This window comes from Cellulomonas sp. P5_C5 (genome assembly GCF_054049655.1).
Genome location: NZ_JBFULY010000001.1, coordinates 223,528 through 337,861, shown reverse-complemented (window position 1 = coordinate 337,861; position 114,334 = coordinate 223,528). Strand labels below are relative to the sequence as shown.

Below are 114,334 nucleotides of genomic sequence, written 5' to 3'. Positions count from 1 at the left end.
CCGTGGTGGAGTGCAGCAGGCGGCGGAGCAGCGCGACCTCCGAGGCAGTGGCCGGACGAGGCCGACGAGCGGGCAGGAGATCAGGCTAGCCCGCCCGTCGGCCTCGTCGCGGCCCCGCTCGCTGTGAGTATCAGTCGCCGCGGCCGGGCGCTGCCGGCGGGGGGACGGTGCCCGTCCCTGCGCCCGCGACCGGGAACACTCCGGTCCCGAGGGCGACGTCGTCATCCTGCGTCTGGTCCTCGGGTGCCGGCGGCGCGGTCGGGGCTGTCTCGCGTACGGGGTCGGGCGTGGTGTCTGACTCGGTCATCGTCGACCTCCCTCGTCGTCCGCGATCGGCGACCACGGCAGGGACCCACGGTCGCACGGCCGTGATCGCCGTGCACGGCGGGCGTCAGCCGGCGGCGGGGGTCTCCGTCGCGGCGGGGGCAGCGGGGGCGACCACCTCGTCGAACGGGGTGCAGCCCGGCGGCGCCACGAGGGGGACTGCCGGGTCGAGCGCGACCGTGTCGAGAGGCTTGAGCTCGGCGAACTCGGCACCCAGCGCGAGGTCCAGGCTGGCGTCCGCCCGGGGGTCCAGCACGAAGACCGCCCCGTCGATGTGCGCCGCGAGGGTGTACGCCTGCGCGGCGCCGGCGACGCCGAAGATGATGCGGGCGGTGCCGTCGTAGGTGGCCGACGCGTTCTCCGCGGACGGGACCGCGAAGCCGCGCTCGACCAGGGACGCGGCCGTGGCACCGGCCAGGCCCACGCGGGTGGTCGCGTTGAAGACCTTCACGCTGATCATGTTGGCGGGGATCGGCACCGCGCCCGCCGGCGGGCACGGGTACGGGTCCTGCGACGCCGTGGGCGAGGGCACGTCCTTGAAGTCGCGGGCGAACACGGGCAGGTTCAGGCTGCCGGTGAAGATCGCCGCGGCACCGAGACCCGCGAGCGCGAGGGCCGCCAGGAGCACGCCGAAGATGACGGCCTGCCGCTCGTGCATGTGCCGTCGCCGCAGCTGCCGTGCCCGGTCCTGCTCGGTCACTTGATCACCAGCACCCGCGCGTGCAGGAGCGCGCGCTGGTGCAGCGCCGCCCGGACGGCCCGGTGCAGACCGTCCTCCAGGTACATCACGCCGCGGTACTGCACCACGTGGGCGAACAGGTCGCCGTAGAACGTCGAGTCCTCCGCGAGCAGCGCGTCGAGGTCGAGGGTGCGCTTCGTGGTCACCAGCTCGTCGAGCCGGACCTGGCGCGGCGGGACCTCGGCCCACTGCTTCGCCGTCTCGAGCCCGTGCTCAGGGTAGGGCCTGCCCTCGCCTACCGCCTTGAAGATCACGGAGGGAGTCTAGGTGACGCCCCGCCCGCCCCGTGCCGCCAACGCGGGTGAGGTCATCTGACCGGAGCCCGTGCGCGCCGACCCGCTGGGTCAGGGGTCGGCGACGACCCGTACGGATAGCGGTTTCCGTCGGCGGGAGCGCTCCCGACGACGGTTTCCGGCGAATGTCGCAGGAGGGGTTGACTCGGGTGAACCAGGCGATACGGTCGTGGGCGGTCGGGGTCAAAGGCGCCCCCGACTTTCCTCATCGGGAGCTACCCCTTCACCCGTGGGGGACGCCTAGCCGATTGAAAGGATTCAAGGATGAGTCTGACGCAACGACGAGGACGGACGCTCACCGCGATCGCCGGGTCCGTGCTGCTCGTCGGCACCCTGGCCGCAACCCCCGCCACGGCCGCACCGCTCGCCGGGACCGGCATCGGGCACGGCCCCGGCAAGGGCCCCGACGGCCTGACCCTCGAGCGCCTCGACCGCGGACTCGTCGCCGCCGCCAGCCCGGAGGGCGTGTTCCTGTCGTGGCGGCTGCTCGCCACCGAGGTCACCGGCGCCACCGCGACGGGCCTGACCGGCCCCGACTTCGCCGTCTACCGCGACGGCACCCTGCTCGGCACCGTCACCGACTCGACCAACTTCGTCGACCCCGCCGGCACCACCACCTCCCGCTACCGGGTGGCCGCCGTGGTCAACGGTGCCGAGGTGGACGGCGCGGAGACGACACCGTGGACGCAGGCGTCGCTCGACATCCCGCTGCACAAGCCCGCCGACGGCGTCACCCCCGTCGGCGAGGCCTACACGTACTCCGCGAACGACATGTCCGTGGCCGACGTCGACGGTGACGGCCAGTACGAGTACATCGTCAAGTGGGACCCGTCGAACTCGAAGGACGTCAGCCAGCTCGGGTACACCGGCAACGTGTTCGTCGACGCCTACGAGCAGGACGGCACGCAGCTGTGGCGGATCGACCTGGGCGTGAACATCCGCGCCGGCGCGCACTACACGCAGTTCCCCGTCTACGACTACGACGGCGACGGCAAGGCCGAGCTGATGATGAAGACGGCCCCCGGCAGCAAGATCACGACGTACCGGGCCGACGGGACCGTCGCCTCCGAGAAGTTCGTCTCCCTGCCCAAGCGCGACCGGGACGCCGGCGTCACCGACACGGTCGACTACCGCCTCAGCAAGCAGGGGTACTTCGACCACCTGGTCACCCTGCTCCAGGGCTGGAGCAGCCACCCCGAGGTCGTCGCCGGCCACTGGCCGTCGACCGTCGAGGCGGCGCTCGGCATCGCGCCGCAGTACACCTACCCGCTCTCGGTGGAAGACGCGACGGCGCTCGCCAACTACTTCATCGACGTCTACGCGCCGAGCCGCAGCGCCCGCAACCTGCTGCGCAACTTCGAGGGCTTCATCGTCGACGGTCCCGAGTACCTCACGGTGTTCGCTGGGGCGACCGGCAAGGAGCTCCAGACCATCGACTACAAGCCGGGTCGCGGCGACGACGGCCTGCTCTGGGGCGACTACGCCATGGCCCGCATCGAGCCCGGCAACCGCGTCGACCGCTTCCTCGCCGGTGTCGCGTACCTCGACGGGCAGACCCCGTCGGCGGTGTTCGCCCGCGGCTACTACACGCGCACGACGCTCGTCGCGTACGACTGGGACGGCAAGAAGCTCAAGGAGCGCTGGTACGTCGACTCGGGTCACGTCCCGATGACCAACCCGTTCAACGACGGCCCGCACGGGCGCGACGGCACCGACCCGGTCTACGGGAAGATCACCACGCAGGGCTTCCACTCGCTGTCCGCGTCCGACGTCGACGGCGACGGCAAGCAGGAGATCGTCTACGGCGCCGCGACGATCGACGACGACGGCTCCGTCCTGTACTCGTCGTTCGACACGCTGCCGGCCGCGAGCCCGGGGGCCGGCCAGGTCGTCCGGCTCGGACACGGTGACGCCATGCACGTGACCGACGTCGACCCCGACCGTCCCGGCCTGGAGATCTACACCAGCCACGAGGGCGCTACCTTCGCCCCCTACGGCATGGCCCTGCGCGACGCCGCCACCGGGGAGGTCATCTTCGGCAAGTACTCCGGTGCCGACACCGGCCGCTCGATGGTCGGCGACGTGCTCCCCGACGTGCGCGGCCTCGAGGTCTGGGCGAGCCTGCCCGGCGGCGGCGGCTCGCTGGGGCTCTACTCCGCGACGGGGGCGTTCACGCCCGGCGCCATCCCCGGCACGAACATGAGCATCAAGTGGCTGCCGGACGGCACGACGCAGATCGTCAACGGGTCCGCGGCGCAGGACGTCACGATCGACGACTGGACCCGCGGCCGCCAGCTGACCGCCACGGGCACGCGCTCCAACAACGGCACCAAGGGCAACCCGTCGCTGGTGGCGGACGTCCTGGGCGACTCGCGCGAGGAGCTGCTGGTCCGCACCGAGGACTCGTCGGCGATCCGGCTCTTCATCAACACGGGTCTGAGCCACACGAAGATGTACACGCTCATGCACGACCCGCAGTACCGCGTCGAGGTCGCCCGTCAGCAGACGACCTACAACCAGCCGTCGGACGTGGGCTTCTACCTGGCCTCGGACACGGACTACACACAGGTGCCGGTGCCGTCCTTCTACGCGCCGGGCAGCATCGACGCGCTGCGTGACGCGACCAAGGCGCAGATCGCCGCCGGTGCCGTGAAGGGCGTCGCGGCCGCTGCGCTGCTCGCCGCGGTCGAGGTGGCCGACAAGACCGCCGACGCCGGCAACGAGAAGGCTGCCGTGAAGTCGCTGAAGGCGTACGTCGAGCTCCTCACGCCGAGGACTCGGTTGTCCACCGTCACCCCGGCCGCCCGGGCGATCCTCGGGTACCAGGCCCAGCAGGTGATCTCGATGCTCGACTGACCTCGAGGATCGAAGGGGGCGCGCGAGGGCAAGCGCGCCCCCAGGGCGCCGGTCGGGGTCACTACCGACCGGCGCCCTTCTGCGCGCCCCAGCGCGACAGGCCCCGGCCCGGCCTCGGCGCCCTCCGCTCACGACGAAGCCCCCGCCACCCAGAGGGTGACGGGGGCTTCGGGAGCCGAGGGTCAGACGCGGTAGAGCGCCGTCATCGGGCAGTTGAACGGGTCGCGGTCGGGCTTCCCGACGGTGTTCAGGTACTTCACGATGATCGCGTACGACCGCGGGAGCGACACCTGGACGTAGGGGATGTTGTGCTCCCGGCAGTACGCCTCGACGATCGGCTTCGCGCGGCGCAGCGACGGGCGGGGCATCGACGGGAACAGGTGGTGCTCGACCTGGTGGTTGAGACCGCCCATGAGCACGTCGACCCACTTGCCGCCGCCGATGTTCCGGCTGGTCAGCACCTGGCGGCGCAGGAAGTCGAGGCGCGAGTCCTTGGGGATCAGGGGCATGCCCTTGTGGTTCGGGGCGAACGAGGCGCCCATGTAGAACCCGAAGACACCCATCTGCACGGCCAGGAAGACCAGCGCGATCGGCCAGGACATGCACAGGAAGACGAGCGCGGTGCCACCGACGAGCCGGATGGTCATCATCACGATCTCGGCGGCGCGGTGCTCGAGCTTCTCCCGCGACGACAGCCGCTTGATGGCGGCGATGTGCAGCGCGAGGCCTTCGAGCAGCAGGAGCGGGAAGAAGAACCAGCCCTGGTGGTTGATGAACCAGACCGACAGGGGCTTCGTGCGCTTCGCGGCCTGCTCGGGCGTGAAGGCGAGGACCTCGAGGTCGATGTCCGGGTCGGTGTCGATCTTGTTCGGGTTGGCGTGGTGGCGCGTGTGCTTGCGCTGCCACCAGCCGTGGCTCAGGCCGACGAACAGGTCGGCCAGCACGAGGGACGTCCAGTTGTTGGCGCGTCCGTCGGCGAAGATCTGGCGGTGGGCGGCGTCGTGGCCCAGGAACGCGACCTGCGTGAGGATCACGGCGGCGGCGAAGGCGACGGCGATCTGCCACCAGGAGTCGCCGACGAGGATGATCGTGGCGATCAGGCCGAAGACGGCGACGACGGCGGCGGAGAGCCGCACGGCGTAGTGCGCGGGGCGACGCTTCATCAGGCCGGCGGCCTGGATGGTGCGGGTCAGCTCGGTGAAGTCGCTGACGGCGCGGTCGCGAGGTCGTGTGGATGTGGCGGTAAGCGTCGGGGAGCTCATGGCGTCCGTCCTGTCGGTCGTGCGAGGTGCGGCGCGAGTGCAGTCGGGATCAGCGGGAGCGGAGGCGCCTGGTCGAGGATGCGACGAGACCCCGGCCGGTAGTCGGCCGGGGTCTCGTGCTCTGGAGCTATGAGGCTCAGAGAGGCGTGATGTTCGACGCCTGCGGGCCCTTGGGGCCCTGCGTGACCTCGAACTGGACCTTCTGGTTCTCCTCGAGCGTGCGGTAGCCGCTCGTCGTGATGGCGCTGTAGTGCGCGAAGACGTCGGGTCCGCCGTCCTCGGGGGCGATGAAGCCGAAGCCCTTCTCAGCGTTGAACCACTTCACGGTGCCAACAGGCATGATGTTCTCTTCTCTCACGTGCGGTATGGACAACTCCCGGATGACCGGGACCGGTATTCACGGTGTTCGTCGTCCGTCTCCGAGGTGGTCCTCGAGAACGTCCTGCCAAGTTTCCTCGGCCGTCATGACAAGCGATTCACTGCGACTACAGGGACAACCGTACGGCACTATGGCTCTGACTGGAACGTGCGACGTGAACTGGTCTGCTCACACTCCCCGGCGCGGAGGAGTGGGGTCGCCTCTGCGAGCCCCACGGAACGTTGCTAGGTTTCGCCGGGACGACGGGCCGGGAGGATCGATGGGCGAGCACGACGGTCGCTGTCCGTGCGGCTCCGGAGAGACGTACGGCGAGTGCTGCGGGCGCTACCTCGCCGACGGCCGACGCGCACCCACCGCAGAGGCGCTGATGCGCTCGCGGTACACCGCCTTCGCGACGCGGGCGACCCACTACCTGCTCGTCACCTGGCACCCGAGCACGCGACCGGAGGTCCTGGACCTCGACGACGCCATGGTCTGGCACCGGCTCGACGTGGTCCGCACGGACGCGGGCGGCCCGTGGGACGACGCCGGCACGGTCGAGTTCATCGCCCACTACCGGCTCGACGACGGGACGGCGATCGGGCAGCGCGGCCGGCTGCACGAGACCAGCCACTTCGTGCGCGAGGACGGGCGCTGGCTGTACGTGGACGGCGGGATCGGCTCCTAGCTCCGGCGAGCGCGATGTCGGTGGCGGACGGCAGGATGCAGGGATGCTGCTGGTCGACCTGGCGACGACGTCGTCCGCCCTCGCGACGACCCGGTCGCGACTGGCCAAGCGCGCGCTCCTGGTCGACCTGCTGCGCCGGACGCCGCCCGAGGACGTCGGGATCGTGTCGCGGTACCTGGGCGGTCAGCTCCGCCAACGACGGACCGGGCTGGGCTGGCGCTCGCTGACGTCCCTGCCGTCCCCGGCGTCCGAACCCTCGCTGACCGTGGCGCGGGTCGACGCCGTCTTCGAGCAGATGTCGCAGCTGGCGGGGCCCGGTTCTGTGATCAGCCGGAATGCGCTCGCGGCGGAGCTGTTCGGGGCCGCCACCGACGACGAGCAGCGGCTCCTGGGCGGTCTGGTCACCGGCGAGCTCCGGCAGGGATCGCTCGACGCGCTCCTCCTGGACGCCGTCGCGGAGGCTGCCGGCGTCGCTCCGGAGGTCGTCCGTCGTGCTGCGATGCTCGCGGGCGACACCGAGCCGGTCGCGGTCGCCGCGCTGACCTCGGCGGACCCGGTGGACGCGCTCGCGGCCTTCACGCTCGTCGTCGGCAGGCCGGTGCGCCCGATGCTGGCGCAGTCGGCGCCGGACGTCGACGCCGCGTGGGCGAGCCTCGGACCGGGTCCGGTGGTCGTCGACTCGAAGCTCGACGGCATCCGGATCCAGGTCCACCGGCGGGGCGACGACGTGCGGGTGTACACCCGGAGCCTCGACGACATCACCGCGCGGGTGCCCGAGATCGTCGCGGTGGTGCGGGCGATGCCGGCGTCGGACCTGGTGCTCGACGGTGAGGCGCTCGCCGTCGGCCCGGACGGGCGCCCTCGACCGTTCCAGGAGACGGCCGCACGCTCGGCCACCAAGGACGCCGAGGTCGCCGCCGTGACCACCCTGACCCCGTTCTTCTTCGACGCGCTCCACGTCGACGGCGTCGACCTGCTCGACGCCCCGCTGCTGCGACGGCTCGACGCGCTGGACGCCGTCGCCGGGTCGTCGGTGGTGCACCGGCTGGTCACGTCCGACGTCACCGAGGCACGCGGTTACTTCGCCGACGTGGTCGGCGCCGGTCAGGAGGGTGTGGTCATCAAGGCGGCCGAGGCACCCTACGAGGCCGGGCGTCGCGGTGCCGCGTGGATCAAGGTCAAGCCGCGGAACACCCTCGACCTGGTGGTGCTGGCCGTCGAGCGGGGCTCCGGGCGGCGGCAGGGGACGCTGTCGAACATCCACCTCGGGGCGCGTGACGGCGACGGGTTCGTGATGCTGGGCAAGACGTTCAAGGGGATGACCGACGCGATGCTGGCCTGGCAGACGGAGCGGTTCACCGAGCTGTCGACGGGCGACGACGGCTGGGTGGTGACCGTGCGGCCCGAGCAGGTGGTCGAGATCGCGTTCGACGGCCTGCAGCGCTCGACGCGGTACCCCGGTGGGCTCGCGCTCCGCTTCGCGCGCGTCGTCCGTTACCGCGACGACAAGACGTCGGCTGAGGCGGACACGATCGACACGGTCCGCGCGCTGGCGGGCCGGCCGTGAGCCTGTTCCGGAAGCGGGTCGGGTGGACGCTCGCCGACGCCGTCGAGCGGCACGCGGCGGCGCCGGACACGTTCCGGATCCCGAGCGACGAGGCGACCGCGGCGGTGCAGGTGGGCGACCGGGTCAAGCTGGTCGTCGAGCCTCAGACAGGGCTCGCCGAACGCCTGTGGGTCAGGGTGACGAGCGTCGGCGAGGAGTCGCTGGAGGGGGCGCTGGCCTCCGACCCGGCCGAGCTGCGCGGCCTGCACGCGGGCGATCCCGTGCAGTTCGAGCGCAGGAACATCGTCGCGATCAGCCGGCCGCCCGGACCGTGAGGCACGCGGAGCACCGGGCTTCCCCAGGCTCGGCCCGTCGGCGCTGCGGTTCGTCCCCTCGTGCTTGACTGCCCGCCATGCGCTGCAACCGGTCGACCCGTCGGTGCGGCCACCCGTCGACCGTCGTGCGGTTCCGCCAATGACCGCCGCGACCGTGATCGGGGGCGGACCGGCCGGGTTGATGGCGGCCGAGGTGCTGGCGCGGGCGGGCGTCGCGGTCACCGTGTACGACCGGATGCCGTCGCCGGCCCGCAAGTTCCTCCTGGCCGGGCACGGCGGGCTGAACCTCACGCACAGCGAGGGTCGCGAGGCGTTCCTGGCCCGGTACGGCGGCTCGGCGCAGCGGCTGGCGCCGATGCTCGAGGTGTTCGGTCCGCAGGACCTGCGTGACTGGTGCGCGGGCCTGGGGGAGACGACGTTCGTCGGGTCGAGCGGGCGGGTGTTCCCGCGGTCGTTCCGCGCGACGCCGCTGGTCCGCGCGTGGTTGTCGCGCCTGGCGGACCTCGGGGTGCGGATCGAGCGACGGACCCGCTGGACGGGGTGGACCGACGACAGCCTGAGCCTGACCGACGTCGACGGGAAGCAGTCCGAGATCTCCGGCGGCGCGACGGTCTTCGCGCTCGGGGGTGCGTCGTGGCCCCGGCTCGGCTCCGACGGCGGGTGGGTCGGTCCGTTCTCCGCGCAGGGCGTGGCGGTGGCACCCCTGCGACCGGCGAACGTCGGGATGCGCGTCGGCTGGTCGGACCGGTTCGCGGACAGGTTCGAGGGGACGCCGCTCAAGCACGTCGCCCTGTCCGTCCGCGGCCGACCGGGTCCCGCGGTGCCGGGCGACGCGATGGTCACGCGGGCGGGGATCGAGGGCGGTCCGGTCTACGCGATCGGGTCCACGATCCGCGCGGCCCTCGATGCGCAGGGGCAGGCCGTGCTCGAGGTCGACCTGCGCCCGGCGCTGGGCGTCGACCAGCTCGCCGACCGGTTGGAGCGCCGCCGACCGAAGGACTCCGCATCGAACTGGCTCCGCCGGACGCTCGGTCTGGACCCGGTCGGGATCGGGCTGCTGCGCGAGTCGGGCGCCGGCGTCCTGCCGACGGACCCGGAGGCGATGGCGGCCCTGGTGAAGGCCGTCCCGGTCGTCGTGACCGCGACGATGGCGATCGAGAAGGCGATCTCCTCGGCCGGCGGCATCGCCTGGTCCGAGGTCGACGAGGCGCTGATGCTCCGTCGGCTGCCCGGCACGTTCGTCGCGGGCGAGATGCTCGACTGGGAGGCGCCGACCGGGGGCTACCTGCTGCAGGCGTCGTTCAGCACCGGGGTCGTCGCGGCGCAGGGTGCGCTGGCGTGGCTCGAGCGGTAGCGGTCAGCCGCACTCGTCGCAGATGCCCGTCGCCGGGAGCGTCATGAAGCACGTGGGGCAGGTCGCCGACGGGGCCTCCCGCACCGCGGTCGCCCGTGCGACGGGTGTCCGTGGGGCCCGGGGTGCTCGCGGCGCACGGACCGGCGCCGGGCGCACCGCGACGGCGGGCTCGGTGACGTCGAAACCCCTCTTGCGCAGGATCGCGACGGCGCCGTCCGTGCTGCTGGCGAACTCCTCCGAGGTCGCCAGCCGGCCGGTGGCGAACCGGTGCGCCACGCCGACGACCGCCCGCAGGTCGTAGCTGTAGCCCTCGTGGACGAGCGCGTAGCCCGGCAGCGGCTCGAAGCCGTAGACGTCGAGGAAGCCCGTGCTCCCGCGGGAGTCGTACTCGGCGATCGCCTGCAGGACGTTCTGTCTCGACACGGAGGAGAAGGTGGCCACGACGACGAGCCTACGTCGGGCGTCTGAGCCGGCTCCCACGGACGAAGGCCCGTGACCTGGCGAGCAGGTCACGGGCCTTCGGTGCGCGGAGGATGGGGGATTCGAACCCCCGAGGGCTTTCACCCAACACGCTTTCCAAGCGTGCGCCATAGGCCACTAGGCGAATCCTCCCGGCCGACAGAGGATACCGGAGGTTGGGGCCAGGCCCGAATCGTCGGTCGCGCGCGGCACGGGCCCGGGTCCGGACGGGTGATCTGAGGGCCGCACACCCCGATCCCGCTCGCCCGGATGACTACCGTCGGCGCATGCGACACCCCGTGCCTGCGCTGCTCGTCGCGATCTGCGCGCTGCTCGGCGGGTGCTCGTACCTGCCGGAGATGACCTTCGAGGAGTACTGCGAGGACTTCGCTCTGGCGCTTGTCGCCGATGTGGCGGCGGAGGAGGTCGACGGGGGTGTCGAGGTCTCGTGGACGGACCCCCTGGACACGGCCGGTCGTCCCGCGGAGGGGTCCAGCTACTCGGTGTACCGGCGGGCGACCGACCGCGACCCCTGGGGCGAGATCGGCCAGGCCGAGTCCTCCGCGAACGGCGTCCGGACGTCGTACCTGGACGCACCGGGCCTGGCGGGCGCCGCGACCGTGGAGTACGCGGTGACGATGGAGGGCTGCGGCGAGGTCGTCATCACCGAGGACACGTCGGCGAGGGTGGCCGTGGCCGGGTCGAGGGACTGAGCCCTGCGGCGGTCACAGGCTGAACCGCGCCACCTGGCGGATCTTGTTCGTCGCGTCCAGGGCCGCGACCTTGTAGGCCTCGGACAGCGTCGGGTAGTTCAGGACGGTGTCGACGAGGTAGTCGACGGTCCCGCCGCACGCCATGATCGCCTGCCCGATGTGCACGAGGTCGGTGGCGGACGTCCCGAAGATGTGGACCCCGAGCAGCTCGCGCGTCTCGGTGTGCACGAGGAGCTTGAGCATCCCGTAGGAGTCGCCGACGATCTGCCCGCGGGCGAGCTCGCGGTACCGCGCGACGCCGACCTCGTAGGGGACCGCCTCGGTGGTGAGCTCCTCCTCGGTGCGGCCGCAGTAGGAGATCTCGGGGATCGTGTAGATGCCGATGGGCTGGACGGACTGGAGCTCGCGGGCCGGCTCGTCGAACGCGTGGTACGCCGCGAGACGACCCTGGTCCATGCTCGTCGCCGCGAGCGCGGGGAACCCGATGACGTCGCCCACCGCGAAGATGTTCGGGACCTCGGTGCGGTACTGGTCGTCGACGGCGATCCGCCCGCGGGAGTCGGCGGACAGCCCCGCCGCGGACAGGTTGAGCGCATCCGTCTGCCCCTGGCGCCCGGCGGAGTACATGACGGCGTCGGCGGCGATCCGCTTGCCCGACGCCAGCCGGGTCACGGTGCCGTGCGTGTTGCTGTCGACGCCGGACACCTCCTCGCCGAACCGGAACGACACCGACAGGTCCCGCAGGTGGAACTTCAGGGACTCCGCGACCTCGGGGTCGCACATCTCGAGCATCGCGGGCCGCTTGTCGATGACGGTGACGCGCGTGCCCAGGGCCGCGAACATCGACGCGTACTCGATGCCGATGATCCCGGCGCCGACGACCACCATCGAGTTCGGCACCCGCTCCAGGGCGAGCACGCCGTCGGAGTCGAGGACCGTGCTCCCGTCGAACTGGACCGTGCTCGGCCGGTGCGGCTTGGAGCCGGTGGCGATGACGACGAACCGGGCGGTGACCTGGGTGCGGCGGATGTCGTCGTCGTCCAGGACGCCGAGCGTGTGCGCATCGAGGAACGAGCCGGTGCCGCTCAGGATGTCGATGTGGTTGCGCAGCAGCTGGGCGCGGATGACCTCGTGCTCGCGGCCGATGACGTGCTGGGTGCGCGCGAAGAGGTCCTCCATCGTGATGTCGGACTTCACGCGGTAGCTCGCGCCGTACACCTCCCGCTGCGCCATGCCCGTCAGGTACATGACCGCCTCGCGCAGCGTCTTGCTCGGGATGGTCCCCGTGTTCGTCGAGACGCCGCCCATCATGTGCCGGCGCTCGATGATGGCGACCCGGTGGCCCAGCTTCGCGGCGGCGATCGCGGCCTTCTGCCCGCCCGGTCCGGTGCCGACCACCACGAGGTCGTAGTCGTACCGCTCAGGCTCGTCGCTGACCATTCCCGCAGTCTGCCCGCGAACATCGCGTCGCGAGAGTCGAGCGGGTGACCGGCGTGTGAACGAGGGCGCGCGCTGGGTTAGGCTTTTCCCCGACCCCTCGTGCGGCGTCATCTCGCTGAACTCCCCCAGGGCCGGAAGGCAGCAAGGGCAGGTGAGCTCTGGCGGGTGTGCGGGGGGTCCTTTCTATGCCCGCAGATCTATGCCCGCAGGGCGAGCCTCGTGAACGTCTGGCCAGCGCCGGCCTCCCGCTTGAGCCGCCGGACGAACAGGTCGAGCGCCGCCGGGTCCGCGACGACGGCGTGCAGCAGGTAGTCGTACGAGCCGGTGACGTGCACGGCGTCGAGCACCTGCGGGAAGCCGACGAGCGCGGCGGTGAACGACTCGTTCGTGGTCCCGTCGGCCAGGCGCACCTCGACGAAGACCTCCAGCCCGGTGCCGGGGCGGGCGGGTGGCGACGACGCGGTCACGACGGTGAACCCACGGATGGTGCCGTCGTCGAGCAGGCGGCGGACGCGGTTGGCGGCGGCGTTGGCGCTCAGGCCGACGCGCTCGCCGAGGTCGCTGTAGGAGATCCGCGCATTCTCGGTCAGCTCGCGCAGGATTGCGTCGTCGATGGCATCCATCCGGCGATCATCTCAGCCGCGCAGTGATTTCCGCAGAGGCTTGGGGTGGGATCGCCCACGCTGGGAGCATGTCTCCTGCGTTCGTCCTCGGGCTGCTCGCCGGGCTGTCCGTGGCGATGCCCCTCGGCCCGGTCGGCGTCCTGCTCCTGCGCAGCGGGCTGGTCGACGGCGTCCGGGTGGCGGTCGCGGCCGCATGCGGGATCGCGACGGTCGACCTCCTGTACGCGGTCGTCGCGGTCGTCGTCGGGACCCCCGTGAGCCGGGTCGTCGGCGACCACGCCGCCCTCGTGCGCGGGGTCAGCGCCGCGGTCCTCGTCGCGATCGGGATCGTCGGGCTCGTCGCCGCGACCCGCAGAGCCGCGCCCGACCCGGGGCAGGACCGGTCGATGTCGGCGCCGCGCACCTACCGTCGGTTCGTCGCGCTGACGGCCGTCAACCCGCTCACCGCCGTCACGTTCACCACGATCGCGGTCGGGCTCGCGGTCAAGGTCGACGGTGCAGGCGCCGTCGTTGCCTTCGTCGTGGGCGTCGGCGTCGCCTCCCTCGCGTGGCAGCTCCTGCTCGCCGTCGGCAGCGCGCTGCTCGGGCTGCGGCTCCCGCCGACCGCCCGCACGGGGGTGTCGGTCGTGGGATCGGTCGTCGTGGTGCTCGCCGGCGTCGCGCTCGTCGTCTGAGAGTCATCCGATCGTCCGACGCCGGTCCCCCTGGGGGTGCACGCCGAGCCGGGACGAAGGATCCCGGGGTCCGACGCGGGCAGCCGTTGCCGCCCGCGAGCCTGGGCACCATGAACTCCGCCACCGCACGCCTGTCCGCCCGCGGCCTGGTCAAGCGCTTCGGCACGACGACCGCGCTCGCCGGGGTCGACGTCGACCTCGCCGACGGGGAGTCGCTCGCCGTCATGGGACCGTCGGGCTCCGGGAAGTCCACGCTGCTGCACTGCCTCGCGGGCATCCTGCTGCCCGACTCCGGCACGGTCGCGCTCGACGGGCGGGAGGTCGGCAGCCTGTCCGACCGCGAGCGCTCGCTCCTGCGCCGCACGCACTACGGCTTCGTGTTCCAGTTCGGCCAGCTGCTCTCGGAGCTCCCCGCGATCGAGAACGTGGCGCTGCCGGCGATGCTCCTGGGCACCCCGCGGAGGGAGGCCACCGATCTGGCGGGACGGTGGCTGGGGTCGCTGGGGCTCGCCGGCATGGAGGGGCGTCGGCCCGGGGAGCTGTCCGGCGGGCAGGCGCAGCGCGTCGCCGTCGCGCGGGCGCTGATCACCCGCCCCGCGGTCGTCTTCGCCGACGAGCCGACGGGCGCCCTCGACCAGAGCACCGGGCACGACGTCATGCGGATCCTCACGGAGACGACGAAGGCCGCCGGGGCATCGCTCGTCGTCGTGACCCACGACGCGCAGGTCGCCGACTGGTGCGACCGCCGCATCGAGGTGCGCGACGGGCTCGTGCGCCACGCCGAGGCCGCCCGGTGAACGCCGTCCTCGCGCTCGCACCGCGGTTCCAGCGGGCGGGGGGTCGCGACGCCCGGGTGACGACGGGTCTCGCGATCACCGCGTTCACCGTCACCACCGGGCTCACGCTCAGCGTCGTCGGCGGCCTGCTGGGGTTCTCGTCCCGCGCGGAGCTGCCGGTCCCGGAGGGGCAGGCCGACGACGCCAGCGTCTACGTGATCCTCGCGTGGATCGCCGTGGTCCTCCTCGTCGTCCCGCTCCTGACCCTGGCCGGCGCCGCCGCTCGGCTCGGTGTCGCGCGCCGGGACGCCCGCCTCGCCACCCTGCGCCTCCTCGGCGCGACCCCGCGCGAGGTGGTCGGGCTGACCGTCGCCGAGACCGCGTGGCAGGGGCTCGTCGGCGCGGTCCTCGGCATCGTGCTCTACCTGGTGCTGCTGCCCCTCTGCGCGCTGCTGCCGTTCCAGGGCACCACGTTCAGCGTCGCGGAGCTGTGGGTCGGGTGGCAGGGGCTCGGGCTCGCGCTGGTGTCGGTCCCGCTCCTGGCGGCCCTGTCGGGCGCGGTGTCGCTGCGGCGCGTGAGCGTGTCGCCGCTCGGGGTGGCCCGACGGGAGACGCCGAAGAAGATGACCTGGCTGCGAGCGGTGGTCGCCGTCCTCGGGATCGGCATCTTCATGGTGATCAGCGCCGTCGCGGGCCAGCTCGGAGCCGCGGCCGGCGCTGCCCTCCTCGGGGCGATGGCCCTCGGCTTCGCGACCCTCAACGCGGTGGGACCGTGGGTGCTCGGGCTCGTCGGCAAGGCGCAGCTGCGCCGTGCGTCGACCCCTGCCCGGCTGCTCGCCGCACGCCGGCTCCTCGACGACCCCAAGGCCGTGTGGCGGGTGGTCGGCGGGCTCGGCCTCGCCGGGTTCGTGGCAGGGGCGCTCTCGATCCTGCCGACGATCACCGCGGTCGACACCTCGCAGGACCCGCAGGGAGCGATCCTCATGGACGACCTGGTGACTGGTGCGATGGTCACGCTCGTGATCGCGTTCCTGCTCGCGGCGGTGTCCGCGGGCATCGCGCAGGCCGCCTCCGTGCTCGACCGGCGCCGCGAGATCGCCCTGCAGAGCCTGGCCGGGACGCCCGCGGAGCTGCACGACTCCGTCCGCCGGCGCGTCGTGCTGGTGCCCCTGCTGTTCGTCGCGGTCGGGTCGGCGGTCACGGCCCTCGTCATGTTCTTCCCGCTGCTCGGTGTGGAGTCCATGCTCTCCCCGCAGGGTCCGCTGATGCTCGTCGCGTTCCTGGCGGGCGGCTGCGCGCTGGTGTTCGCCGCGACGGAGACCTCGCGGCCGCTGCTGCGGTCGGTGCTCGCGGACACGGTGGTCCGCGCGGACTGACCCCGTTGCCCGTCCGGGCGAGGTGCTCGTCGGCTCCTTGACGACGTGGCGGCACGGCGGTGCACTGAACGAGGTCGCGGTCTGGTCGCACGGCAGGGGGCCTCTCGACATGACGCAGATCTCCGAGGCGGGCGCCCGGTTGCGCGCGCACGTGCGTGGGCAGGTGTGGCGGCAGGGCGACGACGGGTACGACGACGCCCGTCGGGTGTGGAACGGCGCGGTCGACCGGCGGCCCGCTGTGGTGGTCCGGTGCGCCGACGCGGACGACGTGCGGACGGCGCTGCTCGTCGCCCGCGAGAGCGGTGCCCCGGTCACGGTGCGCGGCGGCGGGCACGACTGGGCCGGCCGGGCGCTGGGCGACGGCGGGGTCGTGCTCGACCTGTCCGCGCTGCGCGACGTCGAGGTCGACGCGGGTGCGGGCGTCGCCGTGGCGCAGGGCGGCGCGCTCGTCGGGGACGTCGTGGACCCGGCGGCGGCGCACGGCCTGGGTACCGCGACCGCGGTCGTGCGGACGGTCGGGATGGCCGGGATGACGCTCGCCGGTGGGTACGGCGGGCTCGCCGGGCGGTTCGGGCTCGCGCTCGACAACCTGCTCTCGGCCGACGTCCTGCTCCCCGACGGGACTGCGGTCGTCGCGGGACCCGACGGCGACACCGAGCTGCTCTGGGCGCTGCGCGGCGGCGGCGGGAACTTCGGGATCGTGACCGCGGCGCGCTACCGGCTGCACCCGCTGGGCCCGGTGCTCGGCGGCATGGTCCTGTTCCCGCTCGAGCAGGCCGTCCAGGTCCTGCGGGGGTACCGCGACCTGATCGCCACCGCCCCCGACGAGCTCACGGTCATGGCGGGGTTCGTCGGCGGGCCCACGGGCCAGGCCGCCGTGTTCGTCGCGCCGACGTGGAGCGGGGACCTCGACGCCGGTGAGGCCGCGGTGGCGCCGCTGCTGCGGCTCGGCACGCCGGTCGCCGGGGGCGTCGGCCCGATGCCGTACCCCGAGCTCATCCGGATGTTCGAGGCCGGTGCCCAGCCGGGCCAGCACTACGCGCTCGGCACCCGCTGGCTCCCGACGCTGACCGACGACGCGATCGAGGTGCTCGCCGAGGCCGCCTCGACCTGGCCGTCGTCGTCCTCGCTGCTCGCCCTGCACCACTTCCACGGCGCCGCGACCCGGATCGCCCCCGACGCGACCGCGTTCGCGCTGCGCCGGGAGCACGTGCTCGCGGAGGTGATCGCCGCGTGGCGTCCTCCCGCCGAGGCCGAGCCGAACCGTGCCTGGGTCGAACGGGTCGCGACGGCTCTCGCACCCGGGGCGTTGCCCGGTGGCTACCCGAACATCCTCGGGCCTGCCGACGCGGAACGCGCACGGCTCGGGTTCGGTACGAACGCCGACCGTCTGCTCGCCGCCAAGCGCCGGTACGACCCCGAGGGGGTGCTCACCGCGATCGCGGCCCTCGGCGCCTGACCCACGGTGGGATGCTGACCGCATGCTCGAGGCGCTCACCGGCACCGGCCTGGCCACCGCGGCAGGTCTCAACGCGTACATCCCGCTGCTGGTCATCGGCGCGCTCGCGCGGTGGACGGACCTCATCAACCCTCCTGCCGGGTGGGAGTGGCTCGCGAACGGCTGGGTCCTGGCGGTGCTCGCCGTGCTCCTGGCGCTCGAGGTCGTCGCCGACAAGATCCCCGGCGTCGACACCGTCAACGACATCGTGCAGACGGTCGTGCGGCCCGTCGCGGGGGGTATCGCGTTCAGTGCGGGCTCGAGCTCGCAGACCACCGTCGTCACGGATCCCGCAGCGTTCGTCGAGTCCGGCCAGTGGGTCCCGGTCGTCCTCGGGATCGTCCTGGCCCTCGTCGTGCACGGGGCGAAGGCCACCGTGCGACCCGTCGTCAACGTCGCGACGCTCGGCGCCGGGGCACCCGTGGCGAGCACCGTCGAGGACGCGACGAGCGTCGGGCTGTCGTTCGCCGCGATCCTGGCACCGTTGCTGGTCCTGGTGGGGCTGGTCGGTCTGGTCGTCGTGTGGCTCCGGTTCCGCGCCCGACGCAGGCGCGGCGGGTCGCCAGGGGAGGCGGCGCACGAGGTCGCACCTCCGCCACCCCCGGTCGACGTCCCGTAGCCACCGTCCGGGGGAGACCCGGGACGAGGGGCGCCCTGTGTCGGCGCAGGCGTCTAGGGTTCGTGGCGTGACGACAGCCCTGTACCGCCGCTACCGGCCCGAGAACTTCGCCGAGGTGATCGGCCAGGACCACGTCACGGCTCCGCTGCGGCAGGCGCTGCGCAGCGGCCAGGTCAACCACGCGTACCTGTTCTCCGGGCCGCGCGGCTGCGGCAAGACGACCTCCGCGCGGATCCTCGCGCGCATCCTCAACTGCGCGCAGAACACCGAGGAGAACCCGACCGACACCCCGTGCGACGTGTGCGAGTCGTGCGTCGAGCTGGCGCGCGGCGGGCCCGGCAGCCTGGACGTGGTGGAGATCGACGCCGCCAGCCACGGTGGTGTCGACGACGCCCGTGAGCTGCGGGAACGCGCCACGTTCGCGCCCGCGCGGGACCGCTACAAGGTGTTCATCCTCGACGAGGCCCACATGGTCTCCAACCAGGGCTTCAACGCGCTGCTGAAGATCGTCGAGGAGCCGCCGCCGCACATCAAGTTCATCTTCGCGACGACGGAGCCGGACAAGGTCATCGGCACCATCCGCTCGCGCACCCACCACTACCCGTTCCGGCTGGTCCCGCCCGACGTGCTCGTGCCGTACCTGCAGCAGCTGTGCGACAGCGAGCGTGTGCCGGTCGCATCCGGCGTGCTCCCGCTCGTGGTGCGCGCGGGCGGGGGATCCGTGCGGGACACCCTCTCGGTGCTCGACCAGCTCATCGCCGGCTCCGGCGGGGGCGAGCTCGGGTACGAGGGCGCCGCCGCCCTCCTCGGGTACACCCAGGCCTCCCTGCTCGACGACCTGACCGAGGCGATCGCCGCCCGCGACGGAGCCTCCGCCTTCCGGGTGGTCGAGCGCGTGATCTCGACCGGCCACGAGCCGCGCCGCTTCGTCGAGGACCTGCTGGAACGGCTGCGCGACCTCATCGTCATCGCGGCCTCCGGCGACGCCGCCGACGCCGCCCTGCGCGACGTGCCCACCGACCAGCTCGACCGCATGCGCCTGCAGGCCCGCCACCTGGGTGCCTCCGAGCTGTCGCGGTCCGCCGACCTCTGCAACGCCGCGCTCACCGAGATGACGGGTGCGACGTCGCCCCGCCTGCACCTCGAGCTGCTCATGGCGCGGCTCCTGCTGCCCGCGGTCGAGGACTCGCGCTCCGGCTTCGGCGCCCGCCTCGACCGGCTGGAGCGCGGGCTGCCCGCCGACGGGGCGCCCGGGGTCCGGGTGCCGGTCGCCGGCCCGCCTGTCACGCCGCAGGCCGCCGCGCCGCCTGCCGCCGCGCCGCCTGCCGCCGCGCCTGCCGTCGCACCGCAAGGAGGTGCCGCTGCCTCGCCCGCCGCACCGCACGCAGCCGCCCGGCCTGTCGCGGGTGCCTCGCCCGTCACACCGCACGACGCTGCCGAGCCCGCCGCGTCGCCGTCGGCCGGCACCGCTGCGAGCCCGGAGCCGGTGTCCGACCAGCGTCCGGCCGCGCCCGCGCAGCCTCCGACCGACGGTGGTGCGCCGACGAGTGCGCCGCGTGCACAGGACGAGGCCGCCGAGGCCCGTCCTACCGCCGCGTCGGGCGCCACCGACGACAGCCCGCCGTGGGACGTCGTCGAGCCCTCCCCGACGGCCGCCTCCCGCACGACCGAGGCCGCGCCTGCGTCGTCCACGCCCGTGATCCAGCCGCCCGAGGTCGCACCCGACGCCCCGCAGCGGCCCGCGGACCAGCCGTCCGCCGCCCCCGCACCCGCACGCGCGACCGGTGGACCCGACACCGAGGTGCTGCGTCGCCGCTGGCCCGAGGTCCTCGAGACCGTCAAGGGTCTGCGCCGTGTCACGTGGGCGCTCATCGACCCGCGCAACGCGCAGGTGGCGGAGCTCGACGCCACGACGCTGAAGGTCGCGTTCGACAACCCGGCGCTCGCGACCACGTTCCGCAACGGGGCGCACGCGGACGTCGTCGCGCGGGCGGTCCGGGAGACGCTCGGGTTCGACGTGCGGGTCGAGGGCATCCTCGCCGAGCAGGCGACCGTGGCGCCCGCCCCGGCACCGGCTGCGTCGCGACCTGCCGCCGAGGACCGCGGCAACCCGCGGGCCGTGACCCCGGCGGAGGCGGCGGCGTCCTGGGACGACGAGCCCCCGATGCCGGAGCCGCCCGACGACGAGCCCGGCGAGCCGGCGGTCCCGGACGCACCGCCGCAGGACATCGCCCCACCGGCACCGGGGACGGCGCGGGAGCGGGGGATGGCCGCCGCGCGCGAGTCGGCGTCGCGGTCGAACCCGAACGTCCCGGACGACCCGTCGCCCGACGACCCCGACATCACGACGTCGAGCCTGATCGGCGCGCCCCTGGTCGCGCAGATGCTCGGCGGCACGGTCATCGACGAGCAGCTGGACGACGGCACGTCGTGAGCGGGCGGCCGGGCGGCCTGCACCACCTGGAGATCTGGGTGGCGGACCTGCCTGCGGCGGAGCGCAGCTGGGGCTGGCTGCTCGCGCGGCTGGGCTACGAGGTTCGGGACCGGTGGCCGGACGGCGTGAGCTGGTGGCGCGGGACCTGGCCGTACGTGGTGATCGAGTCGGGACCGGACGTGACCGCGGCACCGCACGACCGGCTGCGCCCCGGTCTGAACCACCTCGCGCTGTGGGCGGGGAGCAGGTCGGAGCTCGACGCCCTCGTCGTGGCGGCGCCGGGGCACGGCTGGTCGCTCCTGTTCCCGGACCGGCACCCGTACGCGGGCGGCCCGGAGCACTACGCGGCGTACCTGGAGAACGGCGACGGCTTCGAGGTGGAGCTGGTGGCGTCCGACGATGGGACGACAACCACCCCGTAGGCTGACGGTGTGTACGAGGGCGCGGTCCAGGACCTGATCGACGAGCTCGGGCGACTGCCCGGGGTCGGCCCGAAGAGCGCCCAGCGCATCGCTTTCCACATCCTGTCCGCGGATCCGGCGGATGTCCGCCGGCTGTCCGACGCGCTGACGGAGGTGAAGCTGCGGGTCCGGTTCTGCGAGATCTGCGGCAACGTCGCGCAGGAGCCGCAGTGCCGCATCTGCCGGGACCCGCGCCGCTCGCCGACGTCGATCTGCGTGGTCGAGGAGTCCAAGGACGTCGTCGCCATCGAGCGCACCCGGGAGTTCCGCGGCAAGTACCACGTGCTCGGCGGGGCCATCAACCCGATCGCGGGCGTCGGCCCGGACGACCTCCGGATCGCCGGCCTGATGACGCGCCTCGCCGACGGCACGGTCACCGAGGTCATCCTGGCCACGGACCCGAACGTCGAGGGCGAGGCGACCGCCACGTACCTGGCGCGGCTGCTGGTCCCCATGGGGCTGACGGTCAGCCGGCTGGCGTCGGGCCTGCCGGTGGGTGGGGACCTGGAGTACGCCGACGAGGTCACCCTCGGCCGGGCGTTCGAGGGCCGACGACGGATCAGTGCCTAGGGGGAGTCCGATGAGCACCACGGCAGACGCGGATGTGCGCGACATCGCTCACGCGGTCGCGACCGAGGCACGCAGCTACCTGACGACGATCACGGAGGTCGCGTCGGGAGCCAACCCGGACGCCTCGCTGCCGTTGCTGCTGCTCGCGGTGAGCGACATGCTCGCGGCGGGCGCGCGGCTGGGGGCGACGACCGACGTGGTCCCGTCGGAGCGGTTCGAGCCCGATGTCGGACCGGACCCGGACGTGGAGCCGCTGCGGGCCAACCTCGCGAACGTGTTCGAGGGCATCGACGAGTACGCCGAGGTCGTCGACCCGCTCCTGGGCGTGGACGTGCAGCCGGCGAGCGTGTCCGGGGACCTCGTCGCGATCGCCGGGGCGCTGGCCCAGGGGCTGCGGCACTACGAGTCAGGCGGCGTGCTCGAGGCCCTGTGGTGGTGGCAGTTCTCGTACCTGTCCGACTGGGGCGAGCGCGCCTCGAGCGTCCTGCGAACCTTGCAGACGATGCTGGCGCACCTGCGTCTGGACGTGGAGGACGACGTCGCGGCCGAGGCGGAGTACGACGCGCTCCAGCCCTGAGCTGCCGAGACGAGAATCGCTGACCCCGCTCCTCCCGCAGCGTCCGAGGAACTGGCTGCCCTGGCGCTCACTTCCTCGGACGTTCGGTTGGTGATCGGGTTCCGTCCGCGGTCGTGTGCAGGTGCGGTGCGGGTCAGCAGCCCAAGCGGCTGCCGGCGACGGCGACGTCGTCGTACCAGAGGGTGTCGCTGCCCTCGCCGTAGCTCTCCCAGCCGAGCCGCAGGTCGGTCAGACGCGGTGCCCACGCCTTGTTGAGCCACTGGCCGTCGATGTCGTGCGTCGGTGTCCCGTCGGCGACCAGGCCGGGGACCGTGGACCCGTCGAGCCACGTGGTCAGCCGGCCCGATCCCTCGACGAGCAGCTCCACGCAGTGCCACGAACCGGTGGGCAGCGCGGTGCTCAGGGCAACGCCCGTCGGGCTCTGCTCCGGCAGCGTGGCGTCGTCGGACGAGCGGTTCCATTGGAGCGCGCCGTTCTGCCCTCCCATGCGCAGGTCGCGGTTGCCGTCGGCGGAGTCCTTCATCGCGAGGAAGGTGGTGTGCGAGGTCGGCTGTGCGGTGGTGTGCCGGACGTAGAAGCGCACGTAGTACGACTGCGGAAGGGTCGACAGGTTCGCGGACGCCTGCGCGAACACGTGGTTGCAGTAGCCGGCGGTGCCGACGACCTTGAGCGAGCGGGTGCCCGAGTGCGCGACCGTGCTGTCGACCGACGCGGCGCCGGTGCCGGAGCAGTCGGGGTGCGTGACGGTCCAGGGGCTCGTCAGGGTGGCCCCGGTCTGGGACTCGAGGCCGTCGCAGAAGAGGGCGGTGCCGCAGTCGGGGTTCGGCGTCACGGTGGGCGTCGGCGTCGGCGTCGGCGACGGGGTGGGCGTGGGCGTCGCGGTCGGAGTCGGGGTGGGCGTCGGGGTCGGGGTCACCGTAGGAGTCGGGGTCGGGGTCGGGGTCGGAGTTGACGTTGGCGTCGTCGTCGGTGAGGCCGTGGGGGTTCCGCCGTTGCAGGTGACGCCGTTGAGCACGAAGGTCGTCGGCGCCGTGTTGGTGCCGCTGAACGTGCCCTGGAACCCGAACGACGTGCTGCCGCCGGCGGGGATCTCACCGTTCCAGGCCGCATTCGACGCGGTCATGCTCGACCCGGTCTGGACGACGTTCGCGTTCCACCCCTGCGTGACGCGCTGCCCGGACGGGAAGGCCCAGGTGAGCGTCCAGCCGTGCGCGGCCTCGCCCGGACTCACGCGCACGTCGGCGGTGAAGCCGCCTGGCCAGGAGTTCGCCGTCCAGACGACCTGACAGCCGGTGGCGGCCTGGGCGGTGAGGCCGACGAGCGTGCCGACGCCGGCCAGCACGGCGACGACGACGGCGGTGAACAGGGCGCGGACGCGCATGGGAGTTCCTCTCGGTCGCGCGCCCGGGCCCCCTGCGGTCGGGCGTCGCACCCTGGCAGCGTGGTGTGCCGCGCGGCGCACGGGGAGAGCCCCAAACGCTTCACCTTGAGCAGGGGCGATCCGCCATCTGAAACTCGGTGCCCACCTGGTGGGCACGCACGTACACTCGCCCGGACCTGTCCCGAGCCCGCGAAAGAGCTCTCCCGTGGCCCTGATCGTGCAGAAGTACGGCGGTTCCTCCGTCGCCGACGCCAGCAGCATCAAGCGTGTCGCCAAGCGCGTCGCCGAGGCGAAGCGCGCCGGCCACGACGTCGTCGTGGTGGTCAGCGCGATGGGCGACACCACGGACGAGCTCATCGACCTGGCCCAGCAGGTCACGCCGCTGCCGCCGCAGCGCGAGATGGACATCCTCCTGACGGCCGGCGAGCGCATCTCGATGTCGCTGCTCGCGATGGCGATCCACAACCTCGGCGTCGACGCGAAGTCGTTCACCGGGCAGCAGGCCGGGGTCATCACCGACGAGGCGTACGGCAAGGCGCGGATCATCGACGTCTCGCCCAGCCGGATCCGGGACACGGTCGCGCGGGGCTCCGTCGCGATCGTCGCGGGGTTCCAGGGCGTGAACCCGTCCACCAACGACGTGACCACGCTCGGGCGCGGCGGCTCGGACACCACGGCGGTCGCGCTCGCCGCGTCGCTCAAGGCCGACGTCTGCGAGATCTACACCGACGTCGACGGCGTGTTCACCGCGGACCCGCGGATCGTGCCCAGCGCGCGCAAGCTCGACCGGATCAGCTACGACGAGATGCTCGAGCTCGCGGCCAGCGGCGCCAAGGTGCTGGTGCTGCGCTGCGTGGAGTACGCGCGCCGGTACGGGGTACCGATCCACGTGCGCTCGTCGTTCACCACTCATACGGGCACGTTCGTGACCGACCAGCCCGCCGCTGAAGGAGAGATTGTGGAACAGCCGATCATCGCCGGCGTCGCGCACGACCGCAGCGAGGCCAAGATCACGGTCGTCGGCGTGCCCGACGTGCCCGGCAAGGCCGCACGCATCTTCGAGGTCGTCGCCAGCGCGGGCGTGAACATCGACATGATCGTGCAGAACGTCTCGGTCGCCGCGACGGGCCTGACGGACATCTCCTTCACGCTGCCCGCCACGGACGGCGCGGCCGCCACGGCGGCGCTCAGCGAGCACCAGCCGGACATCGGCTTCGCGTCGCTGCAGTACGACGACACCATCGGCAAGCTCTCGCTCATCGGAGCGGGCATGCGGTCGCACCCCGGCGTCTCGGCACGGCTGTTCGCCGCGCTGTCGGACGCGGGAGTCAACATCGAGATGATCTCGACGTCGGAGATCCGGATCTCCGTGGTCACGCGTGCCGACTCGCTCGACGAGGCGGTCCGCGCGGTGCACACGGCGTTCGACCTGGACTCCACGGAAGACGAGGCCGTCGTGTACGGCGGGACGGGACGGTAGGGACATGGGACTGAACATCGCGGTGGTCGGTGCCACCGGCCAGGTCGGCAGCGTCATGCGCCGGCTGCTGGAGGAGCGCGACTTCCCGGTCGCCTCGATCCGCTACTTCGCGTCGTCGCGCTCGGCCGGGACCACGCTGCCCTGGAAGGGTGCGGACGTCGTCGTCGAGGACGTCGAGACGGAGGACCTGTCGGGCATCGACGTGGCCCTGTTCTCCGCCGGAGGTGCCGCGTCGAAGGTGCACGCCCCCCGGTTCGCCGCGGCGGGTGCGCTCGTCATCGACAACTCCTCGGCGTGGCGTCGTGACCCCGAGGTCCCGCTCATCGTCTCCGAGGTGAACCCGGGCGCGCTCGCGGGTGCAGTCAAGGGCATCATCGCCAACCCGAACTGCACCACCATGGCCGCGATGCCGGTGCTCAAGGTCCTGCACGACGAGGCCCAGCTCACCCGCCTGGTCGTGTCGACCTACCAGGCGGTCTCGGGTTCGGGGCTCGCCGGTGCCGACGAGCTGGACAGCCAGATCCGCGCGGCCGTCGAGCAGGACACGCTCGCGCTGGTGCACGACGGGTCGGCCGTGACGCTGCCCGCGCCGGTGAAGTACGTCCGGCCCATCGCGTTCGACGTCATCCCGCTGGCCGGCTCGATCGTCGAGGACGGGCTGAACGAGACCGACGAGGAGCAGAAGCTCCGGCACGAGTCTCGCAAGATCCTCGACATCCCCGGCCTGCTGGTGTCCGGGACGTGCGTGCGCGTCCCGGTGTTCACCGGGCACTCGCTGTCGATCAACGCCGAGTTCGCCCGTCCGCTGAGCCCCGAGCGTGCCGCCGAGCTGCTGGCCGGCGCGCCGGGCGTCCAGCTCACCGACGTGCCGACGCCCCTGGAGGCGGCCGGTCAGGACCCGTCCTTCGTCGGCCGCCTGCGCCAGGACGAGGGCGTCGAGGGTGGCCGCGGTCTCGCCCTGTTCATCAGCAACGACAACCTCCGCAAGGGCGCCGCGCTGAACGCGGTCCAGATCGCGGAGCTGGTCGCAGCCCAGCGCCTCACCACCGTCTGAGCAGACAGCAACGTCCGCACTCGAGGGCCCCCCAGCCCTCCCGAGTGCGGACGTTGCTGTGTTCAGGCCAGGGCGCCGACCACGCCCGCGGCCGTGAGCAGGTCCGTGATGCCGAACTCGTCGTCGGTGCCGTAGGTCGGGGTCCAGTCCGGGTCCTGCGACAGGTACGACGACGGGTCGCCGTCGATGAGCCCGTGGAACACCTCGGCGACGATCCGCCCGCCCACCGGCCCCAGGTGCTCCCCGTCGGCGCGGACGTCGGCCTCCCGCAGCACGTAGAACCACAGCGGTGTCCGCTTGTGCAGCCCGAAGGGCTCGAGGTCGGCCAGCTCGGACTCGTGCAGCGGTGTCTCCTGCATGGCGGCGGCGACGCGCTGCCCGGAGGGCACCTCCATCGTCAGCCCGCGGATCAGGTTGCGGATGGCGAGCGAGTCCGGCTCGTCCGACGGCTGGCCCAGCAGGTGGAAGAGGGCCGACGAGAGCTTGGTGTCGATCCGCTTGTTCCTGCGCACCTGGCCGCCGCCGAAGTCGAAGAACGTCTGCCAGTCGATGAACCGCCGCGGTGCCCGGCAGCCGCCGCGCAGGTCCGCGGGGTCGGTGCCGGTGGCGGTGTGGTCGAAGATGACCGCGAAGAACTGGAGCGTGCGGTCGGCGGCGGACGTGCCGAAGTTCGCGCGGTAGCTGGGCCGCACCTGGGAGTGCCCGAACCGGTACGCGGCGACGGAGAACTCCACCGGGATGTAGGGGGAGTTGCGCCACTGGTAGAACTTGCGGCCGTTCGTCAGGATGTCCGCGACGAGGGCGTCGCCGCAGGTCAGCGGGAGGAACTCGTGCAGGATCATCCACTGGTAGTGCCACCGGACGATCCGCTGGGCCTCCGCGAACACCTCGCCGGGTGTGGCGAGCGGCCCGAGGTCGTCCCGGACGTCGGCGACGACGCGGTTGTGGAAGCGCAGGAACGCGAGGTGCAGCTGGTCGACGATGAGGTTCTCGTCGTTGCGGGGATCGCCGATGAGCGCCGTGCCCTGGGCGTTGCGGGGGACGTCGTACCGCACGACGCCGTCGATGCAGACGGTCTCGGAGCCGGCGTTGGGCTCGACCAGCATCGTGGTGCGTCCGTGGTCGACGGACTGGTCGTACAGGTGCGGTGACGTGCCCGGTCCGCCGCCGTAGACGCTGTCCAGGTCGAGCGCCGGGATGCGGAAGTTCCGGATCGACTCGGGGTCCTGGGTACGGGCGAGGCTCGACGTGGGGTCGAACGTCATGTCGTGGTCGAGGAACTGCCCGAGGAACGTCATGCCGGCCGTGAGGCGCGGGTTGTCCGGGTTGTCGACGCTGAGCGTCGGGTCGACGATCAGGGCGAACGGGTCGGCGGTCGGGCTCTCGTTGGTGTCCATGATCCCGCCGGGCTTGCCCAGCTCGACGAGCGCGGCACGGACGGTGCGGGTGTCGGCGGCGAACCCCGGCAGCGCCGGGAACAGTCGGCCGAAGCGACCCTGGTCGTAGAACGTGGACTTCGGTGTGCGAATGCCCTGGTCGGCATCTCCGTGCGGCATGGCTCCCCCTCCGGCGTCACTGGCGGTCACTCGGAGGAGCGGTTCACCCGGACCCAGATACCTCTTGTGCGACCTTCGGGTCCTATGGTTAGTTGGTCAAGTAACGAACCACAGAACGGAGGCACGCGATGTTCGACGGGCGTGACCCCCTGTACGTGCAGATCGCCGACCAGATCCGGTCGGACGTGCTCACCGGAGCCCTGCGAGCGGAGGAACAGGTCATGTCGACCACGCAGTACGCGACGACGTTCCGGATCAACCCGGCGACCGCTGCCAAGGCGTTCGCCGAGCTGGTCGACGAGGGCGTCCTCTACAAGCGCCGCGGCATCGGGATGTTCGTCGCCGAGGGTGCCCGGGAGCACCTGCTCGCCCAGCGCCGCGCCACGTTCTTCGCCGACGTCGTCGAGCCCATGCTCGAGCAGGCGCGGGTGCTGGGCATCAGCGCCGACGAGATCGTCGACCGGCTCCGCGAGACGGAGGGACCGCGATGAGCGGCTTCGGCGTCGAGGTCCGGGACCTCACCGCCCGCTACGACACGACGGTCGCGCTCGACGCGGTCTCGTTCACCATCCGCCCCGGCGTGATCACCGGGCTGCTGGGCCGCAACGGCTCCGGCAAGACCACCGCCCTGTCCGTGCTGGCTGCCTTCCGTCGCAAGACGTCCGGCACGGTGCTCGTCGACGGCGAGGACCCGTGGGAGAACCCGCGGGTGCTCGCGGGAACGTGCCTGGTGCGCGAGAGCGGCGACGTCCCGATCGACCAGAAGCTCCAGGCGACCCTGGACTTCCTCGGCGACCGCCGGCCGCTGTTCTCCCGTGAGCTGGCGGACTCGCTGATGGACCGCTTCGAGCTCGACCCGCTCACCAAGCCGAACAAGCTGTCGCGTGGCAAGCGGTCCGCGTTCGGGGTCGTCGTCGGGCTCGCCAGCCGCACCCCGCTGACGCTGCTCGACGAGGTGCACCTCGGCATGGACGCCCCCTCGCGGTACGCGTTCTACGACGTCCTGCTCGCCGACTGGCTGGAGCACCCACGCACGATCGTCCTGTCCAGCCACCTGATCGGTGAGGTCGAGCGGCTGCTCGAGGACGTCGTCGTGCTCGACCGCGGCAGCGTGCTGACAGCCGCCGACGCGGACACGCTGCGCAGCGGCGGCGTCACGGTCACGGGGGCGGCCGAGGCCGTCAGTGCGTTCGTCGCCGACCGGGACGTCGTCGCGCGCCAGCAGCTGGGCCGGACCGCCCAGGCGACGCTCATCGGGACCCGGCCGGACGACACCGTTCGTGCCGCGCAGGCGGGTCTCGAGCTGGGGCCGGTGGCCCTCCAGGACCTCTTCGTCCACCTGACCGACCGCCCGAAGGGCGCCGCAGCCGCGCGGCCGAGCACGGAGGAGTCCCGATGAGCATCGCCACGGCACGCGTCCCCACGCGCAGCTCGGTCCGCGCCACCGCGACCTGGGTGTTCTGGATGAACCTGTACATGGCGGGCTGGTTCTGGTTGATGGCGACCATCGTCATCACCGCCGCTCTCGTGGTGATCAACGTGGTGGGCGAGGTCAACACCAGCGTGGTCGCGTTCGCCCGGCAGGGGGCGATCTGGTTCCCGTTCTCCGTGCTCATCGCGATCACGGCGGCCTACCTGCCGGTGCACGTCGCGGCCGGCCTGACCCGGCGCTCCCTGTCGTTCGGGTCGCTGATCGGCGCAACCGGCACGGCCCTCGTGTACGGGGGCGTGTTCGCCGGGCTGCTCCTGCTCGAACGCGCGGTCTTCTCGGCGTTCGGGTGGCAGTGGCGGATCCTGGACGACATCACCTACACCTCGTCGGGGGTCGGGCCGGTGATCGTCAGCACCACGCTGATCCTCGTCGTCGCCTACGTGTCCGGCCTGCTGGTGGGGATGACCTACCAGCGCGCCGGCGGCTGGTTCGGGACGCTCGCCCTGCCGCTCACCGCCGGTCCCGTCCTGCTGGTCTTCGCCCTGTTCGCGCAGGACGCCGGCCCCTTCTCCACCTCCGGGTTGTTCGGCGGCGACCAGCCGCTCCTCGTCGCCTCCACGGCGGCCCTGCTGATCGCGGTTGCCATGGCCTTCGCGTTCGACCGCCTCACCCGCGGCGCGTCCCTGCCCAACCGCACCTCCTGACCCCGTCCACCACTCACGGGACCGGCCTGCGCCGCTCCCGTGGCACCGCACACCCTCGTGAGAAGGAGCGACCATGCCCGTCATCCAGGTCGAGCACCTGCACAAGCGCTACGGCGACACGATCGCCGTCGACGACGTCAGCCTCGAGGTCCACCGCGGCGAGATCTTCGGCGTGCTGGGCCGCAACGGGGCCGGCAAGACCACCACCGTCGAGATCGTCGGCGGCCTGCGCGAGGCCGACGCCGGCACGGTCCGCGTCCTCGGCCTCGACCCGGTCCGGGACCGCAGCCGGCTCCGCGAGGTGGTCGGGCTCCAGCTCCAGGAGAGCCAGCTCCAGCCGAAGCTCGGCGTCCGCGAGGCGCTCGACCTGTACGCGTCGTTCTACCCGGACCCCGCGGACCCGGCACAGCTGCTCGACGAGCTGGGCCTGACGGACCGGGCCGGCGCGCGGTTCGAGCAGCTCTCCGGCGGCCAGAAGCAGCGGCTGTCGGTGGCGCTCGCGCTCGTCGGCAACCCGCAGGTCGCCATCCTCGACGAGCTCACCACCGGCCTCGACCCGCACGCGCGCCGCGACACGTGGGACGTGGTCGAACGCATCCGCGACCGGGGCGTGACGATCGTGCTGGTCACGCACCTCATGGAGGAGGCCGAGCGGCTCTGCGACCGGATCGCGCTGATCGACGCCGGGCGGGTGGTGGCGACGGGGACGCCGGGGGAGCTGGTCGCGCGGGCCACCGCCGAACAAGTGCTGCGGTTCCGCCCGTCGGCCCCCGTCCCCGTCGGCCTGCTGGAGACCATCGCCACCGTCACGCACGCCGACGACGGCACCATCGAGGCCCGCGGCCGGGACAACGTCGTGCAGGACGTGCTCGTCGCGCTGGCCCAGCACGGCATCCGCCCCGAGAACCTGCGCCTCGAGCAGAGCTCGCTGGAGGACGCCTTCGTCGCACTCACCAGCCATGTGGAGGTCTGACATGTCCAGCACCAGCGCCCTCACCCGCCTCACCGTCGTCGAGTCCCGGCTGTTCCTCCGGGAGCCGTCCGGCGCGTTCTTCGCGGTCCTGTTCCCCGCCGTCCTGCTCACCGTGCTCGGCCTGGTGATGCCGTGGGCGGACCAGCCCTTCGACGACACGGACCCGGTCCTGTCGCAGGTCAACGGCATCACCGGCTACGCGCCGACGGTCCTGGCGCTCGCGGTCGCGACGGTGGCGCTGTCCACCTTCCCGACCACCATCGGCAACTACCGCGGCCGCGGCGTGCTCAAGCGGCTGTCCACCACCCCCGTGCCGCCGTCGCGCATCCTGGTCGCGCAGGTGCTGGTGAACCTGGGCGCGCTGCTGGTCGCGGCGGTGCTCATGTACGTGCTCGGGGCCGCCGTGGTGGGGGTGGCCGCGCCCGCGGAGCCCCTGGTCCTGCTGCTCGCGCTGGTGATGACCGTGCTGTCGGCCTTCGCGGTCGGCTCCGTGATCGCGGCGCTCGCGCCGACGGCGGCCGCGGCCACGGCCTGGGGGATGAGCGTCTACTTCGCCTCCCTGTTCTTCGCGGGGGTCTGGCTCCCGCTGCCGCTGATGCCGGACGCGATCCAGACGATCGCCGGCTTCACCCCGCTCGGGGCCGGCAGCGAGGCGCTGGCCGCCGCGTGGTGGGGGCAGCCGTTCCCGACGTCGTCGCTGCTGGTCATGGCGGGGTGGACGATCGTGGGGGTGCCGGTGGCGGCGCGGTTCTTCCGGTGGTCGTGACGGTGTTCGCGACGGTTGTCGTGACGGTGGCCGCGACGAGGGCCGTGACCTTGTGGTCGCGCTCCCACCAGAATCGTTTAGGACTCTGGACGCTGGCTGTGGACCGCCGGAAAGTGGGCGCCGACCCGGCCGCTGTCTGCCCGGAGACCCGCGCCGCTGCGGGCCGAACCGGCATCGACGGTCAGTTCCTTCGTGCACCTCCGTCACCGCTCCCACGCGCCCGCGCGGGGGAGCGCCGGGACGTGCCCGCGGCGTAGCGGGACGTGCCCGACAGCCAGAAAGGTACGAATGATGTCCTCATCGACCCGACGGCGAACTGCCTGGGTGGCCACGGCCACCCTGAGCGCAGCTTCGCTGCTGGCCATCTGCGGGATCCAGCCCGCGATGGCCGCCGCACCGGCCTCGGCAGCGGTACCCGCCGCCGTCACGGCCGCGGCACCCACCGGCGAGTACGCGCAGCGCTTCCTCGCGCAGTACGAGAAGATCAAGGACCCGGCGAACGGCTACTTCAGCCCGCAGGGCATCCCCTACCACTCCGTCGAGACCCTCATCGTCGAGGCCCCCGACTACGGCCACGAGACGACGTCGGAGGCGTACTCCTACTGGGTGTGGCTCGAGGCCCTGTACGGCCAGTTCACCGAGGACTGGGCCCCGCTCAACCACGCGTGGGACACGCTCGAGAAGTACATGATCCCGACGACGGCGGACCAGCCGACGAACTCGTTCTACAACGCGTCGAGCCCGGCGACGTACGCGTCGGAGTTCAACCACCCGAGCAGCTACCCGTCGCAGCTGAGCAGCGGCGTGACCTCCGGCAGTGACCCGATCGCCGCCGAGCTGAAGTCGTCCTACGGCACGTCGGACATCTACGGCATGCACTGGCTCGCCGACGTCGACAACAAGTACGGGTTCGGTTCCACCCCGGGCACGGGCTGCGAGCTCGGCCCGACAGCGACCGGCACGTCCTACATCAACACCTTCCAGCGCGGCCCGCAGGAGTCGGTCTGGGAGACCATCCCGCAGCCGTCGTGCGAGGAGTTCAAGTACGGCGGCCCGAGCGGCTTCCTCGACCTGTTCACCAAGGACACCGGGACGCCCGCCAAGCAGTGGAAGTACACCAACGCCCCCGACGCCGACGCGCGCGCGATCGAGGCCGTCTACTGGGCCAACCAGTGGGCGACCGCGCAGGGCAAGCAGTCGCAGATCGCCGGGACGGTGGCCAAGGCCGCCAAGATGGGTGACTACCTGCGCTACGCCCTGTTCGACAAGTACTTCAAGCAGATCGGCTGCACCTCGCCGTCGTGCCCCGCGGGCTCCGGCAAGAACAGCGCGCACTACCTGCTGTCCTGGTACTACGCCTGGGGCGGCGCGCTCGACTCGTCGGCCGGCTGGGCCTGGCGCATCGGCTCGTCGCACGCGCACTTCGGCTACCAGAACCCGCTCGCGGCCTGGGTGCTGTCGACCGACTCGGCCCTGACGCCGAAGTCCTCCACCGCGAAGAGCGACTGGGCGACGTCGATGGAGCGTCAGCTCGAGTTCTACAAGTGGCTGCAGGCCCCCCAGGGCGGCATCGCCGGTGGTGCGACCAACAGCTGGGACGGCGCGTACGCGACGCCGCCGAGCGGCACGCCCACGTTCTACAACATGGCGTACACCGAGGCGCCGGTCTACAACGACCCGCCCTCGAACCAGTGGTTCGGCATGCAGGCGTGGGGCGTCCAGCGCGTCGCCGAGCTGTACTACGCCTCGGGCAACGCGCAGGCCAAGGCGATCCTCGACAGCTGGGTCCCCTGGGTCGTCGCGAACATCTCGACGGACGGCGCCAACTGGAAGGTCCCGTCGGAGCTCACCTGGACCGGTAAGCCGGACACGTGGAACAAGGCGAACCCCGGATCCAACTCCGGGCTGTCCGTCACCGTGAAGAGCTACGGCCAGGACGTCGGCGTCGCCGGCGACACCGCCCGTGCGCTGCTCTTCTACGCCGCCAAGTCGGGCGACACCGCGTCGCGTGACAAGGCCAAGGCACTGCTCGACGCCATCTGGGCCTCCAACCAGGACAGCCTGGGCGTCGGCAGCCCCGAGACCCGCGGCGACTTCCTGCGGTTCGACGACACCTACGTCGCCGGCGGCAACGGCGTCTTCGTCCCGTCCGGCTGGACGGGCAAGATGCCCAACGGTGATGTCATCAAGCCGGGCGTCTCGTTCCTGGACATCCGCTCCTGGTACAAGAACGACCCCGCGTGGCCCAAGGTCGAGTCGGCCCTGGCCACCGGTGTGGCGCCGACGTTCACGTTCCACCGGTTCTGGGCCCAGACGGCCATCGCCGGTGCGCTCGGTGACTACGCGCGGCTGTTCGAGGGTGGCACCACGCCCCCGACCGACACGACGGCGCCCTCGGCTCCGACGGGTCTGACGGCCGGCACCACCACCTCGACGTCGGTCCCGCTCTCGTGGACCGCGTCGACCGACAACGTGGCCGTCACCGGTTACGACGTCTACCGCGGCACCACCCTGGTGGGCACCTCCACCTCGACGAGCTACACCGTGACCGGCCTGTCGCCGTCCACCGCGTACTCGTTCACGGTCCGCGCCAAGGACGCCGCAGGCAACGTGTCGACGGCATCCAGCTCGGTCTCGGCCACCACCCAGACCGGCACGCCCACCGACACGACGGCACCCTCGGTGCCGACGGGTCTGACGGCCGGCACCACCACGACGTCGACGGTTCCGCTGTCCTGGACCGCGTCCACCGACAACGTCGGCGTCGCCGGGTACGAGGTCTACCGGGGCACCACCCTGGTGGGGACCACCACCACGACGAGCTACACCGTGACCGGCCTGACCGCCGCCACCGCGTACTCGTTCACGGTCCGCGCCAAGGACGCCGCAGGCAACGTGTCGGCAGCGTCCACGGCGGTCTCGGCGACCACCCAGACCGGCACGCCCACCGACACGACGGCGCCCTCGGCTCCGACGGGTCTGACGGCCGGTACCACCACCACGACGTCGATCCCGCTGTCCTGGACCGCGTCCACCGACAACGTGGCCGTCACCGGCTACGACGTCTACCGCGGCACCACCCTGGTGGGCACGACCACCACGACGAGCTACACCGTGACCGGCCTGAGCGCCGCCACCGCGTACTCGTTCACGGTCCGCGCCAAGGACGCCGCAGGCAACGTGTCCTCGGCCTCCAGCGCCGTCTCGGCCACCACGCAGACCGGTTCTTCCACGGGTGCGTGCACGGTCAAGTACACGGCGAGCAGCTGGAACACGGGCTTCACGGCCTCGGTGAAGGTCACCAACACCGGGACCACGGCCCTGTCCTCCTGGACGCTTGGCTTCTCCTTCGCCAACGGCCAGAAGGTCACCCAGGGCTGGAGCGCGGACTGGTCGCAGTCCGGCACGGCGGTCACGGCGAAGAACGCCGCCTGGAACGGCACCCTCGGTGCCGGTCAGAGCACGGACATCGGGTTCAACGGCTCCCACACGGGGACCAACAACAACCCGACCGCGTTCACCCTGAACGGTGCCACCTGCACCGTCGGCTAGTGCAGTGACGAACGGGCCGGTCCTCCTGCGAGGGCCGGCCCGTTCGGCTGTCCCGGGGTAGGGGCAACCCCACCACCGCCCCGTGGGTGGTCAGGCTGTCTGCGCGTCCGCCCCGAGCCCTAGCGTCACTGTCATGACCTCACCGACGCCCCCGGGCAGCGCGTCCGACGACCTCCGCGTCGTCGCCCCCGCCTTCGTCGACCTGCGCGCGCTCGCCGCAGCCCCCGTGTCCGTCGCGACGTGGCGCGGCATCTCGCAGCTCGTCGTCGGCTCGTTCGTCCTCCTCGTCGCCGCGATCGTGTTCAGCGTCGCCCTCGCGTTCTCCCTGTCCCTGCTCGTGCTGGTCGTGGGCATCCCGATGCTCGTCGCGACGCTGTGGGCGTGCCGCCCCTTCGCCGCCGTCGAGCGGGCGCGTCTGCACGCCCAGCTCGACGTGGTGATCCCCGCGCCGACGTACCCGCGCCGCGAGGGCGTCTGGGCCTCGTGGTGGGCGGTCCTGTCCGACAGCCGCACGTGGGCTCACGTCGCCTACCTGGTGGTCGCCGGGCTGCTCCTGACGGCCCAGGGCATCGCCGTGACGTTCGCCGCCGGGTTCGCGCTCGGTGGGCTGGTCTACCCGGTCGTCGCGCTGGCCGCCGGCCTGACCCAGCCGCCGATCCCGCTCGTGCTCATGGTCCCGGCCGCCCTGCTCTGCGCGTGGATCGCCGCCCTCACCGTCCAGGCCGGTTCGCTGGCCATCGTCCGGCTGGGCCGGACGCTGCTCGGGTCGTCGCCCCGCGCCGAGGCCGTCGAGCTGGCCCGGCAGGCGCAGGCGCGAGCCGCCCAGGCCGAGGGCCGTGCCGTCCAGCTCACCGAGACCCGCACGGCCGCCGTCGGTGCCGCCGACGAGGAGCGCCGCCGCATCGAGCGCGACCTGCACGATGGCGCCCAGCAGCGGCTCGTGGCGCTCGGCGTCGAGCTGGGCACGGCACGGCGGAAGGTGTCGAGCGACCCCGAGGCGGCCGCCGCCCTCGAGCACGCCCACCGCGAGGTCAAGGAGACGCTGGCCGAGCTGCGGGACCTGGTCCGGGGCATCCACCCCGCCGTCCTCACCGACCGCGGCCTGGACGCGGCCCTGTCCGCGCTGGCCGCGCGCAGCCCGGTCCCGGTCCGCGTGGACGTCCCCGACCCGGCCGCGCTGAGCCGCGCCAGCACGTCCGCGCAGGCCGCCGCGTACTTCGTCGTCGCCGAGGCCCTGACCAACGCCGCCAAGCACGCGTCGGCGAACGCCGTGACCGTGCAGGCCGGGGTCACCCCGGCCGGCACGCTGCGGCTGGTGATCGCCGACGACGGCCGCGGGGGAGCGACCGCGACGCCCGGCAGCGGGCTCGACGGACTGCGTAGCCGTGTCGCCGCCCTCGACGGCACGTTCGACCTGGACAGCCCGGCCGGAGCCGGCACACGACTGACCGTGGAGGTGCCGTGCGCATCGTGATCGCGGAGGACTCCGTCCTCCTGCTGGACGGCCTCACCCGGCTGCTCGTCGCGGAGGGGCACGACGTCACCGGCTTCACCACCGCCGACGAGGTCGTCGCGGCCCTCGGACCGTCCGCCGACGTCCCGGACGTCCTGGTGACCGACGTCCGGATGCCCCCGTCGCACACCGACGAGGGTCTGCGGGCGGCCGTGCACCTGCGCAGCCTGCACCCGAGGCTTCCCGTCCTGGTCCTGTCGCAGTACGTCGAGCAGCGGTACGCCCGGGAGCTCTTCGCCGGTGACGTGCGCGGCCTCGGCTACGTGCTCAAGGACCGGGTGGCGGACGTGGACGAGTTCCTCGACGCGCTCGGCCGGGTGGCCGGTGGGGGCACGGTGATCGACCCCGAGGTCGTCGCCCAGATCCTCGCCCGGACCCGACGGTCGGGCCTCGAGACCCTGACCCCGCGCGAGCGGGACGTCCTCGGTCTCATGGCGGAGGGCCGCTCCAACGCGGCGATCGCCGACCGGCTCGTCGTCGGCCTCCCGGCCGTCGAGAAGCACGTGACCTCCATCCTCACCAAGCTCGACCTCCCGCAGGCCGCCGACGACCACCGCCGCGTGCTCGCCGTGCTGCGCTGGCTGGAGCACGAACCCACGAACGGAGAACGACCATGACCGACACCCTGGAACGGCCGGTCGCCGCGCCGAGTCCCACCCCGCGCGGCCCGGGCGCCAAGGTCCTGACCTGGGTCGGTGGGATCGTCGGCGGCGTCCTGCTCCTGTCGGGGGCCTACAGCGCCGTGGACCTGCTGGCGACGGGGTCCGACGGCGCCGTGACCACGTCCGAGTCCGCCTCCTACGCCGCGGCGTCGGTGGTCGAGCTCGTCGCCGACGGGCACGTCACGGTGACCACCGGCGGCGACCGCGTCCAGGTCGACCGCACGGCACGCACGGTCCTCTCCGCTGCGGACTACCGGGTCGACGAGATCGCGGACCGCCTCCGCGTGAGCTACCGGTGCGACTGGTGGCGGCCCGGCTTCTGCTCGGCGTCGCTCGACGTGACCGTGCCGGAGGGCACCTCGGTGATCGTGCGCGCCCTCGACGGCACCGTGACCGCCACCGCGCTGCGCGGACCCCTGGACGTGCACGTCAGCGACGGGTCCGTCGACGTGACCGACATCGACGGCGACGTGACGGTCCGGTCGACCGACGCCCGCGCGTACGTCGACGGCGTCCGCGGCACGGTGGACGTGAGCTCGGCCGACGGCCCCATCGAGGTCTCCGACGTCTCCGGAGACGTCACCACCCAGTCCAGCGACGGACGCACCGAGATCTCGGACGCGCAGGCCGACATCGACGCGCGCGCGAGCGACGGGGGGATCACCGTGTATGGCACGGGGAAGCCGGTCGCGCTCGACATCACCAGCGCGGACGGCCGGCAGACGGTCGAGGGGGCCGTCGACCCGACGTCGGCGATCCACGTCAGGATCGCCACGGTCGACGGGTACGCGGAGTATCTCGGCCCCCGCGGCTGACCCCACGAGAAAGGCCCCTGATCAGCAGATCTGCTGATCAGGGGCCTTTCTCGTCTGTCGGGGTGGCGGGATTCGAACCCACGACCTCTTCGTCCCGAACGAAGCGCGCTACCAAGCTGCGCCACACCCCGTGGAGCCTGGTAAGGATAGCCGACGACCGGGGTGGGAACGAAACCGGATCAGGGCGCGACCAGTGTGAGCAGGGTCGCTTCCGGCCGGCACGCGAACCGCACGGGCGCGTACGGCGACGTGCCGAGCCCTGCGGAGACATGCATCCACGTCGACCCCGCGCCGCCCGGCTGGTCCGGACGTGGGCCGGGCCAGCCGTGCAGACCCTTGGCGCGACGGGGGTCGAGGTCGCAGTTGGTCACCAGGGCGCCCCAGATCGGCAGCGCGAGCTGGCCGCCGTGGGTGTGCCCGGCGATCGCCAGGTCGACGTCGTCGGCGTGCATCGCGTCCAGCACCCGCCGGTAGGGCGCGTGCGTGATGCCCAGGTGCAGGTCCACCGGGACCGGGCCGGTCCGCGCGTCGTCGCCGTCACCGGCGTCCGGGAACCGGTCGCGGTCCAGGTGCGCGTCGTCGGTGCCCACCAGGGACAGCACCCGGCCGTCGACCTTGAGCACGTCCCGACGGTTGGTGAGGTCGATCCAGCCGGCCGACCGGAACCGCGACGTGAGCTCGCGCCACGGCAGCTCCGGCGGTCGGCGGACCGGGCGTCGACGTGCGTCCGGCAGCAGGTACCGGGCGGGGTTCTTCGGCGACGGTGCGACGTAGTCGTTGGAGCCCAGCACGAACGCCCCGGGGACGGCCAGGTGCGGCTCCAGGGCCTCCAGCAGCGCCGGCATCGCGTCGAGGTGCGCCCAGTTGTCGCCGGTGTCGACCACCATGTGCGGGTCCAGCGAGGCCAGGTCCTTGACCCAGTCGACCTTCTTGCGCTGGCCGGGCGTCAGGTGCAGGTCCGACAGGTGCAGGATGCGCAGCGGGTCCTGACCGGCCGGGAGGACCGGCACGGTGACCTGCCGCAGCGTGTACCAGCGGACCTCGATCAGCGAGGCGTACGCGAGCGCGCCCGCACCGGCGAGCGCGACCGCACCCGCCGCGCGGGCGACCCCGGACGTCGTGACGCCCACTAAGGCTTGTTCCCGCCGCCGTTGCCGCCGCCGTTGCCGTCGCCGCGACCGCCACCGCCCTGCCCGGGCCCGCCCGGCTGGTTCATGTCGACCGGACCGGCGGGCGGCTGCCCGTTGGACAGCGTCAGGAGGATCGAGGAGCCCCGCGTGGCCGTGCCGGACGGGCTCTGCGAGACGACCGTCCCCGCCGGGAAGGGCGAGTTGACCTGCGTCGGGTCGACGCTGGCGTTGAAGCCGGCCTTCTGGAGGATGTCGCGCGCCTCGGCCTCGTTCCGGCCGACGACGGACGGCACGGAGATCTTCTCGCCGAAGACGAGCTTGTCGTCCGGAGCGCCGAAGCCGGGATTCTCGACGCCTGCCAGGGCCTGGTCCGTGAACCGCTTCCAGGTGGGCGCCGCGATGGTCGCCCCGTAGGTGTACCGGACGAACTTCCCGTTGATGGTCATGTTCTGCACGGGGGCCGGTGCCTGCGAGAAGCCGACCCACACCGCGGTCGCCAGCAGCGGGGTGTACCCGACGAACCAGGTGTCCTCGTTGCGTGTCGTGGTGCCGGTCTTGCCCGCGGACGGGTAGGAGGGGGTGCCGACCGACTTGGCGGTGCCCTTCCACACGTTGCTCAGGGCGAAGTTCATCGTGTTGGCGTACTTGGGCTCGATCGCCTGCGCGCAGCTGGCCTGCGGGATCGGCAGCTCGGCGCCGTCGGCGTTCTGGACGCTCGTGATGGCGATCGGCTTGCAGTAGACGCCCCCGGACGCGAACGCGGCGAACGCGGCGGCCATGGAGAGCGGGGCCACGGAGTCCGTGCCGATGACGTTCGACGGGTTGACCGACGGCGTCGAGGTGCCGTCCGCCTTGGGCTTCGCGGTGTGCATGCCCAGGCTCTCGGCGCCCTTCATGATGTTGCACATGTCGAGCTGCGTGGCCATCGTCAGGTAGGCGAGGTTGACGGAGTTCTGCGTGGCGTTCGCCACGGACATCATCCCGGCGCCGCCCTCGGAGTTCCCGACCTTCCAGGTCACGTTCGGGCCCTTGGCGCCGCACGTGACGAACATGTTCTCGTTCAGCGAGCGCTCGGTGCCGTTGACCTGGTCATTCAGGCTGTGGCCCTGCTTGAGCCACTCGAGCAGCGTGAACGGCTTGAACGTCGAGCCGGGGGCGAACCCGCCCGAGCCGCCGTACGCGCCGTCGGTGTTGAAGTTGACCGACTCCTCGCGCGTCCCGGGCGCCGCGGCCGCGGCGTAGGTCCGGTTCTGGGCCATCGACAGGATCTTGCCGGTGCCCGGCTGGACGGTGACGATCGCGCTGGCCACGCCCGACGGGTCGTCGACCGGGATGCCGTTCTTCACCTCGGTGTCGGCGATCGTCTGCAGGTTCGGGTCGAGCGTCGTGGTGATGGTCAGCCCGCCCTTGTACAGCAGCCCGACCCGCTCGTCCCGGGTGGCGCCGAAGGCCTCGTCGTTGGCGATGACCTTGGTGACGAAGTCGCAGAAGTAGCCGGAGCCGGCGATCACGTCACCGGCCGCCACGCAGCCCTGCTTCAGCGGGGTGATGTGCATGGTGTCCGCGAGCGGGGTCGCGAGGCCGAGGGCGAGCTCCTCGTCGGTGATGTAGCCCTGGTCGTGCATCTTGCCGAGCACGCTGTCCCGACGGGTCTGCGAGGCCTCGGGGTTCAGCACCGGGTCCCACTTGGTGGGGCTCTGCGTCACCCCGGCGATGGTGGCGGCCTCGATGAAGTTGAGGTCGATGGCGGCCTTGCTGAAGTAGTACTGCGCAGCGGACTCCGCCCCGTACACCGACGCCCCGAACGGCGCGATGTTCAGGTACTTCTCGAGGATCTCCTGCTTCGTCATCCGCTTCTCGAGGGCGATGGCCAGCTTGGCCTCGCGCAGCTTGCGCGCGTAGCCCTCGGTGCCGCTGGCGCCGCGGGCTGCCTGGAGAGCCTCGAGCTTCTCGGCCTCGGTCTCCTTGCTGAGCGCCTCCTCGATGAGGACGTTCTTGATGTACTGCTGCGTGAGCGTCGAGGCGCCTTCCTGGCCGCCGTCCTCGTCCGTCTGGTTCTTGACGAACGCGCGGATCATGCCGGTCGGGTCGACACCCACGTGCTGGTAGAAGCGCTTGTCCTCCGTCGCGATGACGGCGTTCTGCAGCAGGGGCGAGATCGCGGCGAGCGGGACCACCACCCGGTTCTGCGTCCAGAACGTCGCCAGGAGCCGGCCGTCCGCAGCCTTGATGACCGACTTCTCGGGCAGCGCCTTCTCCGTCTCCGCGAGCTCGGTCGGCAGGTCGTCGAAGGCGGTGACCGTGATGTCGGTCACGCCGTTGGCGACGGCGACTCCGGGCAGGACGAGGCCGGCGGCGAGCACCCCGGACACACCCGCGACGAGCGCGAAGGTGAGCAGGAGGGCCACGGCCTGGAAGACGTTGACCTGTCGGCCGCGCTGGCGCGCAGGGTTCGGCATGCCGTCAGGGTAGTCGGACGCCCTGTCAGGACCCGGTCAGATCGGCGTCGGACGCCCCGACCTGCACGGGACCTGCACATCGACGCTAGGCACATCCTGACCCGGTCACACGTCCATCTGACGATATGACCCGAACGGAGTCTCGCCAGAGGGGTCCTCGGACCAGTAGTTTCCCGGCAGGACTCGGGTGCGGATGCCACGGCATGCCCCCGTCGGCGTGCTCGGGAGGATGAGTGACCACACTCGCGCAGGACGCGCACTGGACAGCGCTCGCAGCGTGCGGCACGGGCAAGCTCGCGCCCGACGCGCTCTTCGTCGAGGGCGCTGCCCAGCGTGAGGCACGCTCCGTGTGCAACGGCTGCCCCGTGCGGCTGGCCTGCCTCGCCGACGCGCTCGACAACCGCATGGACTTCGGGGTCTGGGGCGGCATGACCGAGCGCGAGCGCCGGGCCCTGCTGCGGCGGCGCCCCGAGGTCCGGTCCTGGCGCAACGAGCTCGTCGGGACTGACGTCGTCGACGCGCTGTGAGAGCGCTCCGACGGCGTGCACGGGCCCTAGGGTGAGCCCATGGCAACGACGTGGGAGTACGCGACGATTCCGCTCATCATTCACGCCACGAAGGCGATCCTCGACCAGTGGGGAGCCGACGGCTGGGAGCTCGTCCAGGTGATCCAGGGACCCGACGCCGGCCTCGTGGCCTACCTCAAGCGGCCCAAGGAGTCCTGATGGGCGCCGCCGCGCGGCTCGCTGAGCTGGGCCTGGAGCTGCCCGAGGTGGCGCTGCCCCTGGCGGCGTACGTGCCGGCGGTCCGGTCCGGCGCCTACGTCTACACGTCGGGACAGCTGCCGCTCGTCGCGGGTGCGCTGCAGGCCACGGGGAAGGTCGGCGTCGGGGACGGTCTGGTGTCCCCGGACGACGCCGCCGGGTACGCGCGGACCTGCGCGCTCAACGCGCTCGCCGCGGTCGCCGCGGTGGTCGCCGCCGAGGGCGGGCCGCAGGGCGCCGACGCGCTCGACCGGATCGTGCACGTCACCAAGGTGGTCGGCTTCGTCGCCAGCGACCCGGCGTTCACCGGGCAGCCCGCCGTCGTCAACGGCGCCAGCCTGCTGCTGCACGCCGTCCTGGGTGACGCGGGCGTGCACGCGCGCTCCGCGGTGGGTGTGGCGGTGCTGCCGATGGACGCGCCGGTCGAGGTCGAGATCGTGGTCGAGCTGGCCTCACGGGCCTAGCGGGCCCTGCGCTCCAGACGTTCGACGTCGAGCAGGACCACCGCGCGGCCCTCCCGGCGCACCCAGCCGCGTGCGGCGAAGTCGGCGAGCGCCTTGTTCACGGTCTCCCGCGACGCGCCGACGAGCTGCGCGAGCTCCTCCTGCGTGAGGTCGTGCGCGACCCGGATCCCCTCGTCGACCTTCTCGCCGAAGCGCGTCGACAGGTCCAGCAGCGCCTTGGCGACGCGGCCCGGGACGTCCGAGAACACCAGGTCGGCGAGCGCCTCGTTGGTCCGGCGCAGCCGTCGGGCGAGCGCCTGGAGCAGGTGCTGTGCCACCGCGGGCTTGTCCTGCAGCCAGCGGATCAGGTCGCCGTGCCCGAGCTCGAGCACCACGGCGTCGGCGACGACGGTCGCGGTCGCGGTGCGGGGGCCGGGGTCGAAGAGGCTCAGCTCGCCGAACATCTCACCCGGGCCGAGGACGGCCAGCAGGTTCTCGCGGCCGTCGTTCGAGCGTCGGCCGAGCTTGATCTTGCCCTCGCGCACGACGTAGAGCCGGTCGCCCGGCTCGCCCTCCTGGAACAGGGCGTCGCCGCGCGCGATCTCGATCGGCTTCATCGTCGCGACGAGCGTCTCGGACGCCTCCGGGTCGAGCCCGGCGAACAGCGGCGCCGACAGCACGATGTCGTCCTCCACGGGGACACCTCACCTCTCTGGCCGCACCCCGGTTCATCCCGGTGACGGCTTCGTTCACGATGGAGTCGGTCGGACCTGCCGCTGGTCAGCGGGCTGATCCGGACTCAGTCTGCCCCATGGTGGGCGTCATCCGCGGCCCAGAGTCTCCCGCAGGCCGGCGACGACGACTCCGGGGTCCGCCGCGAGGCGGGTGATGAGCCGGTCCGTGGCCCGTGTGAGGGCGTCCTCCACGCCGGCCGCGTACGTCGAGAGCTGCTCGTCGAGAGCCTTCAGCTCGCCGAGGCGGTCGACGGCCTCGGTGCCGGCGTCGAGCACCGCCGCGAGCGCCGCAGGGCGCGGGACGTCGAGGCCCACGTCGAGCGGGAGCTGGAAGGCCATGTCCTCGCCGAGCGTCTGCGGGCGGGCGGCCTGGGCGACCGCCAGGTCGAGGCGCGCGCGCACGAGCCGGCGCCACCAGGCGACCCGAGCGCGCTCGGCGCGCAGCGCACGCCGGTCGAGGCGGAGATCATTGACCCGTTGCTCGACGGGTGACGTCATGGGGCAGGTCCTCCTCGGACGGGCATCTCGAACGGGTGCCGTGGGTGGATTCGGCCCGATACGGGCTGACCTTGAGCGCGCGGGCCCGGGTGGGGTCGCAGATCACTCCAAGGGAGCAACGTCGCAGGTCAGAGCGGCCCCGAACGGGTGTGGGCGCCGGGTCGTAGGCTGCCGGTCGTGACTGGAGAAGACAGCGAGGCAGCCAGCGAGGCAGCTGGCGAGTCAAGCCTCGCCCGCACCCGCCGCGCACGCCGCGTGGACCGCGCCCTGGCCGTGCGGTACCCCGACGCGCACTGCGAGCTGGACTTCACGTCCCCGTTCGAGCTGCTGGTGGCCACCGTGCTCTCGGCGCAGACCACGGACGTCCGCGTGAACCTCACCACCCCGGTCCTGTTCGCGCGCTACCCGGACGCCGCGGCGCTCGCGGCCGCGAACCCCGAGGAGGTCGAGGAGATCCTGCGTCCCACCGGCTTCTTCCGGGCCAAGACGAAGTCGGTCATGGGACTGTCCCGGGACCTGGTCGAGCGGTTCCACGGCGAGGTCCCCGGGCGGCTCACGGACCTCGTGACGCTGCCCGGCGTGGGGCGCAAGACGGCCAACGTGGTGCTCGGCAACGCGTTCGACGTGCCGGGGATCACCACGGACACGCACGTCATGCGGCTCTCCCAGCGGCTCGGCTACACCACGAGCAAGGACCCGCTGGTGGTCGAGCAGGAGCTCGGTGCGCTGCTGCCCCGCAAGGACTGGACGATGGCGTCGCACCGGCTGATCTTCCACGGGCGGCGCACCTGCTTCGCCCGCAGGCCCGCGTGCGGCGCGTGCCCGGTCGCGACGATGTGCCCGTCGGCCGGCATCGGTGAGCTGGATCCCGTGAAGGCCGCGGCGATGGTCACGCAGTGATCGGGGCGACCTCGCGCAACCAGGTCAGGAGCAGGTCGGTCACGCGGTCGGGCGCCTCCTCCGCGGGGTAGTGCCCCGCCTGCGGCAGCAGCTCGAACTGGTAGCGCGAGGCCACCAGCGCCGCAGTGTCCTTGGACAGGGCTGCGTGGGACGCGGGTCGGAGCCCGTCGCGACCGCCGTGCACCTGCAGGACCGGGACCGGCCGCGTGCTCTCCTGGAGCGTCGCGTGGTACCGGCGCCCGTCGGGGCGCGGCATCGACCGGACCATCCAGCGCAGCTGCTCCATCTGGCTGTGCGCCGCGAACGGCACCCGCGCCGCGGAGCGGTACGTCGTCTCCGCGCGTGGGTCGAGCCAGCCCGGGGCGCCGCCCCACTCGCGCAGGAGCCGCGCCACCAGGTCGCCCTCCATCAGGGCCTGCTCCGGGAACGACGGCAGCTGCACGAACGCCAGCCGGCGCAGGGCTGACAGGCGGACGGCGGCGCGCGGGTGCCCGCGGGTGTCCAGGGGGTGCGGGGCCGCCAGCGCGGCGACGGCACGGACCCGGTCGGGCTGCAGACCCGCCATCGCCCACGCGATCTCGCCGCCGGTGCCGCTGCCGACGATGACCGCGTCCGCGGCGCCCAGCGACTGGATGACGCCGGCGACATCGGCGGCCAGCGTCGGGACGTCGTAGCCGACGGGCGGCTTGTCGGAACCGCCGGTGCCGCGCACGTCCATGGCAGCCACGCGGTAGCCGGCCTCGGCCAGCGCGGGCAGCTGGTGGCGCCATGCCCACCAGAACTGCGGGATGCCGTGCAGGAGCACGACGAGCGGGGCGTCGCGGTCGTCGGGGCCGGCGACGGCCACATGGAACCGGGCGCCGTTCGCGGCCACGTAGCGGTGCTCCCAGGGGCCGTCGATGAGGAGCGAGGCGGAGTCGACGGTGCTCATCGGTGCCGAACTTACCCGGTCCGGTCGATGTCGCGTGAGGCCTCGCGCGCGACGTGCGCGTGATGCCGGTCGCGCTGGAAGAGGGCAGCACCGCCGAGGACCGCCGCGACGAGCGACGCGACGAGCACGGCGACGATGACGTGCTCGTCGTGCGGGCTGCCGGTGCCGAACGCGAGCTCACCCACGAGGAGCGACACGGTGAACCCGATCCCGCCGAGCAGCCCGACCGCCCCGACGTCGGGCCAGCCGAGACCGGGGGCGAGCGCCGCCCGCGTGAACCGCGCGACGAGCCACGTGGCGCCGAGGATGCCCAGCGGCTTGCCCACGACGAGCCCGAGGGCCACGCCCTGTGCGACCGGGTCCGCGAACGTGGTCTGCACCGTGCCGAGGCTGAGGGTCACCCCAGCCGCGAACAGGGCGAACACGGGCACGGCGACGCCCGCGGACAGCGGTCGCCACACGTGCTCCCACCGCTCCGCGAGCGACTCCTTGGGCAGGGCGTCGAGCCGCAGCGCCCGACGCGTGGCCTCCGGCGTCGCGGGGACGACGAGCCCGAGGGCGACGCCCGCGATCGTCGCGTGCACGCCGGACGCGTGGACGGCGGCCCACGCCACCAGGCCGAGGGGCACCAGCAGCCACCCGCTGACCCAGCCCCGCCGGATCAGGAGCGCGAACACGACGACCGTCGCGGCACCCACGCCGAGCCAGAGCGCGGAGACCGACTCGGTGTACACGGCCCCGATGACGATGATCGCGAGCAGGTCGTCCACGACCGCGAGGGTCAGCAGGAAGGCCCGCAGCGCGTTCGGCAGGCTCCGGCCGACGATCGCGAGGACCGAGACCGCGAACGCGATGTCCGTCGCCGTCGGCACGGCCCAGCCGCGCGCGTTGCCGTCCGGGGACGTCAGGTTCACCGCGAGGTACAGCGCAGCCGGCACGACCATGCCGCCGACCGCCGCGACGATGGGCACCACCGCGGTGCGCGGGTTGCGCAGCTCACCGGCGACGATCTCCCGCTTGAGCTCGAGCCCGACGACGAAGAAGAAGATCGCGAGCAGCCCGTCGGTCGCCCAGGTGGCCAGCGTGAGGTCGAGGTGCAGGGCCGCCGGGCCGACGACCGTGTCCGAGACGGCCGTGTACGACGCCGGGGCGACGTTGGCCCAGAGCAGCGCGACGACCGTGCCGGCGAGCAGCAGGGCACCGCCGACGCGCTCCCCGCGCAGGGTGTCGAGGAGGTTGCGCTCGGCGCCGGGGGAGAGGACGTCGAACAGGCGACGGGCTGGAGTGGGCACGAGACCTCTCGTCAGGCTGGCGGCGACGCTCAGGCGTCGGCGGGCTCCGGGACCTCGTTACGACCGTCCACCGCACCGCGGCGGTCCTTCGGCGGGTCGAAGCGGTAGCCGACGTTGCGCACCGTGCCGATGAGCTGCTCGTGCTCGGGCCCGAGCTTGGCGCGCAGCCGACGCACGTGCACGTCGACCGTCCGGGTGCCTCCGTAGTAGTCGTAGCCCCAGACCTCCTGCAGCAGCTGGGCGCGCGTGAACACGCGACCCGGGTGCTGGACCAGGTACTTCAGGAGCTCGAACTCCTTGTAGGTGAGGTCGAGCGGACGGCCGCGCAGCCGGGCGGTGTAGCCACCGGCGTCGATCGTGAGCTCGCCCGACGAGATCTCCTGCGGGGCGTCGTCGTACCCGGCGGTGGCCGCACGCTCCATGACCAGCCGGAAGCGTGTCTCCACCTCGGCCGGGTTGGCCGTCTCCAGGATGATGTCGTCCGCACCCCACTCGGCCGTGACGACCGTGAGGCCGCCCTCGGTGAGCACGAGGATGAGCGGGACGGTCAGACCGGTGGCGCGCAGCAGCCGACACGTGGTCCGGGCGGTGACCAGGTCGCGTCGTGCGTCGAGCACGACGATGTCCGCGTCCGGTGCGTCCACGAGAGCCGACGGTTCGACGGGAAGCACACGGACGCGGTGGGACAACAGACCGAGGGCCGGGAGCACCTGGGCGGAGCCCCCGGACGCTGGAGTGAGCAGCAGCAGATCTGCCACCTGGGACCTCCCCGCGTGCGAGTGGGCGCAACGGTACCGCGCGACCCGAGCAACCTGCGCCGACGGTTCGGGTGATGGCGTGTTCCACCAGGACGAGTGACCTGTTGCGGCGGGATCCCGACGGGCAGAGGGCGCCGGGATGCGACAATCGGCGGCGTGCTCCTCCCCTCCCTGCAGACCTCCCGCATGCGCGTGCGCCCGGTGACCCCGGTCGCGGGACGGTAGGAGGACCCGATGCAGCTCGCCACCAGGGCGGTCGTGACGGCCGTCCTCGCCGCCGCGGTCGCCGTCGCCGGGTACCTCGGGGGCCTGCCCCTGACGGGCACCGCGGCCGTCCTCGCGCTGCTGTTCGCGCTCGGCTGGCCCGCGCTCGCGGGGCTGCCGTTCAAGCCCGGGTCCGCCACGGTCGTGGCGCTGGGCGGGGTCGGTGCCGTGGCCGTCGTGCACCTCACCCTCGAGCAGCCGTACCTGCGGGACCTGCCGGTCGTCTTCGCGGCCGCGATCCTGCTCGCGTTCGTCAACGAGCTCCTCCGGCGCGACGGCCGGACCCGGCTGGTCGAGTCGGTGTCCGGGACGGTCGCCGGCACGCTCGTCGCGGTCGCCGTGGCCGGGTGGGTCGCGATCGGGCGGACGCCGGGCGGTGAGCCGATCGTCGTGGTCGGTGCCCTCGCGCTGGCCGTCGGCTCCGTCGTCGTGGCGCTGCACCTGAAGCCGTGGGTCGGTGCGCTGGTCACGGCCGGGGCGGCGGCGGCGGCGGGCGCGCTGGGCGGCCTGCTGCTCCCGGCGATCGACCCCCTGGCGGGTGCCCTGCTGGGTCTGTCGGTCGGGGTGCTCGTCGCCACCCTGCACGCGCTGTTCGACCAGCTGCCCTCGCTGGAGAAGCGCTGGCCGTCGCTCGCCGCCGTGACCCTGCCGGTCACCGTCACGGGCATCCTGGTGTACGTCGTCGGACGCGTCCTGGTGGGCTGACGTGGACCGCGTCCTGCTCGTCCTGGCCCTCCTGGTCGTCGCGGCCGTGCTGGGCCTGTGGTGGAGGTCGCGCAACGGCCGGTACACGGCCGTCGACCCCGCACTTCTCGCGGACACGCCTGCCGACGTCGCCGACGACCCGCGCCTCACCGCCGACGAGCTCGGCGCGGCCCTGGGTGGCCGGGCGACGTTCGTGCAGTTCTCCAGCGAGGTCTGCGCGCCCTGCCGCCGGACCCACGCGGTGCTCGCTCAGCTGGTCTCCGAGCACGACGACCTCTCACACGTCGAGATGGACGTGGTCGAGCACCTGGATCTCGTGCGACGCTTCGGCATCATGCGCACCCCGACCACGCTCCTGCTCGACGCCCGCGGCGTCGTGGTCGGTCGCATGTCCGGTGCCACGGACCGTCGGCACGCGCTGGCCGCGCTCGACTCGTGTCCGGGCGGGGTCTCCGCAGCCTGAGCCGGCTCCCGGCGCGGGCGCGCAGCCCCCGGCCGATGGACCCCTCATCGTGCGCGACCCCCCTTGGAGCCCTCATGAGCACGCCCGTACGCACCGACGCCCCTGCGGGCATCGACCCCCGCGGCCCTCGCTTCGGCGCCGCCGTCAACCTCGTCCTGCTCGTCGTCGTCCTCCTGCTCGGCACCACGCCGGCGGCCTACGCGGTCCTCGCCGTGATCGTCGCGAGCTTCGCGCTCGGTGCGTTCGGCGGCATCGGGCGGACCTGGCAGGGCTGGGTGTTCCGGAAGCTGGTCCGACCCCGCCTGGCGCCGCCGACCGAGCTCGAGGACCCGCGGCCGCCGACGTTCGCCCAGCTGGTCGGCCTGATCATCACGGGGGCCGGGCTGGTCCTCGGGCTGGCCGGGGTGGCCGTCGCCGTGCCGGTCGCCGCCGCGCTCGCGCTCGTCGCGGCGTTCCTCAACGCGGTGTTCGGATTGTGCCTCGGGTGCGAGCTGTACCTGCTGGGCGTGCGGCTGCGCGCTGGTCGCACCGCCGCCTAGTAGACGAGCGCCTGGGCCCGCTCCGCCAGGGACTCCTCGACGAACACGGCCGCCCCGGCGATCCGGACGCCCGGCAGCACGTCCTGCGGACCGATGCCCCGGCGGGCCGCGCACTGCGTGCAGACCGTCACGCGACCGCCCTCCAGGAGCAGGTCCAGGAGCTCGCTCAGCGGGGTTGCGTGCTCGAGGACCAGGTCCGCCGCGCGCCCCGGCAGGGCGAACCACGCCGACTCGCCGGTGAGCCAGAGGCTGACGTCCGCGCCGGCCGCGACCGCGGCGGCCGCGACGGTGAACGCCTGGTTGGTGGCCTCCGGGCGCTCGGTGCCGGACGTGGTCTTGATCACCAGGGGGCGTGGCGTAGGACTCATCGGAACAGGTTAGGGGTGCGCGCTCGTTAGGATCGTCGGCATGACTGCGCTCGAGGGAGTCTTCATCGGCCTGCTGGTCGCCGCGACGCTGGTGATCGGCTGGTTCGCCTGCTTCGTCGTGTACCGGCTCTACAAGGGCCAGCGCTGACGTGCTCTGACGCCACGACAGGAGGCCCCGCACATGCCGTTCGTCCTCGATCCCGAGGGTCTCGCCCCTGAGGTCTACCCGCTCGCGTGGCTCGTCGGCACGTGGCGCGGCGAGGGGGTCGTCGACTACCCCGGGATCGACGAGGCGACGTTCACGCAGGAGATCGTCATCGCCAGCGACGGCGGGCCGTACCTGTCGTACACGTCGACGATCCGGCTGGTCGTGGCGCCGTCCACCACCGCAGCACTCGACGACGAGCCGCCTGCCCCCGTCTGGCAGACCGAGTCCGGCTACTGGCGCATCCCGCCCGAGCGGCCCGCCGACTGGGGTCTGACCGAGGACCAGCACGCCGTCGAGCTGCTGGTCGCGGACCCGTCGGGACACGTCGCCGTCTACATCGGCGCGGTCGGCAAGGGCCGCATCGACCTGGTGAGCGACGCGATCGTCCGCACCGCCTCCGGGGCCGACGTCAGCGCCGGCAAGCGCCTGTACGGCCTCGTGAACGGCGAGCTCATGTGGGCGCACGACATCGCCGCGTTCGGTCACCCCATGCAGTCCTACGCCTCCGGCCGCCTCGCGCGCGTCGGGGCCCTCACCGACGACGAGGCCTGATGACCACCGACGCGACCGTCGAGACCCCTTCCGTCCACGGCGAGCCGCCCCGGCACACGAGCCCCCTGCTCACCCGCCGCGGCGCGGTCCGGGGCTCCGGGCCGGACGACGGGGTCGCGTGGCACTACGGCGACCCGACCGCCGAGCAGCGCGCGCTGTCCCGCGGCGGTGCCGTGGTGGACCAGTCCCACCTCGGTGTCGTCACCATCACCGGCCCCGACCGGCTGACGTGGCTGAACTCCATCACCACGCAGGAGCTGACCGCGCTGGCGCCGCGCACGTCGACCGAGCTGCTCGTGCTCAGCCCGCAGGGGCACGTCGAGCACGCGGCGGGCGTCGTCGACGACGGCGAGACCACCTGGCTGATCACCGAGACGCCCATCGGGCTGGCCGCCTGGCTGAACCGCATGAAGTTCATGCTGCGGGTCGAGATCGTCGACGCGACCGACGCCTGGGCCGCCATCGGCGAGCCGGTCGACGCGGAGGGCACCCCCGACGAGCCCCTCACCTGGCGGGACCCGTGGCCCATCACGGCACCCGGCGGCACCCGGTACGGGCCGGCCGACGACGAGCACCCCGGCGCCGACCGCGACTGGCGGCTCGTGCTGGTCCCGCGCGACCGGCTGGTCGAGGAGGTCCGCGCGCGGGAGGCCGCGGGCTGGCCGCTCGTGGGCACCTGGGCCAGCGAGGCCGCCCGCGTCGAGGCCTGGCGCCCGCGCGCGTCCCACGAGGCCGACCACCGGACCATCCCGCACGAGCTCGACTGGCTGCGCACCGCCGTGCACCTGACCAAGGGCTGCTACCGCGGGCAGGAGTCCGTGGCCCGCGTGCACAACCTCGGCCGGCCGCCTCGCCGCCTCGTCCTGCTGCACCTCGACGGGTCCGGCCACCTGCTTCCCGAGCCGGGTTCCGCGGTGCACGACGTGGTCCGCAGCGCCGACGCGCAGGAGCCCGGACGGGTCGTCGGGCAGGTCACCACCGTCGCGCGCCACCACGAGCTCGGACCCGTCGCGCTCGCCGTGGTCAAGCGCTCGGTCCCGGCGGACGCCGAGCTCGTCGTCGAGTCCGAGGCGGGATCCGTCGCGGCCGGGCAGGAGCAGATCGTGCCGGGCGACGGCGTGTCCGTGGACCGGCCCGCCGCTCGCGGACCCCTGACCCGCGGCCTGGGGCAGCACCCGAGCCTGTGAGGGTCCTGTGACGGGCACAGGCGCGCGTCCCCGCACAGTCCTCCAGATGCGGGTGCGCCAGGGGTGGGCGCGGGTCCGGGCCGCCTGGTTCCCGATCCTGCAGGCGTCGATCGCGGCCGCGATCGCGTTCGCGATCGCCCGGTACGCGGTCGGGCACCCCTTCCCGTTCTTCGCGCCCGTCAGCGCCTGGATCGCGCTCGGGTTCACCACCGACCGGTCCGTCCGGCGCGTCGCGGAGCTCGCCGTCGGCGTGGCCATCGGGGTCGCGCTCGGGGACCTGCTGGTGCACCTCATCGGCAACGGCGCCTGGCAGGTGGCCGTCGTGCTGTTCCTGGCGGCGATCATCGCCCGGTTCATCGACCGCGGGCAGATGCTCACCACGCAGGCCGGCGTGCAGGCGCTGGTCATCGTGGGCCTGCCCGCGATCTCCGCGTCCGGCGGGCCGCTCGGGCGGTGGATCGACGCCGCGATCGGGGGCGTGGTCGCGCTCGCGGTCGCGCTGCTGACTCCCCGGGACCCGCGTCGGCACCCACGGACGCTCGCCCGGGCCGCGGTCGAGGACCTCGCCGACGTGCTGCGCATCCTCGCGCGCGGGCTGCGCACGGGGTCGACCGCGGACGTCGAGGACGCGCTGGTGCGCGGTCGGGCGTCGCAGCCGGCGCTCGACGAGTGGTCGGAGACCGCGACCAACGCGGGCGAGCTGGCCCGCGTGTCCCCGACCATCCGCAAGCACCGTGAGGAGCTGGCCGGGCTGGCGGCGAACGCGGTGCTCGTCGACCGCGCGATGCGCAACGCCCGCGTGCTGGCCCGGCGCTGCCTGGCGGCTGTCGAGGCGCGGACGCACGACATGACGACGGTCGCCGCACAGGTGGACGCCACCGCACGGGCGGTCGACGAGCTCGCAGCCGCCCTCGGTGCGGGCCGGGACCCGGAGCGCGCGCGGACGCTGCTGCTGGCCGTCTCCGGTGCCCTGGACCCGTTCCGGCTCGCCGCGCTCGACTGGCAGGTGCAGAGCCTGGTGCTGCTGCACCGCTCGCTCGTCGTCGACCTCCTGGAGGCGGCGGGAGTCCCGCCGCAGGCCGCCCGGGATTCCCTGCCGGAGATCTGACCTGCGGAGCCGCGGGTTCGGTACGGTCGCTGCGTGGACGTCTCGGTCAGCGCGTTGCGCGCAGAGCTCAGGCAGTGGATCGAGGCCGCGCGTGCCGGGGAGGACGTCGTGATCACCGAGCGCGGGATCCCCGTCGCCCGGCTCAGCGGCATCGAGGCGGCGGACCTGCTGACCCGGCTGGAGCGTGACGGGCTGCTCACACCGGCCACGGCGCCCCGACCGCCGGCCCGGTCCACGGAGCGCGGCGCCCCGGCGGCGAAGGGCGGGGTCTCGGACCTGGTCCGTCGGCTGCGGCGCTGAGATGGCGGTCGTCTACCTCGACACCAGCGCGCTGGTGAAGCTGTGCGTCGCGGAGCCCGGTTCCGCGCTGGTCGCGGCCCTGTGGGACGGCGCGGACCTCGTGGTGACGTCCCGGCTGGCCGACGCCGAGGTGCGGGCGGTGCTCGCCGGCGGCAGGCGGGCGGGACGGCTCGACGACGAGGCCGCCGCCGATGCGCTCGCCGCGTGGGAGCGGCTGTGGCCCGGGCTGCACGTGCTGGAGCTGCGGGACGTGGTGACGGTCGCGGCGGCCGGGCTCGTCGGGCGGCACCCGCTGCGGGCCGCCGACGCCCTGCACCTCGCGTCCGCCCTGGAGCTGCGGTCGCCGGACCTCGTCGTCGGCGCCTGGGACGAGCACCTCGCCGCCGCGGCGCGCGCCGAGGGCCTGCTCGTCGTCCCCTGATGTCTCGTAGGCTCGCCCCGTGATCGCGAGCCTGCAGGTCGTCATCTTCTTCGTCTTCTACATCGCCATCTTCGGGCTGTGCCTGTGGGCGCTGATCGACCTGCTCCGGCGGCCGTCGAACGCCTTCCCGCAGGCGGGCAAGCGGACCAAGGGGTTCTGGGGGGCGATCGTCGGTGTTGCCACCGCGGTCTCGTTCAGCGTGATCCCGATCCCCGGCGTGCCGCACCTCCCGTCGTTCCTCGCGCTGCTCGCCGCGGTGGGCGGGATCGTGTACCTCGTCGACGTGAAGCCCGCCGTGACGCCGTACTCCGGCCGGCGAGGGCCGCGCGGACCGTCCGGTCCCTCCGGCGGCTGGTGAGCGTGCCCGACATCGGCACCGCCGCCGTCCCGCTCGCCCGGGTGCTGCGCGGAGGGCTGGTGGAGTCTGTGCACTCCGGCCACGTCGTCGTGCTCGCGCCCGACGGGTCCGAGCGGTTCGGGCTGGGGGACCCCGACGCCACGATCTGGGCGCGGTCGTCGCTCAAGCCGTTGCAGGCGGTCGCGATGCTGCGCGCGGGGCTGGACGTGGACGGTGCCGAGCTCGCCCTGGTGTGCGCCAGCCACAACGCCGAGCCCGCGCACCTCGGCGTCGTCCGCGCGCTCCTCGCGGCCGCGGGCCTCGGTTCCGAGGACCTGCGGAACACCCCCGACTGGCCGTTGGACGCCGACGCCGCGTGGCGGTGGCGTGCGGACGGGCACGGCACGGAGCCCCTGTCCCAGAACTGCTCCGGCAAGCACGCCGGGATGCTCGCGACCTGCGTCGCCGCGGGCTGGCCCACGCAGGACTACCTCGACCCGTCGCACCCGCTGCAGGTGGCGACGCGGGAGGTCGTCGGCAAGCTCACCGGGGTGCCCGTGGAGCTGGCGACGGTCGACGGCTGCGGGGCGCCGCTGTTCTCGACGACGCTGCGTGGGCTCGCCCGGTCGTTCGCGCTCCTGGCCGCCGGTGACGGGCTCCCGCGACGAGTCGGTCGGGCGATGTCGACGCACCCGTGGCACGTCGCCGGCACCGGCCGGGACGCCACGCGGTTCATGGAGGCGGTCCCGGGCCTCGTGGCCAAGGACGGTGCCGACGGCGTCTACGCGGCCGGCCTGCCGGACGGGGGAGCGGTCGCGCTGAAGATCGTCGACGGGTCGTCGCGGCCCCGGCCGGCCGTGCTCGCGGCCGCGCTCACCGTGGCGGGCGTGGACCCGGCGCTCGTCGAGGCCGTCGCCCTGACCCCGGTCCTGGGCCACGGGCGGGCCGTCGGCGAGGTCGTCGCTACCTTCGGCGCATGAGAGCCGTCGTCCAGCGCGTCACGCGCGCGTCCGTGACCGTCGACGGTGCGGTGGTCGGGGAGATCGACCGGCCCGGTCTGGCGGCGCTGGTCGGCGTCACGCCGGGCGACGGTCCCGCGCAGGTCGAGCTGATCGCCCGCAAGATCGCCGAGCTGCGCATCCTGCGCGACGAGCAGTGCGCGGTGGACGTGGGTGCTCCCGTGCTCGTCGTCAGCCAGTTCACGCTGTACGCCGACACGCGCAAGGGCCGCCGGCCCACCTGGAACGCCGCGGCACCCGGACCGGTCGCGCAGCCGCTGGTCGACGCCGTGGTGGACGCCCTGCGCGACCGCGGGCTCGAGGTGGCCACCGGGGTGTTCGGCGCGGACATGGCGGTGGAGCTGGTCAACGACGGACCCGTGACGATCCTGCTGGAGTCGGTGCCCGACGCCTAGGGGTGCTCGCAGCGGCCTGTCGAGACGCTCAGCAGCTCCATGCCGGGCGGCGGTGACGGCGGGTCCTCGATGGACGGGTCGGCGACGTCGGACAGGCGGACGCCGAACTGGTCCCGGCAGAACGTCCCGGGCTCCACGGCGTCCCAGCCGCCCGCCAGCATCCCCGACCCGACCTTGGCCTGCGCCGCGGCGGAGTCGACGACCGCGTACAGGTGCGTCACCTGCGAGCACTCCTGCAGGCAGAGACCGTTCTCGACGCTGGAGATGGTGAGCAGCTGGGCGCCGGTCGCCACCGGCAGCGACGCACCGACGCCGGTCATGCGGGCCAGGCTCGGACCGCCCAGCGCGCCCAGGTTGAGCCCCACCGCGGCCAGCACCACGGCCGCGCCGAGCAGGAGCCAGCGCCGCACGGGTGACCGCCGGACCAGGAACCAGGTGGGGACGAGCGCGACCAGCATCGCCACGACGGCGATCGCCGGACCTGCGGGTGTGCCGCCCTTGCGCGTCAGGAGCACGACCGCTCCCACCAGGAACGCCCACGCCGACCAGACGACCAGCACACCGATGCCACGAAGCACCCAGCCACGGGCAGTGACCCGGTCCACCGCCTCGGTGGGCTCCATGAACGTCGTCGCCACCACGGCACCTCCCTCCCCGGCCGCGAGCGTGCGGCAGCACCGATGCGCCCGCACGATCGGTGCGGCTCCGCGGGCCCGACGGAACATACCGAAGCAGGAGCGGCGGCACGCCGCGGGCCGGTCGCTCGCGATCCACCCGAAAGGATTCAGCGCAGAACGCGGCGAACCGGGAGTCGTCCGGGCAAACGGAGAGGGCCCCTCGGAGTAAGCGTCCGAGGGGCCCTCTCGTGCTCGCAGGTCTTCCGTCACCGGCGGACCGGTGACCGACGCCGCGCTGACGGTGCGGCTACCTCCCGACCCCCGGGTTTCGTCGCCGACGCGGTCACCCCGAAGGGTTCCGGCACCGACGACCCGCCGCGGGCGGGACGACTGCGAACTACCTTCCGGTCCTTGACGGCCCCCGCGTCGTCATCCGCGGGTCGTCGCGTTGCCACGACGATGTGGTCATCCGTTCTCCGGTCGGCTCGACATCCACAGCCTGTCCCCACCGGCGCCACCTCCCCGAAGGGCGTTCTGCGCCGCCTGCTCGAGTCCCCGAGGGGCCTCGAGCGTCGAGGCTCCGGCCCTGTCCGAGTGGCCATCGACCCGGTCCACGCGATCTCCGAAGAGGCCACCTGACCTGCGGTTTCAGTCTCCCCGGGAGGGATCCTTCGCCTGCGGTTCTCGATCTGTCGATCTCGATGTGAGATTTCTAACCCTTGTCGGCAGGGGCCCGCAAGGGCTTCTCGGAGCTTTCTTTGTCCACCGCTCTACCCACACCCTTGTCCACAGGTCCGCCCGCCTGGAAGCCCGGTAGACACAGGGGTGTGGACGAAAGATGTGGACGACGGGCGAGTCGTTCACCCGTCCGGCTGCGGGTCCCTTGTACCCTGGGAACCGGTGAAGGCCCCTCGGAGTAAGCGTCCGAGGGGCCTTACCCATGTGTCGACGCCATGATGGACCGATGCTGATCGAGTCCGTCCTCGGGGACATCACCACGCAGGACGTCGACGTCGTCGTCAACGCGGCCAACTCCTCGCTCCTCGGCGGCGGGGGAGTCGACGGCGCGATCCACGCCGCTGCCGGGCCGGAGCTGCTGGCCGCCTGCCAGGAGCTGCGGCGCACCACGCTGCCGGACGGGCTGGCCGTCGGGGACGCCGTCGCGACCCCCGGGTTCGGGCTGGCCGCGCGCTGGGTGGTCCACACCGTCGGACCCAACCGGCACCGGGGCCAGACCGACCCCGTGCTGCTCGCGTCGTGCTTCGCGCGGCCCCTGGAGCTGGCGGTAGGGCTCGGCGCGTCGAGCGTCGCGTTCCCCGCCGTCAGCGCGGGCGTGTACGGCTGGGCCGTGGAGGACGTCGCGCGGATCGCCGTCGGGACGGTCCGGGTGTGGCAGGAGGGGGTGGCGGCCGGGGGCGGCGGGCCGCAGGGCATCGAGCTGGTGCGGTTCGTGCTCTTCTCGCAGAGCGCGCTCGACGCCTTCCGGACGGAGCTGGACCGCGCGTAGCGTCGCAGCCATGCCCGATCTCCTGCCGGCACTTCCGGACTCCGAGTTCCGTCGCGTTCTGTGCGTCGTCGCCCATCCCGACGACATCGAGTACGGCACCTCGTCCGCGGTCGCGACCTGGACCGCGCGCGGGGTCGAGGTGGCCTACCTGGTGCTCACCCGCGGGGAGGCCGGCATGGACGCCTCCCCGCCGGACCGCACCCGGGAGGTGCGCACCCGCGAGCAGGTCACGGGGTCCGCGGCGGTCGGGGTCACCGACGTGCGGTTCCTCGAGCACCCCGACGGCGTGCTCGAGTACGGGCTGCCGCTGCGGCGGGACATCGCGCGACGGATCCGGGAGTACCGGCCCGACGTGGTGCTCACCGGGTCCTGGGAGCTCGAGTTCGTCGCCGGGCTGAACATGGCCGACCACCGCGTCGCCGGGCTGGCGACGCTCGACGCGGTGCGCGACGCGGGCAACCGGTGGGTGTTCACCGAGCTCCTCGACGACGACGGCCTCGAACCGTGGCAGGTCCGCTGGCTGCTGGTCAGCGGCGACCCGCGGGCGACGCACGGCGTGGAGGTCTCCGCGGACGCCCTGCGGACCGGGATCGCGTCCCTGGAGGCGCACGAGGAGTACCTCGCAGGCCTGCCGGGGCACCCGGCCCCGGCAGACATGCTCCCGATGATCGCCTCGATGCAGGGGCGCGCGATGGGCGTCGAGCACGCGGTGCTGTTCCGGGCCTACGACCTGCAGGCCCCACCACCGCTGCTCGACTGACCTACCCGCGGGCGCGTGCCGGGCTCACGGCCTCCTTCGGGTCCAGGACGAGCTCGGTGGTCGCCCGGTGCCGCATGATCACCTTGTCCACCTCGGCGACGAGCGGCAGCAGGAGCGAGAGGCCCAGGCAGGCCAGCCACTGCGGACCCGACAGCGACTGCGTCGTGAGCCACCCCTGCAGGAAGCCCAGCTCCGTCGCCAGCACGACGAGGATCACCGGGGCCGAGAGCACCTTCACCGCTGTCAGCAGGGGAGCGGCGAGGCCCGACTCGGGCTCGCGCCGCAGGACCAGCCCGGACAGGACCGAACCGAGGCCCATGACCACGAACGCCATCGTCATCGACGCCGTCGGGGTGTCGGCGGCCGGGGTGTCCGGACCGGCCACCAGCGGGATCCCCGAGGAGATGCACAGGACCATCCCGTAGAGGATCCAGCGGCGTACCGCGTGGCCGTTGCTGATGCCGAGCTTCGGGTCGCGGGGTGCGCGGTCCATGATCCCCGGGCCGACCGGGTCGAGCATGATCGCGATCACCGGGAACACGGCCACGAAGAAGTTGAGGAACAGCACCATCATCGGCGTCATCGCGACACCGTCCGCGATGTCGAACAGGCTGGCCGCCAGGAACAGCACCACCAGGCCGATGAGCTGGCTCATCTGGAACCGGATGTACGCGGTGATCTTCTGGTAGATGCTGCGGCCCAGCTCGACGGCGTGCACCAGGGTGCTGAAGTTGTCGTCGGTGAGCACCAGCCGGGCGGCCTGCTTGGTGACCTCGCTGCCGGAGCCCATCGCGACGCCGATGTCCGCCTGCTTGATGGCGGCGGCGTCGTTGACGGCGTCGCCGGTCATGGCGACGACCAGGCCCTGCTTCTGCATGAGCTGGACGAGCCGGAGCTTGTCCTCGGGGGTGACGCGGCCGAACACGTGCAGGTTCGGCAGCCGCTCCAGCAGCTCGTCGTCGGTGAGGGCGGCCAGCTCGGGACCGCTGATCGCTCCCGGGCCCAGGCCCAGCTGCCGGCCGATCGCGCTCGCGGTCACCGCGTGGTCGCCGGTGATCATGCGGACCTCGATGCCGGCCTTGAGGGCGATCTCGACGGCCACCTTCGCGGTGGGCCGCAGCGGGTCGACGATGCCGACCAGGCCGACGAACACGAGCTGCTCGACGTACGACATGGGGTCGGCGACCAGCCCGGCCTCGTCCGCGGGCGTGAGGAACCGCGTCGCGAAGGCGAGCGTGCGCAGACCCTGCTCCGCGAGCCGCTCCATCTCGGCCTCGATGTCCGCGCGCATGTCCTCCAGCGGGACGGTCTGGCCGGGGCCCGCGAGGGCGTGCGTGCACCGCTGCAGCACGACGTCCGGGCCGCCCTTGACCACCTCGACGAGCGACCGGTCGCCGCGCCAGGGGAGCCAGTGGGCGGTGGCCATGAACTTGTACGCCGAGTCGAACGGCACCTCCGCGACGCGGGGGTACGTCCGGCGGCTCTCCTCCGCGTCGATGCCCAGCTTCGCGGCGAGCACCACGAGGGCGGCCTCCGTCGGGTCGCCGATGACGGCACCGGAGTCGGACACGGTCGCGTCGCTGGCCAGGCACAGGCCGTAGGCGAGCGGCGTGAGGTCCGGCACGTCGGCGCCCGCCGTCTGCAGGATCTTGCCCGTCTTCGCGTAGCCGCTGCCCTCGACCGTGAAGTGCTGACCGATCGTGTACAGCGCGGTCACGGTCATCTCGTTGAGGGTCAGGGTCCCCGTCTTGTCGGAGTTGATCGAGCTCGTCGCCCCGAGCGTCTCGACGTCGTTGAGGTTCGCGACGACCGCCTTCGCGTCGGCCAGCTGGCGTGCCCCGTACGCGAGCATCGCCTGGACGAACGTGGGCAGGCCCGTCGGGATGGCGGAGATCGCCACGGCGGTCGCCAGGAACAGCAGGTCGCTCGGGGACTGGCCGCGGGCGATGCCGATGAGCACGATGACCGCCACCGCGCTCCACGCGATGACGCCCAGCACCTTGGTCAGCTTGTCGAGCTCGCGCTGCAGCGGCGACTTCGTCTTCTCCACCGACGACAGCAGCGTCGCGATGTTGCCGATCTGCGTGGTCATGCCCGTCGCGGTGACCAGCATCGTGCCGGTGCCGCGCGTGACCGACGTGTTCTGGAACGCCATGTTGGCCCGGTCGCCGAGGGGGACGTCCTCGTCGGCGAGCGTGATCACGTCCTTGCCGATCGGCGTGCTCTCGCCGGTCAGCGCCGCTTCCTGCGTCTCCATCGTGGCGGTCCGCAGCAGCCGGCCGTCGGCGGGCACGATGTCGCCGGCCTCGAGCTCGACGATGTCACCCGGCACCAGGTCGTGCGCCGGGATCTGCACCAGGGCGCCGTCGCGCCGCACGCGGGACTGCGGTTCCTGCATCGTGGCCAGCGCGTCGACGCTCTTGCGCGCGAGCATCTCCTGGCGCGTCCCGATGACGACGTTGATCACCACCAGGAAGCCGACGATGAGGGCCGTCGACCCCTGCCCGATGGCTGCGCTGACCACCGCGACGGCGATGAGCATGATGTTCATCGGGTCCCGCAGCTGCTGGAAGACCACGGACCACACAGAGGGGGCCGCCTGTGCGGTCAGGGTGTTCGAGCCGTACCGCTCCCGGCGCGCCGTGACCTCGGCCGACGAGAGGCCTGTCGTCGGGTCGGTGCTGAGCTGCGCGCTCGCAGCCTCTGGGTCGAGCGCCCACCATCGGGTGGCCGGCGCGGTGGTGGTCGGTGTCTCAACGATCTCGGTCACGTCAGCTCCTGGCGCCGCTGGAGTGCCCTGCGAAGGGCCCTGCGCCAGACGTTATCCCGAGATGCCCGGATCGTCTGGACGATCCGGGCATCTCGCGTGGCGATCAGGCGACCGGGACGGGTACCGGCCTCTCGGCAGGCTCCGGGTCGGGCTGCCTGCTCAGTGCGCTGGGCCACCACATCGCCTTGCCGATGTCGAGGTTCAGCGCCGTGACCAGCACGGACCTGACCACGAGGGTGTCGAGCAGCACCCCGAACGCCACGGCGAAACCGATCTCCGCGAACGCCACGAGGGGCAGCGTGCCGAGCACCGCGAACGTCCCGGCGAGCACCAGCCCGGCCGACGTGATCACCCCGCCGGTGGCCGCGAGACCGACCAGCGAGCCGCGATGGTGCCCGAGCCGGATCGCCTCCTCCCGGACCCGGGTCATGAGGAAGATGTTGTAGTCGATCCCCAGCGCGACCAGGAACACGAAGACGAACAGCGGGAAGGACGTGTCCGCCCCGGCATAGCCGAAGACGTACTTGAACACCAGCGCGCTGATGCCGATGGCGGCGCCGAACGAGAGCACGACGGTGCCGATCAGGACCACCGGGGCCAGGATCGAGCGGAGCAGGAGCACGAGGATGAGGAGCACGACGAGCAGGATGATCGGGATGATCAGCAGGTTGTCGGCCGCGGAGGCTCGCTGCACGTCGAGGTTGACGGCCGTCGCGCCGCCCACCAGGGCGTCCGCGTCGGGGACGTCGTGCACCGCGTCCCGCACCCGGTCGACCGTGTCGTAGGCGTCGTCGCTGTCGGGCGCCGACGTGAGGGTGCCCTCGATGTACGCCAGGCCGTCCTTGACGACGGGCTCCGTGATGCTCGTCGGGTCGATGCCGTCGACGTCGGCGAAGACGATCGCCACCTCGGTGGCCTGTTCGGCGTTCGCGATGACCGCGACCGGTGAGCCGGCGCCGCCGGGGAAGTGCGCGGCGAGCACCTTCTCGCCCACGATGGACGGCTGCTCACCACGGAACGACTCCTCGGTGGTCAGGCCGGTCGCGTTGAGCGCGACGATCCCCAGGCAGGCGACGGCGAGGATCGCGGACGTCCCGATCCACGTGGCACGCGGCCGGCGCTCGATGCGACCGCCGACCCGGGCCCAGAAGCCGTGCTCGGACGGCTCGTCGTCGCCGAGCTTCGGGGTCCGGGGCCAGAAGATCCACCGGCCGCACGTCACCAGCAGCGCCGGCAGCAGGGTCAGCATGACGAGCACCGCGACGCCGACGCCGACGGCCGCGACCGGACCGAGGCCAGCCGTCGAGTTCATGCTCGCGAACAGCAGGCACAGCATGCCGATGGCGACGGTGGCGCCGGAGGCGATGATCGCCGGGCTGGCCCGGTGCAGGGCGAGGGCCATCGCCTCGTGCCGGTCGCCGTGGTTGCGCAGCTCCTCGCGGTAGCGCGCCACGAGCAGCAGGGCGTAGTCCGTCCCCGCGCCGAACACGAGGACCGTGAGGATGCCGGCGCTCTGCGCGTTGACCGTGAGGTCGTAGTTGTCCGCGAGCAGGTAGATCAGGGCCTGCGAGACGGTGAGCGCGACCCCCGCCGAGATGACCGGCAGCAGCCAGAGGATCGGGCTGCGGTACGTGATGAGCAGGATGACGATGACGACGGCGACGGCCGCGTACAGCAGGGTGCCGTCGATGCCCTCGAACGCGGCCGACGAGTCGGCGGCGCTGCCCGCCGGGCCGGTGACGTAGACGTCCAGACCGTCGGGGCCGTCCTCGGCCGTGGCGCGCAGGTCGTCGACGGCGTCCGCGGCGAGGTTCCAGCCGTCCGAGCCGAGGTCGAGCGGGACGATGATCTGCACCGCCTGCCCGTCCTCCGACGGGATCGGGCCGATGACGTCACCGTCGAGGGTGTCCAGCGTGCCGAACTCCTCGGCGTCCGCCGCGACGGCCTCGAGGTCGTCCGGGGTGAGGCCGTCCGGGCGCTCGTAGACGATCACGGCGGGGATCGTGTTGGAGGACACGAACCCGGCGGCGACGTCGAGCACCTCGGTCGACTCGGCGTTGGCGGGGAGCCACGACTTCGCGTCGTTGTCCTGCGCGCCCGTGAGCTTGCCCGCGAGGGGGCCGAGGAGCGCGACGACGACGAGCCAGAAGATGATGACGGCGAACTTGAGGTAGCGGTGGGTGATCCACCCGGCGACCTGAGACATGGGTGTGTCCTCATGTAGGGGTTTGTCGACGACGACAGGAAGGTGCGGCCCGCCCGACGGGAGATACATCGTCGGGGGCCGGTGTCGATGCTGTGAACGAGCCTAGGATTTCGCCGTCGCCAGGCACAGGGATATCGGGGAGACCCCCGAGTCGACCCTCAGGTTCCCCTCAGGAGTTGCTCAGGGCAGCCACAGCCCGCTCGACGTCGGCGGTGTCGTTCCAGACGTGGAACGCCAGGCGGACGCCACCACCGCGGCCCGCGGCCCGGGTGCCCTGCGCCGCGAGCAGGGCGCGTCGCGAGCCCGCCGCGTCGTCGGGCAGCCGGACGATCGCGCTGCCGCCCGGGGGCAGGCCGAGGCCCGCGCGGAAGGCGTCCGCCAAGCCGACGGTGTACCCGTGGACGGCGTCGCGCGGTGCCGCCGCGAACAGCTCCAGCGCCGGGACCGCCCCCACCCAGCACAGCCAGGCGGGGGAGACGTCGAACCGTCGGGCGTCCCGGGCGAGCGCCATCGCAGGCCCGTAGACCGACGACCAGATCTCCTCGCCCGCGTACCAGCCCGCGCTCGTCGGGCGCAGGCGGTCCAGCAGGTCCGGGCCGACCGTGAGGAACGCGGTCCCGCGCGGTGCGGACAGCCACTTGTAGGACGCGCACACCGTCACGTCGAGCGCCGTCGCGTCGACCGGGAGCCAGCCGGCGGCCTGCGTGACGTCGCAGACGGTCATCGCGCCGGCCGCGGCCGCCGCTGCGGCGACCGCCGCGACGTCGGCGACGCGCCCGTCGACCGACTGCACCAGCGAGAACGCCACCGTGTGCGTGGACGGGCGGACCTCGTCGGCCAGCGACTCCACCGGCACGTGCCGGACCGTGACGCCCCGGTCGGCGTGGGCCAGGAACGGGAACACCACCGAGGCGAAGTCACCGTCGACCGTGAGCACCTCCGCGCCGTCCGGCACGCTCGCCGCGACCAGGCCGATCAGCGCGGACGCCTGCGAGCCGACCGCCACCCACGACGGGTCGACCCCGACCAGCCGCGCGTACGCGGCCCGGGAGGCGACGACGGCCTCGTCGTACACCGCGAGGTCCGCCTTCCCCGCCTGCCACGTGTCGAGCGCCTCGTGCATCGCGGTCGCCGTCGCCCGCGCGGGCAGCCCGCACGTCGCGGCGTCGAGGTAGCCGGGGACGGGGGTGAACGCGGCGCGCAAGGTGTCGAGCGGGTCCATGAGGTCGATCGTCCCCCACATCCCCGTGAGCCACGCAGCCGCCGAGAACGTCACTTCCCCGCGAGACCGGCAGTTCACAGTGACGTTCTCGCGGAGGAGTGACGTTCTCGGCTTCCGCGCGACGAGCTGAGTGGGCTTGATGGGGGTCTGTGGTGCCGGTCAGCCGGCGGCGAGGGCATCGTGCACCGCCGACTCCGGGGGGCCGGCGTAGATCGGGGAGCGGTGCGTGACCGCGTCCCAGGCTGCCCGCCAGGACGCCGGGAGCTCGCGGACGCGCCAGGTGAGCGCCTGGACCGGTTGGACCGACTGCGACGACACCCCGACGCCGGTCACCGTCACCCCGGCAGCCGCGCACGAGAACAGCGCGCGGCGCAGGTGGTAGTCCTGCGTCACGACGACCGCGTCCTGGACCCCGAATACGTCGTGCGCCCGGACGCAGGAGTCGTGGGTGTCGAACCCCGCGTGGTCGCGGACGACGTCGTCCGCGGGGACGCCGTGGTCGACGAGCCATTCCAGCATCGCGGACGGCTCGTCGTGCTGGGGCGTTCCGTTGTCGCCGCTGACCAGCAGGACGTCCACCTCCCCGCGCTCGTACAGCTCGCGCGCGGCGTCCAGGCGGCGGGCCAGGTACACGGACGGGCTGCCGTCCGGACGGAGCCCGGCGCCCAGGACGAGGGCGACCGACGCGGGGGAGTCGTCGTCGGTGCGGACCTTCGACTGGCCGACTGCCTGGACCGCGAGGATCGGGACCGCGACCAGCGCCAGCAGCACGCCACCCACGACCCAGGCGGCGCGACGTCGGCGGGTGCTCACGGTCGGAGCGTAGGGCGTCAGACGTTCGGGAGTGGGGTGTGCTGCGGCAGGTCCGGCCATCCGGTCCCAGGATGACTTTGCCGCGGCACTCGGGGCTCCCTACCGGTGTCGGAGCTTCTTGTTGTAATAGGTCGCTCATGCGACTATATACAGCGTGAGTGGAATGGGCACGGGCGAGGCAGCGGCGCGTCTGCGCGTCTCGCAGCGCCAGGTCGAACGGATGCTCCGCACCGGTGCCCTGAGAAGCCTGGGAACCGTCGGTCGGACTGCGCTGGTCGACCCCGTCTCCGTGGCGAAGCTCGCCCAGTCCCGGACCCGACCGGGCCGCCCGCTCAGCGCGGCGGTCGCGTGGGCGGTGCTCTTCGCATGGAGTGGACGCGACGCTCCGTGGCTCACGTCGGGACAAGGGCGCAACGTGCGCCACCTGGTCGGGACCACCCCGGCCGAGGAGCTCTCGAGCCTGACCCGCAGTCGCGCCACCGTCCTGGTCCTTCGTGGGTCGGCGTCCTACCTCCCGGACCTTCGCGCCCACCTGACGCTCAGTGGCGCGTCGGCGCCGCTGCGTCTGGGGCTGACCAAGGACGTGGAGGTCATCGACGGGTACATCGACGGCCGTCGTGCGCAGGAGTGCATCGATGCGTACGGGCTGGTCGAGGACTCTCGCGGCAACGTCACGCTGCGTGTGACCACGCTCGACGACGTGCTTGGTGCGGCACTGCCGTCGGCGGTGCCGGCCACTGACCTGTCCGCCTCGCTCGACCCCCGCGAACGCGAAGCAGGGCTGTCGCTGCTGCGCGAGCTTCGCCGGGACGCGGTGGACGGGTGAGCGTCCTCGCTGTCGACGCTCCGCCCGGCGGCTGGGCGCACCCGTGGCCGGCAGCCGTCGAGCTCGCGCGGGTGCTGTCCGTGGATCGGTGGGTCCTGGTCGGCGGCCTGATGGTTCAGCTCCACGCAGCGGCGCAGTCCTTCCCTGCCGTCCGTCCGACCGACGACCTCGACGTGCTGCTGAACGTCCGCGCTCATGCCGGTGCGCTGGGTGATGCGGCGTCGGCGCTCCGTGGTCTCGGGTACGAGCCGGTTCCACCTCTCGCCGCGCGGGATCCTGCCCACCGGTTCCGACGTGGCGCGACGCTCGTCGACGTGGCCGTGGGCGGAGGTGAGGAACCGCGGAGCCGGGCTCACGGCGGCGACGTCGTCGATGTGGTGGTGCCTGATCACCTACCGGTTGCGCAGCGACCTCGGATGCTCAGCCGCCCGGTGATGGCGATCGACGGAGGATTCCAAGCCCTCGAGCGCACGGTCGTCACCGAGATCGACCCGCGCGACGGACATGGTCCGGTCCGTATCGCTCTGCCCAGCCTCCTGGGTGCCCTGGTGCTGAAGGGTGCGGCCTACCTGGCCGACTCACGGGACCCGGAGCGTCACCTGCGCGACGGTGCCGTGCTGGCCGCGTTGATCACCAATCATCGCGAGGTGCGTGCTGAGCTGAAGGGATCGGACCGCAGACGCATCGCAGCGCTGAACGGCCCGGATGCGCTCCGTGACCCGTTCCACCCGGCGTGGCTCCTCCTCGACGAGCAGCTCGCGCGGCGCGGGCAGGACACCTTCCGACTCCTCGTGATGCCCTGACCGATCAGGTGAGCGCCGCCAGCCAGTCGCGGACGGCGTCGGCGACGGCGGTCTGGCTCGTCGGCAGGTGCGGGCCGGGCAGGAAGACGGTGGTGACCGGGCCCGGGATCGCGGCCAGGTGGTGGGTCAGCTCGTCCGGGGAGCCGAACGGGTCGGTCGTGCCGGAGACGGCCAGGACGGGGACGCGGATCTCCGGCAGGTGCGCGATGCGGAGCGTCTCGGGACGGCCGGGCGGGTGCAGGGGGTAGGAGAGGAGCACGAGGCCGGCGACGGGCAGACCCTCCGCGACGGCCATCGAGCACATCCGACCGCCGAACGAGCGGCCGCCGAGCACCAGCGACTCCGTGCCGACACCCAGCGCCGAGGCGAACGCCGACGCCTGGGCCCGCACGGTCGCGATCGCGGGCGCGGCCGTCTTCGGCAGGTCGAGCCGCAGCACCGGTAGGGGGGCGACGGCCTTCTCGACGGCGACCAGCGGCGCACCGTCACGGGACCCGCCGAAGCCGGGGGTGAGCAGGAGGCCGGCGAGCATCACACGAGCCCGAGGACGGAGCGGATGGTGCGGACCACGCCGTTGGCGTTGTTCGACGGGGCGACGAACCGCGCGTGCGCGCGGACGTCGGGGTGCGCGTTGTCCATCGCGAACGAGAAGGACGCCGCGTCGAGCATGCCGATGTCGTTGAAGTAGTCGCCGAACGCCATGGTCTGCTCCGGGGTGATGCCGAGGCGTTCCTGGACCGCGCGCAGGGCGTGGCCCTTGTCGGCGGTCGGGCTCATCACGTCGACCCAGTGCTCGCCCGACACCAGGGCGGCGAACCGCTCCAGCAGCGGGCCGGCACCCGTCGCGGCGGAGCCGAAGTCGTGGACGGCGACCTTGAGGACCTCGTCGTCGACCGCGGTCAGGTCGTCCACGACGGCGAGCTTCGCGTAGTACGGCGTCGCCTGGTCGAGGAAGGCGTCGTCGGACCGCTCGACGTAGGCGGAGCGCTTGCCGCACAGGACGGTGCCGAGGTCGAGGTGGGTGGCGTCGCGGACCGTCTGCACCGCGTCGCGCGCGGCGCTCAGGGGCAGACCGTCCGCGCTGATCTCCTCGTCGTGCTGCACCACGTAGGCGCCGTTCTCCGCGATGTAGACCAGCTCGTCGCGGGCGAACTGGCGGCGCAGCGCGGCGTACTGCCGACCGCTCGCGGGGCACAGCAGGATCCCGCGGTCGGCCAGCTCGTCCAGCAGCGGCCAGAAGTCGTCGTGGACGCGCTTCTCGTCGTCGAGCAGGGAGCCGTCCATGTCGACGGCGATGAGCCGGATGTCGGGGACGGAGTCGAAGAGCGGCGGTTCCACGGGAACGATCTTCTCAGGAGGCCTCGCGCGCCAGGTGCTCGACCGTCGCGACCAGCGCGGTCAGGCCGGTCTCCACGTCGGCCACGCTGACGTCCTCGTCGGGGTGGTGGCTGATGCCGTCGGGGTTGCGCAGGAACAGCATGCCGACGCCGGTGACCGCGCCCATCGCCATGGCGTCGTGCCCCGCGCGGCTGAACAGCGCGGGGACGTGCCGCCGGCCGGTGTCCTCGATCCCGGCGCGCACGACGTCCTGCAGGAGCGTGTCGCACCGCACGGCGGGCGCCTCGTGCAGCTCGCGCGCGGACCAGGTGAGCCCGCGCCGGCCGGCGATCTCGTCGAGCTCACGGGTGATGCTGCCCCAGACGCGGTCGCGGTCGTCGTCGTGCTCGCCGCGCAGGTCCACCGTCAGCCGCGCCTCGCCGGGCACCACGTTGACCGCCCCCGGGAACGTCTCCAGGCGGCCGACGGTGCCGATGATGTGGTGCTCGGCGCGGCACAGCCGCTCGACCGCGAGCGCGACCTCGCTGGCGCCCAGCAGGGCGTCGTGCCGCTTCTCGTACCGGGCGCCCCCGGCGTGCCGGGCCTCGCCGTCGATCTGCACGGCGAACCGTCGCGCGCTCGCGATCGAGGTGACGACGCCCAGCGGCGCACCCCCGTCGTCGAGCTCCGGGCCCTGCTCGATGTGCGCCTCCAGGTAGCCGGCCAGGCTCGACGGCGCGCGCGCCGCGGTCCCGATGCGACCCGGGTCCAGGCCGAACTCCCCGAACGCCGTGCGCAGCGTGGTGCCGTGCTCGTCGGTCAGGTCCCACCAGGCCTCGTCCCAACGACCCGCCATCGCGGACGACCCGAGCAGCGCGGTGCCGAACCGGGCGCCCTCCTCGTCCCAGAACGCGACGACGTCCAGCCCGAACCGGAAAGAAGGCACCTGGGTTCGCAGCGCGCGGACCACCTCGATCGCCATGAGCACGCCGAGGATCCCGTCGTACCGGCCGGCGTCGGTCACGGTGTCCAGGTGCGACCCGAGCAGCAGCGACGGCGCCTCCGGGTCCCGCCCGGCCAGGTGCCCGCACTGGTTGCCCGCCGCGTCCTGCCACGTGTCGAGCCCGACCTCGCGCATCCAGCGGGCCGCCACCCGGTTCACGCGGGCGTGCTCGGGGGAGAGGTAGACACGCTCGATGCCGTCGGTCATCGAGGTGTACGCGGCGAGCTCGTCGCAGCGCGCCATGATGCGCCGGGCAGCGGTGTGGGTATCGAACATCAGGCCGCTGACCACGCCGGGTACGCCGCGTCGACGCCGCCCCCGTGAGGGACCTTCGCGCCGGCCCGTCGCAGCACCTGCTCCAGCGCGGCGAGCGTGGTCAGCACCGTGTCGAGGCGTGCGTTGGCGCCCATCGTGCCGATCCGCCAGACGCGACCGTGCAGCGGGCCGAACGACGTGCCGATCTCGATGCCGAAGTCCTGCAGGAGCGCGCCGCGGACCGCGTCGCCGTCCACGCCGTCCGGGATCTCGACCGCGACCACGTTGTTCATCTTGTGCGCCACGTCCCCGAACACCCCCAGCCCCAGGCCCTGGACCCCCGCGAGCATCGCGCGGCCGGCCCGCTCGTGCCGGTCGATGACGGCCTGCCGGCCCTCCTCGACGATGATCCGCGCGCACTCGCGCGCCGCGTACAGCATGCTCGTCGCCTCGGTGTGGTGGTTGAGGCGCCGTGGCCCCCAGTAGTCGAGGATCATGCCGAGGTCGAAGTAGTTGGAGTGCACGGGTTCCCCGGTGTCCTCGTCGGACTCCTCGCGGATCCCCGCCTCGATGCGGCGACGCCCCCGGATCACGTCGACCGCCTTCTCGGACAGGCTGATCGGCGCGCTTCCCGACGGGCCCGACAGGCACTTCTGCAACCCGGCCGTGGCGGCGTCCAGGCCCCAGCCGTCCATCTCGAACGGGTTGCCGCCCAGGGACGCGGTCGCGTCCGTGTAGAACAGCACGCCGTGCTTGGCGCAGATCTCGCCGAGCTCCTCGAGCGGCTGGAGCATGGTCGTCGACGTGTCGCCCTGCACCATCGCGAGCACGTGCGGGCGGACACGGACGATCGCCTCCTCCACGGCCTTCGCTCCGAACACCTGCCCCCACGGCGCCTCGATGGTGTGCACCTCGGCCTGCGCGCGCAGCGCGATCTCCGCCAGCAGGTGCCCGAACCGCCCGAACACCGGGACCAGGACGCGCTCGCCGGGACGGACCAGCGACACCAGGGCCGCCTCGATCCCCGCCCGGGACGTGCCGTCGACCAGCAGCGTCGCGTCGTTGGTCGTCGCGAAGACCTCGCGGTAGAGCGCCATCGTCTCGTTCATGTACCCGGTCATCACCGGGTCGTACTGGCCGACCAGCGGCGTCGAGAGGGCGCGCAGGACGCGCGGGTCGGCGTTGACCGGACCGGGGCCCATGAGCAGGCGGGCGGGCGGGTTCACCGGGTGGGTCATGCGAGGCCTCCAAGGGCGTGGCGGACCAGGGACAGATCGCTGCCGCGGGGGCCGACGAGGCAGACGCCGACGGGTGCCGGGCCGAGCGCGGACGGGAACGTCAGCGCCGGGAACGTCAGCGCGGGGAGCCCGCCGATGCCGGCCAGGGCGGTCATGCGCAGGGTCGCGGCGCGGACGCGGTCCAGCTCGTCGGCGCTCGCGGTCCGTGCCGGGGCCGGGCCGGGGGTGGTCGGCAGCACGAGGACGGCGTCGGCGACGACGGCACGGATCTGCGCCGCGAGCCGCTCGACCTGCGCGCGAGCAACGGCCTCCTCGTCGGAGGTCACCTCGCTCGCGATCGCGAACCGCTCGCGCACGCCGGGTCCGACGGCGTCGGGGTGCGCGGTGACCCAGGCGCCGTGCGCCCGCCAGGCCTCCGCGGCCTGCACCACGCGGAAGGCCTCGAACCAGTCGTCGAGCGGCCCGACCTCGACCTCCTCGACGGCCCCGCCCGCCCAGGCCTCGAACGCCTCCCGGGTCGCCGGCTCGACCAGCTGCAGGACCTCCGCGGGCACGAGCCGGCGCGACGGGAGCGGCGGGGCGTCGTCCTCGAGGCACCACGTCACGACCGCGTCGAGCGTCGCACCGTCACGCGTCAGCCAGCCGACCGTGTCGAACGACGGCGCGAGCGGCACCATGCCCTGCCGCGGCACCAGCCCGTGCGTCGTCCGCAGCCCCCAGAGCCCCTGGTAGCTGGCCGGGACACGGATGGACCCGGCGGTGTCGCTGGCCAGGCCGACGTCCGCCTGGCCGGTCGCGACCGCGGTCGCCGGACCGCTCGACGAGCCACCCGGGAGCGCCCCGGGGACGGCGCCGTTGGCGGGGGTGCCGTAGTGCGCGTTCGCCCCCGCGATCGAGTACGCGAGCTCGTCCGTGCGGGCCAGGCCGCGCACCGACGCACCGGCCTTGAGCAGGTCGAGGACCGCAGGAGCGTGCTGGCGCTCGCGGGCGGCGTCACGCAGCCAGGTCGGGTTGCCCGCGCCGATCCGGTACCCGCGGACGGCGAACACGTCCTTGACCGCGACCCGCAGGCCCAGCAGTGGACCGTCGAACGCGCCCTGGTAGAGCGGGTCGCCCACCGTCCGCCACACCGACCGGTCGAAGCTGGGCGTGCGCCCGGTGACGTGCGCGGCGGTGATCCGCCACCGCCCGTCGGCCAGCTGCCACACCTGCGTCTGGAGCCCGGTGCCCCCGCCCTCGTAGCGGGAGGTCGCGACGACCAGCCAGCAGTCGTCGGCCAGCTGCCGGGACTCGACCCGGTCCAGCACCCGCGGCGTGATGCCGCCGCGCGCGCTGCGGAACGCGCTGATGGCGTCGTGCCCGACGAGCAGGCCGTTGCTGTCTCCACGCAAGGTCGATGGGCCGTCGGCGAACGCGTCGTCCAGAACCGCGACGTCGTCCTGCGCGAGTGCGCGCTCGTAGGCGTCGAAGGCGTCCTGCAGCTCGGTAGGGAGGGACCAGGTCATCGGGCGATACCCTCCAGGTCGGCCTTGCGGATCCGCGCGTGGGCCCCGCAGACCTGGTCGACCACCTGCGAGATGTCGATGTCGGTGGCCGCGGACAGGTACGCGTAGGCGAGGTGCTCGTCGAGACCCCACCGCGCCTGCAGGAGCGCGAGGGCGGCCCGGACGCACCTGCGCACCGCTTCGTTCAGATCGGGATCCATACCGGTCGGCACCAGGTGCTCCGGCGTCTCGACGAGCGGCCCCTCGAAGGGCCCGAACTGCGCGAGCGCCTCGACGGCCGGCACCACGTCGAACCGCAGCGTGACCCGCAGGGACGCCTCCAGCGCGGTGAGCGCCACCTCGCCGTCGCCCTGCGCGAAGTGCGGGTCGCCCACGTACGCCAGCGCGCCCGGCACCTGCACCGGCAGGTAGAGGGTGCTGCCCACCTGCAGCAGGTTGATGTCGATGTTCCCGCCGTGCGCGCCGGGCGGCACCGAGTGCGGGCGCTCGTGCCCGGCGACCGCGACGCCCATGATCCCGAGGAACGGTGCCAGCGGGAACTCGATCAGCCGCTCGCCGCCCTCGACGGCCGGGAGGCAGCCGGTGATGCCGTCCTTCACGGTGGCGAACACGCTCACGTTCTCCGGCCCGCGCGGCAGCTCGCCCGGCAGCGCGCCCCGGCCGTGCCGGTTCGAGATCACGCCGTACGGGACGCGCGGGGTCGTCTCCAGCACGGTGATCGCCAGCAGGTCGCCCGGCATCGCGCCCGCGACGTGGATCGGCCCGGTCACCACGTGCGGCCCGTCGGCGGGGTCGCGTGTCAGGCTGCCGACGATCTCGACCGCGTCGGCGAGCACGTCGTCCGGCGCGACGCCGTGACCCGTGAAGAACACCAGCGGGTCGCTGCCCTGGTCGTCGAGCAGGCCCTCGTGGCTGACCGTGTCGATGGTCACCTCGGTGCCGGCCTCGATGCTCAGGACGGGGGCGTCCGTCGCGCACGGAAGGCGGCCCCACAGGACCGTCGCGGGCGTCGACGGGAGGTAGGCGGCGGCACGGATCTGGCCCGTGCCGGGCTGCAGCGTTGCACTCATCGGTCCCGCACCCCCACGATGACGCCGTGATGAAGACCTGGGACGACGCGCGCCGACACCTGGTGCTCATGCTGGCACTGACGTTCACGACGGGCATCGTCGACGCCGTCGGCTATCTCGGTCTGGACCGGGTGTTCACCGCGAACATGACCGGGAACGTGGTCATCCTCGGCATGGCGCTCGCGGGTGCCGACGACCTGCCGGTGCTGGGCCCGGCGCTCGCGCTGGTCGGCTTCCTGGCCGGTGCCGCGCTCGGCGGACGGGTGCTGCGGACCGCGCCGGCCGGCTGGTCGGACCGCACGAGCGGCACGTTCGCGGCGACCGGGGTGCTCGCCGTCGGGCTGGGCATCGGCGCACTGATCGCGCCGCCGGTCGAGGCCACCACCTGGGCGCTCGTCGTCACCACGCTGCTGGCCGTCGCGATGGGGCTGCAGGCCGCGACCGCGCGTCGGCTGGCCGTCAAGGACGTGACGACGGTCGTCGTGACGTCGACGCTCACGGGTCTGGCCGCCGACTCCCGGCTCGCCGGCGGCACCGGGGACGGCTGGGCGCGGCGCTCGCTCGCGGTCGCGCTGATCCTGGTCGGCGCCGCGGTGGGCGCGCTCCTGCTGCACGTCGGCGGGGAGCGCGGGGTGGGCGTCGGGATGCTGTTCGCGGGGGTGCTCGCGCTGGTCGCGGCGGTGCTCGGGCACGCGCACCGCGAGGCCTGATCGCTCACGCACAGGCGTGCCCCCGGCCCGGAGCCGTGACGGCCCCGTCCTCCACGATGGTCTGGCCGTAGAGCCAGACGGTACGCACGGCTCCGGCCAGCGTCGCGCCGTCGTAGGGCGAGACCGGGTTCTTGTGCTCGAGGGCGTGCACGTCGACGACCCGTTCCGCGTCGGGCGCGAACGCGACGAGGTGCGCGGGCGCCCCGACCGTGAGGGTGCCTCGCGCGACACCGGCGATCCGGGCCGGTCCCGTGGTGACCAGCGGGAGCAGCTGCTCCAGCGCGATCCCACGGCGTCGCGCCTCCGTCCACACCACCGACAGCCCCAGCTGGAGGCCCGCGATGCCGCCCCAGGACAGCCCGAAGTCGGTGTTCTTCAGGTCGGCCGTCGACGGCGAGTGGTCGGACACGATCGCGTCGACCGTCCCGTCGAGCACGGCGGCCCACAGCAGGTCCTGGTTGCCGGCGTCGCGGATGGGCGGGCAGCACTTGAACTGCGTCGCGGCCGACGGCACGTCCTCGGCCCGCAGCGCCAGGTAGTGGGGGCACGTCTCCACGGTCAGGGGCAGCCCCTCGGCCTTCGCGGACCTGATGAGGTCGAGCGAGCCGGCGTCGGACAGGTGCAGGACGTGCGCACGTGCGCCCGTCCGGCGCATCGCGTCGATCACGCGCGCGATCGCGTGGCGCTCGCTGACCGCAGGGCGGCTGGCAAGGAAGTCGGCGTACCGCGGCCCGAGCGCACCGTCGGCGTGCAGGTCCGCCGGGTCCTCGGCGTGCACGATCAGCACGCTGCCGAGCGCCGCGACCTCCGCCAGCGCGGTCTCCAGCTGCTCGGTGTCCAGGTGCCCGAACTCGTCGACCCCCGACGGCGTGAGGAACGCCTTGAACCCGCGGACGCCCGCCGCGTGCAGCGGGCCGAGCGACCCCAGGTTGTCCGGCACCGCCCCGCCCCAGAACGCCACGTCGACGCTCAGCTTGCCCTCCGTCGCGGCCCGCTTGGCGGCCAGCGCCTCGACGGTCGTCGTGGGCGGGATCGAGTTGAGCGGCATGTCGACGAGCGTCGTGACCCCACCGGCCGCCGCGGCGCGGGTGGCCGACGCGAAGCCCTCCCACGCCGTGCGGCCGGGCTCGTTGACGTGCACGTGCGAGTCGACCAGACCCGGCAGGAGCACCTCGTCGTCGGGCAGCGTGACCGGGTCGTCGGACGGCGCGTCGAAGGGCAGCACCGCGGTGATGACACCATCGCTGACCTGCACCTGTGCAGGCCGGAAGGCGCCGTCCACCCAGGCGCGCTGCGCGCGCACGACACGGTCCGGCATTCGGCCTCCTGGTGTGTTCGCCGACTCGCGCCAGGCTACGGCCACAGTGCCGCATGCCGTGTTTCGACGGCATTTCTTCCGGCGCGAGCGCGTCGGGCACGGTCGAGTGCACTCTTCCGGCTCAAACGCCCACCGTCGACGGACCGTCGGCGCTAGCGTGTGCGCGTCGCCCGCCTGGGGAGGTATCGATGACCGACGAGCGTGCGCTCGTGCGCCGTGCACACGAGCTGACGGTCGTCCCGACGACGTCGCGCAGCACGCAGACGGTCGGCTTCGACGCCGAGGTCTTCGGCTGGGCCGATCTCCCCGTGCAGACCCGGCGGGACGCTCAGCACGACAGCCCCGTCGTCGCTGAGCAGGCCTGCTCGGACGGCTCCCTGCAGCAGGTCGGGCCCGAGGTGCTCCAGGTGCTGCGGGCCTGGAGGGCGCACCGGGACCGGGTGTACGTCGCCGTCGCGGCGCGGCCGGTGGTCGTGGGCGGGCAGTCGGCCGTGGTCGCGGGACCGTGGCGCCACGTGCACCTGGATCGCCACGAGAGCGACGGCACCCCGCAACGGCGGATCGGGTGGGTCCCCGCCGGTGTGCCGGGCTCGTCGCCGCATGCGCCCGCCGCTGACGGACCCGTGACCGATCCGGCCGCTCCGTCGGCGTCGTCGGCGCAGGCCTCCGCTGCGCAGGCCTGGCCCTTCCTGCCTGCTGTCGTGCGCGACGGAGCCCTGCGGACCGTGCCCGTCCCCACCGACTGGCTCGGGCACGTCGCCCAGACCACCGGTCCGGATCTGCTGCCGAGGAGCCAGGAGATCGTCGTGCTCCGTCGCGACGAGAGAACCGCCCTCGTGATCAAGGCGACGCGTGAGCTGCTCCCCCAGCTGGGCAGCACGGCCGACGAGCACGCGCAGGCGCTGGCCCGCGCCGACTGGCTGGTCGAGCAGGTGACCTACCGCCTCCGCGTCCCCCCTGGGCTGGCGGCCAGTCGTCCGGCCACGCTCCCGCGCGTGTGATGCCGTGACGCACTACGAGGTCCTCGGCGTCGATCCGGACGCGTCGCACCACACGATCCGCGCCGCGTACCGGCGACGTGCCCGCGAGTCGCACCCCGACACCGGCGGCTCCGCGACCGAGTTCGCCGCCGTCTCCGTCGCCTGGTGGCACCTCGGCGAGGCCGGGCGCCGTGCCGAGTACGACGCCGGGCTCGACCCCGCGGCCCCCGAGGGATGGGGCGAGGACGTCGGCTTCGGCGCACCCGTTCCACGCCGGCCGGCGCGGCCCGCTCCGCGCGACCACCCCGACGTCCCGACGCCGGTCCGGACGGACCCGAGCGACGACGTGCCGGTCGACCGACCGCCCGTACCCGACGACGTCCCGTCGGAGCCCTCGGGCACGACGTCCGGACCGATCAACCCCTTCACCTCGCCGTTCCGTGCGCTGCCGCGGCTCGAGGACGAGCTGAACGCCCTGCGGCCCCCGCCTCCGCGCCTGACGTTCTCCGCCTTGCGGTGGGTCCTGCTCCTGATCACCGTCAACCTGATCGCCCGGTCGGCGCAGCCGGCCGGGCCCCACCTGGTGAGCGCGGCCACCGACGCCGGGATGCTGGTGTTCGCCCTGTGGGTCGGGCTCGGCTTCACGGTGCGTGTCACGGGCGCGGAGCGGCCACCGCCGGTCCGGCGCCTCGAGCAGGTGCTCCTCTGGGGCGGCGTCGCGACCTACGCCGTCGTCGCCGTGAGCTCGGCGGGGAGCCTGAGTCGGTCGGACGCCGTCGTCGTGCTCGTCGTCTGGGTGATCGGGACCCTCCTGGCGGCCCTGGCGGAGTGGTGGGTCGCGCGGACGCGCCACTGTGACCTGGCTTTCCGGTCACTGACGGAGCGCCACGAGCTCGCCACCCAGTGGAACACCCTGCTGCGCACCCGCGAGCGCTCGGGTCGGAGCAGGTTCTGGGACGCGACCCAGGTGTCGACCCGGATCTGGGCGCTGCGTTCGGACGACGGCGGTGCGTTGCTCGGCGTTGCTCCGCGGGCTGCTCCCCAGGCGTGGGTCGACCTCCTGCGCTCGACGGGACTCGACGTCGCGGACGCGTCGACGCCGCGTGCGGCCCGAGTCGCCGACCCCGCTTCCTGATCGCGTCGCCCGCTGCGTCAGGCCACGGGCACGGGGGCGTCCGCGCGGATCTCGAAACCCGCGAGGAGCCCGGCCATCGGCTTGGCGGGCGGCGGTGCGTACTCGTCGGTGCCGCACGGCCGGAGGCCCAGGGCGACCAGGGACTGCGCGAGCACCGTGCCGGCGGCGACGCCGTCGACCACGGGGACCCCGATCTCGTCGGCGATCATCGCGCAGAGCTCGGCCATGCCGGCGCAGCCGAGGACGACCACGTCGGCGCCGTCCTGCTCGACCGCTCGTCGGCACTCGTCGACGAGCCGCGCGCGGGCGCCGTCGAGGGCCAGGACGGGCACCTCGCACGCGCGCACGGCGACGCACGCGTCCCGGAACCCGTACCGGTCCACCAGCTCGCGTGCCCGGGCGGTCGTGCGGCCCAGCGTGGTGACGACGGCGAACCGGCGGCCGACGAGGGTTGCGGCGTGCATCGCGGCCTCCGCGATCCCGATGACCGGACCGCGGGCGAGCTCGCGCGCGGCGTCGACGCCGGGGTCACCGAAGCAGGCCACCACGTAGGCGTCGACCCCGTCGGACTCCCCGAGCGCGATCTGCTCGAGGATGCCGGGGACGGCCAGCGCCTCCTCGTAGTGGCTCTCGATCGACGCGGGACCCATCGTCGGCTGGACGGCGTCGACGAGCGTCCCCGGGGCCGCCACCACCCGGGCGGACCGACCGATCAGGTCGGTCATCGCCCGGGTGGTGTTGGGGTTGATGACCCGGATGTGCACGCTCAGACCGCTGGCTCGGGGGACGCAGGCGTCCCTGTGCGCTCGTCCACCGTGCCGTCCGACACGTGCTCGTCGGCCGGGTCGAGCACGGGGATCTGCGGGTTGCGGCGCTCCAGGAAGAGGAAGATCCCGTAGCCGAGCCCGCAGCCGATGAACCAGCTGTAGCTCGCGATCCAGGTGACGTCGAACGCGCCCATGTCCGCGAACGCCTTGGGCAGCACGGCTGCCGCCACCGAGATCAGTCCCGCGACGAGCACGGTCGCCACGGCGTTGCGGTTGTAGCCGCCCGAGTACCAGTACTTGCCCTTCGTCGACATCGTGAACATGTCGTCGACGTGCACGCGCTGCTTGCCGATCACGTAGTAGCCGGCGATGAGGATGCCGAACAGCGGGCCGATCAGCGCACCCAGGACGCCCAGCGTGTAGTGGATGGCGTTCGCGTTGGAGTACCAGTTCCACGGCGTCAGCAGCACCGACCCGACGGCCGCGATCATGCCGCCCATGCGCCAGCTGATCTTCTGCGGGGAGACGTTGGAGAAGTCGAAGGCGGGGGAGATGAAGTTGGCGACGATGTTGATGCCGACGGTCGCGGTGACGAACGTGAGCCCGCCCAGCAGGATCGCGAACGGGGTGTCGATCTGCTGCACGGTGTGGATCGGGTCGGTGATGAGCTCGCCGAACACCGGGACCGTCGCCGACGCGCAGATGACCGTCAGCAGCGAGAAGAAGAGGAAGTTGAGCGGCAGCCCGAGGAAGTTGCCCTTCTTCACCGCCGCGAAGCTCTTCCCGTACCGCGCGAAGTCGCCGAAGTTCAGCATCGGCCCCGAGAAGTAGGACACGACGAGCGCGATCGCCCCGAGCATCACCGGGATCGACGCCCAGAAGCCCATCGGCGGACCGGAGGAGAGGTTGAGCGAGATGTTCTCCCAGCCCGCCTCGGACACCAGGTAGACCGCGAGCGCGATCATCACGACGTAGACGGCGGGACCGGCCCAGTCGATGAACTTGCGGATGGTCTCCATGCCCGTCCAGAACAGCGCCGCCTGGGCTACCCAGAGGATCGCGTAGGAGATCCAGCCCAGCGTCGACAGCCCGAGGAACCCGGTCTCCAGCAGCTCAGCCGAGCTCGGGATGAACTTGAGGAAGATGATGTTCAGCGCCTCGGCCGCGAGGAACGTCTGCACGCCGTACCAGGCGACGGCGATGAGGCCGCGGATGATGGCCGGGATGTTGGCGCCGAGCACGCCGAACACCGCGCGGTTGATGACCGGGTAGGGCACGCCGGTCTTCTGGCTCGGCTTGGCGACGAGGTTGCAGAAGACCTGCACGATGACGATGCCGACGATGAGCGCGACGAGCACCTGCCAGCTGGCGATGCCGAGCGCGAACAGGGAGCCGGCCGTGACGTAGCCGCCGACGCTGTGCACGTCGGACATCCAGAACGCGAAGATGTTGTACGACGACCAGGTCTGCTTCTTCAGCGGCGCCAGGTCCTCGTTGGTGAGCCGGGGGTCGTAGCCGGGCTGCATCGTGCCGGCGCCGGGGGGCAGGCCGGCGGCCTCGACGACGTCGTTCGGCAGCGCTGTGGTTTCGGGTCCAGGGTTCATGGTGGTCCTCACGCGGGGAAGGTCGTGGTGGGGGAGCGACCAGGTGCGTCGCGACGTGGTGGGTCGTCGGCGTCCCGACGAGCTCTGTCCGGCTGTGTCCGTCATCCCGTACGGTGAAGCGATCGCTGAACGGTTGTGAACCTATGACTTCACAACAGGCATCCGGTTACCGTTCTGTGAAGTTTTGTGAACTTTGGACTTCAGTCGCTCCTACGGAGGTTCCGCGTGACGACGACCGCCGACAGCGTTCTTCGGCGGCAGGCCGCCCTCCTCGACGCGTTCGACTCCGAGCAGCTCGGCGGCCGCCTGCGGCAGCTGCGCGAGGAGCGCGGGCTCACGTTGAAGGAGGTCGGGAAGCGTCTCGGCATCTCCACCAGCGCGGTCTCGCAGATCGAGCGCGGGGTGCTGCGCCCGTCGGTGAACCGCCTCTTCGCGTTCGTCACCGCGCTCGACGCGTCGCTCGTGGATGTCTTCGGCGGCGTCGCCGATCCTGCGCCGCAGCCCGTGCTCGACGGCTACGTCGTGCGCCGGGCCGTCGAGGCCGACGTCGTCCGCCTCGCGGGCGGCGTGGTGTTCCGACGGCTCTCCCCAGGGCCGTCACGCGACGTCGACTTCTTCGAGTCCACCTACCCGCCCGGCTCCACCGGCGCCGAGCAGAACGAGCTGCTCACGCACGTCGGCTACGAGATCGGGACCGTGTCCCAGGGTGAGCTCACCATCGACTTCCCCGACGAGCGCGTCGTCGTGCGCGCCGGCGACACCGTCTCCTACGCCTGCGGCACCCCGCACCGGCTGAGCAACCAGACCGACGGCGTCACCGTCGCGACGTGGGTGATCGTGCACCCGGCTGCGCCGCACGGCAGCACGGATCGAGCCAACTCGTAGGTTACTGATTCGAGCCCGTCTACTAACTTGAAGATTATCCGCAGTCAAGACTTTGCTAACCTAGAAGTATGTCTGCTGCCTCTCTCGCCTCCCAGCAAGGTCGGCGCGCCCTCGACCGGCGGCTTGCCGGCTGGCGCGCCGTCACTGTCGACTCAGCAGTACCCGCTGCCGGTTGGGTGCGCGCGATCCGCGACGCGCTCGGGATGAGCGCAGCAGACCTCGCGGCACGCATGGGCGTCAGCCCGGTGGCCGTCAGCAAGCTGGAGTCCTCGGAGCGTCGGGGGAGCGTGCGGATCGACACGCTCCGGCGCGCTGCCGAGGCGCTGGACTGCGAGCTCGTCTACGCCCTCGTGCCTCGCGACTCCCTGGAGGCAGCCGTCCACGCGCAAGCCGAGCGGGTGGTCGCTCGCGAGCTCCCGGCGATCGCCAACTCCATGCGCCTCGAAGGACAGGGTCTGGACGACGACCGGACCAGAGAGGCGTTCGAGGTGGCGGTCGAGGAGGTCCTCAGCCAGCGCGGGCTGTGGCGTGCCTGACTCTCTGCTCAGCGACGCCGCGGGTGCGACGCCCCTCGAACCGGATGAGCGCGACGGCCTGATCCCGACGTACGTCGCGACGCGCGACGACCTCAACGTCGCCGAGCAGCAGAACATCACCCAGGCCGTCCTCGGGCTGCGCCGCCGCCGTCTCTCGGTGGCGACGGTGCTGACCGACACGTTCGTCAGGTCGTTCCACAAGGAAATGTTCGGCCGCGTCTGGTCGTGGGCGGGTACCTACCGCACGACCGAGAAGAGCATCGGCATCGATCCCGTGCAGATCGCCGTCGAGGTCCGGAACCTCGTCGAAAACGCCGCGTTCTGGGTCGCTCCGGAGACGGAGTGGATCACCCGCGACCAGGCCGTCGCCAAGATCCACCACCGGCTCGTTGCCGTCCACCCGTTCCCGAACGGCAACGGGCGGCACGCGCGGGCCTACTGCGACGTCCTGATGCGGCAGCTCGGCGGTGTGCCCTTCTCCTGGGGAGCAGGAGCGGACCTGCAGACCGACACCCCGGACCGGGGCGCCTACCTCGTCGCGTTGCGGCGCGCGGACGCGGATCCCGACGACCTCGACCCGCTCGTCGCGTTCGCGCGGTCGTGACGTCGCCTGCGCAACCGGGGCCGGTCGTCACGCCTGCGGCGAACACGGGCAGTCCAGGGACCACCCCGCAGTTAGCATCGAACAACGCCGCCCCGTCGACCCCCGGTGCGCCAGCCAGGGGAGCCGGCACGCAGCTCGTGAGGAGTGCACATGTTCGAGAGATTCACGGACCGAGCCCGTCGTGTGGTCGTCCTTGCCCAAGAAGAGGCACGGATGCTCAACCACAACTACATCGGGACGGAGCACATCCTCCTGGGCCTCATCCACGAGGGTGAGGGCGTCGCCGCCAAGGCTCTGGAGTCGCTCGGCATCTCGCTCGAGGCCGTGCGCGCCCAGGTGCAGGAGATCATCGGCGAGGGCCAGCAGGCCCCGTCGGGCCACATCCCCTTCACCCCGCGCGCCAAGAAGGTCCTCGAGCTGTCGCTGCGCGAGGCGCTCCAGCTGGGCCACAACTACATCGGGACCGAGCACATCCTGCTCGGCCTCATCCGTGAGGGCGAGGGCGTCGCCGCCCAGGTCCTCAACAAGCTCGGTGCGGACCTGAACCGCGTTCGCCAGCAGGTCATCCAGCTCGTCTCCGGCTACCAGGGCAAGGAGCCCGTCGCCGCCGGTGGTCCGCAGGAGGGCCAGCCCTCGGGCAGCGCCGTCCTCGACCAGTTCGGGCGCAACCTCACGCAGGCTGCGCGCGACGGCAAGCTCGACCCGGTCATCGGGCGCGAGAAGGAGATCGAGCGGGTCATGCAGGTGCTGTCCCGCCGCACCAAGAACAACCCGGTCCTCATCGGAGAGCCTGGCGTCGGCAAGACCGCCGTCGTCGAGGGGCTCGCGCAGGACATCGTGCGCGGCGACGTGCCCGAGACGCTCAAGGACAAGCAGCTCTACACGCTGGACCTGGGCGCGCTCGTGGCGGGTTCCCGCTACCGCGGTGACTTCGAGGAGCGCCTGAAGAAGGTCCTCAAGGAGATCCGCACGCGCGGCGACATCATCCTGTTCATCGACGAGATCCACACCCTCGTCGGTGCGGGTGCCGCCGAGGGCGCCATCGACGCCGCCAGCATCCTCAAGCCGATGCTGGCGCGCGGCGAGCTGCAGACCATCGGTGCCACCACGCTCGACGAGTACCGCAAGTACGTCGAGAAGGACCCGGCCCTGGAGCGTCGCTTCCAGCCGATCCAGGTGGCCGAGCCCAACCTGCAGCACGCGATCGAGATCCTCAAGGGTCTGCGCGACCGGTACGAGGCGCACCACCGGGTGTCCATCACGGACGCCGCCCTGGTCGCCGCCGCGACGCTGGCGGACCGGTACGTCAACGACCGCTACCTGCCGGACAAGGCGATCGACCTGGTCGACGAGGCCGGCGCCCGCCTGCGCATCCGCCGCATGACGGCTCCGCCGGAGCTGCGCGAGCTCGACGAGCAGATCGCCGAGACGCGCCGCGACAAGGAGTCGGCGATCGACGAGCAGGACTTCGAGAAGGCAGCCCGTCTCCGCGACGCCGAGAAGCAGCTCGGTCTCAAGCGCGTGGAGAAGGAGAAGGCCTGGAAGTCCGGCGACCTCGACGCGGTCGCGGAGGTGGACGAGGAGCTCATCGCCGAGGTGCTGGCGATCGCCACCGGCATCCCGGTGTTCAAGCTCACCGAGGAGGAGTCCAGCCGCCTGCTCCACATGGAGGAGAACCTGCACAAGCGGGTCGTCGGCCAGGACGCCGCCATCAAGGCGCTCTCGCAGGCCATCCGTCGGACGCGTGCCGGGCTCAAGGACCCGAAGCGTCCCGGTGGCTCGTTCATCTTCGCCGGCCCCACGGGCGTCGGGAAGACGGAGCTGGCCAAGGCGCTCGCGGAGTTCCTCTTCGGTGACGAGGACGCGCTGATCCAGCTCGACATGTCCGAGTTCTCGGAGAAGCACACCGTGTCGCGCCTGTTCGGCTCGCCCCCCGGCTACGTCGGGTACGACGAGGGCGGGCAGCTCACGGAGAAGGTGCGTCGCAAGCCGTTCTCGGTGGTCCTCTTCGACGAGGTCGAGAAGGCGCACGCGGACATCTTCAACTCGCTGCTGCAGATCCTCGAGGACGGTCGCCTGACCGACTCGCAGGGCCGCGTCGTCGACTTCAAGAACACCGTCATCATCATGACCACGAACCTCGGCACCCGGGACATCGCCAAGGGCCTCATGACCGGCTTCCAGGCCGGCGGGGACCTGTCGACGTCGTACGAGCGCATGAAGTCCAAGGTCAACGACGAGCTCAAGCAGCACTTCCGGCCTGAGTTCCTCAACCGCGTCGACGACGTGGTCGTGTTCCCGCAGCTGTCCCAGCCGGAGATCTTCCAGATCGTCGACCTCATGGTCGCCAAGCTGGCCAAGCGTCTGCGGGACAAGGACATGGACATCGAGATCACGCCCGCGGCCAAGAAGCTGCTGTCGGAGAAGGGTTACGACCCGGTCCTGGGTGCTCGGCCGCTGCGCCGTGCGATCCAGCGGGACATCGAGGACGCACTGTCCGAGAAGATCCTGTTCGGCGAGCTCAAGGCCGGCCAGAAGGTGATCGTGGACGCCGAGGGTGAGGGTCTGCTCGGAGAGTTCATCTTCCGCGGTGTCCCGCGCGGTTCGTTCACGTCGGACCCGGTCCCCGTCGGAGCCTCCTACGGCACCCCCGGTTCGGGCACCGACCTGCCGGCCGCCGGTCCGACGATCAGCGACAGCGGGACGGGCACCCTGCCCCAGGTGGGCTGACCCGCACAGCACGCACGACGAACGCCCCGGTCCCCTGCGGACCGGGGCGTTCGTCGCGTCCGGGCGGGCGCGGGCGGCGGGTGGCAGGGTGGGCGCATGCCTGGACTTCGACGTCTGCCCCGTTCCGCACCCGAGGAGCAGGGGGTCGACCCACGGGCTCTCCTGCGGCTGGTCGACGCGCTCGTCGACTGGCCCGAGCTGCACTCGCTGATGGTGGTGCGGCACGGGTCGGTGGTCGCGGAGGGGTGGGCGGCGCCGTTCGCGCCGGACCGGCTGCACGAGCTCTTCTCGCTGAGCAAGAGCTTCACGTCGACGGCGGTCGGGTTCGCGGTCGCCGAGGGGCGGTTCGGGGTGGACGACCTCGTCCTGGACCACTTCGCCGACGAGGCACCGGCCGACCCGGACGAGAACCTGCGGCGGATGCGCGTCCGGCACCTGCTCACGATGACCACGGGGCACGCGGACGACCCCACGGGTCGGGCGTTCCAGACGGGGGACTGGGTGAAGGCGTTCCTCGCGGAGCCGGTCGAGCACGAGCCCGGCACGTTCTTCGTCTACAACACCGCGGGCACGCACGTCCTGGCCGCGCTGGTGCACAAGGTCACCGGCGAGCGCCTGCTCGACTACCTCGGCCCTCGGCTGTTCGAGCCGCTGGGCATCGAGGGGGCGGCGTGGCAGCAGTCGCCCCGCGGCGTCGACGTCGGCGGCAGCGGGATGTCGGGGACCACCGAGGACATCGCCGCGTTCGGCCAGCTGTACCTGCAGGACGGCGTCTGGGACGGGGTGCGTGTCCTCCCGGAGGGGTGGGTCGCGGAGGCGACGCGCGCGCAGGTGCCCAACGACCAGAACCCCGACATCGACTGGGCGCAGGGCTACGGGTACCAGTTCTGGCGCGGGCGTCACGACAGCTACCGCGGGGACGGGGCGTTCGGTCAGTACTGCGTGGTTCTGCCCGAGCAGGACGTCGTCGTGGCGATCACCGCGGGCGTCGGCGAGATGCACGGTGAGCTCGCGCTCGTCTGGGAGCACCTGCTGCCCGGGCTCGGTGACGGCCCGCTCCCGGACGACCCCGAGGGTCGACGGCTGCTCGGCGAGCGGCTGGCCGGGCTGCGTCTGGACCCGCCGCACGGCTCGCCGACGTCGCGCGTCGGCGCACACCTCGACGGGCGCACGATCACGTTCGAGCCGAACACGCTGGGGATCCGGAACGCGGTGCTGGAGGTCGGCGACGGGCACGACCGGCTGACCATCGACCACGAGGAGGAGACGGTCATCGTGTCGGTCGGGCACGCGGAGCCGGTGCTCGCGCGGACCTCGGTGCGGCGGCACGACCCGGAGGACGTGCTGGTCAGCGGCACCTGGACGGCCCCCGACACCTACGTGCTGACGTTCCGGTTCGTGGAGTCGCCGTTCGTCGTGACGGCGACCGCGACGTTCGACGGGGACGACGGCGTCGTCGTCGAGGGTGGATTCAACGTCGCGTTCGGACCGACCGAGAGCCCTCGCCTGGTCGGCAGGGTCGTGCGCGACGACGGCGAGGTGTGGGTCGGCTGAACGGCTGCGACGAGCGAGCGCGCGACGTCGGAACCGCGCGTGCCCGGGCGAGGCTCAGCTGAGCTCCAGCACCGTCCACCAGTCGTTGACGTCGCGCTTCCGGTAGCCGGTGACCTCCTGCTGGCCGGCGGTCAGTCGCGGGTCGGACGCGTGGTGGGAGTGCAGGGACGCGTCCGTCGCGACGTGCACGAGGCGGACGCGGGCGCCGGCGGTCCACGGGCGCGAGTCGACGACCTCGACGCGCCAGTCCGCGCCGGCGTCGGCCGTGTCCGAGGCGCTGACCTGCTGCTGCTTCGAGAGCGGTGACTGCACTCCCGCGCTGCTGCGGAGCCACCGGCCGGTGGACACGTGCCGCAGCCGGACCACCGACCCGTCGCGCAGGTCGGTGCCCGCGGGTGTCCCGGCGGTCCCGACGAGCAGCCAGCGGTCGTTGTCGTCGGATCCCCCGAAGCAGGTGACCTGCTGCAGGCCGTCGGTGCCGGGGTGGGTGTAGGGCAGGTCGTGGGAGTGCAGCGTCAGCCCGGTCCACACGTGCGACAGCTTGACGGTGTCGCCGGTGGACACGGGGTCCTTGCCGTCGGGGGCCTTCCGGGTGAGCACCCGGGGGCGTCGTGGCGTGTAGTCCTGCAGGAAGAACCCCCGCCAGGAGTGGCCGTTGGACGCGGTCCAGTCGGGCTGGTCGGCGTCGGACGTCAGCGTCACGGGCTTGCGGGGGGTGTTGCTGTCGTAGATCAGCACCGTCGTGCGGCCCGTCGAGCGGTCCTGCTCGTAGCCGTACGCGATGACCTGGTGGTTGTCGCCGATGGACGCGAGGTTGCGCGCGACGACCAGGCCGAGCACCACGGGCCGCCCGGCGTCGATCGACGCGATGAGCCGGGGGACCTCCTCCTCCTTGGTCCACCGCGTGACGCCCTTGAACACCCAGGTCTCGTCGTCGGAGTGCATGGACCACGTGACGAACTTCGCGGCGGAGCCGGTGAAGAACGAGTCCCGCAGGCGCTGGGTGAACAGCTGCGCGAGCCAGTGGCTGTCGGGCGGGACGCGGCTGGGCGTCCACAGGTCGGAGCGCCACACGGGGACCGGCTGGCCCGCGAGGAAGTAGTCGAGGGCCGCGTACGCCATCCCGCCGCACCGGCCGGCCGTGGTGATCCGGGCGCCGTTGGGCAGCGTGAGCACCTCGTTGACGAACGCGTTGGGGAACGCGAAGCCGTGGGTGGCGGGGTCGAACGCGACCGTCCGCCCGGTGAGGACCTGCTCCGGCATGACGTCCCTCTCGTCCCGACGAGCCGCACGTCAGCGTGCGGCACCCTCCTGACGAGGGTGACACGAAGGAGTCGGCGGGGCCGGGTGAGATACACCGACGGCCCCGGTCGTGGGACCGGGGCCGTCGGTGCGCTGCGCTGGGTCAGCCGCCGTAGCTGGCCAGGTACGACGGGATGGTGGCCGTGCCCTGGGCCACGCCGCCGGTGTCGTTGATGACGTGCGCGATGATCCCGTTGCCGCCGAGCGACACCGTGAGGATGTTGTGGAACCGCACCCCCGGCTTCACCGGCGCCTGGAACCCGCTGTCGACGACGATGCTCGGGTCGACGTTGAAGAAGCTGTACACGCCGCCGCCCCAGAGCTCGTGGGTGGTCACACCGTCGGCCACCCGGTAGCCCGCGTAGCCGCGGCGGGAGCCGTTCTGCCACGCCGCCTGGTTGGGCACGTCGTACGGCAGCTCGTTCTGGTAGAAGATCGTCCGCCCGCGGTCACCGTTCCAGAGGGTGTTCTCCTTCTGGTAGTGCTCCACGAACAGACCCAGCCCGAGCACGTCGTTGCCGTTCACGACGAGGCCGTACGCGGACGGGTTCTCGTTCCAGCCCACCCCGGCCCCGTGGTCACCGCGCCAGGACCAGATGTGGTCGATGATCGTGTCGTCGGAGTTGACGACGATGGCCGATGTGACCTTGCCGGGGATCCGGCCGCCGACGCGGACGAACACGTCGTGCAGCGAGACCGGGTTGGTGGCGCGGTCGGTGTGGTTGCCGGCCGAGCCCACCTCGAGCATCGCCGGGGAGTTGACGACGCCCGCGTCGAACAGCACACCGGCGATCCGCACGCCGTTGACGTCGCCGACCTTCATGGCCGTCTGGCCGGCCGTCGGGACGATCGTCGCGTAGCCGAGGCCGAGCACGACGGTGTCCGCCCGGTTGACCTCGATCGTCTTGTCCAGGGAGTAGATCCCGGGCGTGAGCAGCAGGTGCAGGCCCTGGGCCAGCGCGGTGTTGATGCGGTCCGCGGTGTCACCGGGCTTGGCGACGTAGAACTTGCTCAGCGGGATCGACGTGCCCGGCGTGTTCGGCCACGAGACGCCGCGGGCGTTGGTGCGGGACGACGGCACGAACACCGCGTAGCTGGAGCCGTCGAGGTACAGGTACGGCTTCTCCCGGCTGACGGGCGTGGTGTCGAGCACGGTGTGCGACGGGTTCGGGAAGCTCGGTGCCGGCGAGCCGGTCACGCCCGAGAACACCATGTTCCAGACCGAGCCCTCCCAGCGGCCCAGCGCCGAGTCGCGGGTGTACCACTGCTGCTGCGACGCCGACTTCATCGCTCCGTCGACCTTGGAGTCCGCCGTGAAGCCACCGGAGGCCCAGCCGTACGAGGACGGGAAGACCGCGAGGTCGCCCGCCACGTGGATACGGCGCATGGGCGCCGCCTGCGAGACCGCCCAGCGGTTCTCCCCGGTGAACGGCGTGATCTTCAGGTTCTCCATCGAGCGCCAGAAGTTCTGCGTCGCGTTGCCGTCGAACCACTGCGCGTCGGCCCACACGCCGCCGGTGATGTTGACGTCGTCGGGGTTGCGGCCGAGGCCGTTGATCGACGTGTTGAACCCGATGTGCGCCTGCACGTCGTACGTGCCGGGAGCGAAGAGGAACTGGTCCCGGCGGGTGCCGAACTGCGCCGTCTCCTGGGCCGTGAACGTCTCGTCGAGCTTCGCCTGGATCGCCGCCTGGCCGGTGGTCGGCGTGAACACGTGCACGTTCGGCCCGAGGTCACCGCCGCCCGGGATCGGGTCGGTCACTGGAGGAGTTCCACCTGCGTTGATCTGGACCTCCCAGAGCGAGTAGCCGTAGCCCGTGCCCCGGGCCGTCAGGTCGAGCCGCACGTAGCGCGCGGTCGCGGCGACGTCGATCGTCTGCACGCCGCCCGTGCCGTTGGTGACCGTAGCCGCCGTCGCCCACGTGGTGCCGTTGGTGGACGTCTGGACGCGGAACGCCTTGCCGTACGCGCCCTCCCACCGCAGCGTCACCTTGCAGACGGCCTGCGACGAGCCCAGGTCGACTTGCCACCATTGCGCGTCCGCGAAGGTGCTGGACCAGCGGGTGCCGAGGTTGCCGTCGACCGCCGCGCTCGCGGGCGTGCCGCCGTTCTCCGCGGTCGACGCGGTGGCCGTCTTGCCCTGCGCGACGTTGGCCGTGCCGCACGTGCCGGACGTCGCGGTCGGTGTCGGGGTCGGTGTCGGCGTGATCCCGCCGACCTCACCGAAGACCTGGAACTCCCACAGCGAGTAGCCGTAGCCGGTGCCGCGGGCCGTGAGGTTGAGCCGCACGTACCGGGCGGTGCCGGCGACGTTCACGTTCTGCGTGCCGCCGGTGCCGTTGGTGACCGTGGCGGCCGTGGACCAGGCCGTGCCGTTGGTGGACGTCTGGACGGTGAACGCCTTGCCGTACGCGGCCTCCCAGACGAGCGTCACGTGGTCGAGCGTGGCGGTCTGGCCGAGGTCGACCTGGAAGGTCTGCGGGTCGGCCGCGAGGCTGGCCCAGCGAGTGGCGGCGTTGCCGTCGACCGCGTTCTTGGCGGGGGTGTAGTCGGCGTTCTCCGTCGACGACGCCGTGGCGGTCTTGCCTTGCGAGAGGTTCACGGGCGCGGCGTTCGCGGCGGTGGCAGCGGTGATCGCTCCGACCGCGACGACGCCGGCGGCCAGGACCGCGGCGACCCAGGCTCGCGCCCGGGAGTGGACATGGGTGTGCATGGAGGTTCCTCTTCGGGATGGGTGGGAGCACGGCCCGGCCGGGCCTGATGCGGGTGCGGCCGGGCCGTGCGGCTGGGGGCTACGGGATGAGCTGGTAGTTCGCGTCGAGCACCGATCCGGCCCACGGCTTGTACAGGTCGTAGCCGCGCGGGTTGCACTGCAGACCGCCGTTGATGCAGTGCTCGGTCAGCGCCTGGAGCACGGCCGGGTCCCACGCGTTGAAGAAGTCGTAGTGGAACGAGAACCCACGACCGCTGGAGAACCGGACGTCCGACATGTTCCCGTCGGCGGGCCAGGACAGCTTGAACTCGATCATCGGCACCGCCACCGGGTGGCTCGCCGTGCACTCACCGTTGACCGGGTACGCCATGTGGCTCTTGTGGTTGGCCGAGTCGAGGTTGATGCCGTCCCAGCAGCTGGGTGCCTGGTAACGGACGTTGAGCTGCGAGCCGACGGGGCAGCTCGCCGGGATGTCCCAGTTGAACGAGCTGTTGCCGCACTCGAAGCCCTCGACCGCGCCGGGGGCCGTCCGGAACTCGTCCTTCGTCGCCGTCATGCTGCCGACGAGGAACCGCAGACCCTGCGGGAACGGGACGACCTTCTTGTAGTCGATGATCCCGGTCTTGTAGTAGATGGTCTGCTCGTTGCTGGCGACGACCTTGTTCTCGCCGCGCATGAGCGTCGGGAACCAGTACGCCGACTCGTCCTGCGGGACCGTGCAGCTGGTGCTGTTCGCGGCCAGCAGGGACGCCGTCGTCGTGTTCGCGTTGGTCGAGCGGTTGCCCATGAACGTGTGGCTGTGCGACGCGCCCGCCTGGCCCGGGTAGACGATCGGGTCGTCGTTCAGCGTGTGCGTCGGGGTGCAGTTGGCCTGGAACTCGTGGTGCGTCACCGTCGTGTCCGCCCCCGGCGGGGCCGGCGGCAGCGGCTTCGGCGTGTGCGGAGCCGTGCTCGCGCCACCCGTGCCGTACACGGCGAGGTCCCACAGCGAGTAGCCGTAGCCCGTGCCGCGCGCGGTGAGGTTCAGCCGCAGGTAGCGGGCCGTGCCCGACGCGGCGACCGTCTGGTTGCCGCCCGTGCCGTTGGTGACGGTGGCGACGGTGGTCCAGGTGGTGCCGTTCGGGGAGAGCTGGACCTGGAACGCCTTGGCGTAGGCGGCCTCCCAGCGCAGCTCGACGCGGTCGACGGTGGCGGTGGCGCCCAGGTCGACCTGGATCCACTGGGCGTCGGAGAACTGGCTGGCCCAGCGGGTGTTCCCGTTGCCGTCGACGGCCTTGGACGCGGTGAAGTCCGGGCCCTCCGCCGACGAGGACGTGGCGAGCTTGCCCTGCGAGATGTTGACGGGTGCGGCGCTCGCGGTCGTGGCGACCGCGACACCGAGACCGGTCGCGACGAGCACGGCCGACAGGGCTCCGGCGAGCACGGCCCGGGCCTTCCGTGAGCGTGGTGCATGGAGATGGGTGGGCATGAGGTCTCCTTCAGGAGGGATCTGATGGACCCGAAGGAGGTGCGACGATGCACACGGACCTTCGACGTATCGGCTCTGTGAGGGGTTGGCCGAGGGGTGGTGCCCGGGGCGGGTGGCCGCCCGCCCCGGGCACGTTCTCTACGCGTGCTTACGCGTAAACGCCCAGCTCGTACAGCGAGTAGCCGTACGCAGTGCCGCGGGCTGTCCCGTGCACCCGCACGTAGCGGGCCGAGCCGGCGGTGTTCAGGGTGTCGACGTTCCCGTCGCCCGCGGTGACGGTGGTCAGCGTCGACCAGGTGGTCCCGTCGTTGGACGTCTCGATGCGGTAGCCCTTGCCGAACGCGGACTCCCACACCAGCTGCACCGACGAGAACGACCGGACCGAGCCCAGGTCGACCTGGATCCACTCGTCGTCGGCCCAGTTGCTCGACCAGCGCGTCGCATAGTCGCCGTCCGTGGCCTGCCCCGGCGTGAAGTTGCCGTTGTACGGGTCGAACGACGACGCCGTGGCCGGTCGGCCCTTGGCGATGTTCGTGCCGTTGACGGCCGGCGGGACCACGCGGAACGACCGCGTCTCGACGCCCACGTTGCCCTTGCCGTCCTCGGCGAACACGTAGACCTTCCAGACGCCGAGCGTCTGCGGGGCCGTCACCGAGAACGTCGTGCCGCTGCGCGTGAACGTCGCGGGGGCCAGGCCGCCCGAGTCGTTCACGTACTTGCTGTTCAGCAGCACGCTGTAGGTGATCGGGTCACCGTTCGGGTCGCTCGCCGCCGCGTTCACGGTGAACGTCGAGCCGGCCACCACGGCGCCGCTGTTGGGCACGGTCATCGAGCTGAACGTCGGGGGAGTGTTGACCCCCGCCGCTCCGGCCGAGCCGCCGTACGCCTTCGCGATCGCGTAGTACGAGAGGCGCTTGTTGTTGCCCGGCTTCACGTTGAACCAGATGCCGCCGAAGTCGCCCTCGTTGCCGTAGTGGAACAGCGTGGCGCCGAGCGCGACGCCCGGGTGCGCCTTGATGCAGTTCCACGCCCGGGTGTACCCGTCCGCGTTCTGCTGGTCGGTGCCCTGGTCGGGCACGCCGTTGGCGTCGTCGGGAACCTCCCACTCGCCCGCCGGGCCACCCTCGGTGATGAGGTACGGCTTGGTGTAGCCGCCCGCGATCCAGGTCGCCTTGGCGTCGCACACCGCGTTGTAGGCGTTCAGGCCGTACAGGTCGAGGTCGGGCGAGTTCGCCTTGTAGTACGGCCACGCGCCGGTCCAGGCGTCGGTGGACGTCACCGGGTGCGTCGGGTCGATCTGGTGGATCCGCTTGGCGGCGTCGTTGACGAACGTCGCGTAGGCGGCGCGCTGCGCCTCGAGCTCGGCGCCCGAGTAGCAGTTGCCCAGACCCAGCAGGGACTCGTTGCCGACGTTCCACATCAGCACGCCGGGGTGGTCCTTGTACGCCGTGACCCACGTGACGATGTCGTTCATCGAGTTCGCCTTGTACGTCGCGTCGGTGACGTAGTTCGGGCAGCCGCCCGAGCCGGGGCCGCCGCCGGGGGCGAGCCAGAAGCCCGCGACCGTCCGCATGCCCGCGGCCGCTGCCGCGTCGAACAGGACCTTCGAGCCCGCGTCCGTGCCCCACGTGCGGATGGTGTTGACGCCCATCGCCTTGAGATTGGCCGCGTGCTGCGGGAACTCGGCCGGGGCCGGTCCCCACGTCATGCCCTTGGTGACCCAGTTCTGGCCGTTGACCAGCAGCGACCAGTTGCCCTGGCTGCCCGCGATCCGCACCTTGCCGTCGGCGGGGCCGCTCGGGTCAGGACCGGGAGTGGTCGGGTCGGGGGTCGGCGTGCCCGTCGTCTTCACGGCCACCTCCCACAGCGAGAAGCCGTAGCCGGTCGCGCGGGTCTGCAGGTCGAGCCGCAGGTACCGGGCGGTGCCGCTGACCGCGATGGACTGCGTGCCGCCCGCGCCGTTGGTGACCGTCGACAGCGTCGTCCACGTGGTGCCGTTGGTGGAGCCCTGGACGCGGAACGCCTTGCCGTACGCGCCCTCCCAGCTCAGCGTGACGTTGCAGACGGACTGGCTCGCGCCGAGGTCCACCTGCCACCACTGGTTGTCCGCGAACGTGCTCGCCCAGCGCGTGCCGGCGTTGCCGTCGACCGCGAGGCCGGCTGCCGTGCCCGCGCCCTGCTCGGACGACGACGCGGTCGCCGTCTTGCCCTGCGCGACGTTGGTCGTGCCGCACGTGCCCGTCGGCGGCTGCGTGCCGCCCGGCGTGCCGTAGACCTGCACCTCCCAGAGGGAGTAGCCGTAGCCGGTGGCGCGCTTGGTGCCCAGCAGCTGCACGTAGCGGCCGCTGCCGGTGACGTTCAGCGTCTCCTTGCCGCCCTTGCCGGTGGTCGTCGTGTAGATGCTCGTCCAGGACGTGCCGTTGTCCGAGGTCCGGATCTGGTAGCCCGACCCGTAGGCCGCCTCCCAGCTCAGGACGACCTGCTCGACCTGGGCGGTCGCTCCCAGGTCGATGGTCAGCCACTGCGCGTCGGACGGCGTGCTCGCCCAGCGGGTGCCGGCGTTGCCGTCCACCACGGCCGACGCCGGCGTGTAGTCGGCGCTCTCCGTGGACGACGCCGTGACGGTCTTGCCCTGCGAGAGCAGGACGGGCGCGGCCTGCGCGGCCGCGGCGGTGCCGATACCGGCCGCGACGAGCGCGGCGGCGACCAGGACGCCCAGGAGCCTTCGGCTGCGGCCGGGTGGTGGGGCGGTCCTGGTGGGGGGATGGGCGGTGGTGCTGTTCACAGGTGTCTCCTCCGGGGCTGACCCGTGGCACGGGACGGGAGGTCGCTCCGCAGTCGACCTCGTCGTTGATCCGTGCGCCGGGCGTGCAGTTCGTCGTTGAGCTGAGTACCGGTCGAAAGTGGGAGAGCGCTCTATCAGCCGATCCGAGTTCGGGCGGTGACGTCGTGCTGGAGGGGTCGGGATGAGGCCCTTCTGGCTCCCGAGTGGGACCGTATACCCGTTTTCACCCGCTCGTACAGTCGAGATGACCGGAGAAGTGTCCGTCGTGACGCCCACACGCCCCTGAAACCTGCGAGAGCGCTCTCCAACCCTGCTAACCTGGCGCGCATGGCAGAGGAGCCCGGGGCGGGGAGCGCGAGCACCGGCGCGCGCGTGGCGACGAGCCCGTCGGGAACGCTCGAGGCGACGCCGCCCAGCGGTCTGCCGGTCGGCATCGCCGGCTCCGGAGCGCCCACCCTGGAGGACGTGGCCCGCGTGGCCGGCGTCTCCCGCGCCACCGTCTCCCGCGTCGTCAACGGCCAGCGCCGCGTCGCCGCCGACATCCAGGCCGTCGTCCGTGAGGCGATCGCGACCACCGGCTACGTGCCCAACCTCGCCGCCCGGTCGCTGGTCACCCGGCGGACGGGTGCGGTGATCGTCGTCGTGTCCGGCGTCGAGGAGCAGGGCATGCCGTCGACCATCGACTTCGCGGACCCGTTCTTCGGCCGGGTCGTCGGCGGCATGCTGCGCGCCCTGCGCCCGCGCGACGTCGACCCGATCCTCATGCTCGCCGAGACGGACGCCGACCGCGCCCGCGTCATCTCCTCGCTGCGCAACGGCAACGCGGACGGCGCGCTCGTCGTGTCCACCCGCGGCGACGACCCCATGCCGGGCCTGCTCGTCGAGGCCGCGCTGCCCGCGGTCGTGTTCGCGCGTCCCGGCCGGCCGATCCCGCTGAGCTTCGTCGACGTCGCCAACCGCGACGGTGCCGGCCTCGCCGCCCAGCACCTGGTCGCGCGGGGGTGCCGGCACGTCGCCGCCATCTCCGGCCCCCTCGACGTGCCGTCCGCCCAGGACCGCCTCTCCGGGTTCCAGGACGCGATGGCCCGGCACGGGCAGGCCTTCGTGCCGACCGTCGGCGGCAACTTCACCTACGAGAGCGGGTTCGCCGCGATGACGTCCCTGCTCCAGGGGTACGAGGACCTGGACGGGGTGTTCGCGTCGAACGACCTCATGGCGCTCGGCGCGATCGAGGCGCTGCAGGCCAGCGGCCGACGGGTGCCCGAGGACGTGCGGGTCATCGGGTTCGACGACAGCTCCGTCGGCGCGCTCTCCCGTCCCGCGCTCACGTCCGTCCGCCAGCCCATCGAGGAGATGGCCGCGGAGATGGCCCGCATCCTGCTCGACACCATCGCCGACCCCGGCCGCCGGGTCACGTCGACGATCTTCGAGCCGACCCTCCGCATCCGCGACTCAGCCTGACCCTGCGCTGCGCCCTTCTCGGAACGCAACGTCCGAGGAAGTGGCTGCCCGAGCGCGCACTTCCTCGGACGTCCGCATCGGGGGGGCGTTGCTGCTATCGCGTGCAGGTGCTCGGACGTCCGGGCTGCCGGCGGGACGGGGTGGACAGCGCGACGCCCGCACATCCGAGCGGAGGGGGGCTCGGGTGTGCGGGCGTCGCGGTGAGGAGAGGTGATCAGCCGCCGATGGCGGCCTCCACCTCCTGCGTGTACTGCTTGGCCGCGTCGGCCGGGCTCAGGCGGCCGAAGAGGACCTCCTGGTTGAGGCGGCGCGTGATCTCCGCGACCTCACCGGCGCCGACGGGCGGGACGGGCGGGCCGTCGACGATCTCGTCCTCGAGGTCGGCGAGGAACTCCGCGGCCTGCTTGTCGGTGGGCGAGAACTTGTCCTGCACGGCGGCGCGGACGTCGGTGTTGGCCGGGAGGCCACGGTCGGAGAGCAGGAGCTCGCCGGCCGCGGGGTCGTTGAGCAGGAAGTCGACCAGCAGCGCGGACTCCTCGGGGTGCTCGGACTTGGCCGAGATGGAGTAGTACATGGCCGGCTTGAAGTACATGCCGGTCCGCTCGTTCTCCGACTCACCAGGGACGCGGAGCAGCTTGAGCTCCTTGCCCGACGCGTTGGTGATGGCGGTCAGCTGGTTGGTCCAGAACCACGCCATGGCACCGGTGCCGGTGCCGACGAGGGACTGCTCCGGACCGCCTGCGTCGACCTCGACCGTCTTGGCGGCGTCGGGCTCGCCGCCGCCGGCCTGCAGGTCGAGCGAGTACTGCCACCAGTCGGCGAGCGTCTTCTCGTCGTACCCGAGCTTGTGGTCGTCGGTGTACAGGGCCTCGCCGCGCTGACGGGCGAAGATCGAGAAGCCGGGCTCGTTGAAGCCGTAGTCCTGCGCGCCGTAGACGGTCCCGCCGGTCTTGGCGCTGATCTCGTTGGCGATCTCGACGTAGTCCTCCCACGTCCAGGTGGTGTCGTCGGGCATCTCGACGCCCGCCGCCGCGAAGGCCGCCGGGTCGGCGATGATCGAGTACGCGTTCACACCGGTGGCCACGCCGTAGAGGGCGTCGTCGATGGTGCCGGACTGGATCACGTTCTCGTCGATCTTCGACGTGTCCACGCCCAGCTCGTTGAGGTCGGCCAGGACGCCGCGCGAGGCGTAGTCGTTGAGGAACCGCTCCTCCTGCGTGATGACGTCGGGGGCGTCACCGCCGGCCACCGAGGTGCCCAGCTTGTCGAAGTAGCTGTTCCAGTCCGTGTAGTCCGGGACCACCGTGATGTGGGGGTACTTCTCGGTGAACTTGTCCAGGACCTGCTGGGTCAGCTCGTGGCGGGTGTCGGACCCCCACCAGGAGAAGCGGATCTCGACGGGCTCGGGCGGGCCGGACGAGGTGGCCTCGGCGGCAGGCTCGTCTGAGCCTGCGCAGGCGGTCAGGGTCAGGGCCGCGACGGCCAGAAGGGCACCGACGCGAAGGGACGGACGGGGGCGGCGCATGGTTCTCCTTGGTTGACGAGGACGACGGTGTGCTGTCAAGGCCGGCTTGCAGAACGAGCAGAACTAGCAGGACTGCCTGTGCGTGGAGAGGGGACTACTTGATGCCCGTCGTCGCGATCCCCTTGACCAGGTACTTCTGGCCGAAGAGGAAGGCGAGGAAGACGGGGACGAGCGAGATGATCGACATCGCGAACATCGGGCCCCACGAGCTGGCGCCTGTGGAGTCCAGGAAGGTGCGCAGAGCAACCGGAGCGGTGTACATGTCCGGTCTGACGAGGAAGATCAGTTGGCTGAAGAAGTCGTTCCACGTCCAGATGAACGTGAAGATCGCGGTGGTGGCCAGGGCCGGCAGCGAGAGCGGCAGCATGATCCGCAGGTAGATACGGCCGTGCCCGCAGCCGTCCAGGCGCGCTGCCTCGTCCAGCTCCCGGGGGATGCCGCGGAAGAACTGGACCATGAGGAAGATGAAGAACGCGTCCGTGGCCAGCAACTTCGGGACGATCAGCGGCAGGAACGTGTTGATCCAGTCCAGCTTCGCGAACAGGATGTACTGCGGAACGATGATCACGTGGATCGGCAGCATGATCGACATGAGCATGATCGCGAACCACAGCTTGCGGCCCCGGAACTCCAGCCGCGCGAACGCGTAGGCCGCCATCGAGCAGCTGACCAGGTTCCCCAGCAGCGACCCGAGCACGATGATCGCGGAGTTCATCAGGTAGTGGCCGAACGGGTACTGCAGCGCGTTCCAGCCCTCGGAGTAGTTGGTCCAGTCGACCTCGGAGGGGATCAGGGACACGTCCCGGAAGATCAGCTCGGTCGGCTTGAACGAGCTGATGAGCAGCCACACCAGCGGGTAGAGCATCAGCGCGCAGAGCGCGATGAGGCCGATGTGCTTGAGCGCGGAGCGCCGGCGGTCCGGCCACGGGGAGCGGACGCGCGGGGGCGGTGCCTCGTCGGCCAGCGCAGCTCGGCGCTGGGCGGGAGTGGGGGCGTCGGTGATCGTGGGGCGCACGTGGACCTCAGTCATCGTAGAAAACCCAGAACTTGGAGGCGAAGAAGTTGATCAGGGTCATCACCGCGACGATGAGCACCAGCAGCCAGGCCATGGCGGAGGCGTAGCCCATGTCGAAGGCCGTGAAGCCCTTCTGGTACAGGTAGAGCGTGTAGAACATCGTCGAGTCGGCCGGGCCACCGGTACCGCCGGAGACCACGAACGCCTGCGTGAAGCTCTGGAACGCCCCGATCACCTGGAGGACCAGGTTGAAGAAGATGATCGGCGTGAGCAGGGGCAGCGTGATCGACCGGAACTTGCGCACGACGCCGGCGCCGTCGATCGCTGCCGCCTCGTAGTACATCTCCGGGATCTGCCGCAGCCCGGCCAGGAAGATGATCATCGGAGCGCCGAAGGTCCAGATGTGCAGCAGCACGAGCGTCCACAGCGCTGTCTCCGGGTCGGACACCCAGCCCTTGCCCTGGATGCCGAACAGCGCGAGGAACTCGTTCACCAGGCCGTCGATGCCGAACACCTGACGCCACAGGATGGCGACGGCGACCGAGCCGCCGAGCAGCGAGGGCAAGTACAGGACCGAGCGGTAGAAGGGGAGACCCTTCAGGCCGCGGTCCAGGATCAGCGCGAGCGCCAGGGCGGCGAGCAGCTGGAGCGGCACGGCCGTGAACACGTACGTGAACGTGACCCGCAGCGAGTTGAGGAGCCGAGGGTCCTCGAACAGGCGCGTGTAGTTCTCCAGGCCGATCCACTCCGGGGGCTGGAGCAGGTTGTAGTCCGTGAAGGACAGGTAGCCCGATGCGATCATCGGGCCGATCGTGATGAGCCCCAGGCCCAGGAACCACGGCAGCAGGAACACTGCTGCGGCCTTCCCGTCGCCGTTGCGCAGGCCCCGCCGGGAGGGCGCGGCCTTGGCGCCCTTGGCGGTCTTGCGCAGCTCCGTCACTACGGACATGTCGTCGATCACCTCACTGTGTTCGCGATAAGGAACCGACGAGAAACCGGTTCCTCGGTCGGTACCGTAGCACCCGTGGAAGTGGTTGGGAACCGGTTTCTCGTAGTGTATGTTCGGCGCGGAGCCGCCTTCACCTGGGAGGCTCAAGGTGACCGCGGGAGGCTGCAGTGACGCAGAACGGGTGGACGCGCAGCGCGTCGACCATCGCCGAGGTCGCGCACGCCGCGGGCGTGTCCCGGGCGACCGTGTCCCGGGTCATGAACGGCCGGTCCACGGTCGACCCCGAGCTGGCCGCGCGGGTCCGGGAGGTGGCCGAGCAGCTCCACTACCGGCCCAGCAACACCGCGCGCAGCCTGTCCCTCGGGCGGACCAACACGGTCGCCGTGGTGGTGCCCGACCTGGCCAACCCGATGTTCCAGCAGGTGCTCCGAGGCGTCGCGTCCGCCGCGGCCGAGGAGGGCTACCGGGTGCTCGTGGCGGACACCGCCGAGCACGCGGCCGACGAGGAGCGCATCGCCCTCGACGCGCGGCTGCGCTGCGACGCGCTCGTCCTGGTCTCCCCGCGCATGCCTGAGCAGACGCTGCGCGCGCTGCTCCCCGAGATCCGTCCGGTGGTCGTCGTCAACCGGGCCGCCGACGGCACGACGCCGACGCTGGCCATCGACTACGCCGCCGGCATCGACCAGATCGTCGAGCACCTCACCGGCCTCGGGCACCGGCACCTCCTGTACCTCGCGGGTCCCACGGACAGCGCGTCGCACGGTGCGCGGCTCGACGCCCTGCGGGTCGCGGCGGCCCGTCGCGAGGACGTGCGGCTCAGCGAGCGGCCGGCGGGGTCGTCGGTCGAGTCGGGGTACGCCGCCGCGCAGGACGTGCTGGCGTCGCGCGCCACCGCCGTCGTCGCCTACAACGACCTCGTCGCGTTCGGGCTGCTGGCTCGGCTCAACGAGCTCGGGGTGGCCGTGCCCGGAGACGTGTCCATCACGGGCTTCGACGACATCGAGCTCGCCCGGTTCGCCACGCCCTCGCTCACCACAGCGACCGTCCCGCAGGCCGAGCTCGGCCGGCAGGCGTGGGCGCACCTGCGCTCGCTCGTCGGCGGCGAGACGCTCGACCCGACACCGCCGCTCATCGAGCCCATCCTCGCCATCCGCGCCAGCACCGGCCCGGTGCCGCCCGCGGCCCGGCTCGGGCGCCGCGCGGCGTCGGACCCGGTCGAGCCGGAGGTGCCCGTGCTGGCCGCGGCCGCCTGGGCAGTCGACCGCGGCGCGTACCTGCTCAGCGGCGTCGCGGACGAGGGATCGGCCGTCCCGCTCGCGCGGTACGTGTCCGGCGAACGGCTGCCCCGCGTGCACGCCCCTCGCCCGTACCTGCACCCGGTGCACTCCGCGGCCGGCACGGCGCTCACGGAGACCAGCCCGGTCGACCACCGTCACCACTACGGCGTGTCCATGGCCGTGCCCGTGGTCAACGGCACCAACTACTGGGGCGGCCGCACGTTCCTGCGCGACGAGGGCCCGACCCTGCTGCCCAACCACGGGCGCCAGGTCAGCACCGGCACCCGGCTGTCCGACGACGGCGCGACGCTCGTCGACGAGATCGAGTGGCGCGACGAGCGCGACCGGCCGCTGCTCGCGGAGGACCGCAGCCTGTCCGCGGCCCCCCTCGCGGACGGTCGCGGGTACGTGCTGCGCTGGTCCAGCGTGCTGAACGCCGCGCACGGACCGCTGCGCATCGAGAGCCCGGGGACCAACGGCCGGCCGAGCGCCGGGTACGGCGGCATCTTCTGGCGGCTCCCGTCGGCGGACGTCACCACCGTGCTCGGAGCGGGGCTCGTCGGCGAGGAGGCCGTGCACGGCAGCCTGTCGCCGTGGCTCGCGTTCGTGCAGCGCCGCGAGGGCACGACGACGACGGTCCTGCTCGTCCAGCACCCCGACCACCTGCGCCCCTGGTTCGCCCGCGTGGCGGAGTACGTCGGCGCGGGTCCCGCGCTCGCCTGGGACCAGGTGGTCGACGTGCCCGAGGGGGACCGGCTCGACGTCGGGCTGGCCGCTGTCGTGGTGGACCGGGCGCTCGGTGCCGACGAGGCAGGACGGCTCGCCGCGCAGGCCTGGGGATGACCGTGCACACGGTCCGTGACGCGGCGCAGCCCACGGCGACGGCACTGCCGACCATCGCGGTGGTCGGCATCCACGGTCACGGTGCCTCGCACGTGCGCCGGGTCGCGGACCTGCAGGAACGCGGCCTCGCGACCCTCACCGCCCTGGTGGACCCGCGTCCGCTCGACGGCGACGTCCCGTGGTACCCGGACCTCGACACCCTCCTCGCGGAGGCTCGCCCGGACGTCGTGGTCATCTCGACCCCGATCCACACCCACCTCGCCCTCGCGTCCGCCGCGCTGCGGGCCGGCTGCGACGTGCTGCTGGAGAAGCCGACCACCGCGTCGCTGGCCGAGCACGCCGCGCTGCTGGCCGTGGTGGAGGAGACCGGACGGCTGTGCCAGGTCGGGTTCCAGACCTTCGGCTCCGGCGCGGTGGACGAGGTGGCGCGGATCGTCGCCACGGGTGAGCTGGGGGAGATCACCGGCGTCGGCGCCGTCGGCACCTGGGTGCGGACCGCGGCCTACTACCAGCGCGCGCGGTGGGCCGGCCGGCGCACCCTCGACGGGGTCGAGGTGGTCGACGGCGTCGTCACCAACCCGCTCGCGCACGCGATCGCCACGGCTCTCCTGCTCGCGGGCGCGCGGACCGCGGACGACGTGACCGACGTGCGGCTCGACCTGTACCGGGCGCACCCCATCGAGGCGGACGACACCTCCGCCGTCGTCGTCGACACCCGGGCCGGGATCCGCGTCGCCGCGGGGCTGACCCTCTGCGCACCCGAGCGGTCGCCCGCGCGCGTCACCGTGCGCGGGACCCTGGGCACCGCGACGCTGCTCTACGAGACCGACGAGATCGAGGTGTCGTCGCCGCGCGGGACCCGTCGGATCCGGTGCGGCCGGGTGGACCTGCTGGCCCAGCTGCTCACCGCCCGCGAGCACCCGCCCGTCACGCTGCGGTGCTCGGTCGCGGACACCGGGGCATTCCTGCGCGTGCTGGAGGCGGTGCGGACCGGGCCGGACCCGACGCCCGTGCCGGACGCCCTGGTGGAGTGGGTCGACGAGGGCGGCGCCCGGCACCCCGTCATCGCCGACGTCGAGGCGTGGTGCACGCGCGTCGCCGACGAGGGGGCGACGTTCGCCGAGCTGGGTGCGCCGTTCGCGGCGGTTCCCTGACCCGACGGGCCGGCGCGGCGCCACCAGCGCGGAGCGTGCGCGCCTGACGGACGCGCGGCGGAGCGAGTGCGAGTGCGCCCGGCGGACGTGCGTCGAGGTCGTGCCACCCGCGACGGAGTGCGCGCGCCTGACGGACGCATCGTGACCGCGCCGCTCGCGGCCGAGTCCGCGCCCCTCGCGGTCGTAGGCTCGTTGGTCGTGATCCTGCGCGACTACGACGAGTCCGACGGCCCCGCGACGCTCGACGTCTTCCTGCGCGCGATCCGGCTCACAGCGGCCCGCGACTACACGCCGACGCAGGTCGCCGCGTGGGCGAGCGACGAGATCGACCCCGCCGGGTGGGCGGACCGGCGCCGGGCGGCACGCACGCGCGTCGCGGAGGTCGACGGTCGGGTTGCCGGGTTCACGGACGTCGACGCGCGCGGGTACGTCGACATGCTGTTCGTCGATCCGGCGTTCGCCCGACGCGGGGTGGCGTCGGCCCTCCTGGCCTGGGCGGCGACCACGGCGCAGGAGCTGGGCGCGGTCGGGCTGAGCACCCACGCGAGCCTGACCGCGCGACCGTTCTTCGAGGCGCACGGGTTCGTCGTGGTCGTGGAGCAGCATCCCGTGCTGCGCGGGGTGGCGCTCACGAACTTCGTGATGCGCCGCGACCTGGCTCGCGGCGGCGACTGACCGTCTCCGTGGGGCTGTCCGCGCACGGTCGCGCCGGGACCTCTACGCGCGGACGTTCGAGGCAGGCGACCTGATCGCCTTCGTCGGCGGCAGCGGGTGCGGCACCATCGGAGGGTGTCCGGACGACGGTGGGTGGCGGTGGTCGTGCTCGCGCTCGCGCTCGCGGGGTGCAGCGTCGGCGGGCCGGCGCAGCCCACGCCCACGCCCAAGCCGACGTCGTCGGAGGTCCCGGCGGACGTGCTCGCGGGGATCAGTGTCGAGATCCGGCAGGGCCGCAGCACGTGGGCGCAGCGCGTGGTGCAGGTGCGCGTGACCAACGCCGGTCCTGGTGACCTGTCGGTGACGGGGGTGCGGCTGGCGGTGCCCGGCGTCGAGGGAGTCGCCGCGACTGACAAGGGGAGGATCCTGAGGGCGGGCGTGGACCGCGACTTCTCCGTGGCGCTGGGCGATCCGGAGTGCGACGACGCCGGAGCCGGTCGGGCCAGCGCGGAGGTCGACCTGGTGGACGACGCGGGCCGGCGGTCGACGCTCGTCGCGGAGCCGGCGGACCCGCAGGGGCATCTGGCGCGGATCCACGGGGAGGACTGTGCGGGGGTCGCGGTGGCCGAGGGTGCGACGCTCACGCTGGCGGACACGCTCACCACGAGCGACGTCGGCGGGACTCTCCTCGCGAACGTGACGCTCGAGGTCGAACCGGTGGCGGGCGGTCCCCGGGTCGAGGTCACGCAGGTGGACCGGACGATCCTGTTCGCACCGCCCGGGGGAGCCGTGAGCTGGCCGGTCGCGCTCGACGGCGCCGGCGCGGTGACGCTTCCTGCCGTCGCCGGTCGGTGCGACCTGCACGCGGTCGCGGACGACAAGCGCGGCACGTTCTTCGGGGTGCACACGCGGGTGGACGGGGTGGAGCAGCCGGTGTTCTACCTGCCGTCCAGCGAGGCGTTGCGGTCGGCGCTGTTCTCGTTCATCCGGACGGCGTGCGGGGTGCCGGCGGACGGGTGACGTCCGCTCGCTGACTGCGCTGTCACGACGGGCTCGCGGAAAACGTTCTACGGCGAGCGCTTTCCCCAGTTTGCCCGAAACTCTTGCGCGAGGCCGGGAAGCGCCTGTACGAATGGTCCTGCTTGCTCCGGTGAATCGTTCCAAGGACCCAGCCGGTGCGCTCTCAACGACGAGACAAAGGGTGATGCCATGCGCTCGACGCGCGTGCACGACGAGGGACGACCGGCACCACGCAGAGGCCTGCTGGCCGGCGTCGCCACCGCAGCGGCGGCCGCGATGCTCGCCACGGGCGGGCTGCCCGCCGTGGCGGCGGACGCGCCCACCACGTGGAAGTTCGACCTGGGTACCGCGACGAGCCCGGTGGCCGACGGCTACCAGCAGGTGACGGACGCGACCCGCTACAGCGCAGCCACCGGCTTCGGCATCGTGCCGGCGGACGGTGTCACCCCGATCTCCCGCGACCGGGGCGCGGAGGATCCTGCCGACCGCGACTTCGTGCTCGCCACCGCGTGGACGTTCGTCCTCGACGTGCCCAACGGCACGTACGAAGTGACGGTCCGGTCGGGCGACCTGCTGGCCGGGAGCAGCACCACCAAGACCACCGTGACCCTCGAGGGTGCGGGCGGCGGCTCGCTGAGCACCAAGGTGGCCACCGTCTCCGGCACCTGGCCCGCCACGGTCGCCGACGGGCAGCTCACCGTCGGGATCACCGGCAGCGGTGCGGGCGGCTACGTGAGCTCGATCGTCGTCGCGCAGACGGGGACCGCCCCCGAGGAGCCCGAGCCCGGCACCTCGACGATCGCCGCCCCGACCTCCGTCCGCATGGCCCACGTGACCCCGGACGCGGTCACGCTCCGCTGGAACGAGGTCGCGGGCGCCACCGGGTACGCGGTCTCGCGGTCCGACGCCGTCGACGGCACCTACACGGAGGTCGCGCGGACCGACGCGCGCGACGTGGTCACCACCGACCCCGTCGACACCTCGGCCCTGCACTACTACCGCGTGCAGGCGATCGACGCGGCCGGGTTGTCCGTCCCGTCGGCGGCCGCGGTGAGCAGCCTGCCGACGCCACCGACCACTCCCGCCGTCCTCGACTTCGACCTCGGCAGCGGTGCGCTGGTCCCGGAGGCGATCCGCCTCGACGCGACCAGCGCGTACAGCGCGACCACGCGGTACGGCTTCGTCGACACGAGGGCCGTCACCGCGACCGACAGGGGCACGGCCGACGCGCTGCGCTCCGACTTCGTGAGCGTGGGGGACACCGAGCTCGTCGTCGACCTGCCCAACGGCGACTACACGGTCAGCCTCGTCGCGGGCGACGCCACGGAGGCGACCGACGTCGCGATCACCGCCGAGCAGATGGCGAAGGTCGCCGCGACGTCCAAGCCGGCCGGCCAGTTCCTCGAGATGTCGTTCGACATCGCGGTGGTCGACGGCCAGCTCAACCTCGACTTCGCCGGCTCGGCGCCGAAGCTCAACCAGCTCCGGATCGCCGCGCAGAGCCCGCGCGCACCGGGCAGCGAGCCGACCGTCTGGGTCACCGGTGACTCGACGGTCCAGTCGTACACGGCGGACTACGCGCCGCAGGCCGGCTGGGGCCAGATGCTCGGCCGGTTCCTGTCCGACGACGTCACGGTGGACAACCGGGCGATCGGCGGGCGCTCGTCGAAGAACTTCATCAGCCAGGGCCGCCTCGACGAGGTGCTGCGCCTGGTCAAGCCGGGCGACTACCTGTTCGTGCAGTTCGGCCACAACGACGCCACCTACGGGGTCGACGACCGGTTCGCCGCCCCCGACGACTACGCGGAGTACCTGCGGACGTTCGTCGACGGCGCCACCCAGCGCGGCGCCCAGCCGGTCATCGTCACGCCCGTGTCCCGTCGCAGCTTCGACGCGGCGACCGGGAAGTTCAACGTGTCGTTCCCGGAGTACGTCGCCGCGGCCACGGCCCTGGCGACCGAGACGGGCACACCGCTGGTGGACCTGTCCGCGTCGAGCCGCGCGTACCTCGACGAGATCGGGCCCGAGGCGTCGACGAGCGTGTTCCTGCACGTCCCTGCCGGCGTGTACCCGGGCCGCCCGACGGGCACCGTCGACGACACCCACTTCCAGGAGTACGGCGCGATCCAGCTCGCCCGCCTGGTCGCGGGGGACGTCGCCGACCTGGACGTCCCGCTGGCCGACGAGGTGGTCGACGTCGCGCCGCCCGCCGAGGTCCCCGCCGCACCGGCCGGGGTCGTGGCCGGCAGCGTCTCCAACGCCGGGGTGCAGCTCACCTGGACGGCGAGCGAGGGCGCGGACATCTACCAGGTGTTCCGCAAGGCCGCCGCGGACGGGGACGACGCCTACGCGCTCGTCGCCACCTCGACGATCCCGCAGGCCGCGATCGGGGGCCTGGTCGAGGGTGCGTCGTACGACCTGCGGGTGGTCGCGGTGAACGGTCGCGGACCGTCGGCCCCGTCGGCCGCCGTGCGCGTCACCACCAAGGCCGCGCTGTACAAGTTCGACGTGCAGCTGGCCGGCAACCCGCTCATGCCGGGGTACACCGAGGCGAGCCAGCTCTCCCGGTACACCCCGGAGCTCGGCTGGGGCTGGCTGGACCCGACGGGGCTGGGCGGCCGCGACCGCGGCGTGAACTTCCCGACGCCGCCGAACGCCCTGCAGCGCGACTTCCTGCTGCCGGGGACGCAGCACGTGTTCGCCGTCGACGTGCCGGACGGCAGCTACGCCGTCAAGACGTACAACGGCGACTGGATCGGCACCAGCCGCTCCAACGTGCAGCTCGAGGGCAAGGACTTCGGCGCCTCGAACGCGGGTGCGGGGTCGGTGTCGGAGAAGGTCAGCCAGCCGGTGCTCGTCACCGACGGGCAGCTCAACCTGGTGATGACGGGTTCCTCCAGCCGGCTGAACGGAATCGAGATCACGCCGCTGCTGCTGGCGCCGTCGGGTCTGACGCTGGACGACCTGAGCATCACCGGCTCGGCGGTGAGCGTCTCGCTCAGCTGGACCGGGACGGACGACTCCGCGGGGTACCGGGTGTACCGGAAGGCCGCCGGGGCAGCCGTCGCGGAGGCGCTCGGTGACGTCACGACGACCACGTTCGTCGACACGACGCCCGACGTCGGCCTGGCGTACGAGTACTACGTGGTGGCGCTCGACCCGAGCGGTCTGGAGTCGGTGCCGACGGACACGCTCGACGTGACGACGGTCGACCCCGAGGTGCCGGTCGCGGGCGTTCCGACGGGTCTGCGACTGGGCGACGTGAACAAGAACGACGTGACGATCCGCTGGGACGCCGTCGACGGTGCGCTGTTCTACCAGGTGCTCCGGCAGGCCAAGGACGGCTCGTTCGTCGTCGTCGGCCGGGCGGACGGTTCCTCGTACACGGACACCACGGTGCTCACGACCATCGCGTACACGTACCGGGTGGCCTCGGTGAACGCGGGCGGGGTGTCGGCACAGTCGGACTCTCTGACGTCGCCGGCCGTCACCACCCTCGCCCGGCAGGCCGAGCGGCTGGACCGCTCCCCGGTCGCGGTCGCGGTCGACGGCGGGGTCTACCTCGGCTGGCGTCAGCTCGGCCTCGACCCGGACTCGATCACGTTCCACGTGTACCGCGACGGTGCCCGGATCACGACCGCCCCGGTCACGTCGAGCACCAACCTGCTGGACGCCGACGGCGGCGCCGACGACGTCTACCGCGTCAGCTCTGTGGTCGACGGCATCGAGCGCTGGGCCACCGGCGAGTTCCGCGTGTGGGACAGCCAGCACCTCGACGTGCCGCTGGACAAGCCCGCCGACGCGTACACGAAGGACGGCCAGCCGTACACGTACAGCGCCAACGACGCGTCCGTCGGGGACGTCGACGGTGACGGGCAGTACGAGGTCGTCGTGAAGTGGGACCCGTCCAACTCCAAGGACAACTCGCAGGCCGGGTACACGGGCAACGTGTACGTCGACGCCTACGAGCTGGACGGCACCCGGCTGTGGCGCATCGACCTGGGCAGGAACATCCGGGCCGGCGCGCACTACACGCAGCTCCAGGTGTTCGACCTGGACGGTGACGGGAAGGCCGAGGTCAGCATGAAGACCGCGGACGGGACCGTCGACGGCGTCGGCACCGTGATCGGTGACGCGCGGGCGGACTACCGGAACTCCTCGGGCTACGTGCTCACGGGGCCGGAGTTCCTCACGGTGTTCTCCGGTGCGACCGGTGCGGTGGTCGACACGATCGACTACACGCCGCCGCGCGGTGACGTGGGGGCGTGGGGCGACGCCTACGGCAACCGGGTCGACCGGTTCCTCGCGGGCGTGGCCTACCTCGACGGCGAGCACCCGAGCCTTCTCATGAGCCGCGGGTACTACACGCGGACCGTGGTGTCGGCGTACGACTTCGACGGCTCGCAGCTGGTGAAGCGGTGGACGTTCGACTCCGACGTCGCCGGCGAGCAGTACCGCGGGCAGGGCAACCACAACCTGTCCGTGGCCGACGTCGACGGCGACCAGAAGGACGAGATCGTCTTCGGGTCCATGACGATCGACGACGACGGCACGGTGCTCTTCAGCACCGGCCTCGGGCACGGGGACGCGCTGCACGTCAGCGACCTCGACCCGGACCGTCCCGGGCTCGAGGTGTTCGCGGTGCACGAGGAGGCCCCGCACAGCAAGGGCATCGGTGCGACGTTCCGCGACGCCGCGACGGGCGAGGTGCTCTGGTCGATGCCGGCCACCGCCGACACCGGTCGCGGGGCCTCGGGCGACATCGACGCGTCGCACCCCGGTGCCGAGTCGTGGGCCGTCGTCAGCAACGGTGTCTGGAACTCGCGGGACGGCGAGATGCGGGCCGCCGACGGGTCCCTGCTGGGGACCACCATCCCCGCGGCGAACTTCCTGACCTGGTGGGACGGCGACCTGCTGCGGGAGATCACCGACCACGACTGGAACACGGAGACGCTCACCGGAGTTCCGACGATCTCCAAGTGGTCTGCGAGCACGGCGAGATCTGCTGAGCTGTACAGAGCCACCGGAACGCTCTCCGACAACGGCACCAAGGGCACCCCCGCCCTGCAGGCCGACCTGTTCGGGGACTGGCGCGAGGAGCTGGTGACCCGTCTGGCGGACTCGTCCGCGCTGCGGATCGCCACGACGGTGGACCTCACCGACCACCGGCTGCGCACCCTGCAGTCCGACCCGGTGTACCGGCTCGGCGTCTCGTGGCAGAACACCGGCTACAACCAGCCGCCGCACACGGGCTACTTCCTGGGCGACGGGATGTCGACGCCCGCCGCGCCGCACATCGTCTACACGGGCGCCGCGACGGGTCCGGACGAGCGGGTGCCCGGCCCGGCGACGGCCAAGCCCGCCAAGGGCGTTCTGTCCAGCGACAACTGGGACAACGACAGCAGCTACACGGTGGCCCTCAACCTGTGGTGGGGCCAGAACGCGCAGAGCGTGACGCTGCTGGAGAACGGGGTCGCGATCGCGACGCGTGACCTGGTGGACGCCACCCCGGCTGCCCAGTCGGCGGCGTTCCAGATCGCCGGCAAGCGCAACGGCTCCTACGTCTACACCGCGGTGCTGACCAACCAGCACGGGTCGACGACGACCGCGCCACTCACGGTCAAGGTCACGGCCGCCAACCCGGGCACCCCGGTGCTGAGCCACGACAACTGGGACGGGGACGGCAGCTACACGCTGACCACGAACCTGTGGTGGGGCACCAACGCCACCGAGTACCGGCTGTACGAGGACGGCGTGCTCATCGACACCCAGTCGCTGACCGCGAACGGGTTCAACGCCCAGCAGGCGGTCACGGCGGTCAGCGGCCGGGCGGTGGGGACGCACGTCTACCGCGCCGAGCTGTCCAACCCGCTGGGCTCGACGAGCAGCCCGGACCTCAAGGTGAAGGTCACGCGCTGACCTGAGCGGTGCGACGGCCGCCCCGGGTGACTCCTCTCACCCGGGGCGGCCGTCGTCGCGCTCCGACTGCAACGTCCGCACTCGTGAGGCCTCAAGGCCACCCGAGTGCGGACGTCCTGCGCGTGGACGACGCAACGTCCGCACTCGTGGAGGCTCATGGCCACTCGAGTGCGGACGTTGCGGGGGGTGTGGTCAGGGCAGCCGGACGTGCTGGGGGCCCAGCTCCTTGACCGTGGAGACGCCCAGCAGGGCCATCGTGCGGCGGATCTCGCGCTCGAGGATCTGCACGGCGCGGTCGACGCCGCGTTCGCCGCCGGCCATCAGGCCGTACAGGTAGGCGCGGCCGACGAGGGTCGCGTCGGCACCGAGTGCGAGCGCGGCGACGACGTCGGCGCCGGACATGATGCCGGTGTCGACCCAGACCTGGGTGCGGTCCCCGACGGCCTCGGCGACGTCGGGCAGCAGGCGCAACGGCACGGGGGCGCGGTCGAGCTGGCGGCCGCCGTGGTTGGACAGGACCACCGCGTCGGCACCGGCGTCGGTGACCCGGCGGGCGTCGGCGACGGTCTGGATGCCCTTGATGATCAGCGGCCCGTCCCAGGACGCGCGGATCCACTCCAGGTCAGCGATCGTCATGGTCGGGTCGAACAGCTTGTCCAGCAGGTCCGCGACGGTCCCGGACCAGGAGGACAGGGACGCGAACGTGAGCGGCTCGGTGGTCAGCAGGTTCATCCACCAGGCGGGGTGGGTGGCGGCGTCGATCACGGTCTTGACGGTCAGCGCCGGCGGGATCGAGAAGCCGTTGCGGGCGTCGCGCAGCCGGGCGCCGGCGACGGGGACGTCGACGGTGAGCATGAGCGCCTCGTACCCGGCGGCCTTGGCGCGGGCCATGAGGTCCTCACCGGCGGAGCGGTCCTTCCACACGTAGAGCTGGAACCACTTGCGCGCGTCGGGACCGGCCTTCGCCACCTCCTCGATGGACGTGGTGCCCATCGTGGACAGCGCATACGGGATGCCGCGGCGCTGGGCCACCCGGACCACCGCGCGCTCGCCCTCGTGGTTCATCATCCGCGTGAACCCCGTGGGCGCGAACGCGAACGGCAGAGCGCTCGGGGACCCGATCATGTCCGTGGTCGGGTCGACGTGGGACACGTCGTGCAGGATCGACGGCTGGAACTCCAGCTCCCGGAAGAGGTGGCGGGCGCGGCGCAGGCTGATCTCGGCCTCGGCGGCGCCGTCGGTGTAGTCGAACACCGAGCGCGGGGTGCGCTTGCGGGCGACCGTGCGCAGGTCGGCGATGGTCAGCGCGTCCGCGAGGCGCCGCTCGGTGCCGTTCAGGACCAGGGGCTTGGGCCGCATGAGCGGCTTGAGCTCGGACCACGAGGGGATCTGACGGTCGGTCACCGGGGCTCCAGGGTGTGTGGCGCGTCGTCGGGCAGCACAGAGATTGAAACGATACAACAGGTCGGGACGAAGCTCTACGCTCCGCGACCGGCGCATCATCGACAGTAGCCACCTCACCGTCGTGGCCGGCACGACCCAGGCGTACCCAACGGGTTTGTAACGATTCAGCGAGAAGCGTTGACATGCCGCGAAACGCTCGCCTAACGTCCGGAATGCGCTTTCACACCTTCGAGCAAGGAGGCTCAACGACGATGAAGCGAATCATCTGGAAGACCGCCGCAGTTGCGGCCGTCGCCGCCCTCGCCCTGACCGCCTGCTCCTCCGGCGACTCCGGCGACAGCGAGCCGACGGCCAGCTCCACCGGCCCGGACACCTCCGAAGTGACCCTGAACTTCACGTGGTGGGGCAACGACGACCGAGCCGCCCGGTACAACGAGGCGCTCGCCCTCTTCAAGGAGAAGTACCCGTACATCACGGTCCAGACCAGCTTCGCTGCGTTCCCGGACTACTGGACGGCACGCTCCACGGAGGCCGCCGGCCGCGCGCTCCCGGACGTCATGCAGTTCGACCTGTCGTACCTGCGTGAGTTCAACCAGAACGGCCAGCTGCTCGACCTGCAGGAGTGGGTGGACAACGGCACGATCGACCTCGCCGGCTTCGACGAGACGCTCACCACCGCGGGCGTCCTCGACGACAAGATGATCGGCATCCCCACGTCGACCAACACGTTCGCCATGTTCCAGAACCCCAACGTGATCGAGCAGACCGGGGCGACGTTCCCCGACGAGGCCGAGTACACGTGGGAGGACTACAACGAGTTCATCGCGGACGTCTCCGGCGCCGGCGAGTCGACGGCCGACGGGTACGCCCTCTACGGCGCGGTCGACTACACGGGCACCTTCTGGTTCTTCATCCAGTGGCTGCTCCAGAAGGGCATCACGCCCTTCGAGGACGACGGCACCTTCGGCTTCGACGAGGCCGACGTGACCGAGTTCCTCGACCTGACGGCCGACCTGCGGGCCGACAAGGCGGTCTACCCCGTCGACCGCAACGTCTCGCTCGCCCCCAAGGGCGGGTTCACGGTCAACGAGACCGCGTCGGAGATGAGCTGGGACAACTTTCTGGCCGGCTACGTCGCCGACTCGGGCACCCCGGACCTGTCGATGGCGCAGATCCCGTCGATCGAGCCGGGCGAGAAGGCCCTGTTCTTCAAGCCGTCGATGCTGCTGTCCTCCGGCGCCAACACGGAGTACCCCGAGCAGGCGGCCACGCTGATCAACTTCCTGCTCACGGACCCCGAGGTCGGCAAGATCTTCGGTACCTCCAAGGGTGTCCCGGCCGACGCCGACCAGCGCGCCGCCGTCGACACCACCGAGGGCAGCGTCGACGCCCAGGTGATCGCGTACGAGGAGAAGGTCGCCGAGCAGGTGACCGAGTCCACCCCGATCCCCGTCAAGGGCTTCGGCACCATCGAGGCCAAGTGGCGGACGCTCGCCGAGGAGCTCGCGTACGGCACGCTCACCGTGGACGAGTTCGCCGAGCAGTGGTTCGCCGAGGCTGAGCTCTCCACCCAGTGACCGGTGGTGGGCCGCCCCTGGCACGGGGGCGGCCCACCTCCCACCGCGGTCCGACGAGGCCGCCAGCACATCGCAACCGACGAACGGATCACGCTCGTGACCCTCACTGCCGAGGCTCCGACAACGGGCCCCACGACGGCCGCGCACACCGCGGCCCGCAAGCGCCGCAAGCGGACCGAGTCCCTGGCCGGCTACGCGTTCCTGAGCCCCTGGCTGCTCGGGTTCGTCCTGCTCACCGCGGGCCCGATGATCGCCTCGCTGTACCTGGCGTTCACGAACTACAACCTGTTCGCGCCGCCCGAGTGGATCGGCCTGGAGAACTTCACACGCCTGTTCTCCGACCCGAACTACCAGCAGGCGTGGAAGGTCACTCTCACCTACGTCGTGCTGGGGACCCCGATCAAGCTGCTCGCCGCGCTGGCCGTGGCGATGCTGCTGAACAACGCGTTCAGCGGCAAGGGCTTCTACCGGTCCTCGTTCTACGCACCCTCGCTGATCGGGGCCTCGGTCTCCATCGCGATCGTGTGGAAGGCGATGTTCATCGACAACGGCATCGTCGACCAGGTGGGCCAGTTCCTCGGCTTCCCCGCCGGCGGCTGGGTCGGTGACCCGTCGCGCACCATGCCGATGCTCATCCTGCTGACCGTCTGGCAGTTCGGGGCGCCGATGGTCATCTTCCTGGCCGGGCTCAAGCAGATCCCGCAGGAGCTGTACGAGGCCGCGTCGGTCGACGGCGCCGGAGCCTCGCGCAAGTTCCTGAGGATCACGCTGCCGATGCTCTCGCCGGTCATCTTCTTCAACCTGCTGCTCGAGATGATCCACGCGTTCCAGATCTTCGCGTCGGCGTTCATCATCTCCAACGGCACCGGCGGCCCCGCCCGGTCGACGCTCTTCT

101 protein-coding genes, 2 tRNA genes and 1 other RNA gene (1 of these 104 cut by a window edge) are annotated in these 114,334 nt (G+C 72.2%); 62 read left to right on the top strand and 42 right to left on the bottom strand.

Going from position 1 to position 114,334, the window contains the following annotated elements:
• Positions 1–130 precede the first annotated feature (130 nt).
• The 3 genes from ACXJKF_RS01620 to ACXJKF_RS01610 all read right to left on the bottom strand — a co-directional run bounded on the left by ACXJKF_RS01620 (position 131) and on the right by ACXJKF_RS01610 (position 1,317).
• Positions 131–307: a hypothetical protein gene (locus ACXJKF_RS01620; protein WP_456785990.1), complete on the bottom strand. Its 177-nt coding sequence runs from the start codon at positions 305–307 to the stop codon at positions 131–133.
• A gap of 84 nt (positions 308–391) precedes the next feature.
• Positions 392–1,024, bottom strand: a complete 633-nt coding sequence (locus tag ACXJKF_RS01615) for a LytR C-terminal domain-containing protein (protein WP_456785989.1) — start codon at positions 1,022–1,024, stop codon at positions 392–394.
• Complete coding sequence (locus ACXJKF_RS01610) at positions 1,021–1,317, bottom strand: type II toxin-antitoxin system VapB family antitoxin (RefSeq protein ID WP_055919049.1); 297 nt, start codon at positions 1,315–1,317, stop codon at positions 1,021–1,023. Before ACXJKF_RS01610 ends, ACXJKF_RS01615 begins: the two co-directional genes overlap by 4 nt.
• A gap of 303 nt (positions 1,318–1,620) precedes the next feature.
• Between ACXJKF_RS01610 and ACXJKF_RS01605 the strand changes: the two genes are divergently transcribed.
• Positions 1,621–4,212 (top strand): rhamnogalacturonan lyase, encoded by a 2,592-nt coding sequence (locus ACXJKF_RS01605; protein WP_456785988.1) that lies wholly within the window; start codon positions 1,621–1,623, stop codon positions 4,210–4,212.
• A 182-nt stretch (positions 4,213–4,394) separates the two neighbouring features.
• Here the strand turns inward: ACXJKF_RS01605 and ACXJKF_RS01600 are convergent, their stop codons facing one another.
• Positions 4,395–5,474 (bottom strand): fatty acid desaturase family protein, encoded by a 1,080-nt coding sequence (locus ACXJKF_RS01600; protein WP_456785987.1) that lies wholly within the window; start codon positions 5,472–5,474, stop codon positions 4,395–4,397.
• A 136-nt stretch (positions 5,475–5,610) separates the two neighbouring features.
• Positions 5,611–5,814, bottom strand: a complete 204-nt coding sequence (locus tag ACXJKF_RS01595) for a cold-shock protein (protein ID WP_028049733.1) — start codon at positions 5,812–5,814, stop codon at positions 5,611–5,613.
• A 298-nt stretch (positions 5,815–6,112) separates the two neighbouring features.
• On the opposite strand from ACXJKF_RS01595, the gene ACXJKF_RS01590 reads away from it, so the two are divergent.
• The 4 genes from ACXJKF_RS01590 to ACXJKF_RS01575 all read left to right on the top strand — a co-directional run bounded on the left by ACXJKF_RS01590 (position 6,113) and on the right by ACXJKF_RS01575 (position 9,755).
• Positions 6,113–6,520, top strand: coding sequence for a YchJ family protein (locus tag ACXJKF_RS01590; RefSeq protein ID WP_456785986.1), 408 nt, complete (start codon positions 6,113–6,115; stop codon positions 6,518–6,520).
• 43 nt (positions 6,521–6,563) lie between these two features.
• A complete protein-coding gene (locus ACXJKF_RS01585) occupies positions 6,564–8,087 on the top strand; it encodes an ATP-dependent DNA ligase (RefSeq protein WP_456785985.1) in 1,524 nt (507 codons plus the stop codon).
• The gene (locus ACXJKF_RS01580; RefSeq protein ID WP_456785984.1) at positions 8,084–8,401 is read left to right on the top strand and encodes a DUF2314 domain-containing protein; all 318 of its coding nucleotides are present in this window, start codon (positions 8,084–8,086) and stop codon (positions 8,399–8,401) included. Before ACXJKF_RS01585 ends, ACXJKF_RS01580 begins: the two co-directional genes overlap by 4 nt.
• A 139-nt stretch (positions 8,402–8,540) precedes the next feature.
• Positions 8,541–9,755 carry an NAD(P)/FAD-dependent oxidoreductase gene (locus ACXJKF_RS01575; protein ID WP_456785983.1) on the top strand — a complete coding sequence of 405 codons (1,215 nt, stop codon included), beginning with the start codon at positions 8,541–8,543 and terminating at the stop codon, positions 9,753–9,755.
• Positions 9,756–9,758: 3 nt separating this feature from the next.
• On the opposite strand, the gene ACXJKF_RS01570 is transcribed toward ACXJKF_RS01575, so the two are convergent.
• Both ACXJKF_RS01570 and ACXJKF_RS01565 read right to left on the bottom strand, forming a co-directional pair.
• Positions 9,759–10,178 (bottom strand): hypothetical protein, encoded by a 420-nt coding sequence (locus ACXJKF_RS01570; protein ID WP_456785982.1) that lies wholly within the window; start codon positions 10,176–10,178, stop codon positions 9,759–9,761.
• 104 nt (positions 10,179–10,282) lie between these two features.
• Positions 10,283–10,367: transfer RNA gene (locus ACXJKF_RS01565), tRNA-Ser, on the bottom strand.
• Between the two features lie 134 nt (positions 10,368–10,501).
• Between ACXJKF_RS01565 and ACXJKF_RS01560 the strand changes: the two genes are divergently transcribed.
• Entirely contained in the window at positions 10,502–10,927 is a 426-nt protein-coding gene (locus ACXJKF_RS01560) for a hypothetical protein (RefSeq protein WP_456785981.1), read from the top strand.
• Positions 10,928–10,939: 12 nt separating this feature from the next.
• Here ACXJKF_RS01560 and sthA read toward each other — a convergent pair whose 3' ends face one another.
• The gene (gene sthA / locus ACXJKF_RS01555; RefSeq protein WP_456785980.1) at positions 10,940–12,367 is read right to left on the bottom strand and encodes a Si-specific NAD(P)(+) transhydrogenase; all 1,428 of its coding nucleotides are present in this window, start codon (positions 12,365–12,367) and stop codon (positions 10,940–10,942) included.
• An 88-nt stretch (positions 12,368–12,455) separates the two neighbouring features.
• On the opposite strand from sthA, the gene ffs reads away from it, so the two are divergent.
• An RNA gene (gene ffs / locus ACXJKF_RS01550) (signal recognition particle sRNA small type) lies at positions 12,456–12,552 on the top strand.
• 12 nt (positions 12,553–12,564) lie between these two features.
• Here the strand turns inward: ffs and ACXJKF_RS01545 are convergent.
• Positions 12,565–12,990 (bottom strand): Lrp/AsnC family transcriptional regulator, encoded by a 426-nt coding sequence (locus ACXJKF_RS01545; RefSeq protein WP_456785979.1) that lies wholly within the window; start codon positions 12,988–12,990, stop codon positions 12,565–12,567.
• Positions 12,991–13,058: 68 nt separating this feature from the next.
• Here ACXJKF_RS01545 and ACXJKF_RS01540 point away from each other — a divergent pair, with 68 nt between their 5' ends.
• From ACXJKF_RS01540 to ACXJKF_RS01500, 9 genes are all read left to right on the top strand, one after another.
• Positions 13,059–13,664 carry a LysE family transporter gene (locus ACXJKF_RS01540; protein ID WP_456785978.1) on the top strand — a complete coding sequence of 202 codons (606 nt, stop codon included), beginning with the start codon at positions 13,059–13,061 and terminating at the stop codon, positions 13,662–13,664.
• Between the two features lie 110 nt (positions 13,665–13,774).
• A complete protein-coding gene (locus ACXJKF_RS01535) occupies positions 13,775–14,461 on the top strand; it encodes an ABC transporter ATP-binding protein (protein ID WP_456785977.1) in 687 nt (228 codons plus the stop codon).
• Positions 14,458–15,816: an FtsX-like permease family protein gene (locus ACXJKF_RS01530; protein ID WP_456785976.1), complete on the top strand. Its 1,359-nt coding sequence runs from the start codon at positions 14,458–14,460 to the stop codon at positions 15,814–15,816. Before ACXJKF_RS01535 ends, ACXJKF_RS01530 begins: the two co-directional genes overlap by 4 nt.
• 109 nt (positions 15,817–15,925) lie before the next feature.
• On the top strand, positions 15,926–17,275 hold the full coding sequence (locus ACXJKF_RS01525) for an FAD-binding oxidoreductase (RefSeq protein ID WP_456785975.1): 1,350 nt from the start codon (positions 15,926–15,928) through the stop codon (positions 17,273–17,275).
• A 22-nt stretch (positions 17,276–17,297) separates the two neighbouring features.
• A complete protein-coding gene (locus ACXJKF_RS01520) occupies positions 17,298–17,933 on the top strand; it encodes a DUF4126 domain-containing protein (RefSeq protein ID WP_456785974.1) in 636 nt (211 codons plus the stop codon).
• A 67-nt stretch (positions 17,934–18,000) separates the two neighbouring features.
• Complete coding sequence (locus ACXJKF_RS01515) at positions 18,001–20,367, top strand: DNA polymerase III subunit gamma and tau (RefSeq protein WP_456785973.1); 2,367 nt, start codon at positions 18,001–18,003, stop codon at positions 20,365–20,367.
• Positions 20,364–20,789, top strand: coding sequence for a VOC family protein (locus tag ACXJKF_RS01510; protein WP_456785972.1), 426 nt, complete (start codon positions 20,364–20,366; stop codon positions 20,787–20,789). The genes ACXJKF_RS01515 and ACXJKF_RS01510 overlap by 4 nt, the downstream gene beginning before the upstream one ends.
• Positions 20,790–20,798: 9 nt before the next feature.
• Positions 20,799–21,398 (top strand): recombination mediator RecR, encoded by a 600-nt coding sequence (gene recR, locus ACXJKF_RS01505; RefSeq protein WP_146846750.1) that lies wholly within the window; start codon positions 20,799–20,801, stop codon positions 21,396–21,398.
• Between the two features lie 10 nt (positions 21,399–21,408).
• Positions 21,409–21,975, top strand: coding sequence for a DUF5063 domain-containing protein (locus ACXJKF_RS01500; RefSeq protein WP_456785971.1), 567 nt, complete (start codon positions 21,409–21,411; stop codon positions 21,973–21,975).
• Positions 21,976–22,108: 133 nt separating this feature from the next.
• Here the strand turns inward: ACXJKF_RS01500 and ACXJKF_RS01495 are convergent, their stop codons facing one another.
• Complete coding sequence (locus ACXJKF_RS01495; RefSeq protein ID WP_456785970.1) at positions 22,109–23,356, bottom strand: cellulose-binding domain-containing protein; 1,248 nt, start codon at positions 23,354–23,356, stop codon at positions 22,109–22,111.
• Positions 23,357–23,561: 205 nt separating this feature from the next.
• Between ACXJKF_RS01495 and ACXJKF_RS01490 the strand changes: the two genes are divergently transcribed.
• Positions 23,562–24,836 (top strand): aspartate kinase, encoded by a 1,275-nt coding sequence (locus ACXJKF_RS01490; RefSeq protein WP_456785969.1) that lies wholly within the window; start codon positions 23,562–23,564, stop codon positions 24,834–24,836.
• A 4-nt stretch (positions 24,837–24,840) separates the two neighbouring features.
• Positions 24,841–25,890 carry an aspartate-semialdehyde dehydrogenase gene (locus ACXJKF_RS01485; RefSeq protein ID WP_456785968.1) on the top strand — a complete coding sequence of 350 codons (1,050 nt, stop codon included), beginning with the start codon at positions 24,841–24,843 and terminating at the stop codon, positions 25,888–25,890.
• Positions 25,891–25,952: 62 nt separating this feature from the next.
• On the opposite strand, the gene ACXJKF_RS01480 is transcribed toward ACXJKF_RS01485, so the two are convergent.
• The gene (locus tag ACXJKF_RS01480) at positions 25,953–27,446 is read right to left on the bottom strand and encodes a peroxidase family protein (protein ID WP_456785967.1); all 1,494 of its coding nucleotides are present in this window, start codon (positions 27,444–27,446) and stop codon (positions 25,953–25,955) included.
• A gap of 128 nt (positions 27,447–27,574) precedes the next feature.
• Here ACXJKF_RS01480 and ACXJKF_RS01475 point away from each other — a divergent pair, with 128 nt between their 5' ends.
• The 9 genes from ACXJKF_RS01475 (at position 27,575) to ACXJKF_RS01435 (ending at position 37,863) form a co-directional block, all read left to right on the top strand.
• The gene (locus tag ACXJKF_RS01475) at positions 27,575–27,937 is read left to right on the top strand and encodes a GntR family transcriptional regulator (RefSeq protein ID WP_456785966.1); all 363 of its coding nucleotides are present in this window, start codon (positions 27,575–27,577) and stop codon (positions 27,935–27,937) included.
• Positions 27,934–28,845: an ATP-binding cassette domain-containing protein gene (locus ACXJKF_RS01470; protein WP_456785965.1), complete on the top strand. Its 912-nt coding sequence runs from the start codon at positions 27,934–27,936 to the stop codon at positions 28,843–28,845. The genes ACXJKF_RS01475 and ACXJKF_RS01470 overlap by 4 nt, the downstream gene beginning before the upstream one ends.
• Positions 28,842–29,582, top strand: coding sequence for a hypothetical protein (locus tag ACXJKF_RS01465; protein WP_456785964.1), 741 nt, complete (start codon positions 28,842–28,844; stop codon positions 29,580–29,582). The genes ACXJKF_RS01470 and ACXJKF_RS01465 overlap by 4 nt, the downstream gene beginning before the upstream one ends.
• Positions 29,583–29,655: 73 nt before the next feature.
• Positions 29,656–30,555 carry an ABC transporter ATP-binding protein gene (locus ACXJKF_RS01460; protein WP_456785963.1) on the top strand — a complete coding sequence of 300 codons (900 nt, stop codon included), beginning with the start codon at positions 29,656–29,658 and terminating at the stop codon, positions 30,553–30,555.
• Between the two features lies 1 nt (position 30,556).
• Positions 30,557–31,321: an ABC transporter permease gene (locus ACXJKF_RS01455; RefSeq protein ID WP_456785962.1), complete on the top strand. Its 765-nt coding sequence runs from the start codon at positions 30,557–30,559 to the stop codon at positions 31,319–31,321.
• Positions 31,322–31,612: 291 nt separating this feature from the next.
• Positions 31,613–34,873, top strand: coding sequence for a glycoside hydrolase family 48 protein (locus ACXJKF_RS01450; protein WP_456785961.1), 3,261 nt, complete (start codon positions 31,613–31,615; stop codon positions 34,871–34,873).
• Between the two features lie 133 nt (positions 34,874–35,006).
• Complete coding sequence (locus tag ACXJKF_RS01445) at positions 35,007–36,347, top strand: sensor histidine kinase (RefSeq protein ID WP_456785960.1); 1,341 nt, start codon at positions 35,007–35,009, stop codon at positions 36,345–36,347.
• Entirely contained in the window at positions 36,335–37,003 is a 669-nt protein-coding gene (locus ACXJKF_RS01440) for a response regulator (RefSeq protein ID WP_456785959.1), read from the top strand. The genes ACXJKF_RS01445 and ACXJKF_RS01440 overlap by 13 nt, the downstream gene beginning before the upstream one ends.
• Positions 37,000–37,863 carry a DUF4097 family beta strand repeat-containing protein gene (locus tag ACXJKF_RS01435; protein ID WP_456785958.1) on the top strand — a complete coding sequence of 288 codons (864 nt, stop codon included), beginning with the start codon at positions 37,000–37,002 and terminating at the stop codon, positions 37,861–37,863. Before ACXJKF_RS01440 ends, ACXJKF_RS01435 begins: the two co-directional genes overlap by 4 nt.
• 57 nt (positions 37,864–37,920) lie before the next feature.
• Here the strand turns inward: ACXJKF_RS01435 and ACXJKF_RS01430 are convergent.
• The 3 genes from ACXJKF_RS01430 to ACXJKF_RS01420 form a co-directional block, all read right to left on the bottom strand.
• Positions 37,921–37,994, bottom strand: a tRNA-Pro gene (locus ACXJKF_RS01430).
• Positions 37,995–38,042: 48 nt separating this feature from the next.
• Positions 38,043–38,993: a metallophosphoesterase gene (locus tag ACXJKF_RS01425; protein ID WP_456785957.1), complete on the bottom strand. Its 951-nt coding sequence runs from the start codon at positions 38,991–38,993 to the stop codon at positions 38,043–38,045.
• Positions 38,993–41,452 (bottom strand): penicillin-binding protein, encoded by a 2,460-nt coding sequence (locus ACXJKF_RS01420; RefSeq protein WP_456785956.1) that lies wholly within the window; start codon positions 41,450–41,452, stop codon positions 38,993–38,995. Before ACXJKF_RS01420 ends, ACXJKF_RS01425 begins: the two co-directional genes overlap by 1 nt.
• Positions 41,453–41,685: 233 nt before the next feature.
• Between ACXJKF_RS01420 and ACXJKF_RS01415 the strand changes: the two genes are divergently transcribed.
• Genes ACXJKF_RS01415 through ACXJKF_RS01405 form a run of 3 tightly spaced genes read left to right on the top strand, consistent with a single transcriptional unit; the run spans position 41,686 to position 42,680 of the window.
• Positions 41,686–41,979, top strand: a complete 294-nt coding sequence (locus ACXJKF_RS01415; protein ID WP_456785955.1) for a WhiB family transcriptional regulator — start codon at positions 41,686–41,688, stop codon at positions 41,977–41,979.
• 39 nt (positions 41,980–42,018) lie between these two features.
• A complete protein-coding gene (locus ACXJKF_RS01410) occupies positions 42,019–42,177 on the top strand; it encodes a DUF4177 domain-containing protein (RefSeq protein ID WP_146847999.1) in 159 nt (52 codons plus the stop codon).
• On the top strand, positions 42,177–42,680 hold the full coding sequence (locus ACXJKF_RS01405; RefSeq protein WP_456785954.1) for a RidA family protein: 504 nt from the start codon (positions 42,177–42,179) through the stop codon (positions 42,678–42,680). Before ACXJKF_RS01410 ends, ACXJKF_RS01405 begins: the two co-directional genes overlap by 1 nt.
• On the opposite strand, the gene ACXJKF_RS01400 is transcribed toward ACXJKF_RS01405, so the two are convergent.
• Together ACXJKF_RS01400 and ACXJKF_RS01395 are read right to left on the bottom strand one after the other, a co-directional pair.
• Complete coding sequence (locus tag ACXJKF_RS01400; RefSeq protein ID WP_456785953.1) at positions 42,677–43,354, bottom strand: Crp/Fnr family transcriptional regulator; 678 nt, start codon at positions 43,352–43,354, stop codon at positions 42,677–42,679. The genes ACXJKF_RS01405 and ACXJKF_RS01400 overlap by 4 nt on opposite strands.
• A gap of 126 nt (positions 43,355–43,480) precedes the next feature.
• Positions 43,481–43,891 (bottom strand): hypothetical protein, encoded by a 411-nt coding sequence (locus ACXJKF_RS01395; RefSeq protein ID WP_456785952.1) that lies wholly within the window; start codon positions 43,889–43,891, stop codon positions 43,481–43,483.
• 177 nt (positions 43,892–44,068) lie between these two features.
• Here ACXJKF_RS01395 and nth point away from each other — a divergent pair, with 177 nt between their 5' ends.
• Positions 44,069–44,791, top strand: a complete 723-nt coding sequence (gene nth / locus ACXJKF_RS01390) for an endonuclease III (protein ID WP_456785951.1) — start codon at positions 44,069–44,071, stop codon at positions 44,789–44,791.
• Here the strand turns inward: nth and ACXJKF_RS01385 are convergent.
• Genes ACXJKF_RS01385 through ACXJKF_RS01375 form a run of 3 tightly spaced genes read right to left on the bottom strand, consistent with a single transcriptional unit; the run spans position 44,781 to position 47,772 of the window.
• On the bottom strand, positions 44,781–45,722 hold the full coding sequence (locus ACXJKF_RS01385; protein WP_456785950.1) for an alpha/beta fold hydrolase: 942 nt from the start codon (positions 45,720–45,722) through the stop codon (positions 44,781–44,783). The genes nth and ACXJKF_RS01385 overlap by 11 nt on opposite strands.
• 11 nt (positions 45,723–45,733) lie before the next feature.
• A complete protein-coding gene (gene nhaA / locus ACXJKF_RS01380; RefSeq protein WP_456785949.1) occupies positions 45,734–47,014 on the bottom strand; it encodes a Na+/H+ antiporter NhaA in 1,281 nt (426 codons plus the stop codon).
• A 29-nt stretch (positions 47,015–47,043) separates the two neighbouring features.
• A complete protein-coding gene (locus ACXJKF_RS01375; protein WP_056593539.1) occupies positions 47,044–47,772 on the bottom strand; it encodes a winged helix-turn-helix transcriptional regulator in 729 nt (242 codons plus the stop codon).
• 234 nt (positions 47,773–48,006) lie between these two features.
• Between ACXJKF_RS01375 and ACXJKF_RS01370 the strand changes: the two genes are divergently transcribed.
• The 3 genes from ACXJKF_RS01370 (at position 48,007) to ACXJKF_RS01360 (ending at position 49,743) form a co-directional block, all read left to right on the top strand.
• A complete protein-coding gene (locus ACXJKF_RS01370) occupies positions 48,007–48,741 on the top strand; it encodes a hypothetical protein (RefSeq protein WP_456785948.1) in 735 nt (244 codons plus the stop codon).
• A 1-nt stretch (position 48,742) separates the two neighbouring features.
• Positions 48,743–49,204, top strand: coding sequence for a TlpA family protein disulfide reductase (locus ACXJKF_RS01365; RefSeq protein WP_456785947.1), 462 nt, complete (start codon positions 48,743–48,745; stop codon positions 49,202–49,204).
• Between the two features lie 74 nt (positions 49,205–49,278).
• On the top strand, positions 49,279–49,743 hold the full coding sequence (locus tag ACXJKF_RS01360) for a DUF4395 domain-containing protein (protein ID WP_456785946.1): 465 nt from the start codon (positions 49,279–49,281) through the stop codon (positions 49,741–49,743).
• On the opposite strand, the gene ACXJKF_RS01355 is transcribed toward ACXJKF_RS01360, so the two are convergent.
• Complete coding sequence (locus tag ACXJKF_RS01355; protein WP_456785945.1) at positions 49,740–50,111, bottom strand: DsrE family protein; 372 nt, start codon at positions 50,109–50,111, stop codon at positions 49,740–49,742. The two genes, ACXJKF_RS01360 and ACXJKF_RS01355, sit on opposite strands and share 4 nt — an antisense overlap.
• 181 nt (positions 50,112–50,292) lie before the next feature.
• On the opposite strand from ACXJKF_RS01355, the gene ACXJKF_RS01350 reads away from it, so the two are divergent.
• From ACXJKF_RS01350 to dtd, 8 genes are read left to right on the top strand one after another with little or no spacing between them, the layout of a single operon-like run.
• Entirely contained in the window at positions 50,293–50,871 is a 579-nt protein-coding gene (locus ACXJKF_RS01350; protein WP_456785944.1) for an FABP family protein, read from the top strand.
• The gene (gene ygfZ / locus ACXJKF_RS01345) at positions 50,871–52,058 is read left to right on the top strand and encodes a CAF17-like 4Fe-4S cluster assembly/insertion protein YgfZ (protein WP_456785943.1); all 1,188 of its coding nucleotides are present in this window, start codon (positions 50,871–50,873) and stop codon (positions 52,056–52,058) included. Before ACXJKF_RS01350 ends, ygfZ begins: the two co-directional genes overlap by 1 nt.
• A 46-nt stretch (positions 52,059–52,104) precedes the next feature.
• A complete protein-coding gene (locus ACXJKF_RS01340) occupies positions 52,105–53,166 on the top strand; it encodes an FUSC family protein (protein WP_456785942.1) in 1,062 nt (353 codons plus the stop codon).
• A 33-nt stretch (positions 53,167–53,199) separates the two neighbouring features.
• A complete protein-coding gene (locus ACXJKF_RS01335) occupies positions 53,200–53,466 on the top strand; it encodes a type II toxin-antitoxin system Phd/YefM family antitoxin (RefSeq protein ID WP_456785941.1) in 267 nt (88 codons plus the stop codon).
• Position 53,467: 1 nt separating this feature from the next.
• Complete coding sequence (locus ACXJKF_RS01330) at positions 53,468–53,887, top strand: type II toxin-antitoxin system VapC family toxin (protein WP_456785940.1); 420 nt, start codon at positions 53,468–53,470, stop codon at positions 53,885–53,887.
• A 19-nt stretch (positions 53,888–53,906) separates the two neighbouring features.
• Complete coding sequence (locus ACXJKF_RS01325; RefSeq protein WP_456785939.1) at positions 53,907–54,245, top strand: DUF2516 family protein; 339 nt, start codon at positions 53,907–53,909, stop codon at positions 54,243–54,245.
• Positions 54,239–55,204 carry an asparaginase gene (locus tag ACXJKF_RS01320; RefSeq protein WP_456786020.1) on the top strand — a complete coding sequence of 322 codons (966 nt, stop codon included), beginning with the start codon at positions 54,239–54,241 and terminating at the stop codon, positions 55,202–55,204. The genes ACXJKF_RS01325 and ACXJKF_RS01320 overlap by 7 nt, the downstream gene beginning before the upstream one ends.
• Positions 55,201–55,638 carry a D-aminoacyl-tRNA deacylase gene (gene dtd / locus ACXJKF_RS01315; RefSeq protein WP_456785938.1) on the top strand — a complete coding sequence of 146 codons (438 nt, stop codon included), beginning with the start codon at positions 55,201–55,203 and terminating at the stop codon, positions 55,636–55,638. The genes ACXJKF_RS01320 and dtd overlap by 4 nt, the downstream gene beginning before the upstream one ends.
• On the opposite strand, the gene ACXJKF_RS01310 is transcribed toward dtd, so the two are convergent.
• Positions 55,635–56,279 carry a hypothetical protein gene (locus ACXJKF_RS01310; RefSeq protein WP_456785937.1) on the bottom strand — a complete coding sequence of 215 codons (645 nt, stop codon included), beginning with the start codon at positions 56,277–56,279 and terminating at the stop codon, positions 55,635–55,637. The two genes, dtd and ACXJKF_RS01310, sit on opposite strands and share 4 nt — an antisense overlap.
• Positions 56,280–57,219: 940 nt before the next feature.
• Here ACXJKF_RS01310 and ACXJKF_RS01305 point away from each other — a divergent pair.
• Both ACXJKF_RS01305 and ACXJKF_RS01300 read left to right on the top strand, forming a co-directional pair.
• On the top strand, positions 57,220–57,762 hold the full coding sequence (locus ACXJKF_RS01305) for an O-acetyl-ADP-ribose deacetylase (RefSeq protein ID WP_456785936.1): 543 nt from the start codon (positions 57,220–57,222) through the stop codon (positions 57,760–57,762).
• Between the two features lie 10 nt (positions 57,763–57,772).
• Positions 57,773–58,522 carry a PIG-L deacetylase family protein gene (locus tag ACXJKF_RS01300; protein ID WP_456785935.1) on the top strand — a complete coding sequence of 250 codons (750 nt, stop codon included), beginning with the start codon at positions 57,773–57,775 and terminating at the stop codon, positions 58,520–58,522.
• A 1-nt stretch (position 58,523) separates the two neighbouring features.
• Here the strand turns inward: ACXJKF_RS01300 and ACXJKF_RS01295 are convergent, their stop codons facing one another.
• The 4 genes from ACXJKF_RS01295 to ACXJKF_RS01280 all read right to left on the bottom strand — a co-directional run bounded on the left by ACXJKF_RS01295 (position 58,524) and on the right by ACXJKF_RS01280 (position 65,533).
• Positions 58,524–61,292, bottom strand: coding sequence for a cation-translocating P-type ATPase (locus ACXJKF_RS01295; RefSeq protein WP_456785934.1), 2,769 nt, complete (start codon positions 61,290–61,292; stop codon positions 58,524–58,526).
• A gap of 103 nt (positions 61,293–61,395) precedes the next feature.
• Positions 61,396–63,498: an MMPL family transporter gene (locus ACXJKF_RS01290; RefSeq protein ID WP_456785933.1), complete on the bottom strand. Its 2,103-nt coding sequence runs from the start codon at positions 63,496–63,498 to the stop codon at positions 61,396–61,398.
• A 169-nt stretch (positions 63,499–63,667) separates the two neighbouring features.
• Positions 63,668–64,720: an aminotransferase class V-fold PLP-dependent enzyme gene (locus ACXJKF_RS01285; RefSeq protein WP_456785932.1), complete on the bottom strand. Its 1,053-nt coding sequence runs from the start codon at positions 64,718–64,720 to the stop codon at positions 63,668–63,670.
• Positions 64,721–64,879: 159 nt separating this feature from the next.
• A complete protein-coding gene (locus tag ACXJKF_RS01280; RefSeq protein WP_456785931.1) occupies positions 64,880–65,533 on the bottom strand; it encodes a SanA/YdcF family protein in 654 nt (217 codons plus the stop codon).
• A gap of 154 nt (positions 65,534–65,687) precedes the next feature.
• Here ACXJKF_RS01280 and ACXJKF_RS01275 point away from each other — a divergent pair, with 154 nt between their 5' ends.
• Together ACXJKF_RS01275 and ACXJKF_RS01270 are read left to right on the top strand one after the other, a co-directional pair.
• Positions 65,688–66,359, top strand: a complete 672-nt coding sequence (locus ACXJKF_RS01275; protein WP_456785930.1) for a hypothetical protein — start codon at positions 65,688–65,690, stop codon at positions 66,357–66,359.
• On the top strand, positions 66,356–67,162 hold the full coding sequence (locus tag ACXJKF_RS01270; protein WP_456785929.1) for a hypothetical protein: 807 nt from the start codon (positions 66,356–66,358) through the stop codon (positions 67,160–67,162). The genes ACXJKF_RS01275 and ACXJKF_RS01270 overlap by 4 nt, the downstream gene beginning before the upstream one ends.
• Positions 67,163–67,166: 4 nt before the next feature.
• Here ACXJKF_RS01270 and ACXJKF_RS01265 read toward each other — a convergent pair whose 3' ends face one another.
• From ACXJKF_RS01265 to ACXJKF_RS01240, 6 genes are read right to left on the bottom strand one after another with little or no spacing between them, the layout of a single operon-like run.
• Positions 67,167–67,694 carry an alpha/beta hydrolase family protein gene (locus tag ACXJKF_RS01265; RefSeq protein ID WP_456785928.1) on the bottom strand — a complete coding sequence of 176 codons (528 nt, stop codon included), beginning with the start codon at positions 67,692–67,694 and terminating at the stop codon, positions 67,167–67,169.
• Entirely contained in the window at positions 67,694–68,500 is an 807-nt protein-coding gene (locus ACXJKF_RS01260; protein WP_456785927.1) for a Cof-type HAD-IIB family hydrolase, read from the bottom strand. Before ACXJKF_RS01260 ends, ACXJKF_RS01265 begins: the two co-directional genes overlap by 1 nt.
• A gap of 13 nt (positions 68,501–68,513) precedes the next feature.
• Positions 68,514–69,758 carry an allantoate amidohydrolase gene (locus ACXJKF_RS01255; RefSeq protein WP_456785926.1) on the bottom strand — a complete coding sequence of 415 codons (1,245 nt, stop codon included), beginning with the start codon at positions 69,756–69,758 and terminating at the stop codon, positions 68,514–68,516.
• A complete protein-coding gene (locus tag ACXJKF_RS01250; RefSeq protein WP_456785925.1) occupies positions 69,758–70,975 on the bottom strand; it encodes a pyridoxal-phosphate-dependent aminotransferase family protein in 1,218 nt (405 codons plus the stop codon). Before ACXJKF_RS01250 ends, ACXJKF_RS01255 begins: the two co-directional genes overlap by 1 nt.
• Positions 70,972–72,480, bottom strand: a complete 1,509-nt coding sequence (locus ACXJKF_RS01245; RefSeq protein ID WP_456785924.1) for an AtzH-like domain-containing protein — start codon at positions 72,478–72,480, stop codon at positions 70,972–70,974. The genes ACXJKF_RS01250 and ACXJKF_RS01245 overlap by 4 nt, the downstream gene beginning before the upstream one ends.
• Positions 72,477–73,550, bottom strand: a complete 1,074-nt coding sequence (locus tag ACXJKF_RS01240) for an acetamidase/formamidase family protein (RefSeq protein WP_456785923.1) — start codon at positions 73,548–73,550, stop codon at positions 72,477–72,479. The genes ACXJKF_RS01245 and ACXJKF_RS01240 overlap by 4 nt, the downstream gene beginning before the upstream one ends.
• 29 nt (positions 73,551–73,579) lie before the next feature.
• Between ACXJKF_RS01240 and ACXJKF_RS01235 the strand changes: the two genes are divergently transcribed.
• Positions 73,580–74,260: a YoaK family protein gene (locus tag ACXJKF_RS01235; RefSeq protein WP_456786019.1), complete on the top strand. Its 681-nt coding sequence runs from the start codon at positions 73,580–73,582 to the stop codon at positions 74,258–74,260.
• A gap of 4 nt (positions 74,261–74,264) precedes the next feature.
• On the opposite strand, the gene allB is transcribed toward ACXJKF_RS01235, so the two are convergent.
• Complete coding sequence (allB, locus tag ACXJKF_RS01230; RefSeq protein WP_456785922.1) at positions 74,265–75,578, bottom strand: allantoinase AllB; 1,314 nt, start codon at positions 75,576–75,578, stop codon at positions 74,265–74,267.
• Between the two features lie 188 nt (positions 75,579–75,766).
• On the opposite strand from allB, the gene ACXJKF_RS01225 reads away from it, so the two are divergent.
• Both ACXJKF_RS01225 and ACXJKF_RS01220 read left to right on the top strand, forming a co-directional pair.
• Positions 75,767–76,579 carry a hypothetical protein gene (locus tag ACXJKF_RS01225; protein WP_456785921.1) on the top strand — a complete coding sequence of 271 codons (813 nt, stop codon included), beginning with the start codon at positions 75,767–75,769 and terminating at the stop codon, positions 76,577–76,579.
• Positions 76,580–76,583: 4 nt separating this feature from the next.
• Positions 76,584–77,693: a J domain-containing protein gene (locus tag ACXJKF_RS01220; protein ID WP_456785920.1), complete on the top strand. Its 1,110-nt coding sequence runs from the start codon at positions 76,584–76,586 to the stop codon at positions 77,691–77,693.
• A 17-nt stretch (positions 77,694–77,710) separates the two neighbouring features.
• On the opposite strand, the gene ACXJKF_RS01215 is transcribed toward ACXJKF_RS01220, so the two are convergent.
• Both ACXJKF_RS01215 and ACXJKF_RS01210 read right to left on the bottom strand, forming a co-directional pair.
• Positions 77,711–78,457, bottom strand: coding sequence for an aspartate/glutamate racemase family protein (locus ACXJKF_RS01215; protein WP_456785919.1), 747 nt, complete (start codon positions 78,455–78,457; stop codon positions 77,711–77,713).
• 2 nt (positions 78,458–78,459) lie between these two features.
• Entirely contained in the window at positions 78,460–80,064 is a 1,605-nt protein-coding gene (locus ACXJKF_RS01210) for an NCS1 family nucleobase:cation symporter-1 (protein ID WP_456785918.1), read from the bottom strand.
• 225 nt (positions 80,065–80,289) lie between these two features.
• On the opposite strand from ACXJKF_RS01210, the gene ACXJKF_RS01205 reads away from it, so the two are divergent.
• The 5 genes from ACXJKF_RS01205 to ACXJKF_RS01185 all read left to right on the top strand — a co-directional run bounded on the left by ACXJKF_RS01205 (position 80,290) and on the right by ACXJKF_RS01185 (position 86,373).
• Entirely contained in the window at positions 80,290–80,949 is a 660-nt protein-coding gene (locus tag ACXJKF_RS01205; protein WP_456785917.1) for a helix-turn-helix domain-containing protein, read from the top strand.
• A 68-nt stretch (positions 80,950–81,017) separates the two neighbouring features.
• Positions 81,018–81,485 carry a mobile mystery protein A gene (locus ACXJKF_RS01200; RefSeq protein WP_456785916.1) on the top strand — a complete coding sequence of 156 codons (468 nt, stop codon included), beginning with the start codon at positions 81,018–81,020 and terminating at the stop codon, positions 81,483–81,485.
• Positions 81,478–82,089, top strand: a complete 612-nt coding sequence (locus tag ACXJKF_RS01195; RefSeq protein WP_456785915.1) for a mobile mystery protein B — start codon at positions 81,478–81,480, stop codon at positions 82,087–82,089. Before ACXJKF_RS01200 ends, ACXJKF_RS01195 begins: the two co-directional genes overlap by 8 nt.
• A gap of 150 nt (positions 82,090–82,239) precedes the next feature.
• Complete coding sequence (locus ACXJKF_RS01190) at positions 82,240–84,819, top strand: ATP-dependent Clp protease ATP-binding subunit (protein ID WP_456785914.1); 2,580 nt, start codon at positions 82,240–82,242, stop codon at positions 84,817–84,819.
• Positions 84,820–84,915: 96 nt separating this feature from the next.
• Complete coding sequence (locus tag ACXJKF_RS01185; protein ID WP_456785913.1) at positions 84,916–86,373, top strand: serine hydrolase domain-containing protein; 1,458 nt, start codon at positions 84,916–84,918, stop codon at positions 86,371–86,373.
• Between the two features lie 54 nt (positions 86,374–86,427).
• Here the strand turns inward: ACXJKF_RS01185 and ACXJKF_RS01180 are convergent, their stop codons facing one another.
• The 4 genes from ACXJKF_RS01180 to ACXJKF_RS01165 form a co-directional block, all read right to left on the bottom strand.
• Positions 86,428–87,636 carry an MIR domain-containing protein gene (locus ACXJKF_RS01180; protein ID WP_456785912.1) on the bottom strand — a complete coding sequence of 403 codons (1,209 nt, stop codon included), beginning with the start codon at positions 87,634–87,636 and terminating at the stop codon, positions 86,428–86,430.
• A gap of 142 nt (positions 87,637–87,778) precedes the next feature.
• Positions 87,779–90,388, bottom strand: coding sequence for a discoidin domain-containing protein (locus ACXJKF_RS01175; protein WP_456785911.1), 2,610 nt, complete (start codon positions 90,386–90,388; stop codon positions 87,779–87,781).
• Between the two features lie 79 nt (positions 90,389–90,467).
• Positions 90,468–91,856, bottom strand: a complete 1,389-nt coding sequence (locus ACXJKF_RS01170) for a DUF1996 domain-containing protein (protein ID WP_456785910.1) — start codon at positions 91,854–91,856, stop codon at positions 90,468–90,470.
• A gap of 148 nt (positions 91,857–92,004) precedes the next feature.
• Entirely contained in the window at positions 92,005–94,641 is a 2,637-nt protein-coding gene (locus ACXJKF_RS01165; RefSeq protein ID WP_456785909.1) for a discoidin domain-containing protein, read from the bottom strand.
• Between the two features lie 327 nt (positions 94,642–94,968).
• Between ACXJKF_RS01165 and ACXJKF_RS01160 the strand changes: the two genes are divergently transcribed.
• Positions 94,969–96,102 carry a LacI family DNA-binding transcriptional regulator gene (locus ACXJKF_RS01160; RefSeq protein ID WP_456785908.1) on the top strand — a complete coding sequence of 378 codons (1,134 nt, stop codon included), beginning with the start codon at positions 94,969–94,971 and terminating at the stop codon, positions 96,100–96,102.
• Between the two features lie 214 nt (positions 96,103–96,316).
• Here ACXJKF_RS01160 and ACXJKF_RS01155 read toward each other — a convergent pair whose 3' ends face one another.
• The 3 genes from ACXJKF_RS01155 to ACXJKF_RS01145 all read right to left on the bottom strand — a co-directional run bounded on the left by ACXJKF_RS01155 (position 96,317) and on the right by ACXJKF_RS01145 (position 99,591).
• Positions 96,317–97,627, bottom strand: coding sequence for an ABC transporter substrate-binding protein (locus ACXJKF_RS01155; RefSeq protein WP_456785907.1), 1,311 nt, complete (start codon positions 97,625–97,627; stop codon positions 96,317–96,319).
• 94 nt (positions 97,628–97,721) lie between these two features.
• Positions 97,722–98,657 (bottom strand): carbohydrate ABC transporter permease, encoded by a 936-nt coding sequence (locus tag ACXJKF_RS01150; protein WP_456785906.1) that lies wholly within the window; start codon positions 98,655–98,657, stop codon positions 97,722–97,724.
• Entirely contained in the window at positions 98,650–99,591 is a 942-nt protein-coding gene (locus ACXJKF_RS01145; RefSeq protein WP_456785905.1) for a carbohydrate ABC transporter permease, read from the bottom strand. The genes ACXJKF_RS01150 and ACXJKF_RS01145 overlap by 8 nt, the downstream gene beginning before the upstream one ends.
• Positions 99,592–99,758: 167 nt before the next feature.
• On the opposite strand from ACXJKF_RS01145, the gene ACXJKF_RS01140 reads away from it, so the two are divergent.
• The 5 genes from ACXJKF_RS01140 to ACXJKF_RS01120 all read left to right on the top strand — a co-directional run bounded on the left by ACXJKF_RS01140 (position 99,759) and on the right by ACXJKF_RS01120 (position 110,458).
• Positions 99,759–101,711 (top strand): DUF6807 family protein, encoded by a 1,953-nt coding sequence (locus ACXJKF_RS01140; RefSeq protein WP_456785904.1) that lies wholly within the window; start codon positions 99,759–99,761, stop codon positions 101,709–101,711.
• The gene (locus tag ACXJKF_RS01135) at positions 101,708–102,865 is read left to right on the top strand and encodes a Gfo/Idh/MocA family protein (protein ID WP_456785903.1); all 1,158 of its coding nucleotides are present in this window, start codon (positions 101,708–101,710) and stop codon (positions 102,863–102,865) included. Before ACXJKF_RS01140 ends, ACXJKF_RS01135 begins: the two co-directional genes overlap by 4 nt.
• Positions 102,866–103,006: 141 nt before the next feature.
• On the top strand, positions 103,007–103,540 hold the full coding sequence (locus ACXJKF_RS01130; protein WP_456785902.1) for a GNAT family N-acetyltransferase: 534 nt from the start codon (positions 103,007–103,009) through the stop codon (positions 103,538–103,540).
• Between the two features lie 114 nt (positions 103,541–103,654).
• On the top strand, positions 103,655–104,539 hold the full coding sequence (locus ACXJKF_RS01125) for a hypothetical protein (protein WP_456785901.1): 885 nt from the start codon (positions 103,655–103,657) through the stop codon (positions 104,537–104,539).
• 189 nt (positions 104,540–104,728) lie between these two features.
• On the top strand, positions 104,729–110,458 hold the full coding sequence (locus tag ACXJKF_RS01120; RefSeq protein WP_456785900.1) for a rhamnogalacturonan lyase family protein: 5,730 nt from the start codon (positions 104,729–104,731) through the stop codon (positions 110,456–110,458).
• Between the two features lie 192 nt (positions 110,459–110,650).
• Here the strand turns inward: ACXJKF_RS01120 and ACXJKF_RS01115 are convergent, their stop codons facing one another.
• Positions 110,651–111,862, bottom strand: coding sequence for an alpha-hydroxy acid oxidase (locus ACXJKF_RS01115; RefSeq protein ID WP_456785899.1), 1,212 nt, complete (start codon positions 111,860–111,862; stop codon positions 110,651–110,653).
• A gap of 251 nt (positions 111,863–112,113) precedes the next feature.
• Between ACXJKF_RS01115 and ACXJKF_RS01110 the strand changes: the two genes are divergently transcribed.
• The gene (locus tag ACXJKF_RS01110) at positions 112,114–113,439 is read left to right on the top strand and encodes an ABC transporter substrate-binding protein (protein WP_456785898.1); all 1,326 of its coding nucleotides are present in this window, start codon (positions 112,114–112,116) and stop codon (positions 113,437–113,439) included.
• A gap of 96 nt (positions 113,440–113,535) precedes the next feature.
• A protein-coding gene (locus tag ACXJKF_RS01105) for a carbohydrate ABC transporter permease (protein WP_456785897.1) crosses the window boundary here: on the top strand, positions 113,536–114,334 show its 5' portion. It continues 155 nt past the right edge of the window; 799 of the gene's 954 nt are visible here — the first part of the coding sequence; its start codon is at positions 113,536–113,538; its stop codon lies off the right edge, out of view.

Coding starts and splice junctions, on each gene's coding strand:
- ACXJKF_RS01620 (WP_456785990.1), bottom strand. CDS start 307: ATGACCGAGTCAGACACCACGCCCGACCCCGTACGCGAGACAGCCCCG.
- ACXJKF_RS01605 (WP_456785988.1), top strand. CDS start 1,621: ATGAGTCTGACGCAACGACGAGGACGGACGCTCACCGCGATCGCCGGG.
- ACXJKF_RS01600 (WP_456785987.1), bottom strand. CDS start 5,474: ATGAGCTCCCCGACGCTTACCGCCACATCCACACGACCTCGCGACCGC.
- ACXJKF_RS01595 (WP_028049733.1), bottom strand. CDS start 5,814: ATGCCTGTTGGCACCGTGAAGTGGTTCAACGCTGAGAAGGGCTTCGGC.
- ACXJKF_RS01590 (WP_456785986.1), top strand. CDS start 6,113: ATGGGCGAGCACGACGGTCGCTGTCCGTGCGGCTCCGGAGAGACGTAC.
- ACXJKF_RS01585 (WP_456785985.1), top strand. CDS start 6,564: ATGCTGCTGGTCGACCTGGCGACGACGTCGTCCGCCCTCGCGACGACC.
- ACXJKF_RS01575 (WP_456785983.1), top strand. CDS start 8,541: ATGACCGCCGCGACCGTGATCGGGGGCGGACCGGCCGGGTTGATGGCG.
- ACXJKF_RS01560 (WP_456785981.1), top strand. CDS start 10,502: ATGCGACACCCCGTGCCTGCGCTGCTCGTCGCGATCTGCGCGCTGCTC.
- sthA (WP_456785980.1), bottom strand. CDS start 12,367: ATGGTCAGCGACGAGCCTGAGCGGTACGACTACGACCTCGTGGTGGTC.
- ACXJKF_RS01545 (WP_456785979.1), bottom strand. CDS start 12,990: ATGGATGCCATCGACGACGCAATCCTGCGCGAGCTGACCGAGAATGCG.
- ACXJKF_RS01540 (WP_456785978.1), top strand. CDS start 13,059: ATGTCTCCTGCGTTCGTCCTCGGGCTGCTCGCCGGGCTGTCCGTGGCG.
- ACXJKF_RS01535 (WP_456785977.1), top strand. CDS start 13,775: ATGAACTCCGCCACCGCACGCCTGTCCGCCCGCGGCCTGGTCAAGCGC.
- ACXJKF_RS01525 (WP_456785975.1), top strand. CDS start 15,926: ATGACGCAGATCTCCGAGGCGGGCGCCCGGTTGCGCGCGCACGTGCGT.
- ACXJKF_RS01520 (WP_456785974.1), top strand. CDS start 17,298: ATGCTCGAGGCGCTCACCGGCACCGGCCTGGCCACCGCGGCAGGTCTC.
- ACXJKF_RS01500 (WP_456785971.1), top strand. CDS start 21,409: ATGAGCACCACGGCAGACGCGGATGTGCGCGACATCGCTCACGCGGTC.
- ACXJKF_RS01495 (WP_456785970.1), bottom strand. CDS start 23,356: ATGCGCGTCCGCGCCCTGTTCACCGCCGTCGTCGTCGCCGTGCTGGCC.
- ACXJKF_RS01485 (WP_456785968.1), top strand. CDS start 24,841: ATGGGACTGAACATCGCGGTGGTCGGTGCCACCGGCCAGGTCGGCAGC.
- ACXJKF_RS01480 (WP_456785967.1), bottom strand. CDS start 27,446: ATGCCGCACGGAGATGCCGACCAGGGCATTCGCACACCGAAGTCCACG.
- ACXJKF_RS01475 (WP_456785966.1), top strand. CDS start 27,575: ATGTTCGACGGGCGTGACCCCCTGTACGTGCAGATCGCCGACCAGATC.
- ACXJKF_RS01470 (WP_456785965.1), top strand. CDS start 27,934: ATGAGCGGCTTCGGCGTCGAGGTCCGGGACCTCACCGCCCGCTACGAC.
- ACXJKF_RS01465 (WP_456785964.1), top strand. CDS start 28,842: ATGAGCATCGCCACGGCACGCGTCCCCACGCGCAGCTCGGTCCGCGCC.
- ACXJKF_RS01460 (WP_456785963.1), top strand. CDS start 29,656: ATGCCCGTCATCCAGGTCGAGCACCTGCACAAGCGCTACGGCGACACG.
- ACXJKF_RS01455 (WP_456785962.1), top strand. CDS start 30,557: ATGTCCAGCACCAGCGCCCTCACCCGCCTCACCGTCGTCGAGTCCCGG.
- ACXJKF_RS01450 (WP_456785961.1), top strand. CDS start 31,613: ATGTCCTCATCGACCCGACGGCGAACTGCCTGGGTGGCCACGGCCACC.
- ACXJKF_RS01445 (WP_456785960.1), top strand. CDS start 35,007: ATGACCTCACCGACGCCCCCGGGCAGCGCGTCCGACGACCTCCGCGTC.
- ACXJKF_RS01435 (WP_456785958.1), top strand. CDS start 37,000: ATGACCGACACCCTGGAACGGCCGGTCGCCGCGCCGAGTCCCACCCCG.
- ACXJKF_RS01420 (WP_456785956.1), bottom strand. CDS start 41,452: ATGCCGAACCCTGCGCGCCAGCGCGGCCGACAGGTCAACGTCTTCCAG.
- ACXJKF_RS01410 (WP_146847999.1), top strand. CDS start 42,019: ATGGCAACGACGTGGGAGTACGCGACGATTCCGCTCATCATTCACGCC.
- ACXJKF_RS01405 (WP_456785954.1), top strand. CDS start 42,177: ATGGGCGCCGCCGCGCGGCTCGCTGAGCTGGGCCTGGAGCTGCCCGAG.
- ACXJKF_RS01395 (WP_456785952.1), bottom strand. CDS start 43,891: ATGACGTCACCCGTCGAGCAACGGGTCAATGATCTCCGCCTCGACCGG.
- ACXJKF_RS01385 (WP_456785950.1), bottom strand. CDS start 45,722: ATGAGCACCGTCGACTCCGCCTCGCTCCTCATCGACGGCCCCTGGGAG.
- ACXJKF_RS01370 (WP_456785948.1), top strand. CDS start 48,007: ATGCAGCTCGCCACCAGGGCGGTCGTGACGGCCGTCCTCGCCGCCGCG.
- ACXJKF_RS01360 (WP_456785946.1), top strand. CDS start 49,279: ATGAGCACGCCCGTACGCACCGACGCCCCTGCGGGCATCGACCCCCGC.
- ACXJKF_RS01355 (WP_456785945.1), bottom strand. CDS start 50,111: ATGAGTCCTACGCCACGCCCCCTGGTGATCAAGACCACGTCCGGCACC.
- ACXJKF_RS01350 (WP_456785944.1), top strand. CDS start 50,293: ATGCCGTTCGTCCTCGATCCCGAGGGTCTCGCCCCTGAGGTCTACCCG.
- ygfZ (WP_456785943.1), top strand. CDS start 50,871: ATGACCACCGACGCGACCGTCGAGACCCCTTCCGTCCACGGCGAGCCG.
- ACXJKF_RS01340 (WP_456785942.1), top strand. CDS start 52,105: ATGCGGGTGCGCCAGGGGTGGGCGCGGGTCCGGGCCGCCTGGTTCCCG.
- ACXJKF_RS01330 (WP_456785940.1), top strand. CDS start 53,468: ATGGCGGTCGTCTACCTCGACACCAGCGCGCTGGTGAAGCTGTGCGTC.
- dtd (WP_456785938.1), top strand. CDS start 55,201: ATGAGAGCCGTCGTCCAGCGCGTCACGCGCGCGTCCGTGACCGTCGAC.
- ACXJKF_RS01305 (WP_456785936.1), top strand. CDS start 57,220: ATGCTGATCGAGTCCGTCCTCGGGGACATCACCACGCAGGACGTCGAC.
- ACXJKF_RS01300 (WP_456785935.1), top strand. CDS start 57,773: ATGCCCGATCTCCTGCCGGCACTTCCGGACTCCGAGTTCCGTCGCGTT.
- ACXJKF_RS01290 (WP_456785933.1), bottom strand. CDS start 63,498: ATGTCTCAGGTCGCCGGGTGGATCACCCACCGCTACCTCAAGTTCGCC.
- ACXJKF_RS01285 (WP_456785932.1), bottom strand. CDS start 64,720: ATGGACCCGCTCGACACCTTGCGCGCCGCGTTCACCCCCGTCCCCGGC.
- ACXJKF_RS01265 (WP_456785928.1), bottom strand. CDS start 67,694: ATGCTCGCCGGCCTCCTGCTCACCCCCGGCTTCGGCGGGTCCCGTGAC.
- ACXJKF_RS01255 (WP_456785926.1), bottom strand. CDS start 69,758: ATGTTCGATACCCACACCGCTGCCCGGCGCATCATGGCGCGCTGCGAC.
- ACXJKF_RS01250 (WP_456785925.1), bottom strand. CDS start 70,975: ATGACCCACCCGGTGAACCCGCCCGCCCGCCTGCTCATGGGCCCCGGT.
- ACXJKF_RS01245 (WP_456785924.1), bottom strand. CDS start 72,480: ATGACCTGGTCCCTCCCTACCGAGCTGCAGGACGCCTTCGACGCCTAC.
- ACXJKF_RS01240 (WP_456785923.1), bottom strand. CDS start 73,550: ATGAGTGCAACGCTGCAGCCCGGCACGGGCCAGATCCGTGCCGCCGCC.
- ACXJKF_RS01235 (WP_456786019.1), top strand. CDS start 73,580: ATGAAGACCTGGGACGACGCGCGCCGACACCTGGTGCTCATGCTGGCA.
- allB (WP_456785922.1), bottom strand. CDS start 75,578: ATGCCGGACCGTGTCGTGCGCGCGCAGCGCGCCTGGGTGGACGGCGCC.
- ACXJKF_RS01225 (WP_456785921.1), top strand. CDS start 75,767: ATGACCGACGAGCGTGCGCTCGTGCGCCGTGCACACGAGCTGACGGTC.
- ACXJKF_RS01210 (WP_456785918.1), bottom strand. CDS start 80,064: ATGAACCCTGGACCCGAAACCACAGCGCTGCCGAACGACGTCGTCGAG.
- ACXJKF_RS01200 (WP_456785916.1), top strand. CDS start 81,018: ATGTCTGCTGCCTCTCTCGCCTCCCAGCAAGGTCGGCGCGCCCTCGAC.
- ACXJKF_RS01190 (WP_456785914.1), top strand. CDS start 82,240: ATGTTCGAGAGATTCACGGACCGAGCCCGTCGTGTGGTCGTCCTTGCC.
- ACXJKF_RS01185 (WP_456785913.1), top strand. CDS start 84,916: ATGCCTGGACTTCGACGTCTGCCCCGTTCCGCACCCGAGGAGCAGGGG.
- ACXJKF_RS01180 (WP_456785912.1), bottom strand. CDS start 87,636: ATGCCGGAGCAGGTCCTCACCGGGCGGACGGTCGCGTTCGACCCCGCC.
- ACXJKF_RS01175 (WP_456785911.1), bottom strand. CDS start 90,388: ATGCACACCCATGTCCACTCCCGGGCGCGAGCCTGGGTCGCCGCGGTC.
- ACXJKF_RS01170 (WP_456785910.1), bottom strand. CDS start 91,856: ATGCCCACCCATCTCCATGCACCACGCTCACGGAAGGCCCGGGCCGTG.
- ACXJKF_RS01160 (WP_456785908.1), top strand. CDS start 94,969: ATGGCAGAGGAGCCCGGGGCGGGGAGCGCGAGCACCGGCGCGCGCGTG.
- ACXJKF_RS01155 (WP_456785907.1), bottom strand. CDS start 97,627: ATGCGCCGCCCCCGTCCGTCCCTTCGCGTCGGTGCCCTTCTGGCCGTC.
- ACXJKF_RS01150 (WP_456785906.1), bottom strand. CDS start 98,657: ATGACTGAGGTCCACGTGCGCCCCACGATCACCGACGCCCCCACTCCC.
- ACXJKF_RS01145 (WP_456785905.1), bottom strand. CDS start 99,591: ATGTCCGTAGTGACGGAGCTGCGCAAGACCGCCAAGGGCGCCAAGGCC.
- ACXJKF_RS01135 (WP_456785903.1), top strand. CDS start 101,708: ATGACCGTGCACACGGTCCGTGACGCGGCGCAGCCCACGGCGACGGCA.
- ACXJKF_RS01120 (WP_456785900.1), top strand. CDS start 104,729: ATGCGCTCGACGCGCGTGCACGACGAGGGACGACCGGCACCACGCAGA.
- ACXJKF_RS01110 (WP_456785898.1), top strand. CDS start 112,114: ATGAAGCGAATCATCTGGAAGACCGCCGCAGTTGCGGCCGTCGCCGCC.